General features: G+C 52.6%; 80 protein-coding genes. 61 read left to right on the top strand and 19 right to left on the bottom strand.

Translation table 11 applies throughout. The features are described 5' to 3' along the window. Positions 1-656: 656 nt before the first annotated feature. The 7 genes from KTQ90_RS00930 (at position 657) to rsgA (ending at position 11,445) form a co-directional block, all read left to right on the top strand. On the top strand, positions 657-1,154 hold the full coding sequence (locus KTQ90_RS00930) for a T9SS type A sorting domain-containing protein (protein ID WP_217316865.1): 498 nt from the start codon (positions 657-659) through the stop codon (positions 1,152-1,154). Next, entirely contained in the window at positions 1,151-2,962 is a 1,812-nt protein-coding gene (locus tag KTQ90_RS00935) for a T9SS type A sorting domain-containing protein (protein ID WP_217316866.1), read from the top strand. Before KTQ90_RS00930 ends, KTQ90_RS00935 begins: the two co-directional genes overlap by 4 nt. Then, a complete protein-coding gene (locus tag KTQ90_RS00940) occupies positions 2,959-4,368 on the top strand; it encodes a hypothetical protein (RefSeq protein WP_217316867.1) in 1,410 nt (469 codons plus the stop codon). The genes KTQ90_RS00935 and KTQ90_RS00940 overlap by 4 nt, the downstream gene beginning before the upstream one ends. A gap of 97 nt (positions 4,369-4,465) precedes the next feature. After that, complete coding sequence (locus tag KTQ90_RS00945; protein WP_217316868.1) at positions 4,466-6,616, top strand: S8 family peptidase; 2,151 nt, start codon at positions 4,466-4,468, stop codon at positions 6,614-6,616. Positions 6,617-6,779: 163 nt separating this feature from the next. After that, complete coding sequence (locus KTQ90_RS00950) at positions 6,780-9,863, top strand: CARDB domain-containing protein (RefSeq protein ID WP_217316869.1); 3,084 nt, start codon at positions 6,780-6,782, stop codon at positions 9,861-9,863. 88 nt (positions 9,864-9,951) lie between these two features. Continuing rightward, entirely contained in the window at positions 9,952-10,512 is a 561-nt protein-coding gene (gene frr / locus KTQ90_RS00955; RefSeq protein WP_022158933.1) for a ribosome recycling factor, read from the top strand. After that, entirely contained in the window at positions 10,513-11,445 is a 933-nt protein-coding gene (gene rsgA, locus KTQ90_RS00960) for a ribosome small subunit-dependent GTPase A (protein ID WP_217316870.1), read from the top strand. Positions 11,446-11,793: 348 nt separating this feature from the next. Here rsgA and KTQ90_RS00965 read toward each other — a convergent pair whose 3' ends face one another. Further along, on the bottom strand, positions 11,794-12,177 hold the full coding sequence (locus tag KTQ90_RS00965; protein WP_217316871.1) for a hypothetical protein: 384 nt from the start codon (positions 12,175-12,177) through the stop codon (positions 11,794-11,796). Positions 12,178-12,384: 207 nt separating this feature from the next. After that, positions 12,385-14,943, bottom strand: coding sequence for a DUF5686 family protein (locus tag KTQ90_RS00970; protein WP_217316872.1), 2,559 nt, complete (start codon positions 14,941-14,943; stop codon positions 12,385-12,387). Between the two features lie 249 nt (positions 14,944-15,192). On the opposite strand from KTQ90_RS00970, the gene KTQ90_RS00975 reads away from it, so the two are divergent. From KTQ90_RS00975 to KTQ90_RS01020, 10 genes are all read left to right on the top strand, one after another. Further along, complete coding sequence (locus KTQ90_RS00975; protein WP_217316873.1) at positions 15,193-15,609, top strand: GtrA family protein; 417 nt, start codon at positions 15,193-15,195, stop codon at positions 15,607-15,609. Positions 15,610-15,732: 123 nt separating this feature from the next. After that, positions 15,733-16,386 (top strand): CDP-alcohol phosphatidyltransferase family protein, encoded by a 654-nt coding sequence (locus KTQ90_RS00980; protein ID WP_217316874.1) that lies wholly within the window; start codon positions 15,733-15,735, stop codon positions 16,384-16,386. Positions 16,387-16,391: 5 nt separating this feature from the next. Next, positions 16,392-17,219 (top strand): phosphatase PAP2 family protein, encoded by an 828-nt coding sequence (locus tag KTQ90_RS00985; RefSeq protein WP_217316875.1) that lies wholly within the window; start codon positions 16,392-16,394, stop codon positions 17,217-17,219. Between the two features lie 70 nt (positions 17,220-17,289). Continuing rightward, a complete protein-coding gene (locus KTQ90_RS00990; RefSeq protein WP_217316876.1) occupies positions 17,290-18,363 on the top strand; it encodes a DHH family phosphoesterase in 1,074 nt (357 codons plus the stop codon). Between the two features lie 38 nt (positions 18,364-18,401). Continuing rightward, positions 18,402-19,040, top strand: a complete 639-nt coding sequence (locus tag KTQ90_RS00995) for a BamK family beta-barrel-assembly machinery protein (protein ID WP_022158925.1) — start codon at positions 18,402-18,404, stop codon at positions 19,038-19,040. 73 nt (positions 19,041-19,113) lie between these two features. Continuing rightward, positions 19,114-20,499 carry a phosphoglucosamine mutase gene (glmM, locus tag KTQ90_RS01000; protein ID WP_217316877.1) on the top strand — a complete coding sequence of 462 codons (1,386 nt, stop codon included), beginning with the start codon at positions 19,114-19,116 and terminating at the stop codon, positions 20,497-20,499. A gap of 233 nt (positions 20,500-20,732) precedes the next feature. Further along, on the top strand, positions 20,733-21,176 hold the full coding sequence (locus tag KTQ90_RS01005; protein WP_217316878.1) for a SprT-like domain-containing protein: 444 nt from the start codon (positions 20,733-20,735) through the stop codon (positions 21,174-21,176). Positions 21,177-21,644: 468 nt separating this feature from the next. Next, positions 21,645-27,224 (top strand): alpha-2-macroglobulin family protein, encoded by a 5,580-nt coding sequence (locus KTQ90_RS01010; protein WP_217316879.1) that lies wholly within the window; start codon positions 21,645-21,647, stop codon positions 27,222-27,224. Positions 27,225-27,264: 40 nt separating this feature from the next. Next, entirely contained in the window at positions 27,265-28,329 is a 1,065-nt protein-coding gene (locus KTQ90_RS01015; RefSeq protein WP_217316880.1) for a DUF1573 domain-containing protein, read from the top strand. Positions 28,330-28,445: 116 nt separating this feature from the next. After that, a complete protein-coding gene (locus KTQ90_RS01020) occupies positions 28,446-29,309 on the top strand; it encodes a 4-hydroxy-3-methylbut-2-enyl diphosphate reductase (protein WP_217316881.1) in 864 nt (287 codons plus the stop codon). A gap of 539 nt (positions 29,310-29,848) precedes the next feature. Here the strand turns inward: KTQ90_RS01020 and ribH are convergent. Continuing rightward, positions 29,849-30,325 (bottom strand): 6,7-dimethyl-8-ribityllumazine synthase, encoded by a 477-nt coding sequence (gene ribH / locus KTQ90_RS01025; protein ID WP_007898616.1) that lies wholly within the window; start codon positions 30,323-30,325, stop codon positions 29,849-29,851. Between the two features lie 14 nt (positions 30,326-30,339). Then, positions 30,340-31,038, bottom strand: coding sequence for a tetratricopeptide repeat protein (locus tag KTQ90_RS01030; protein ID WP_022158919.1), 699 nt, complete (start codon positions 31,036-31,038; stop codon positions 30,340-30,342). A 207-nt stretch (positions 31,039-31,245) separates the two neighbouring features. Here KTQ90_RS01030 and recF point away from each other — a divergent pair, with 207 nt between their 5' ends. Further along, a complete protein-coding gene (recF, locus tag KTQ90_RS01035; RefSeq protein WP_022158918.1) occupies positions 31,246-32,361 on the top strand; it encodes a DNA replication/repair protein RecF in 1,116 nt (371 codons plus the stop codon). 6 nt (positions 32,362-32,367) lie between these two features. Further along, positions 32,368-32,658, top strand: coding sequence for a DciA family protein (locus KTQ90_RS01040; RefSeq protein WP_022158917.1), 291 nt, complete (start codon positions 32,368-32,370; stop codon positions 32,656-32,658). A 12-nt stretch (positions 32,659-32,670) separates the two neighbouring features. Here the strand turns inward: KTQ90_RS01040 and menD are convergent, their stop codons facing one another. The 6 genes from menD to KTQ90_RS01070 all read right to left on the bottom strand — a co-directional run bounded on the left by menD (position 32,671) and on the right by KTQ90_RS01070 (position 38,692). Continuing rightward, positions 32,671-34,419, bottom strand: coding sequence for a 2-succinyl-5-enolpyruvyl-6-hydroxy-3-cyclohexene-1-carboxylic-acid synthase (menD, locus tag KTQ90_RS01045; protein ID WP_217316882.1), 1,749 nt, complete (start codon positions 34,417-34,419; stop codon positions 32,671-32,673). 29 nt (positions 34,420-34,448) lie between these two features. Continuing rightward, positions 34,449-35,558: an isochorismate synthase gene (locus KTQ90_RS01050; protein WP_217316883.1), complete on the bottom strand. Its 1,110-nt coding sequence runs from the start codon at positions 35,556-35,558 to the stop codon at positions 34,449-34,451. Between the two features lies 1 nt (position 35,559). Then, positions 35,560-35,973, bottom strand: a complete 414-nt coding sequence (locus tag KTQ90_RS01055) for a PaaI family thioesterase (protein ID WP_022158913.1) — start codon at positions 35,971-35,973, stop codon at positions 35,560-35,562. Between the two features lie 144 nt (positions 35,974-36,117). Continuing rightward, positions 36,118-37,245 (bottom strand): 3-dehydroquinate synthase, encoded by a 1,128-nt coding sequence (locus KTQ90_RS01060; protein ID WP_217316884.1) that lies wholly within the window; start codon positions 37,243-37,245, stop codon positions 36,118-36,120. 8 nt (positions 37,246-37,253) lie between these two features. Further along, on the bottom strand, positions 37,254-37,934 hold the full coding sequence (locus KTQ90_RS01065; RefSeq protein ID WP_217316885.1) for a DUF4230 domain-containing protein: 681 nt from the start codon (positions 37,932-37,934) through the stop codon (positions 37,254-37,256). Between the two features lie 44 nt (positions 37,935-37,978). Then, positions 37,979-38,692, bottom strand: coding sequence for a DUF4230 domain-containing protein (locus tag KTQ90_RS01070; protein ID WP_217316886.1), 714 nt, complete (start codon positions 38,690-38,692; stop codon positions 37,979-37,981). 127 nt (positions 38,693-38,819) lie between these two features. On the opposite strand from KTQ90_RS01070, the gene KTQ90_RS01075 reads away from it, so the two are divergent. Continuing rightward, positions 38,820-39,407 carry a DUF4738 domain-containing protein gene (locus tag KTQ90_RS01075; protein ID WP_217316887.1) on the top strand — a complete coding sequence of 196 codons (588 nt, stop codon included), beginning with the start codon at positions 38,820-38,822 and terminating at the stop codon, positions 39,405-39,407. Positions 39,408-39,613: 206 nt separating this feature from the next. Here the strand turns inward: KTQ90_RS01075 and KTQ90_RS01080 are convergent, their stop codons facing one another. The 3 genes from KTQ90_RS01080 to KTQ90_RS01090 all read right to left on the bottom strand — a co-directional run bounded on the left by KTQ90_RS01080 (position 39,614) and on the right by KTQ90_RS01090 (position 41,539). Continuing rightward, complete coding sequence (locus KTQ90_RS01080; protein WP_022158908.1) at positions 39,614-40,036, bottom strand: RNA-binding S4 domain-containing protein; 423 nt, start codon at positions 40,034-40,036, stop codon at positions 39,614-39,616. A gap of 129 nt (positions 40,037-40,165) precedes the next feature. Next, positions 40,166-40,744 carry an aminoacyl-tRNA hydrolase gene (gene pth, locus KTQ90_RS01085; protein WP_217316888.1) on the bottom strand — a complete coding sequence of 193 codons (579 nt, stop codon included), beginning with the start codon at positions 40,742-40,744 and terminating at the stop codon, positions 40,166-40,168. A 201-nt stretch (positions 40,745-40,945) separates the two neighbouring features. Continuing rightward, positions 40,946-41,539 (bottom strand): 50S ribosomal protein L25/general stress protein Ctc, encoded by a 594-nt coding sequence (locus tag KTQ90_RS01090; protein WP_022158906.1) that lies wholly within the window; start codon positions 41,537-41,539, stop codon positions 40,946-40,948. A 306-nt stretch (positions 41,540-41,845) separates the two neighbouring features. Here KTQ90_RS01090 and nusB point away from each other — a divergent pair, with 306 nt between their 5' ends. The 6 genes from nusB (at position 41,846) to rsmA (ending at position 46,342) form a co-directional block, all read left to right on the top strand. Then, a complete protein-coding gene (gene nusB, locus KTQ90_RS01095) occupies positions 41,846-42,937 on the top strand; it encodes a transcription antitermination factor NusB (RefSeq protein ID WP_217316889.1) in 1,092 nt (363 codons plus the stop codon). A 130-nt stretch (positions 42,938-43,067) separates the two neighbouring features. After that, on the top strand, positions 43,068-43,385 hold the full coding sequence (yajC, locus tag KTQ90_RS01100; protein ID WP_022158904.1) for a preprotein translocase subunit YajC: 318 nt from the start codon (positions 43,068-43,070) through the stop codon (positions 43,383-43,385). Between the two features lie 54 nt (positions 43,386-43,439). Beyond that, a complete protein-coding gene (locus tag KTQ90_RS01105) occupies positions 43,440-44,423 on the top strand; it encodes a CdaR family protein (protein ID WP_217316890.1) in 984 nt (327 codons plus the stop codon). A gap of 76 nt (positions 44,424-44,499) precedes the next feature. After that, positions 44,500-45,072, top strand: coding sequence for a dephospho-CoA kinase (coaE, locus tag KTQ90_RS01110; protein ID WP_217316891.1), 573 nt, complete (start codon positions 44,500-44,502; stop codon positions 45,070-45,072). Positions 45,073-45,095: 23 nt separating this feature from the next. Beyond that, positions 45,096-45,539, top strand: coding sequence for a DUF5606 family protein (locus tag KTQ90_RS01115; protein WP_217316892.1), 444 nt, complete (start codon positions 45,096-45,098; stop codon positions 45,537-45,539). Further along, positions 45,539-46,342, top strand: a complete 804-nt coding sequence (rsmA, locus tag KTQ90_RS01120) for a 16S rRNA (adenine(1518)-N(6)/adenine(1519)-N(6))-dimethyltransferase RsmA (protein WP_022158900.1) — start codon at positions 45,539-45,541, stop codon at positions 46,340-46,342. Before KTQ90_RS01115 ends, rsmA begins: the two co-directional genes overlap by 1 nt. Positions 46,343-46,811: 469 nt before the next feature. Here the strand turns inward: rsmA and KTQ90_RS01125 are convergent, their stop codons facing one another. After that, complete coding sequence (locus KTQ90_RS01125) at positions 46,812-47,375, bottom strand: Crp/Fnr family transcriptional regulator (protein WP_007898642.1); 564 nt, start codon at positions 47,373-47,375, stop codon at positions 46,812-46,814. Positions 47,376-47,536: 161 nt separating this feature from the next. Here KTQ90_RS01125 and KTQ90_RS01130 point away from each other — a divergent pair, with 161 nt between their 5' ends. After that, positions 47,537-47,863 carry a DMT family transporter gene (locus KTQ90_RS01130; protein ID WP_007898643.1) on the top strand — a complete coding sequence of 109 codons (327 nt, stop codon included), beginning with the start codon at positions 47,537-47,539 and terminating at the stop codon, positions 47,861-47,863. A 13-nt stretch (positions 47,864-47,876) separates the two neighbouring features. Beyond that, positions 47,877-49,058, top strand: coding sequence for an MFS transporter (locus KTQ90_RS01135; protein WP_217316893.1), 1,182 nt, complete (start codon positions 47,877-47,879; stop codon positions 49,056-49,058). Positions 49,059-49,311: 253 nt separating this feature from the next. On the opposite strand, the gene KTQ90_RS01140 is transcribed toward KTQ90_RS01135, so the two are convergent. Continuing rightward, a complete protein-coding gene (locus KTQ90_RS01140; RefSeq protein WP_217316894.1) occupies positions 49,312-50,613 on the bottom strand; it encodes a hypothetical protein in 1,302 nt (433 codons plus the stop codon). Between the two features lie 251 nt (positions 50,614-50,864). Between KTQ90_RS01140 and KTQ90_RS01145 the strand changes: the two genes are divergently transcribed. From KTQ90_RS01145 to asnB, 7 genes are all read left to right on the top strand, one after another. After that, positions 50,865-51,461 carry an RNA polymerase sigma factor gene (locus KTQ90_RS01145; RefSeq protein WP_217316895.1) on the top strand — a complete coding sequence of 199 codons (597 nt, stop codon included), beginning with the start codon at positions 50,865-50,867 and terminating at the stop codon, positions 51,459-51,461. A gap of 387 nt (positions 51,462-51,848) precedes the next feature. Continuing rightward, a complete protein-coding gene (locus tag KTQ90_RS01150; RefSeq protein WP_217316896.1) occupies positions 51,849-52,574 on the top strand; it encodes a NigD1/NigD2 family lipoprotein in 726 nt (241 codons plus the stop codon). Positions 52,575-52,598: 24 nt separating this feature from the next. Beyond that, positions 52,599-53,177 carry an RNA polymerase sigma factor gene (locus KTQ90_RS01155; RefSeq protein WP_217316897.1) on the top strand — a complete coding sequence of 193 codons (579 nt, stop codon included), beginning with the start codon at positions 52,599-52,601 and terminating at the stop codon, positions 53,175-53,177. Then, positions 53,174-54,535 (top strand): outer membrane beta-barrel protein, encoded by a 1,362-nt coding sequence (locus tag KTQ90_RS01160; protein WP_217316898.1) that lies wholly within the window; start codon positions 53,174-53,176, stop codon positions 54,533-54,535. Before KTQ90_RS01155 ends, KTQ90_RS01160 begins: the two co-directional genes overlap by 4 nt. Before the next feature lie 223 nt (positions 54,536-54,758). Beyond that, positions 54,759-59,321 (top strand): glutamate synthase large subunit, encoded by a 4,563-nt coding sequence (gene gltB / locus KTQ90_RS01165; RefSeq protein WP_217316899.1) that lies wholly within the window; start codon positions 54,759-54,761, stop codon positions 59,319-59,321. Positions 59,322-59,328: 7 nt separating this feature from the next. Next, positions 59,329-60,678 carry a glutamate synthase subunit beta gene (locus tag KTQ90_RS01170; protein ID WP_217316900.1) on the top strand — a complete coding sequence of 450 codons (1,350 nt, stop codon included), beginning with the start codon at positions 59,329-59,331 and terminating at the stop codon, positions 60,676-60,678. A gap of 49 nt (positions 60,679-60,727) precedes the next feature. Beyond that, the gene (gene asnB, locus KTQ90_RS01175; RefSeq protein WP_217316901.1) at positions 60,728-62,428 is read left to right on the top strand and encodes an asparagine synthase B; all 1,701 of its coding nucleotides are present in this window, start codon (positions 60,728-60,730) and stop codon (positions 62,426-62,428) included. 165 nt (positions 62,429-62,593) lie between these two features. Here the strand turns inward: asnB and rpe are convergent, their stop codons facing one another. Together rpe and KTQ90_RS13840 are read right to left on the bottom strand one after the other, a co-directional pair. Further along, positions 62,594-63,247, bottom strand: a complete 654-nt coding sequence (gene rpe, locus KTQ90_RS01180; protein ID WP_217316902.1) for a ribulose-phosphate 3-epimerase — start codon at positions 63,245-63,247, stop codon at positions 62,594-62,596. 71 nt (positions 63,248-63,318) lie between these two features. Beyond that, positions 63,319-63,444, bottom strand: a complete 126-nt coding sequence (locus KTQ90_RS13840; protein ID WP_022158886.1) for a hypothetical protein — start codon at positions 63,442-63,444, stop codon at positions 63,319-63,321. 239 nt (positions 63,445-63,683) lie between these two features. Between KTQ90_RS13840 and KTQ90_RS01185 the strand changes: the two genes are divergently transcribed. The 20 genes from KTQ90_RS01185 (at position 63,684) to KTQ90_RS01280 (ending at position 87,977) form a co-directional block, all read left to right on the top strand. Then, positions 63,684-65,210, top strand: a complete 1,527-nt coding sequence (locus KTQ90_RS01185) for an RNA-binding domain-containing protein (protein ID WP_217316903.1) — start codon at positions 63,684-63,686, stop codon at positions 65,208-65,210. A 25-nt stretch (positions 65,211-65,235) separates the two neighbouring features. After that, a complete protein-coding gene (locus KTQ90_RS01190) occupies positions 65,236-65,976 on the top strand; it encodes a nitroreductase family protein (protein ID WP_217316904.1) in 741 nt (246 codons plus the stop codon). 49 nt (positions 65,977-66,025) lie between these two features. Continuing rightward, the gene (gene xseA, locus KTQ90_RS01195; protein WP_217316905.1) at positions 66,026-67,336 is read left to right on the top strand and encodes an exodeoxyribonuclease VII large subunit; all 1,311 of its coding nucleotides are present in this window, start codon (positions 66,026-66,028) and stop codon (positions 67,334-67,336) included. 218 nt (positions 67,337-67,554) lie between these two features. After that, positions 67,555-67,749 carry an exodeoxyribonuclease VII small subunit gene (gene xseB / locus KTQ90_RS01200; RefSeq protein ID WP_022158882.1) on the top strand — a complete coding sequence of 65 codons (195 nt, stop codon included), beginning with the start codon at positions 67,555-67,557 and terminating at the stop codon, positions 67,747-67,749. Between the two features lie 149 nt (positions 67,750-67,898). After that, entirely contained in the window at positions 67,899-68,921 is a 1,023-nt protein-coding gene (locus KTQ90_RS01205; protein WP_217316906.1) for a branched-chain amino acid aminotransferase, read from the top strand. Between the two features lie 238 nt (positions 68,922-69,159). Further along, positions 69,160-69,930: a tRNA (guanosine(46)-N7)-methyltransferase TrmB gene (gene trmB, locus KTQ90_RS01210; protein WP_217316907.1), complete on the top strand. Its 771-nt coding sequence runs from the start codon at positions 69,160-69,162 to the stop codon at positions 69,928-69,930. Positions 69,931-70,109: 179 nt separating this feature from the next. After that, entirely contained in the window at positions 70,110-71,213 is a 1,104-nt protein-coding gene (locus KTQ90_RS01215; RefSeq protein ID WP_217316908.1) for an Mrp/NBP35 family ATP-binding protein, read from the top strand. Positions 71,214-71,275: 62 nt separating this feature from the next. Then, the gene (locus KTQ90_RS01220; protein WP_217316909.1) at positions 71,276-72,028 is read left to right on the top strand and encodes a tRNA threonylcarbamoyladenosine dehydratase; all 753 of its coding nucleotides are present in this window, start codon (positions 71,276-71,278) and stop codon (positions 72,026-72,028) included. A gap of 49 nt (positions 72,029-72,077) precedes the next feature. Continuing rightward, positions 72,078-74,696 carry an SLBB domain-containing protein gene (locus tag KTQ90_RS01225; protein ID WP_217316910.1) on the top strand — a complete coding sequence of 873 codons (2,619 nt, stop codon included), beginning with the start codon at positions 72,078-72,080 and terminating at the stop codon, positions 74,694-74,696. A gap of 110 nt (positions 74,697-74,806) precedes the next feature. Next, positions 74,807-75,865: a GumC domain-containing protein gene (locus tag KTQ90_RS01230; RefSeq protein ID WP_217316911.1), complete on the top strand. Its 1,059-nt coding sequence runs from the start codon at positions 74,807-74,809 to the stop codon at positions 75,863-75,865. 147 nt (positions 75,866-76,012) lie between these two features. After that, entirely contained in the window at positions 76,013-77,161 is a 1,149-nt protein-coding gene (locus KTQ90_RS01235; protein WP_217316912.1) for an O-antigen ligase family protein, read from the top strand. Positions 77,162-77,180: 19 nt separating this feature from the next. Further along, the gene (locus tag KTQ90_RS01240; protein ID WP_217316913.1) at positions 77,181-78,689 is read left to right on the top strand and encodes a lipopolysaccharide biosynthesis protein; all 1,509 of its coding nucleotides are present in this window, start codon (positions 77,181-77,183) and stop codon (positions 78,687-78,689) included. 98 nt (positions 78,690-78,787) lie between these two features. Further along, the gene (locus tag KTQ90_RS01245) at positions 78,788-79,837 is read left to right on the top strand and encodes a glycosyltransferase family A protein (protein ID WP_217316914.1); all 1,050 of its coding nucleotides are present in this window, start codon (positions 78,788-78,790) and stop codon (positions 79,835-79,837) included. 9 nt (positions 79,838-79,846) lie between these two features. Then, a complete protein-coding gene (locus KTQ90_RS01250) occupies positions 79,847-80,683 on the top strand; it encodes a glycosyltransferase family 2 protein (protein ID WP_217316915.1) in 837 nt (278 codons plus the stop codon). A gap of 25 nt (positions 80,684-80,708) precedes the next feature. Next, on the top strand, positions 80,709-81,749 hold the full coding sequence (locus tag KTQ90_RS01255) for a glycosyltransferase family 4 protein (protein ID WP_217316916.1): 1,041 nt from the start codon (positions 80,709-80,711) through the stop codon (positions 81,747-81,749). Positions 81,750-81,839: 90 nt separating this feature from the next. Further along, positions 81,840-83,105 (top strand): nucleotide sugar dehydrogenase, encoded by a 1,266-nt coding sequence (locus KTQ90_RS01260; protein WP_217316917.1) that lies wholly within the window; start codon positions 81,840-81,842, stop codon positions 83,103-83,105. 17 nt (positions 83,106-83,122) lie between these two features. Continuing rightward, on the top strand, positions 83,123-84,145 hold the full coding sequence (locus KTQ90_RS01265; protein ID WP_217316918.1) for a glycosyltransferase family 2 protein: 1,023 nt from the start codon (positions 83,123-83,125) through the stop codon (positions 84,143-84,145). 5 nt (positions 84,146-84,150) lie between these two features. Continuing rightward, positions 84,151-85,365 (top strand): DegT/DnrJ/EryC1/StrS family aminotransferase, encoded by a 1,215-nt coding sequence (locus tag KTQ90_RS01270; RefSeq protein WP_217316919.1) that lies wholly within the window; start codon positions 84,151-84,153, stop codon positions 85,363-85,365. 14 nt (positions 85,366-85,379) lie between these two features. Further along, positions 85,380-85,967 (top strand): sugar transferase, encoded by a 588-nt coding sequence (locus KTQ90_RS01275; RefSeq protein WP_217316920.1) that lies wholly within the window; start codon positions 85,380-85,382, stop codon positions 85,965-85,967. 81 nt (positions 85,968-86,048) lie between these two features. Beyond that, a complete protein-coding gene (locus KTQ90_RS01280) occupies positions 86,049-87,977 on the top strand; it encodes a polysaccharide biosynthesis protein (RefSeq protein WP_217316921.1) in 1,929 nt (642 codons plus the stop codon). Positions 87,978-88,349: 372 nt separating this feature from the next. On the opposite strand, the gene KTQ90_RS01285 is transcribed toward KTQ90_RS01280, so the two are convergent. Together KTQ90_RS01285 and KTQ90_RS01290 are read right to left on the bottom strand one after the other, a co-directional pair. Next, positions 88,350-88,817: a lipocalin-like domain-containing protein gene (locus tag KTQ90_RS01285; protein WP_217316922.1), complete on the bottom strand. Its 468-nt coding sequence runs from the start codon at positions 88,815-88,817 to the stop codon at positions 88,350-88,352. Between the two features lie 106 nt (positions 88,818-88,923). Then, entirely contained in the window at positions 88,924-90,516 is a 1,593-nt protein-coding gene (locus tag KTQ90_RS01290; protein WP_254359289.1) for a capsule assembly Wzi family protein, read from the bottom strand. A gap of 228 nt (positions 90,517-90,744) precedes the next feature. Here KTQ90_RS01290 and KTQ90_RS01295 point away from each other — a divergent pair, with 228 nt between their 5' ends. The 6 genes from KTQ90_RS01295 to KTQ90_RS01320 all read left to right on the top strand — a co-directional run. Continuing rightward, positions 90,745-91,533, top strand: a complete 789-nt coding sequence (locus KTQ90_RS01295) for a MotA/TolQ/ExbB proton channel family protein (protein ID WP_217316929.1) — start codon at positions 90,745-90,747, stop codon at positions 91,531-91,533. Between the two features lies 1 nt (position 91,534). Beyond that, on the top strand, positions 91,535-92,035 hold the full coding sequence (locus KTQ90_RS01300; RefSeq protein ID WP_217316923.1) for a hypothetical protein: 501 nt from the start codon (positions 91,535-91,537) through the stop codon (positions 92,033-92,035). 163 nt (positions 92,036-92,198) lie between these two features. Beyond that, a complete protein-coding gene (locus tag KTQ90_RS01305) occupies positions 92,199-92,783 on the top strand; it encodes an ExbD/TolR family protein (RefSeq protein WP_217316924.1) in 585 nt (194 codons plus the stop codon). Then, positions 92,780-93,244, top strand: coding sequence for an ExbD/TolR family protein (locus tag KTQ90_RS01310; protein ID WP_217316925.1), 465 nt, complete (start codon positions 92,780-92,782; stop codon positions 93,242-93,244). The genes KTQ90_RS01305 and KTQ90_RS01310 overlap by 4 nt, the downstream gene beginning before the upstream one ends. A gap of 117 nt (positions 93,245-93,361) precedes the next feature. Beyond that, complete coding sequence (locus tag KTQ90_RS01315) at positions 93,362-93,874, top strand: Lrp/AsnC family transcriptional regulator (RefSeq protein WP_217316926.1); 513 nt, start codon at positions 93,362-93,364, stop codon at positions 93,872-93,874. A 71-nt stretch (positions 93,875-93,945) separates the two neighbouring features. Next, the coding region (locus tag KTQ90_RS01320) for a WYL domain-containing protein (RefSeq protein ID WP_217316927.1) at positions 93,946-94,497 on the top strand (552 nt) is incomplete at its 3' end.

Consider the following 94,497-nt stretch of genomic DNA (forward strand, 5'->3'; position numbering starts at 1 on the left):
AGGACTTCGGGCAGGGTTTTTATTCTCTTTGGAGTTTTAGCGGACAGCAATATAATAATACACTATTATTATCACTCCAAATTCCAGATGACCCCAAAAACAGCTTTTTAGTGTGGAATAAATAATAATGTGTATACCTGCAGCAGGTAAAAAGAGCGGTGTTCGTAGGAGGCTACGGCATTAGCTTTCCGCTACGCGCCGCTGACTTTCAGTTCCTGCCGTAGCCATTGCAAATAGCTGTAGCAATTTGTATTTCAGTAGCTGTAGCCTCCTACGATTGCATCTTTAGCTCTTCTATTTTCGCTGCAAAACCTCACGAAAAGTCATCGTCACCCGAACGGAATCCGATCGGACGGCGGACGCAATCCGATTGGACGGCGAACGCAATCTGATTGGACGGCGAACGCGAGCGGTGGAGAAAACAGAGGGTTTACGTGGTAAAAGTAGGGAAACTATCAGTTTTAAAATTAATAATTACGAATAGATAATTACTAATTCAAGCGGTTGCTATTTATAAGCAAATTGTGGCAGTTTGTTTAAAAACTTCTGTTTTGTAAGGCGGAATAAATAATAATGTGTATATTTGCAGCAGGTAAAAAGAGAGTTATAATATTATTACTTAGAAATTAAAGAGTCAAACTAAAAAAATCAAGACTATGAAAGCAAGATTATTGCAAGCGTTGCTTGCGCTGTTGCTGCTCGCGCCGACGTTGGCTGTACACGCCGACGAAGCCGACACCACGCCGCGCCAAGCACTCGTGTTGAAGTTCGTTGATGATGCCACGGCAAGCTTCTTCCTTGCCGACAAGCCGGAAGTGGGCTTTGCCGACGGAAAGCTGACGGTTACATCCAACGGCGTCGCTACCGACTACGAACAGTCGGCTGTGGCGGAGTTCTATTTCGACTACGTCGTGCCTACAGCCATTGCGGGCACAGAGGGCAATGCCTTCTCGTTCACGTACGACGACAACCGCACCGTGAAGGTGAGTGGTGCGAAGGCTGCTGAGGCTGCGCTCTACGCCGCCGACGGCACACTCGTGATGCGCAAGCGCATAGCCGACGGCACCGTTGTGCTGAACCTCGACAACTGCAAACCCGGAATTTATGTACTTACACTTGAAAACGAACAAACTTTTAAACTAATCAAACAATGAAAAAATCGTTACTTATCATCTCGTTTCTCATCTCTGCGCTCGCACTTCCTGTGGCGGCACAGCACACATTCGTTAAGAACTCGCCGCGCTTCTCTGCACCTGCCAAGGCTGACGAAGCCAAGACCATGGCTATGAGTCATGTTGTGGCGTCGTACTATACAGCCGCTTCTGAGGCTACCGGCAACTGCGACAACTATTATCTCGTGGTTTCGGACAAGACAAACGCTGTTTTTAACTCTGCCGAGGGCACCATCGTGGCTACAAACGCTAACGTGGCTGCCATCGACTTGTACGCTCCGGCGGGCACTGGCACCGAACTGCCCGAGGGAACGTTCAAGGCTGGCGAGGGCAGTCTCTATTATGATGCCGACTACTCTTACACCACAAAGTACGGATTCACCGGCAAGCCCGGCAAGGAGAACGCGCTGACGGGCGACGTGACCGTGAAGAAGGGCGCCGACAACTCGTATACCGTGACCTTCGCCGACGCCAACGGCGTGCAGTATACCTACACCGGCACGCTCAGCTTCGTAGACATGAACACCGGCACGACGGTATATCCGCAGATCCCTACCGACGTGAACACTACATTCACCGGCGGTATGGCTTACTATCACGGCAATCTGATGGAGTCGAACACGGGCAATATCTACATCAACCTCTTCGACTGCGATTTCGACCCTGAGACAGGCAACATGAAGGGCACCGGATTCAACCTTGCCATCTGCGCTTTCAACCGACTCTTCGGCGACCCGAAGCAGGCCACGATCATCCCCGGCACATACACCGTAGCTCGCAACTTCAAGAGCGAGACCTACTTCCCGGGTATGGAGATAGACTATAACGGAATGACCATACTCATGGGTACATACATCAAGCGCCGCAAGACCGTGACCGGCTCTGATTCCGACTACGACTATGCTTATATCACCGACGGAACGGTAGTAATCACCGACGGCGACGAGGAAGGCACATTCAACTTCACCATCGACTGCACAACAGACCGCGGACATAAGGTGACGGGCACGGCGAAGAACATCAAGTTCAACATCGTCGACGTGTCTGACGACAAGGAGAAGTACGTAGAGTCGAACCTCGACCGCGACGTGAAGCTCAATCTCGACTACATCAAGAAGGCTCGTGTATACTTCCTCGGCAACCAGAACGGCGTGAACGTCTACACCGTCGACCTCGGCTCGCCAAGCGGCAAGGACGGCAACGAGGGCGACCTGCTCCGCATGGAGTTCCAGACCAGCGCCGGCACAGCATATCTGCCTTCAGGCACATACGAACTGATGGAGAACGACCACCTTTGGACAAACCTCTACGCGCCGTACAAGATGACACGCGGCTACTTCGACAACGTGGGCGGACGCACCGGCACACGCTACGAGCACTTCGAGAAGGGACGCTACTGTGTTGTAGACAGCTTCGCCTTCGTATACAGCGGACGCGTGGGCGTTGAGCAGCTGGCTAACGAGGAGTATAAGTTCACTATCGACCTGGCTGACGGCAAGGGCTACCAGATTCAGGGCGAATGGAGCGGACCGGTGGAACTCAACTACGACCCGTCTACAGGTCTTGGCAAGGTAGAGGGCGCTGAGGCTGAGACCGTGAAGTTTGTTGGCAACAGCACGCTTCTCGTGAGCGGCGCCGCAAAGGGCGAACGCCTCTCTGTATACACTGTAGGCGGACAGCATGTGCTCTCTGCCGACGCCACCAAATCGGTTGACGTGGCGGCTCTGCGCAGCGGCGTCTACGTTGTAAGAACAACAAATGGAGTTATAACAAAAATAGTAAAACGATGAAAAAGACCGTATTGACAATGCTGTGCCTCATGGCGATGGGCGCCAGTTACGCACAGACCACAAAGCGAATAATGACCGTTCAGCAGAAGGACGGCACAAAGGTAGAATATAAGGTGGACAACGTGGAGCGCGTGAGCTTTTCGGAGCGCACATACGCCGAACTCGACAATCAGTGGGCGCTCAACGAGAACGTGAACGACGTGAAGACCGTGCTGCTGAAGGAGACTGACGAGTATAGCTCGTTCATGCTCTATTCTGCAGAAAACGTGACGAGCGACCTTGCGCTCCAGCCCGACGTTACAGTCACGCTGCCCGCAGCGTCTGTAGGACAGGAGGTAGACCTCGCTACGCTTGCTGAGGCAGGCGGCAAGCTCGTCTGCGGCGATCGCGAGTTCAAGAAGGGTGCGCTGAAGGTGAAGTTCGACAAGTTCAAGAAGAACGTAACCGTATCTGTTGAGGCAGAAGACGGCGCCGACGACTTCCGTTGCGAGTATACAGGCACATTCAGCCGCACTTATGACGCCAGCAATACGTTCTCTGTTACCGATACGGAGCAGGCAACAACCCGCTTCTCTGTGCTTTCAGCTCTCTGCGTGCAGCCTTCTGCAACGGGCGAGCCTACCAACTTCGCTTTCGCTGACGTAGAAGTACAGGCTCCGGCTGACTTCCTTAACGCCAAAGCCGCAGTATGGTTCAGCGTTTCGGCTGCGAAACTCTACAACGGCACGGTAGACATGGCTACAGAAGCCGACAGCTACACCTTCCGCTATATCGACTATGCCACAAGAACCGTATACGACAAGGTGAAGTCGGGCTCTATTACCACCGCACAGGGCTTCGGCGGACAGACTTACGTGAGTCTTGAGGCAGTGCTCGAGGACGGCAGAACCGTGAGCCTCTCTTACTTCGGCACGTTCGCAGCTGCCGAGTCGCTCGACGAAATCATACCGTCGGTAGTGGCAGAGAACGAGTACAAGTATTATAACTCTGACGGCGAACTCTCTATCACTCGTCAGCTTGGCACATCGTACATGAAGGAATACAAGGGCAACATCACCTTCTACCTTATCCCCGAAGGCGACGGCAAGACTTCTTCAGACAGAGTGGAGGTGAAGGTAGGCAGCGACCTTATCAACGCAGGCGAGATTGATCTTGCGAACATCGGTCAGGAGAAGGTGTTCGACATCAAGTACAACGCTGGCGGCATACAGCTGCAGTCGTACGCAGCAGGTCACGGCTACGGCAACATGCCAAACAACGGCACGCTCACTGTGAGCAAGGACGAGAACGACGTGTACGAGATTCTGCTCGACGTAACCAACAAGTACACTAACAGCTATACCTCTAACGGCGGCGACAACACCCGTATCGTTGTCAACTATAAGGGTACATTTGAAAAATATTAATTAAAGATGTTGTTGTGTTGAGATGGTGAGATGGTGACAAATGCATATCTCAACACCTCAACACCTCAACATATCAACATTAAAACAATCCTAATCAATGAACAAATCAAACATCCTATTGGCATCGCTGCTCCTCGTGGGCAGCTCGGCTTTCGCACAGAAGCTTTCGCCAAGTACGAGCCTGATGCTTCAGGATATGAGTACGCAGAAAAATGTGAAATCGGCAACAGCGAAGAAGGTGGACGCCTTCATCACCGTTGCTCCGTCGAAACAGCACGCAGCCGCCGACTGCATCAGTCGACTTGAGGCGCTCGGCGTGGAAGTTCGCAACGTCGTAACCGACCGTCTGCTCACCGTGAGTCTGCCGCTTGAGGCTGTTGAGGCTGTAGCGGCACTCGACGAAGTGGAGAACGTGCAGGTAGGTACAAGTGTGCGCATGCTCCTCGACACCGCACGCAAGGAGACTGGCGTTGACGACTGCCACTCAACTACCTCCGAGCTGGGCGCATACACCGGCAAGGGCGTCGTTGTGGGCGTTGTAGACGGCGGATTCCAGTATTCGCACGTCGACTTCACCAACCCCGACGGCATCGGCACACGCATAGCACGCGTTTGGGACCAGAATGCCAACGGCGGAAAAGCACCCTCGAAGTTCGGCTACGGTAGCGAGTACGTCACCTACGACGAGATGCGCGCCGTCAACTATGACATATCTTCTACGTTCCACGGATCGCACGTGGCAGGTATCGCCGCAGGCAGCGACCGCACGACGCCTTACTACGGCGTTGCGCCCGAGTCGGAGCTGGTCTTCGTGAGCTTCGGTTCGAGCAACGTGAACATCACCGACGGCATACAGTATTGCTTCGACTATGCTGAGAGCGTAGGCAAACCCTGTGTTGTGAACATCAGTCTGGGTTCGCACCTCGGTCCGCACGACGGCACCTCGGCTTCCGACCAGGCTTTCGCTGCAATGGCAGGTCCCGGACGCATCATCGTTGGCGCTGCGGGCAACGAGGGCAGCACAGCGCTGCACGTAGGCAAAGACCTTGAGGATGGCGACACATCGCTCAAGACCATGATAGGCTTCAGCGAAAACTCTGCGAGCAAGCAGGCTTACGTGGACATCTGGGGCAGCAAGGGCGCTCCGCTTAAGGTGAAGGCTGTAGTGGTTGACGCTCTGAAGGGCAAGGTGATGTACGAGTCTCCGGCTGTGGAGACCGACGGCGAGACCGACGTGAAGTACACCTTCCCTGATGGTAGCGGCGTGGTGTCTACCGTGCAGATGGCTCTGCAGAAGAACCCGACAAACGAGCGCACGGAGGTGATGCTGATGTGTCGCGCTACAAGCATTGCTGAGAACCGCAAGATAGGAATCGTGGCTACGAGCGACGCAGGCACATCCATACACATGTGGAACAACGCAACCGAAGGCTACTTCCTCAATGGAGGCAAGCGCGGATGGACCGACGGCGACACCGACTACACCGTGGGCGAGCTTGGCGGCGTGAGCGACAACGTTATCAGCGTCGGTTCGTACAACACCAAGATGGATTACACCACGCTCGGCGGCGACGTCTACGGCATCAACACCGCTCTGGTGGGCAACAAGGGTGCTCTGTCGCTCTTCTCGAGTCACGGACCGACGCTCGACGGACGCACCAAGCCCGACGTGACGGCTCCGGGCTGTCTGCTCATCTCTGCCACATCGAGGTATTATGCAGGCTTCAGCTCGTCGACCTGTGCGGTGAAGTCGGGCGACGACTACTACGACGCCAATATGGGTACGTCGATGGCTTCGCCTGTTGTTACCGGCACCGTAGCTCTCTGGCTTCAGGCTAACCCGAACCTCTCACCGGCTGACGTGCGCGCTATTCTGAACAAGACCGCACGCCACGACAACTATACAGGCACAGCCGAGAAGTCGGACCGCAACAGCTGGGGCGCAGGTAAGATAGACGCTTTCGCAGGTCTGAAGATGGCGCTCGACGCCACAGGCATCAAGGACACGAAGGCAGGCGAACAGATGTTCAGCATCACTACCGACCGTGTGGCTCGCACCGCACAGTTCTTCTTCGGAAACGACGGCGCAGCTCGCGTGGCTGTCTACAACGCACTCGGACAGCAGGTTTGCGCCAAGCGGCTTGCTGCAAGCGGCGAGACAGTAGACCTCTCACAGCTGGGTAACGGCGTGTTCGTCGTAAAGCTGCAGCAGGGCAGCGCAGAAAAGTCTGTGAAGATTGCATTGTAATATACTATTCATAAAAGACCGGCAGATTGTTCAGTTCTGACAATCTGCCGGTCTTTTGTATAAACTTATGCTTGCGCCGATAGTTTTTTTATTTCTATACAATCATTATTCGGGATTTTTATCTAAATTTGTAGCCAAATACTTAACTCAATAACAAATGATTATGCCTACAGTCAAAACGAGAATCTTTGCACTTGGCTGTCTGTTCGCACTGGCTTCTGCACCCGTTGTGCAGGCCGTAGCCCAGAACGGACAGTACATCTACGATGTGCAGGACGGCGAGGCCGACATCTTCGGTCAGTTGCGCTACGAGAAGAATGTGAACGGAACCGGTCTGGTGAAGCTCAACACCGCCAACCCCAACGGCTACCAATGGGTGCGCGACTACGGCTATCAGGCTGGCGTGACGCCTATCACTACAGCCGGCACGTATGTAGGCAGCGAGTACTACGCCTACGAGACAACGCTATACGCCAATACGCTCATGCCACGCGCCATCAGTGTGGTGGATGTGAACACGGGCGAGTATACCGCCAAACGCGAGATTGTGAACTCGACGACCGAGGCGCCGCTCATTCTCGACGAGATGACGTACGACCCGAAGACAAACCGCATCTTCGGTCTGCACTACGACACCAGCGCCAATAAGTCGTACATCTACGAGATTGACTGCACGACGCTCGACATAGCGCTTGTGGCTACCATCGACAAGGTGCTCTTCTACACGCTCGCCGCCGACAACGGATCGCTCTACGCCGTGCGCAAGGGCGGCATGAAGAGCTATCTTAGCAAGATAGACATCAGCAGCATCAACAAGACCACAAAGACCTGCGAGTACAGCGACTTGGGCAACACCAACGTGTATCTCGGCGACTACAGTCAGACGATGGAGTTCGACAAGACGACGCATCGCCTGTGGTGGATGGCGCAGACATCAGACGGCAACGCTTATCTCGTGGAGCTTAACCCGCAGACGGGCGCACAGATAAAGAAGGAGTTCATCGACAACGAGATGCAGCTGCTCGGCATGGGCATTCCGTATCAGTACGTGGCAGACGGCGCACCGTCGTATCCGCGCGCATTCAAGGCTACAGCCGATGCAAAGGGCGCTCTCTCGGCACAGCTTTCGTGGACAACACCGAGCGTGAGCTATCTCGGCGCAAAGCTCTCGGCGCTCACAGGCACCAAGGTCTACCGCAACGACCAGCTTGTCTACACTTCTACAGAGACAACGCAGGGCAAGAGCGTAGCGTGGACCGACAAACCTTCGACCGACGGCTACTATATATATAAGGTGGTGCCGTACAACGCTGCGGGCGACGGCGTATACAAGGAGTTTGCGGCGTACGTAGGCGAGGACCTGCCGAGTGCTCCGCAGAACGTTACGCTCACCACGCACGGCGGCAATGCCGAGATAACATGGGCGGCACCCGCAGAGGGACAGCACGGCGGTTATTTCGACAACGCCAGTCTGAAGTACAACGTGGTGCGCATGCCCGACAACAAGGTGGTTGTAGAGGGCACAACATCGCTCCGTGCTACCGACGCCGTGAGCGTTCAGAAGGGCTACAGCTACATCGTGACGGCTGTGAACAAGAAGGGTGTGGGCGCTTCGGCTACATCCAAGACCTTGAGCTTCGGACCCGAGGACAGTGTGCCGTTCACTTCGCCGCTCACCACGCAGGACGATTTCGACCGTTGGGTGACTGCGGACAAGAACAACGACGGCAACACATGGACATTCTACAAGCCTACGCAGACCACTACATACGACCGCTGCGACCAGAACGCCGACGACTGGCTCTACACGCCGGCGCTGAAGTTCGAGAAGGGCAAGACATATCAGGTGCGCTACACTTACTCGTCAGCCAACTGGGTGACTCCCGACAAGCACGAGCAGGTGATGGAGCAGATGAAGGTTTGGTTCTGTGCGGAACCGATAGCCACCGGTGCGGCGAAACTCATCAAGGAAACGGGCGAGTTCCACACAGCTTCGAACATCTTCCTCTACGGCAAGGACAACTTCCTGACAGAAACAACCGGTTCGGCACGCATCGCTTTCCAGGCGTGCAGCGAGGCTAACCACGGACAGATATATCTGAAGGACGTCTCTATACGCGAGTACAGCACGAAGGACCTCAGTGTGCAGGCACTCACCGGCTCGCAGCTCGTGAACAGTCAGAGTCAGCAGACCTTCACCGTCGATGTGCGCAACGAAGGCTCGGCTACGGTGAGCGATTACCGCGTGCTGCTGCTCAACGCCGACAACAACGAGGTGCTCGGCGAGGCTAAGGGCAAGGCAGTAGCCAAGGACGAGACCGTAGAAGTGGCAGTCAACTGGGTGCCGGGAGCAGAAGGCACTATAAAGGTTGTGGCAAAGGTGGAGCTTGCGGGCGACACATATCCGGCAGACAACGTGCTGGCTACACCGCTGGAGGTGAAGATATCGGCAGCCGACGCCGACAAGTGGCTCACGCTCAACACGGACAACAGCTGGGGATGGCGCTTCCCGTTCTTCATGCTCGACCCATACTCGCAGTGTCAGGCGCTCTTCCTCGAAAAAGAGATGCAGAAGAAGGGCATCGAGATTACCGGCATGCGCTTCCTCTACAACGGCAAGAACGCTGAGGCTTACACCTTCCCGGCACGCATCGGCATCAAGAATACAACCCGCACCGATATGCTCGACGAGGACGGCGGCGATGCATTGTTCGACGAGGGCGGATTCACAACCGTGTTCGACGGCAACATCACAATACAGGGCAATGCCAACGACCTGGAACTGGTCGTTAACCTCGACAAGCCGTACAAATACGAGGGCGGCAACGTGATTATGAAGTTCGAGTGTCCGCTCGGCACACAGTATATCAAGGACAGTACGAAGCATCCCGACTGGCACATGATGGAGATGGACGGCAATCCGCACATCGCCTACTGCAGTGGTGAGGACGACGGCGAGAACGTGTGGGGCGAACTGCTCATGCCGTTCATCAGCATCGCTTATAAGGACAACGGCGCTGCGGGCATCTTCGCTATCGGCGGCGACAAGACCGGCGTAACACGCTCTGGCGACTCGCTGCTCTTCGACGAATGCGCCGACGAGGCTCGTCTCTACAGCGCTACCGGCGCACTCGTGGCAAGCGCACAGCGTGCGAACGCACTCAGCGTGGCTGGGCTTGCAAAGGGCATCTACGTGCTCAATCTGGTGAAGGAGGGCAAGGTGCAGAGCCTTAAAGTGATTATTTAGAAGTTGAAAGTGGTGTTTTATCAACTATTTTCATTAAATTTGCAAATTGAATAACTAAAACAGTTCGGAAACAAACAATAAAACAATTATGATAGACGTAAAAGAAACATTGAACGGCGCTGAAGAGCGCATGGAGATGGCTGCTATGTATCTGGAAGAGCAGTTGGCACGCATCCGTGCCGGCCGCGCCAACGTAGCAATCCTCGACGGTGTACGCGTAAGCTCATGGGGCTCTATGGTGCCATTGAACCAGGTGGCTAACGTTACAGTGCCCGATCCGCGTACTATCGCTATCCGTCCTTTCGACAAGAAGCAGATCCGCGACATTGAGAAGGCAATCATGGACAGCGATGTAGGTATCACTCCTGAGAACAACGGCGAGATTATCCGCCTCGGCATCCCACAGCCTACTGAGGAGCGCCGTAAGGAACTCGTAAAGCAGTGCAACAAGATTGGCGAGCGCTCTAAGGTGGAGATTCGCAACGCACGTCAGGACACAAAGGACAAGCTGAAGAAGGCTATCAAGGACGGTCTGTCTGAAGACCTCGAGAAGGACGCTGAGGGCGAGCTCCAGAAGGTTCACGACAAGTTCGTGAAGAAGGTTGACGACTTGCTCGCTGCTAAGCAGAAGGAAATCATGACTGTGTAGATGCACGGATTAGTAATAAAGAATACAGGTAGCTGGTACACCGTACGTACTGATGAAGGTCTTGACGTAGACTGCAAGATAAAGGGCAACTTCCGCTTGAAAGGCATACGCAGCACCAATCCGGTGGCTGTGGGCGACATCGTAGACATAGTGCGCAATCAGGAAGGAACGGCGTTCATCACCGCCATTCACGACCGCCGCAACTATATCATACGCAAGTCGCAGAACCTGAGCAAGCAGAGCCATATCATCGCTGCCAACGTCGACCAGGCTTTCCTAATCGTTACGGTGAACTATCCGCAGACAAGCACCATCTTCATCGACCGCTTCCTCGCTACGGCTGAGGCTTACAGCGTGCCGACGGTGCTGGTGTTCAACAAGACCGACATACTCTCCGACGAGGAGCGCCATTATCAGGAGATGATGATGCGTCTGTACGAGACGGTAGGGTATAAGTGCGTGGCTGTATCGGCTACAACGGGATTGGGCATGGACGCCATTCTGCCTATGCTGAAGGACAAGAAGACGCTGCTGAGCGGCAATAGCGGCGTAGGCAAATCGACATTCATCAACCACATCCTGCCGGGAGCCAACCTGCGCACGTCTGAAATCAGCGATGCGCACAACACGGGTATGCACACCACTACGTTCTCGGAGATGCTCGAGCTGCCCGATGGCGGCTACCTCATCGACACTCCGGGCATTAAGGGCTTCGGCACGTTCGATATGGAGCCCGAAGAGCTCACAAGCTATTTCAAGGATATATTCCACTTCTCGAAAGAATGTCGCTTCAACAACTGCACGCATACGCACGAACCGGGCTGCGCTGTGCTGAAGGCTGTAGAGGAGCATTACATAGCAGCTTCGCGCTATCAGAGCTATCTCTCGATGCTCGAGGATAAGGACGAGAACAAGTATCGCGAAGCTTATTAAAGCTGGGAGCGAGTTCCGCGAGGCATAGCTGGGAAAAACAATGCACATAAATAAAGAGGAGAGTGTGTCAAGCCTAAACGTTGACACACTCTCCTCTTTGTCTTTATTAGAATGATAGCTATGTTGTTATTAGAATGATAACTATATCTTTATTCGAACAGTAGTGATATTGTTATCTGAACAATTAGACTTTATCACAACCATGTCAACGTTTAGTCATCGTGTACCGAACGCAACCCGATTGGATTGCGAACGCGACCGATGCGGACGGCGTTCGGAATCCGATCGGATTGCGTCCGCAGTACACCGACTAAGTATATAGTTTTACGGTGGACGGCAATGAAAAGATTACTTGTCAATCTTTGCTATCTCTTGCGCTTCCCAGTCTTCCCACTGCTTCATGGCTTCCTTCCAGTCGGTCTGTTCGCCTGCAGCAACGGCTTCCTGCTGACGCTGCGCCTCGTCGCGCTCACGGTCGCGCTGACGCTTCGCCTTCATGTCGGCGATGGTGCGGTCGTCGAGAATCACGATAGCTCCGCGCTGGCGTGCGTCGAGCAGCTCCTTAAGTCCGAACGCCTTGCCCGGCTCGTTAAAGTCGGAGATGTTGAACTCGTAACCCACGCGCAACTGGTGGCGTATCTCCTTCTGTTTTGCGCGGTTTGCCGAGCCTTTCAGACTTAAGAGGCGCGCTATTGCGTCAAATTCGCTTTGCGAGTATTTGTTCCTTCCCATGTTTATGTTATGTTTCTATTTGTTAAAAAACCAACTTTTTAGCTTAAAAAACTTGGCGCGTTCGTCGGAAAGCTATATATTTGCGATATCATTTTAGAGATTTCGTCTATTACGAAATCGATTCATTGAGGTTGGCAGCATCCTGCGCCAACCTCTTTTGTTTTTTCTAAACCCTGTATGGTCGGTAGCGATGCCCACCTCCCCATTTTAGAAGGTGAGCATGAATCCGAAGCGTATGCCGTTCTTCTTGATGCCCGGTCCGTTGTAGTTCATGCGGCGGACGTAGTCGATGGCGAGCAGCTTGAAGATGTTGTGTACACCGACAGTTATCTCCCAATACGGCTCGTTGTTTCTGAATTCGCGCGCATCCTTCGGGAACTGGAAGAGCATTGCGTCGTTCTGGTTGCGGTCGAGCAGCGGATTGTTCTTGTCGGTGAGTGCGCCCCACATGCCCTTCACCGAGATATACTCGCGCCACTTCAGCTTCTTGATAAGCGGAATGCGGTTGAGCAGCTTGCCGTTCATGTCCCATGCTACTGATGCGAAAGCGTAGCGGTCGGTGAGGAACTCCATGTTCTTCATCATCGAGAACGTACCCTCCCACTCAAGGAACGTGATGTTGACGGGCGGCATGATGAGCAGCGGGAACGGAACCTTGTTCCACTGTACGCCTCCGTCCAAGTGCGTATCGACATAGCCCCACGAACCGAGCCAGAAGCGCTTGTATATCTTAGCCTCTGTGAAGTTGAGGTTGTACTGTCCGCCCAACACGTTCTTCACGCCCGTAGTGTGGCTGAGCGAGAACTCAGGCGCATCGAGGTTCACCGGCCAGCGGTGTTGCTTGGTGTTGATGAAAGTCTGTCCCGGGCAGTAGCGCAGCATGAGCTGTGCCTCCGTAGTGCGTATCTTTCGCACGTACTCATTGCCGTCGGGAGCAGGGTTGAGCGTTGCGCCAGGCATCTTGATGAACGCAAGGTCGCCGGTTGGCTCGTTGCTCTCCGCCTTCAGCGACGTGTGGAACGAGAGTCCCCAGTCGGTCTCGTACACGAACGAGAGCTTCTGACGGTTGTAGAAGTACATCTGGTCAACCTTCTGCGTGCGGAACGACATGAACATGTTGTCCTTGTTATGTATAAGGAACTTGTCGGCAGGCGACATTACGTCGTAACCTGTCTCGAAGATGATGTTGCGCTGCGGGAACTCGAACGGCACATTCTTCTTTGCGTTGAGCGAGTAGGTGAACTCGCTGCCGTAGTAGTGGTTCTTCGACTTGGTTCCGTAGGCGTAGTAGCCGTTCCAGAAGAAGTGATTGCAGAGATTAGCCGTGGTACGACCGCTCAAGCGGAAGCGCCAGTTGTCGACAAAGTTGTTAGAGATGATGGTCGTAACCGGTCCGATGTCGAACTTCGACTTGGTGCGCATTGAGCCAGTCTCTACGAAGTTCTCGGCGAAGGCGCGCAGACCGAAGAGAATCCACTTGAAGTTCTTCGACTGTTCTATGCGATGTATGAACGCCTTCATCGACGACTCGCCGTGCGACAGCTCCACCGTGCGGTACTTTGCCCAGAAGTCGTCGTCGCGTATCATCGCGTCAGCCTCGTGCATGGTTTTCGCCTTGCCGCGGAACAGCTTTGAAGGCAGTTCGTCGAAGGCATAGTCGTTGTATCGTGTCGCCTTTGTTACGAGCATCTCGGCGCCCAACAGCTTCAGTTCGGCAGCCATGTCGTCGGCAGAAAGCGCCCACTCGCCGTTCGGCAGCTTGGTATACTCCTGCGTAATCTTCATGTCGTGTACGAAGTTCACGTCCGACTTCTTAGGCAGAGTGAACGAGCAGCGCTTCACGTGCAGCGACGAGTCGGCAAGCACGTATAGTTCGCCACGGAAACCGAAGTCCTGCTGATTGTTCGGAATAAATTCGAGGTGATAGCAGAGGTCGCGGTCTACGTACACCGTGTCCTGGATGTAGAAACGGTAGAACGCTATGGCAGTCTCGCCGATAGGCGATGTGAACTGATACTGCAACAGGCGCATGTGGTCGTCGTATATGTCCACGTCGGTGAACACCTCGCGCAGCATAGTGTTGAGAATCTCGCCGGTCTGCAGCACGTTGTTCACGCCCTCCGAGCGCTGACCCTTGATGATGTCCTTCTCCACCTTCGGGTCTTTGCGGTAGATATGCTGCGTAACCGTCTCGTCAACGCTCACCGGCAGAATGAGTTTGCCGTTGTATGGCGAGGTCTCAATCTGGTCTTTCACGTAGGCACGCTTCTTGAAGAACTTGCTCGAGTCGAGATCTGCAGGCTTTATGTCGTTCAGCGAGAACGTAATCTTCTGATACTTGTTGTACTGATAGTAGTCGTAGTTCTCGAGATGGCTGCGCTTCTTCGCGGCGATGACACGCTTCATGAGCTCCACCGCCGGATTGTTCTTGCGTGAATAGTGTTCGCGTTTCTGCTTGATGACCACTTCGCCGAGGTTGTGTGCGTCCTCCTTCAGCACAATCTTAAGGTGAGAAGGAGTCTTCGGACCCACCTTTATGGTCTGAGGCTGAAAACCTACCGAACTGAACGTAAGCTCCCAACCATTATGGCGCGCAATCTTGAACTTTCCGTCCAAATCGCTCGCCTCTGCCACATGATGTCCCTTATAGATGGCGCTTGCCAATGGTATCGGATAACCATCGGTATCATAAATTTCACCAGTAATCTGAGCTTTGACCGAAACGACCAAAGCTAATAAAAGCGTAATACTAAAAAACCTCTTCACCTTACTAATTGTATATATTTATCCTATTGTTCCTAAAAAATGGACATAAACGCCACTATATAAAGCATTTATAACCCTATTGCCGTTTCATTTTGCAAAGTTATACATAATTATTAAAAAAGACAAGAAAACTTTTTGCCTTTTAATATTTTTCTACTAATTTTGCACACCATTGTGTTTCTACGCAACACTTGCACGATATTTACACATTAATAATATATATAATTACATAACTTAGTACACTCTCCGATGAACAACGTAAAAGAAAAAGCAATCATGTTCGGCAAAGCTCAATGCTCGGCATGGGTGGCATCGGCGGTGGACTTCGGCATTACGCTCATACTCACCAGTCTTGTGGACGTATGGTACGGCTACTCCACGTTCATCGGTGCGGTGTGCGGCGGACTCACCAACTGCGGCATCAACTATCGTTGGGTGTTCCATACGTTCGGCATGAAGAAGAAGTATGTGGCGCTGCGATACACCTTCGTATGGGTAGGCAGCATCGTGCTCAACACCGCCGGCACATGGCAACTGACCGAGCTGAGCGGAGCAAACTACATGATATCGAAAACCATTGTGGCTGCATTCGTGGCTGTGTTCTGGAACTATCATCTACAACGCACATTCGTGTTCCGCGCCAACCGTAGCAACCAGCAGGCATAAGTCGCAGGCTACTTGCTGTATCGTACGGTAGTCCATCCGTATCGTACGCTTGCTCATGCGTAGGAATATCGTAACAGTATAGGAAAAGAAATAACAAACATACAAAACGTAAAATAAAAGAATATGAATTACAGGGATTTCTTGCAAAAGGTTATCTATGCTATCATCAATCCTTTCATTAAAGGCATGATAAAGATCGGCATTACTCCCAACTTCATCACCACAACCGGCTTCGTGCTCAACCTCGTAGCGACAGCAATGTTCATCTATGCCGCCGAGCTTGCAGATACAGAGGCTTACGCATGGATAGGATGGGCTGGCGGCGTCATTCTCTTTGCCGGTCTGTTCGACATGATGGACGGACGCCTTGCTCGTATGGGCGGCATGTCGTCTACGTTCGGCGCCCTTTGGGACTCAACCCTCGACCGCTACAGCGAGCTTTGCACGCTCTTCGGCATCTGCTACTATCTGCTTATGCAGCAGAACGACTGGCAGTGGGCTGGTGTCGTTACATTCGCGGCTATGGTTGGCTCGGTAATGGTGAGCTACGTTCGTGCTCGTGCCGAGGGCTTGGACATAGAGTGTAAGGTAGGCCTTATGCAGCGCCCCGAACGAGTTGTTGTTACAGCCGTTGGAGCCATCTTCTGCGGCGTTTGCGCCAATGTCTGGGTGCTCGTTGTGCCGATGATCATCATCGCCGTACTCGCCAATATCACCGCTTTCTGGCGCGTCATCCACTGCTACAAGGTGCTTACAGAGAAGGATAACAACAAATAACAGCAATGTTCAGTATAAAGCTAATAATAATTTGGGCAATACTCGTTGCCGTCAAGCCCACGCGCAAGTTCGCCTTGGCGCTCACGCCCTGGCTTGTCTTCGCGTGCAGCTACGACGGTATGCGCCTTTTGCCCAACTACGAGGTGAACCCCATCGACACACGCGGTATATACGAAGCCGAGAAGTCGCTGTTTGGTATTGGAACAGCCGCCGGCACACTCATCCCCGGCGAGTGGTTCAACCTGCACAACTGTGCCTTCGCCGACTTTATGGCAGGCTTCTTCTATCTGTGCTGGGTGCCCGTGCCGTTAGGTTTCGCCATATATCTCTATCTGAAAGGCAAGCGCGAGATGTATCTTCGCTTCTCACTCGCCTTCCTGTTCGTCAATCTTGTAGGTTTTGTGGGCTACTACATCCATCCCGCCGCCCCGCCATGGTATGTCATTGAGCATGGATTCACACCTGTACTCAACACGCCTGGCAGCGTAGCCGGATTAGGACGCTTCGACTCGCTCGTAGGTGCGCCGGTGTTCCATTCCATCTACTGCAACAACTCGAATGTGTTCGCCGCAGTGCCGTCGCTGCACGCTGCTTATATGCTTGTAGCTACCATCTACGCCATAATAAGCCGTCAGAGCAAGCTCTGCATCGCTATCTTCGCATTCATCTGCATGGGCATCTGGTGGACAGCGGTATATTCTACACACCACTACATCATCGACGTGCTGCTGGGCATACTCACCACTATTGTGGCGCTGCTCATACTCGAACGCCTGCTGCTTCGCGCCGAATGGGCGAAGCGCTTTATGGCGCAATATGCAAAAAACATTTAATTAGAACTAATGTAAGACTTTATTTATGTTCATATCCACGAATTTTTAATACCTTTGCATCTAAATGGATATGAACATAAATATACTATCGGACTCAGAGGTGCAGACTCTGAACGAAATAATAGAAAACGCACAGAACATCGTGATTTGCTGCCACAAGTCGCCCGACGGTGATGCACTTGGTTCATCGCTCGGCTGGGCTAACTTTCTGACGGTTTGCGGCAAATCGCCAACAATCGTTGTGCCCGACGCCTATCCCGACTTCTTGCAGTGGATGCCGGGCGCCAACGCCATCGTGCGTTACGACAAACATACCGAACAAGCCACAACTTTATTGCAGAATGCCGACCTCGTGTTCTGTCTCGACTTCAACGGCAGCGACCGTGTAGACGAGATGAAGGACGCGCTCGAGGCTTCGCCTGCCAAGAAGGTGATGATAGACCACCATCTCGACCCGAAGATGCAGACCGTTCTTACGGTGTCGCATCCTAATATGTCGAGCACATCGGAGCTTGTGTTCCGCATCATCTGGCAGTTGGGCAAGTTCGATGATATGCCGAAAGAGTGCGCCGTCAATATCTATTGCGGCATGATGACCGATACGGGCGGCTTTACGTACAACTCTACGCAGCCCGAGATATTCTTCATCATCAGTCAGCTGCTCACCAAAGGCATCGACAAAGACCGCATCTACCGCAACGTGTTCAACAACTTCAGCCATTGGGCTATACGTCTGCGCGGCTATCTGATGAGCCAAAAGCTCAACGTGTTCTCCGACCTCCACGCTTCTTACTTCACCATCTCGCGCCGCGACATGCGCGAATACCATTTCATAAAGGGCGACGCCGAAGGACTCGTCAACGAACCGCTGCGCATCAAGGGCATGAAGCTCTCAGTATCGCTGCGCGAGGACGACCGTCGCGACAATCTTATATGGGTGAGCCTGCGCTCTGTGGGCAATTTCCCATGCAACAAGATGGCTGAGGACTTCTTCAACGGAGGCGGACATCTCAACGCGAGCGGCGGACGACTCAACTGTTCGCTTGCTGAGGCAGAGAAGATTGTGAGAGAGGCTTTCGCCTACTACGAAGGAGCGCTCACCGGATGGGGACCGCTGCCTAAAAGCAGAAAAGAGAACGTGTAAACAAAACGACAATAACATAAAATAAACAGAATAGAAGAATGAAGAAACTCAATCTTATCATCATGACACTGGTGGCTGTAATGGCTCTTGCTGCGTGCAACGACGGCGTTACCTACGCCGATCTGAAGAAAAAGGAGCGCAACGCTATCAACAGATACATCACAAGCCACAAGATACAGAAAATCACTGAGGCTGAATTTGAGAAGAAAGGCTTTGTTACCGACACTACCAAGAACGAATATGTACTCTTCGAGAGCACCGGCGTATACATGCAGATTGTGCGCAAGGGCGGCGGCGAGAAGCTCAAGGACGGCGAGACGGCTACCGTGCTCTGCCGCTTCAAGGAGTACAACATCCTCGAAGGCGACTCTGCGCTTCAGCTCACCAACATCACTCAGTACAGCTGGCAGGTAGACAAGATGAGCGTGAAGAACACATCGGGCACCTTCACCGGTTCGTTCATCAGTGGCGAGAGTCTCATGTACAGCAAGTACAGCACGCAGGCTGTGCCGTCGGGCTGGCTCGTTCCGCTCACGTATATCAATCTCGGACGCATTCCGAAGGGCGAGGAGACAGCGCTCGTACGCCTCATCGTTCCACACACACAGGGACAGAGCGACGCTTCGTCGAACGTTTACCCCTGCCTCTACGAACTCTCGCTTGAGCGTGGCAGATAGTCTGATAGCATCCTATCTCACCATCTCAACACCTCACTATCTCAACATAATACATTTTTAAACAAATACGATTATGACCCTCATTAAATCGATTTCGGGCATCCGCGGCACTATCGGCGGACCTACAGGCGACACTCTGAATCCGCTTGACATCGTTAAGTTCACAACAGCCTACGCTACATTCATGAAGCGCGGCGCTAAGGGCGAAGGACGCAACAAAATTGTCGTAGGACGCGACGCACGCATCTCAGGCGACATGGTACGCAACGTGGTTTGCGGCACACTCATGGGTATGGGACTCGACGTTATCGACATCGACCTCGCCACAACGCCTACAACAGAGCTGGCTGTGCGCTGGACAGGCGCCCTCGGCGGCATCATCATAACAGCAAGTCACAACCCGCGCCAGTGGAACGCACTGAAACTGCTCAACGGCGAAGGCGAGTTCCTCACCAAGGACGACGGCAACGAGGTGCTGAGCATCGCCGAGAAGGAAGACTTCGACTATGCCGACGTCGATTCGCTCGGCTCTTACACACGCGACGACTCGTTCAACCAGCGCCATATCGAGAGCGTACTCGACCTCAAGCTGGCTGACGTGGACGCTATCCGCAACGCTAAGTTCAAGGTTTGCGTAGACACTATCAACAGCGTGGGCGGCATCATACTGCCCGACCTGCTGAAGGCGCTCGGCGTAGAATATACTATCCTCAACTCTACAGCCAACGGCGACTTTGCCCACAACCCGGAGCCGCTGGAGAAGAACCTGCAGGGCATCATGGACGAGATGCGCAGCGGCAAGTACGGCCTCGGCATCGTTGTCGACCCCGACGTAGACCGTCTGGCGTTCATCTGCGAGAACGGCGAGATGTTCGGCGAGGAATACACACTCGTGAGCGTAGCCGACTACGTGCTGCAGCACACACCGGGCAACACCGTGTCTAACCTTTCTTCTACACGCGCTCTGCGCGACGTAACAGAGCGTCACGGCGGCACGTACACAGCAGCGGCAGTAGGCGAGGTGAACGTTACGACAAAGATGAAGGAAGTAGGCGCCGTAATCGGCGGCGAAGGCAACGGCGGCGTAATCTACCCGGAGAGCCACTACGGTCGCGACGCTCTTGTAGGCATCGCTCTGTTCCTCTCTTCGCTGGCTCACAAGAAGTGCACGGCGAGCCAGCTCCGCGGCACATTCCCCAACTACTTCATCGCCAAGAACCGCATCGACCTCACTCCGTCTACCGACATCGACGCTATCCTCGAGAAGGTGAAGGAGATGTACGCATCGGAGAAAATCACGGATATCGACGGCGTGAAGATCGACTTCCCCGACAAGTGGGTACACCTGCGCAAGTCGAACACCGAGCCTATTATCCGCGTATACAGCGAGGCTGCAACGATGGAGGAGGCTGACGCATTGGGCAAGAAGCTCATGCAGGTGGTTTACGACATGCAGTAATCGTAGGAGGCTACGGCATTCCTGCCGTAGTCATTAGAAAAGATAGAAGGCTACGGCAGTAATGTCGTAGCCTTTTTTGTTTTTAACAATTATTACTTATAAATAGTGATGCGGTTGGAAAAGAAACGGTATATTTGTCAGGAAATGATAAGAATATCGTTAAACTATTTATATAAAAACCGAATTGAATATGACATATATAAAAGAAGACGATAGTAAAAAGATAATATAGTATGGAAAAAATTACGAAAGAATTAATCAAAGAATTATTTAAGAAATACAACACTTTGTATTTCGATAAGGAATTGCGTCTACCAAGATTTACGACATATAAAGGTCGACGAACATGCGGAGTATATTCTTATAAGATTGATAAAAAGACGAAAAAACTAAAAAATGAACGTTTTGCAATAGCTAATAACGTAAATTGGAGTGAAGATGCCTTAAGAGATACGATAGTACATGAAATGATACATTGCTATATTGCACAGAAGAATATTAAAGATAACCGTGATCACGGAAAGGTATTCAAACAGATGATGAACGATTATAACCGTCATTATGGATTAAATATTACGGTTAAAATCGATAATAAGCAATTTCCGTTTACTGACCAGAAACCGAGGAAAAGCCTTATACAAAAATTGATTAAGTATTTAAAAAAGATAATGGGTTAACGATATAGTCAATCAATACGTCCTTGTTGTTGATAATTAATTGAATGTAATTCATTTTCAGTTAATCCGGGCGGCGAACGGAATCCGATCGGGCGGCGGACGGAATCCGATTGGACGGCGAACGGAATCCGATCGGGCGGCGAACGGAATCCGATTGGGTGGCGAACGGAATCCGATTGGACGGCGTTCGCCACGAATGAACAAAAACCTGATTTGTATTCGACTTGGTGCTGCGGAGGCCGGAGACCTCCGCTACTTATAGGTTCATGATTGACTCACGCCATATTTCGGATGAACTACTTTTTTCCCTTCAAGCCTAATGTTTTTCGCGATTAACGCCCTCTATCTTGTGTTTTTTTCTTATTTTTGCATAATATAGGTAGCGTTTCGGCAATTCGGGCTGACCTTATAGCTCCATGTCAGCACTATCTATGCAAAACATCACATCACGGACAAAAACAAATTGCTATGAAAAGAACGATAATTGCCACATTGATAGCCATGCTGTTGTTGCCGATGACGGCAATGGCCGACTCATATACGTCACTTTGGAAGAAATACGACGCGGCGGTGGGCAAGGACCATCCGCAGACAGCGCTGAAGGTGCTCGCACAGATAAGCGACAAGGCAGAGAAGGAGCGTGCCTACGGACATCTGCTCAAGGCGCAGGTGGCTTCGCTCGATTGGGTGGCTCAGCTCTCAAGAGATTCCATCCCGGCTATGGAGCGCCATCTGAAGAAGAGCGGCGAGACAGCCGAGCGCAAGGGCGACCGCGTGCTTGCCGCCATATACCAGTCGGTGATGGGCCGAATGTACGCCTCTTACCGCTACGCCTTCGACGACGCCAAGGAGCTTAGCGCCGAGTGCTACCGCCGCTCGATGGCGCATCCCGAAGCTCTTGCCGCAGCCTACTGCACCGACTATCTGCCGTTCGTTGAGGACGGCGTCGACTCGAAATACTACTACGACGACATGCTGCACATCATCGGCATTGCAGCCGGCGACTATCGCGGCATGCACGACTACTACGCCGCGCACGGCAAGCGCGAAGGTGCCTGTCTAACAGCCTTGCAGATGGTGAAGCAGGCGCACGGCAACAGCTATGCCACACGCGTGAAGAAGTCGAAGTACATCATGTCGCTCGACTCGCTCGCCAGCGAGTACAGAGACCTCGTGGTGTGCGGCGAGGTGGCGATAGCCCGCTACGAGTTCATGGAGAACGCCGAGGACGTGACAGCCGAGGAGAAGAACAACTACATCAACTACGCTCTCACCAAGTGGGGCGCCTGGACGCGCATGAACATTCTGCGCAACGCTCAGCGCCGTCTAACGCTACCCTCTGTACATGCGCTGCTTGGCGGCGAGATGGCTCTGCCCGGTGTGCCGCGCAAGGTGATTGTACTGGGCGCCAACAACGTAGGCGAAGTGCGCCTCACGGCAAGCCGACTGAACATAACCAGTGCCGAGCAGTATGACGTAAACCGCGACAAGGACTACGCCCGCCTGCGCCGTCATATCGTGACTGCCGAAGCGCCCGCTACCGACGTGCGCCGCTATGTCGGACTGCCGGCTTACAAGACCGTGAGCGACACGCTCGAGATTCCCGGCTTGCGTTCGGGTTTCTATCTCGTCGAACTCTCTACCGACAACGTGAACGTGCCCGTCGAGCGCCGCATCTTGCGCGTCTGCAATATATATCCGCTCATCGAGACGCTGCCCGGCAACCGTTATCGCGTAGTTGTGCTCAACGCTACGACGGGCGAAGCTGTGCCCGGTGCAAAGGTGTTGATGAACTTTGTGAAGAACAACGCCGAGGGCGAGAAACTTGAGGCGAAGCACTACGAGTGCGACGCCAACGGCGAGGTGATTGTCGAGTTCGGCAATCGCGAACCAGTGTCTTACTCTATATCCACCGCCGACGAACAGGCTTTCCCCGTGACGTCGATAAACGGACGGTTCTACTATAACCGCACTCATTTTGAGACCACCTCGACAACTATCTATACCGACCGCCGCATCTACCGACCGGGTCAGACCGTGCACGTAGCGGCTATCGCCTATAAGTATTACGGCGCCGACCAGCACGCCGAGGCACAGAAGCAGCAGACCATGACGCTCACGCTGCGCGACGCCAACCGTAAGGAGGTTGCCGCGAAGAGTGTCACTACGGACGAATATGGCATGGCTTCAGCCGACTTCGTTCTGCCGCAGAACGGCTTGAACGGTGTCTACACGTTGCGCAGCGACTACGGCAATGTGCAGTACTACAACTTCACCGTCGAGGAATACAAGCGCCCCACGTTCGGCGTAGAGATAGAGAAGGCTGCGTCGCGCTATGCAGCCGGCGACACCGTGCGCCTCGCTGCCAAGGCAAAGAGCTTTGCCGGTGTGCCTGTGCAGGGCGCAAAGGTGGAGGTGAAGGTTGTGCGCCGTCCGTCTTTCTTCTGGCGTTGCGCTTCTACAGACGCTCGCACGGAGACAGTCTACAGTGGCGTAGCGCAGACCGATAATGACGGAGCTTTCACGGTGAAGGTGCCCGTCATCGTGCCAGAGCAGTACGACGAACGCCACAACCGCTACTTCACATTCGACGTTGAGGCTCACGTGACCGACGTTTCGGGCGAGACCCAGAGCGCAGAAACGGCTCTCCCGTACAGCGACCGCCCGACATTGCTCACCTGCGACGTGCCCGAACAGACACTCGCCGACGACCTGCACACCATCAAGTTCGCTTATCTGAACAATGCCGGCGAACCCATCGACGGTGATGTTACATATTATATAGACAACGACCGCTACACCTGCAAGGCTAACACCGAGGTGCAGGTAGACGGAAAGTCGCTCGCTTCGATGCGCCACCGCTTCGTGGCTTACTGCGGAACGGACACTCTGACGCAGTCGTTCGTCACATTCACGCTGCAAGACCGCCGTGCGCCGGTAGAGACACACGACTGGTTCTACGTTTCTTCGCGCCAGTTCAAGAGCAAGTCGGCACCTGTCTTCATACAACTGGGATCTACCGACAGCATCCAGCACGTTGTCTACACGCTCATCGCCGGCGACAAGGTGATAGAGGACGGCAGAGCCGATTTGCGCAACGAAGTGCGCACACGCTCCATCACCTATAAAGAAGAGTGGGGCGACGGCATCACGCTCTCCGTGGCTTGGGTGAAGAACGGCAAGGCTTATCAGCACACCGAGCGCATTGAGCGCCCACAGCCCGACACGCATCTCAACATAAAGTGGACCACCTTCCGCGACCGACTCGTGCCCGGACAGCGCGAGACCTGGACTCTGAACATCACCAACCCCGACGGCACGCCGGCAAAGGCGCAGCTTATGGCTACGCTCTACGACAAGTCGCTCGACAAGCTGCGCCCACACAGCCTACAGTTCAGTCTGCCTATGTACAACAACGTGCCGTGGCTCTCATGGCGAGCGTTCTACAACCGCAATATGTTCGTCTACAGCGAGATGCCCATGAAGTTCCTGTACGAACCGCAGATAGACTTCAGCCATTTCTACGACGTTGCACGATATATTGGAAGAGGCGAAGTTTGCACAGCCTCACGCTCCGACAACGTGAAGATGTTTGCAAAGGCTGCCGTCTCTGGCGTGAAGGAAGAGAAGCTGATGGGTAGCAATGCTGCGTACGATTCTAACCGTAATGCAGCATTGGAGAATGTGGAAGTGCCTGCCGAGTCAGCCGCAGGGTCTGCAGATAAAGCCGCTGGCTCTGCTGATGCAGGCGCAGAAGGCAAGGTTCAAAACACTACTTCCACAGCGCAGACGCGTCAGAATCTGAGCGAAACGGCTTTCTTCTATCCTGGTCTGCTCACAGACAACAAGGGCAACGTGCAGCTGCAGTTCACGCTGCCCGAGAGCGTCACCACATGGCAGTTCTACGCCCTCGCACACGACGAGGCGATGAACAACGGCACACTCGCCGCAACATCCGTTGCGAAGAAGACCGTTATGATTCAGCCCAACGTGCCGCGCTTCGTGCGTCAGGCAGACAAGGGCGTGCTCTCGGCGCGCATCTTCAACACTTCCGACAAGCAGGTGAGCGGTTCGGCACGCCTCACGTTCCTCAACCCTGAGACCGAAAAGGAGGTTTGGCATAAGGATGTTAAGTTTGCGGCGAAGGCAGGCGAAACTGCGGTGGCTAAGTTCGCGTTCGATATGTCGAAGATTGCTAACGACGGTCTGCTCGTGTGCCGTGTTACGGCGTCGGGTCGCGGCTTCAGCGACGGCGAGCAGCACTATCTGCCCGTTCTACCCGACAAGGAACTCGTCACAAACTCGCAGGCGTTCACGCTCAACGCGGCAGGAAAGCTCGATATCGACCTCACGAAGCTGTTCGCTGTGGCTGACAAGAAGAACCGCCTCACGGTGGAGTACACCAACTCGCCGGAGTGGCTGATGATACAGGCGCTGCCGTCGATGGCAACAGCGGAGGGCGACAACGCCGTCTCGCTCGCCGCGGCTTATTACGCCAACGCAATCAGCCGTTCGCTGATGAACTCGTCGGATGTTATTCGCAAGACCGTTGACCTATGGAAGGCTGAGGCAAAGACAACCGAGAATGTTACGTCGCTGCAGAGCAAGCTCGAGGGTAACGCCGAACTGAAGCAGATGCTTCTGAGCGAAACGCCTTGGCTCATGGACGCCACACGCGAGGCAGAACAGAAGCAGATGCTCGCCAACTACTTCGACGAGTCGCAGACAGCATACCGACTTGCCGATAACTTCTCACGACTCTCGCGCTTGCAGAACGCCGACGGCTCGTTCTCGTGGTGGAAAGGCATGGCAGGTTCGCCGAGCATGACGATGAGCGTGCTCACAACCTTCGCCCGACTCGACAAGATGGTGGGCGTGCAGCCCGAAGCGCGCTGCATGATTGACGCTGCGTTCCTCTTCATGGACAAGCATATCGCACAGGAAGTGAAGGCGATGAAGGCGAGCAAAGACGCAAAGAACCTGCGTCCGAGCGAACTGGCTGTCGACTATCTGTACGCCGTGACACTGCAGAAGCGTCAGTTGAAGGGCACGGCGAAGGACAACGCCGCCTACCTTCTGAAGTTGCTCGCCAAGCAGACATCGCAGTTCTCCATCTACGCAAAGAGCGTGGCTGCCGTTGTGCTTGCCGGCAACAACTACGCCGCTGAGGCTCGCGACATGGTGCAGAGCATAAAGGAATATACAGTATACAAGGCGCCGATGGGTCGATACTTCGACACGCCGAAGGCGCTCTATTCATGGTTCGACTACCGCATTCCGTCGCAGGTTGCGGCTATCGAGGCATTGCAGTCGGTGACTCCAGCCGACGTTCAGACCGTAAACGAGATGAAGCAATGGCTGCTGCAGTCGAAGCGTACGCAGGCTTGGGACACTCCTGTCAACTCCGTGAATGCGGTGTATGCGTTCTTCGACGGTAACTGCGAGTCGCTTGGCGCAAGCAAGCCGATGGCTGTGCTGAAGCTGAACGGACAGACGCTCGTCATGCCGAAGGCTACGGCGGGCATGGGCTACGTTAAGACCGCCAAGACAGGCGAAAAGATGAAGATCCTGAGCATCGAGAAGCAAACCGACGGCACGTCATGGGGCGCTGTCTACGCACAATTCGTGCAGCCCACAGCCGATGTTGCTGACGCTGCGGAGGGCATGAGCGTAGTGCGCGAGGTGCTGAAGAACGGCAAACGTATAGCTACAGATGGCGAAACACTCGCAGTAGGCGACCGCATCTCCGTGCGCATCGTCATAAACGCCGACCGCGACTACGATTTTGTGCAGCTCGCCGACCGACGTGCGGCTTGTCTTGAGCCGCTCGGACAGCTCTCGGGCTATCGCGACGGCTGCTATTGCGAGCCGAAGGACAACGCTACGAACTATTATTTCGACCGTCTTTCTAAGGGAAAGCACGTCGTAGAGACCGAGTATTACGTAGACCGCGCGGGCACATACCAAACCGGCACCTGCACCGTACAGTGCGCCTACAGTCCTGAATTCGGCGCACGCACTAAGGCTGTAGCGCTGAGCGTGGAATAGAACAGATAACACACACACTTTGAAAAAGTAACACATACGTATGAAGAAGATATTTATAAGCGTTGCGCTGCTTGCACTGCCGTTCTTCGGAGCCATGGCGCAGAGCATTGTAGCGACGAACCAGATAATCGACTGCGGACAGGTGTTGTATCAGACACCTGCCACTTTCGACTTTGAAGTGAAGAACAAGTCGAACAAGCCCGTGCGCATTACTGATGTGTGCACCAGTTGCGGCTGCACCGACGTGGCATTCCCGCGTGAAGCGATAGCAGCCGGCGAGAAGTTCACGATAAGCATCACGTACGATGCTGCCACTATGGGCCATTTCGACAAACTCGTGGGCATATACAACGAGGGCGACGACAAGCCGCTCTTGCTGCGTGTGCGTGGCAGCGTGGTGCGCGAGGTGGTCGACTACGGCGGCAACTACAACTTCATGCTGGGCAGCATAAAGTCTGACTGCAACGACGTGGAGTTCGACGACGTGAACCGCGGCGACCGTCCGCAGAAGAAGATACATATCTTCAACTCTACGAGCGCTGCGGTGCAGCCCGTGGTGATGCATCTGCCGGAATATCTGAAGGCTGATGTGTCGCCGTCTAACATTGCGCCAGGTCATGGCGGTGTAATCACCATGACGCTCGACTCGCGCAAGCTCGACGATATGGGTCTGACGCAGACATCGGTGTTCCTCGGAGCCTTCCCCGGCGACAAGGTGAACCGCGAGAAGGAGATAGGCATCTCGGCTGTGCTCCTGCCTAAGTTCGACAATCTCACGGCGCAGCAGCTTGCTAACGCGCCGCAGCTCTACCTCTCTACCACAGAGCTCAACCTCGGACACTTCGACCAGAAGAAGAAACTGAAGGGCGAGATAGTGATACGCAACGACGGCAAGTCGGTGTTGAAGATAAAGAGCCTGCAGATGTTCACCGTGGGCTTGCAGGTGTCGCTCAACAAGCAGACGCTGCATCCCGGCGAGTCGGCTAAACTGAAGGTGACGGCAGAGAAACGACAGCTGAAGACGGCGCGCTCGAAACCGCGTGTGCTGATGATAACCAACGACCCCAAACAGCCGAAGACAACCATAAAGATTGTAGCCGAATAGTGCTGCGAGGTATCGTATTATAATCGGCGTGTCATATAAACAATCGGCGTATTGTATAATAATATAATAATAAGGTATAAAGAACGTAGAAGTATTACGACAGTAATTCTGACGGAATGAATTTGACAATAGAAATAGACGAGGGTAGTGGCTTCTGCTTCGGAGTCACTACCGCCATAAAGAAGGCTGAGGAGGAACTTGCCAAGGGCAACGAGCTCTACTGCCTCGGCGACATCGTGCACAACGGTATGGAGGTGGAGCGACTGCACGAGCAGGGACTCATCACTATCAATCATGACGACCTGCGCCGCCTGCACGACGTGAAGGTGCTGCTGCGTGCTCACGGCGAACCGCCCGAGACTTACGCTCTGGCGAAGCAGAACAACATAGAGATAATCGACGCTACGTGTCCCGTGGTGCTGGCTCTGCAGCGCCGCATCAAGCGACAGTACGACACGGCGCCCGATGCGCAGATCGTTATCTTCGGCAAGCGCGGACACGCCGAGGTGCTGGGACTTGTGGGGCAGACCGCAGGCGAGGCTATCGTGGTAGAGAAGGTGGAGGACGTGGAGAAGCTCGACTTCTCGCGCGACATCTATCTCTACTCGCAGACAACAAAGTCGCTCGATGGCTTCCATCGCGTCATCAACTACATTCAGCAGCACATCGAGGAGGGCGCTACGTTCCGCAGCTTCGACACCATCTGCAGACAGGTGGCTAACCGTATGCCGAATATCGCATCGTTCGCCTCGCGTCACGACCTCGTCCTCTTCGTCTCAGGTCGCAAGAGTAGCAACGGAAAGGTACTCTTCAACGAGTGTCGTAGCGTCAATGCGCGCAGCTATCAGATAGAAAGTGCCGACGAGATAGATATGTCGTGGTTTACGGAAGACGTGCGTACGGTGGGCATCTGCGGTGCTACGAGCACGCCGAAGTGGCTCATGGAGCAGTGTAAAGAGCGCATCGCGCAGTATAAATAGCTTATTTATTTGGTCTGCGTCGGTCAATACGAATGTTGCCATCACTGAAATAGCAAAACAAAATTTGTAATTTATAAAAACATCAATGAAAAATAGAGAATGCCCTTATTGTCATAAAAAGGTATCCTTAAGAAAATGCATAAAGTATATAATAAAAGGGACAAAGTATTCTACCACTTGTAACCATTGTGGGCAACAATTATGGTTGGAAAAGGAACCGCTACCTTTTATGTATTGTGTTTCTACAGGTTTTTTTATAATGTACTTGCCTATGCAATTTTTTCTCTATTATTGTAATCTGGGTTTTATTGATTCTGTTCTGTATTGCCTACCTATTGCTGTTGTTGCAGAAGTGATTTGTTCGATAGTGGTATTGTGTAGAATATATTTTAGGAAGTAAGTGCTAACCATAATTTAGTTAATCGCAAGTTGTATTGGATAGCAATAATAAGAAATATGTAGGGTTTCAAGTATTATAAAAAAGTCCGACAAGTGTATTGATCTTGTCGGACTTTTTGTATGTTATAAAAATGTATTCGTTAGAACTTCGCCATCTTGATAGCGTCGATAGCGCACTCATCGCCCTTGTTGCCGTACTTGCCACCGCAGCGGTCGAGCGCCTGCTGCAAGTCGTTGGTGGTGAGCAAGCCGTAGATGATAGGTATCTCGCTTGTTGTGTTGAGGCGTGCGATGCCTGCCGTTACGCCCTGACAGATGTAGTCGAAGTGAGGAGTCTCGCCGCGAATCACGCTGCCGAGGATGATTACGGCGTCGTAGCCGCCGTGCAGCACCATCTGGTGAGCGCCGTAGATAAGCTCGAAGCTGCCCGGAACGGTCTTGATGTGGATGTTCTCGGGCAGAGCGCCGTGCTTCTCGAGAGTCTTGACGGCTCCGTCGAGCAGCGCGCCCGTTATCTCCTCGTTCCATTCAGCCACCACGATGCCGAAGCACATGTTGCTTGCGTCGGGGATGGTGGTGATGTCGTACTGTGAGAGGTTATGGAGTGATGTAGCCATATTTGGTTATTCGATTACTCTGAAACGCGCTCGATGTACTTGTCGATCTCTGAGCTCTGTACCAAAGAAGAGTTTACGTACTTCTTCTTGATGTCCTGATAGATCTTCAGAGCCTCGTCGTTCTTCTTCTGGCTCTCGAGGAGCTTACCAGCCTGGAGGAGGAAAGTCGGTGAGATGCTGTTGTTAACGTCTTCAGCCTTGCTGTCTGCCATGTCGGCAGCCTTCTTCAGAGTGCTGATAGCCTTGTCTACGTTGCCAGTCTGCGCGTAAGCGTTAGCGAGTGCTGCAGTAGCTGTCGGGCTTACCATAGCGTCGCCCTTTGTAGAGAACTTCTCGAGGTATGTCACAGCCTCTGTGTACTTGCCGAGGTTGTAGAAGCTAAGACCTGCGTAGAGTTTAGCGAGGTTTCCAGCGTCGGTGCTGCTGTAGTCGCTTGCGATCTTCACAAAACCAACGTAGCCTGCGCCGTCGCCGTTGAGAGCCTTGTCAAACTGCTCTTCGTTAAAGTACTGCTCGCCCTTTGCGATAGCTGTGCTTGCCTTGTCCTCACGCGGACCAGCCACGAAAACGTTGTAAAGGATAGCGCCTGCTACAACGAGCAGAACTACTACTACACCTGTGATTATCTGCTTCTTGAACTTCAAGAAGAAATCTTCCTTGTTGTTGGTCTTCTCTACGTGAGAGTTAGCACCAAAATCAATTTTGTTTGTCATTTGTTATTTTGTTTTTATTTTTATCGGTTTATAGTCTGCAATGTGACACATTGCGAGGAGCAAAATTACTGATTTTATCTCACATATTGAAATTTATTCCACCTTTTTTTCTTTTTTCAATAATAAATGGGGTAACTTTGCAGTAATACAACGTGTTGTTACAGTTATAACAGCGACCCGCAACGGGTCTACAGGGTATATAATTACATGATATTACGCAATTTATCCATACTCAATTTCAAGAATATTGGGGAGGCTTCGCTTGAGTTCTCGCCCAAGCTCAACTGTTTTCTCGGCAGTAATGGCGAGGGCAAGACCAATCTGCTCGACGCCATCTACTACCTGTCGTTCTGCCGTAGTGCGTTCAATCCTATCGACTCGCAGGTGATAAAGCACGACGCCGACTTTCTTATGCTCGACGCTGCGTATGCTACCGACGAGGACGAACCGGTGGCGGTCTACTGCGGCATGAAACGCGGACAGAAGAAGCAGCTGAAGCGCGACAAAAAGGCGTATAAGCGACTCTCGCAGCACATCGGACTCATTCCGCTTGTGTTCGTTTCGCCTGCCGACCAGACGCTCATCGCAGGCGGTAGCGAGGAACGGCGCCGACTGATGGATATCGTGATTTCGCAATACGACAACACGTATATCGATGCTCTCAACAGCTACACGAAGGCGCTACAGCAGCGCAACGCTTTGCTGAAGATGGAGCAGGAGCCCGACCCCGCATTGCTCGACATTTGGGAGCAGGAGATGGCGCGTCATGGCGAGACGATATTCCGTGCCCGCGAGGACTTCGTTGACAGACTCGTGCCTGTGTTCCAACGCATATACCAGCATGTGTCTGACTGTAAGGAAACGGTGTCGCTGAAGTATGTGTCGCATGCTCAGCGCGGTCCGCTGCTCGATGTCATTCAGCGCGACCGCTTCAAGGACCGTGCGGTGGGCTACTCGCTGCATGGCGTGCATCGCGACGACCTGGAGATGCTACTCGGCGACTATCAGATGAAGCGCGAAGGCTCGCAGGGACAGACAAAGACGTTTGTGCTGGCGTTGAAGCTGGCGCAGTTCGACTTCCTGCGCCGTACGGCGTCGCAGACAACACCGCTGCTGCTGCTCGACGATATCTTCGACAAGCTCGACTCACATCGTGTGGAGCAGATCGTAAAGCTCGTGTCGGGCGACGGATTCGGACAGATTTTCATTACCGACACCAACCGCGAGCATCTCGACCGCATTCTCGACAGTGTTAGCTACGACTATAAGTTGTTCGATGTTAAGGGCGGCGAGATTGTTGCTCACCAACCTACTAATAAATAAACGTGTATGTTCAGACGTGACGTGCAGTCGATCAGCGACTTGCTTAATATGTATCTGCGACGCGAAGGACTGGAGACGCCTTTGCTGCAGCGACGCGCCATCGACGCTTGGGAAAAGGTTGTCGGCGCCGGCGTTGCGCGCTATACCGGCGAGAAGTTTATCAAGAACCAAACGCTGTTCGTGAAGATTCTCAGTCCGGCGCTGCGACAGGACCTTACGATGATGCGCACCCAATTGGTGAAGCGCATCAACGAGGCTGTGGGCAGCATGGTTATTGCCGACGTACGTATTTATTAATAAAGACTGTTATTAGGTGCACCCCCTGAAGTATTTGCTGAGCGTTTCTGCGTCAGTATCTGCATCCGTAAATACTTCGAGAAGCATGGGGCGATTGCCCTTGTGTGTTAGAAGTTCGCTTATTCCGCGTTTCATTTCTTCGGCGTTGTGCGCCGAGATGTATTCCACATTGTTCTGCGCGCAGATGCCTTGCGCCGTTGTCGTGTGGCTTGCGCCTACGAAGGTGTCAGCCACCGGACTCTTGTGCAGGTTGGGCAGCTGCTTGAAGATGCCGCCGCACGAGTTGTTGAGCAGCAGGATGCGCAGATTGCCGCCTACGCAACTGTTCCATAGCGCGTTCTGGTCGTAGAAGAAGCTAAGGTCGCCGATGATGCAGACGTTCAAATCCTTGTTAGATACGGCGAAACCGGCTGCTGTAGATAGCGATCCTTCGATGCCGTTCACACCGCGGTTGCACCAGACATAATGTTTGGCGTAGATGCAGCCGAGACGTACGGCGGTGCTGTTGGCGTAGTGGGTGTTGATGCGCACGGATGCACTTTCTATCTGTTGCTCCAGGCATCTCACAGCAGCCATCTGCGAGTATTCGGGCTCGTATTTTTCGGCATGGTCTGCCCACTTTTCGAGCAGACCTCTCCAATCGTTCCAGTATTTCTTACGGCTTTCTTCGTTGCGCCATGCGGCTTCGTTATCGGCGTAGCGGTCGCTGTGTGTATAAATATCGCAGAGCGCAGGCATGAGCAGCTTTAGGTCGGCGTTGCTGCATGTCACGATGTATCGCAACGACATCAGCGGGTCGCACGCATTCAGCGGGTCTGCCGTAACAAGACACGACGGTGCCTGTGTCTGTCGCAGCCAGCGTCGCGTAGCCTTACTCACCAAGGTGTCGCCGATGTATATAATGTAGTCGGGGGCGTAGCGACTTGCGTCGTCGCACTCGCCGTCTTGCTGTTCGGGGTGGGTTGTCAAGCGTCTGACAGCCTCGTCGAAGTGAATGGTTTCGCTGCTGCTGTTAGACAGAGGTTCGGCGAAAACCACAAAGTGTTTGGCAAGTTCGCCGATGTCGAAAGGCGAACTTCCGAAGCCGTCGGCAGCCGTCTGTCCGACCACGATAAGTGGGCGCTTCGCCTTGAAGAGTTCCTGCTGCAGAGCCTCTATTGTGGCGTCGGTGAGAGTAACGTCGCTGTCGAGCATACGGAAGCGGCGTTCCTGCGGCAGTTCGGCAACGTCGAACGTGAAGAGCGGTTCGGTTATGGGCACGTTGATGAGCACTGGAGCCGGCTGGCGGAAAGTGGCAGCGTGCATCGCTTCGTTCACAAGACGGTTGCAATACCAGCGCTCCTCTTCGTTTCGAGGCTCGGGCAGCGACACGCTGCGGCGCACAAACCGATTTAGAGCGTCGGGTTGCGGCAGCGTCTGACCGTCGAGTTGGTCAATCCATTGCTGCGGTCGGTCGGCAGCTATGACGATGAGCGGCACATGCTGGTAGTAAGCCTCTGCCACAGCCGGAGCCGTGTTGAGCAGAGCCGAACCCGACGTGACGCATACCACTGTAGGACGCTTCGTGCAGAGAGCCATGCCCATAGCGTAGAACGCCGCAGAGCGCTCGTCGGTGATAGGGTGGCAGTTTATTGTACCACATTCATTGAGGTTATGCACGATGGCAGCATTGCGACTGCCCGGACAAACCACAGCGTCTGTCACTCCCCATTCGATGAGCAGCGATGTCAGTATGTTTATGTTTTCCTTGTTGCTGTACATTTTTTCTATGATTGTCTCACGTGCGATGCTTATTTATGCTTGAACAGTTGTCGCATAGTGTTCATCTTAGCCTCTGTTTCCTCCCACTCCGACTGACACTCGCTGTCCTTAAGCAGTCCGCCGCCGGCGTAAAGTCGGTAAGCGACGCTCTCCGTGCCTCCTTCTATCTGCATGCAGCGCAGCGTTACGAAGAGTCGGGTGTCGCCTGTGGGGTCGATAAGTCCGGTGAAGCCGCTGTAGTAGCTGCGTTCTCCCGACTCGTTCTGCAGGATGAAGTCGCGTGTTGCAGCCTTCGGCATACCGCATACCGCCGGAGTAGGGTGCAAAGCGTTGATGAGATCGCCGAGATGTTCCGAGTTGTTGAGGCTGAAACGAATGTCGGAGCGCAGATGAACGAGGTCGCCGGCACGCACGGTGTAGGGTCCGTCTACGGAGAAATCGTCGCTGAACTGCTCCACACACTCCGTGAGGTACGTCTCAACGCAGCGTTGTTCCTTAATGTTTTTCGTGCTCCAGTGAATATCGTCCTTTCCTATAGCGCCACCTTCCACGTCGAAGTCGAGGTTTGCGCCGCTCAGACGCATCGTTCCGGCGAGTGCCATCGTGTGCATTGCTCCGTCGGTGCCGCCGATTAGCGTCTCTGGTGTGGCGATAATCCATGTTCCGCTACGCTCGGTTGAGAACAGCGTGACGAACATGCGCGGATATCTACGGCAGGCGCGTGCAAAGAGCGTGAGCGGCGAAATCTGCTCCGTCGCTGTGAGTCGCGCGCTGCGTGCAAGCACAATCTTCTGGAAGGCGCCTGCGGAAAGCTGCCCGTGATAATTGTGGAAGTCGACGGCGTAACGCTCGCGCTCCTCCTCGTAATCGGCGTCAATGAGCATCGCAGACACGTCGCTGTCGGCGTTCAGCATCGCTTGGTCTGAACACGAATCCGTTTTCTCCGAGCATAGCTCCACTTCCTCCCAATCCGTCGGCATCAGGAGTATGGGGCAATCTGCCGATGGTGCGAACGGAGCGATTACGAAGCCGCGCCGTCCGTTCAGTTCGGCGAGCGAAGCAATCTCTTCGGGTTCGGTTGTGAGTCGGTTGCGGAATATGTGCGTAGAGTGTGGCAGTCGGAAATATACGTAGCTCATTCTATTTCGGTTTGTTCATCACAAAGTTGGTCACTTCTACCGACGAAATCAAGTCGCCAGCCTCGTTGCGTATGTCCACATGCCACTGGTGCAGCGTTTTTCCTTTGTGCAGAATGTGCGCTGTAGCGGTCACGGTGTCGCCGTCGAGCACCGCCTTCACGTGACTGCCGCTCACGTTGATGCCCACACATATATTGTTCGGACAGAGAGCGAGCGAGCCTACGCCAGCCAGGTTCTCGGCAAGTGCGAGCGATGCGCCGCCACTGAGGAATCCGAAAATCTGACGATTGCGCTCGTCTACCTTCATGCGAGCCTGACATGTGTCGGGGTCGGGCGTAGAGATAAACTCCATGCCGAGTGTGTTAGAGAGTCCGTCGCGCTTCAAGAGCACTTCCTTTATCTTGTCTATATTCATAATATCAAGTATTAAGTAGTCGTAGAGAAACGTTTTTCTCCTTTATATTATTGTTATGTTCCGAGTATTCTCCGTTATGTTTAGGATAAAATCCTGTTCGGTAAATTATTAATTCCTGTTGAATCCCTGCTGCTCAGCCTTCTGTCAATAGCCCTCTCTGATGAAGTCGAGCGCTTCACATATCTCCTCGTCGGTGGCAGTCTGGTTGATGCGTATGTCGCCGATGTTGTGGAGCAGGGTGAAGTTGATTACGCCCGCCGTGTTCTTCTTGTCGTGGCGCATGAGGTCGAGCAGAGTGGGGTAGTCGTTGCACGTGAACTCCGTCTGAGCGTAGTTCTCGCGTATGAAGCGTGTCGTCTGATGCAGCCTTTCGGTGGGGAAGCCAGCTTTGCGTGCACTCATATACAACTCGCCAATCAAGCCGAAGGCTACAGCATAGCCATGCAGCAACGGTCTGTTCCCCAGTGCGCTTGAGATAGCTGTGCCCCCTGTGGTTTGATTGATTGGTGCAGTTGAGACAACTGCACCCCCTGCTTGTTGTAGAGCGAACTCCTCCAGCGCATGACCGATAGTATGACCGAAGTTGAGCGCCTTGCGTATGCCGTGCTCGTGAGGGTCTTCCGCCACGATGCGCTCCTTCACGGCGATAGACTCAGCCACCATGCGCTGCAGTTCGGCGAGGTCGGGCTGCGAGAGGTCGAAGTTGACGTGCTCAGCCCACATGCGTTCGTCGCTGATGAGCGCATGCTTCAGCATCTCGGCGTAGCCCGAACAGAGGTTCTCGGCGTCGAGCGTGTCGAGAAAGCTGGTGTTTATGATGACGAAGCGTGCGTCGGCGAACGCTCCTATCTCGTTCTTCAGTCCGCCGAAGTTGATGCCCGTCTTGCCTCCCACCGCCGCGTCTACCATAGCGAGCAGCGTCGTGGGTATGTTTATGAAGTTGATGCCGCGCTTGAACGTGGCGGCAGCGAATCCGCCGAGGTCGGTTATCATGCCGCCGCCGAGGTTTATGAGCAGTGAGTGGCGTGTTGCGCCGCCCTGCTGCAGCGCTGTCCACACGTCGCCGAGCGCGGAGAGCGTCTTATGCTGGTCGCCGTGAGGAATGGTGATGGGCACGGCATCGTACTGCGCAAGCAGCGCCGCCACTTTCGGCAGGCAGCACTCGTGCGTAGTGTCGTCGGTGAGCACAAAGACGCGGTCGTGCTCCGACTCGGCGATGGCTGTCGCCAAGTCGTGCTCTATGTCGTTTGAAATGATAATCTGTTGTTGCATATCTCTCTTTAGAATTCCACGCGTGTCTTTTCAAAGCCCAGCGAGTGGAGCAGCTGTTCGAACTGCTCCTTGGCGTTCTCGCGCGCTTTTCGGTAGTTCTTCTCGGTGAGGCAGCGGCGGCGCATCTTCTCCGCAGCGCGGTAGTACATAGCCTGTCGGTCGGCGTGAGTCCACTTTCCCGACGCTATGAACGAGCGTGTGCGCGCCTCGTCGATGAAGTTGTCGTCGAGCAGCTTCACAGGCGGCAACTTAGCCACGAGCGTATCGCCCGACATGGCGAGCCATCCCTCGCGCGTCTCCTTCAGGTTGAAGCCGATGCGCAACGTTCCGTAGTAGATGCGCACCAGTTCGCTCTTCGAGAACACGCCGCGTCGCAGCGTGTCTACCATCTCCTCGTCGTCAATCTCGAGGAACGACCACTCGCCGATTTGCTCTATCGAGCGTATCAGCGTGGGCGTGATGTCTATCTTCTCGTTCTTCGTTATCTCGGGCAGCGTGGTGTTGTTGTTCGTGAGTCCTTTCTTCACGCCTACAATCAGCTTCACGGCGATAATCACCACTATCAGCACGAGCGCCAGCTTCAGCCAAACGCCCGCAGGCACCTTTTTGAGTGCAGCCATTACGCTGCGTCCTATCTTTTCGAGCTTCGGCATATCCTGCTTCTCTCGGTTCTGTTTGTTCGTCTCCATACTTTTGCCTTTTAAAGAGTTGAGTAATGTGTTGCGTTGTCAGCCTATCGGCGTGTGGCGTTGCCCTTGTTCTCTACAGAACTTGAGCTGATGATGCCCTCTACATCCGCAGGCGTGAATTTCTTGCGGAACGAGATGGTGATGTTCTGCGGCTTGTAGCCCAGCTGTCTGAGAATGGGCACAATGGCGTTGGCGGCACTCTGGCGCGCACGCTCCGTGATGTCGCTGTTGGCAATGTCGTGGATGATCACCTCGCGGCCCTGCATCTCGTAGCTTTGCAGCTCCTCCTCGCTAAAGTTACTGCGCATGAGCGCCACATATTCCTTAATCTCGTTGTGGTCGATGCGCGACGAGGTGAGCACGATGCGCGGGTCGGGCAGAATAAGCTCGATGTGCGTAGAGTCGCGGCGCACGTTGTCGGCGGAGAACTCGGTGAAGTCGACGTAAGCCTTCAGCGTGGCCTCCATCGGTATAGCCACCTTGCGCTGTCCGAGCGGCAACGTTATGTTGTACTTCTTGCTGAAGAGCTTGCCCTTCAGCTTTATATCGTCGTCGTGCGTCACAATTTTGTGCACCTGATACTCCGTGGTGTACAGACGCGAGCACTTCTGTATCTGCATCACGAGCGTAGCGGTCGTGTCTATGCGCTCCACCTGCTCGGTCGGCTTCACCGGCTCTGGCGTCTTCGGCTGCTTCTTTCCGCACGAAACCATCATTGCGGCGGCAGTCATGCAAAATATAAACAATAACTTTCTCATGTCGATTCTGGTTTAAATACAGTTCACATTCCGTTTAATTTCTGTTTATTTGCAAAAGTACGTTTTTTATTTGAATGTGCAAGCGTATTTTATATGTATGTGGAATATTTTTTATACCTTTGCTCGCATGAAAAAGACTAATTGCATAAAGAAAGTTATCCGCTGCGCGGCACTATGCGCTGCGGCGCTCCTCGTGGCGTCGTGTGCGGAGAAACCGAAAAGCGACAACATAATAGTGCACAAGCGCGCCAAGGTGCAGAAGAAGCAGACGCAGGCCATGAGCGGCTACGAGGACAAGCGCAACGTGGAGTGGCTCGGCGCAACCTATAAGGTGTGCGTGGAGCGTAAGTCGGACAACACACTGCCCCTTACCTACGACGAGCAGGGCAACAGCTACTACGACAACCGCATCTCGGTGCGCGTGCTGCGCAGCGACGGGTCGGTGTTCTTCGAGCGCACGTTCCTCAAGACCGACTTCACGCAGTACATCAGCGACACATACTCGAAGGGAGCGTTGCTCGGAGTGGTGTTCGATTGCGTTGACGGCGACGCCCTTCGCTTTGCGGCAAGCGTCGGTTCGCCCGACAAGATGAGCGACGAGTACGAGCCGCTCGTAGTGAAAGTGTCACGATTGGGCGCCTTGAGCGTGGCTAAGGACACGAAGCTCGACACTGCAAGCGAAGACGAACTCGAAGACGAGGACGACGGAGTGTAAACCTGTATGTTCATTTCCAATAAATAATGTATTCATAAACATGTGTTTCCTACTAACCTATTGAATTTGATAGTCATTTAGGAACGATTACGTGAGTAATTTGGCTCTTAGAAAGACAGCAAAGACTCCGCCGCAAGTGCGGCAGAGTCTTTGCTGTCTATTTTAAATCAATGATAACGGAGAAATTTATTAGCTTTAGTGTAGCGCTACTCGTCGAAATCAAATTCGTCGTCGAAGTCGTCGAAGCCGAACATGGCAGGCTCGGCGAACGCATCCAGTGCGCGGCGCTCCTTCTTCGTCGGTCGACCCGTGCCGCGTGCGCGGTCTACGAAACCGCTGATGCGACTCATCTCGAGCAGTTCGTACTGCTTCGGGTCGGTCACGTTCTCGTAAATCTCCGGCAGGAGCTTAGCGCCCACGCGCTGCTCTATCGTCTTCAGAACCTTGAACGAGTAGGTTACTGGCGGCTTCTTTACGCTCACCACATCGCCCACCTTCACCGTGCGGCTCGGCTTCACGGTCACTCCGCCCAGCATGACGCGTCCGTTCTTGCAGGCGTCGGCTGCTATGGAGCGCGTCTTGAATATGCGCGCCGCCCACAGCCATTTGTCTATACGTGCTACTTCCATGTTAAAAGTAAAAAAGACTTTTAAAAGTAAAAAAGTAAAAGAGTAAAAAAGTAAAAAGCAAAGGCTCAGAAAGGCTTATTGAGGCTTATTGAGGCTTAGAAAGGCTTAAAAAGCTTAGCTAAACCTAACCTATTTGTGCTTCTTTCCGAGCTTGTTGAACTGGTTCATCGTGATGTTCAGTCCGGCAAGCACAAAGCTCTTTATTATCTCCACTGCCAGGTCGATGCTCGGCTGCAGCGTCTGCATATCCTCAGCGCTGTACTTGCCCAGCACCCAGTCTACCTGCGCGCCACGCTGGAAGTCGGCGCCGATGCCCATGCGCAGACGCGCATACTGCTGTCCGATGAGCTGCTGGATGTTGCCCAGTCCGTTGTGTCCGCCGTTCGATCCGTTGCCCTTCAGACGGAAGTCGCCGAGCGGAATTGAGAGGTCGTCCACAACGACGAGCAGTCTTGTCTGGTCGATATTCTCCTTCTGCAGCCAGTAGCGCACGGCGTTGCCGCTGAGGTTCATGTATGTTGTCGGCTTGAGGATGAATACCTTGCGCCCCTTAAGCGAAGTCTCCGCCACGAAGCCGTAGCGCTTGTCCTCGAAGGAGGCGCCCACCGACTTTGCCAGTTCGTCAACGACCATGAAGCCCGTGTTGTGGCGTGTGTGGTCGTACTCGGCGCCGGGGTTTCCCAAGCCTACTATTAAGAATTTGTCCATGATGTTGGGTTGTTGTGATGTTATGTTGTGATGGTGAGATGGTGAGGTGGTGAGATTTGTTGTGTTGAGATGTTGTTATGTTGAGGTGTTGAGATTTGTTATGTTGCTAATATCAACACCTCAACATCTCACCACCTCACCAAATATAAAAAGCGCACACGTCGTCGACGCATGCGCTTTTTGTATTTCTATCTGATGTCATTAAGCCTGAGCCTGAGCAGCTGCAGACAGAGCGGCACGTGTCATCTTGATTGAGCAAACGATAACCTCCTTGCCTGTAACGATCTCGAGACCCTCGAAGCTGAGCTGACCGATCTTGATGCTCTTGCCAATCTGGAGAGCAGTAACGTCGATGTCGAGGTGCTCCGGAATCTGCTGGTAAGGAGCCTTAACCTCGATCTTGCGGATAGAGAGGTTCATGCGACCACCGTCACGTACACCCTGTGCCAAGCCAGTGAGCTTAACAGGAATACCGATTGTGATAGGCTTCTGGTCGTTAACCTCGAGGAAGTCTACGTGAAGAACAGCGTCAGTTACCGGGTGGAACTGGATATCCTTGAGGATAGCTGTGTGAGACTCGCCGTCGATAACGAGGTTGATAACATAGATGTGCGGAGTGTAGATGATCTTACGGAGCTCAGTCATAGGAACTGCGAAAGCCATAGCTGTCGGCTTGCCGTCCTGCTCTGCGAGGCCGTAAATGTTGCAAGGAACAAGTCCTTCCTTACGCAATGTCTTAGAAGCTTTCTTGCCAAGGTCTGTACGCTTCTGACCTGTAACGTTAATCTCTTTCATTTGTGTTACTCTAAATTAAGTTGATAAAATAATGTTTATGCCTTAATTCGCCATCACACGAGAATTTTTATATTTCTGTACGGATGTGCTCAAAAAAGCGGTGCAAAGGTACGTATTTTATCCGAATTGAGCAAAAAATACATTAAAAAATACACAATAATGTATGTTTCGCTTGGTAGTTCAGCCAAATTTAGCTATTTTTGCACCTGTTATTGAGACAAGGGTGTCGAAGGTCTGGCTTGCCCAGCGTTTCTTTAATCTATGCAAACAACAGCAAGATACGTATTATAATAAAGTAAGAGAAGGATGATCAACCGCGAATTAATCAGAATTAAGATAGTTCAGTTAACCTACGCATACTATCAGAACGGAAACAAACTCATGGACAGCGCAGAGAAGGAATTGCTTTTCAGTCTGTCTAAGGCTTACGATTTGTACAATTATCTTTTGGAACTCATCGTCGCCGTCACACAGGAAGAACGCAAGCGTGTGGAAGTAGCTACGCAGCGTGCTCTGCGTGAGGGAGCGGAAACGCCGTCACAAAAATTCGCCTATAACAAGTTCGCCGTGCAGCTCGAGGAGAACAAGCAGCTCAACGAGTTCGCCGAGACACAGAAACAGTCGTGGGCTAACAGCGTGGAGTTCGTGCGCGGTCTGTGCAACCAGATCGAGCAGAGCCAGACATACGCCGAGTACATGGCAGACACAGACAACTCGTACGAGGCCGACCGTGAGGTATGGCGCAAGCTTTACCGTCAGCTCATCCAGGAGAACGAAGACCTCGACCAGCTCCTCGAAGAGCAGAGCCTCTACTGGAACGACGACAAGGAAGTGGTAGACACATTCGTGCTCAAGACCATCAAGCGCTTCGAGCCCGAGAACAAGGCAAAGCAGGAACTCCTGCCCGAGTATAAGGACATCGAGGACAAGGACTTCGCCGTGAAGTTATTCCGCGCAACCATCCTCAACGCCGACCAGTATCAGCGCTACATGAGCGAGACATCGCGCAACTGGGACTTCTCGCGTCTGGCATACATGGACGTAGTGATCATGCAGATAGCCATCGCCGAGATGCTCACATTCCCCAACATACCGGTGAGCGTGACCATCAACGAGTACGTCGAACTCGCAAAGCTCTACTCTACACCGAAGTCGGGCTCGTACATCAACGGTATGCTCGACGCTATCGCACGCTACCTCATGTCTACAGGCAAGCTCCTGAAGACCATCGAGGACCGTCCGCAGCGCCGTCAGGCACCGCGCCGCCCTGCAACACCGCGTCTCAACCGCGCACAGCAGGCTCTCGAAGACGGCGAAGTGCTCCGCACACGCTATGCCGAGCAGGCAGAACAGGCCGCTCAGGAGCAGCCGGAAGAGGAGACAACCGGCGCAGAGTAAGCGTAATATAAAAAGAGAAAATTTTAAGAAAACAATAATATTAATGTTGTGATGGGAGATGTTGAAGCGCAGACAAACGTCAACAGCTTAACCGTTCAACCCACAACTTAACTAAAACAAGAAAACAACAATGAATACAACAGTACTCGCTGCTCAGGCAGCACAGCAAGGTGGTGGCATGGGAATGATCATCATGATTTTAGCACTCTTCGTCATCATGTATTTCTTCATGATTCGTCCGCAGCAGAAGCAGCAGAAGAAGATTCGTGAGTTCCAGAACGCACTCAAAGAGGGCGACAAGGTGATGGTAGGTGGTGGCATCCACGCTACAGTTCGCCGTGTAGACCTCACAGCCGGCACCGTAGACGTAGAGATCGCTCGCGGCGTTGTCGTTACAGTAGACAAGGCAGGCGTGTTCGCTGACGGCACACAGCAGCCACAGAAGTAATTTAGACACTTCGACCGCCAACGGCTTGAAGTTAATTCATTAATCGATGATTCGATGGAAAAACGCTTGACGCAAATAATAAATATGGTCAGAAACTTCCTGTTCAGCTCAGCTAACAGGGAGTTTCTGACTTTTTTCTTCTTTCTCGTGCTGAGCACCATCTTCTGGCTGATGACGGCGCTCAACGAAACATACGAGAGAGAGGTAAGCGTGCCCGCATACCTTGTGAACGTACCGAAGAACGTCGTGATAACAAGCGACATGGAGGACACCGTGCGTGTCACGGTGCGCGACAAAGGCTTCGCGCTTCTCGCATACATCTACGGCGAAGGCGTGCGTCCGATTAACATCAACTTCCAGTCGTTCGTCACACGTCAGTCGGGCTACGGCGTAGTGCCGTCGCAGGAGCTGATGAAGATGGTTAACCAGCGCTTCAGCGGAGCCTCTAAGGTGGTGCAGGTGAAGCCCGACCGTCTCGACTTCTACTACAACTACGGACTGTCGCGTCAGGTGCCAGTTAAGATGGCAGGTGTAGTGGTGCCAGGCAAGTCGTTCTACCTTGCACGCACACGCTTCTGGCCCGAGACCGTCACCGTCTACGGCAGCAAGCAGACGCTCGACTCGCTGCGCTACGTGAAGACCGTGCCCATCAACATCACCAACTTCAACGACACGGTTGTAAAGACCGTGGCGCTCGAGAAGATAAAGGGCGTGAAGATTGTGCCCAACACCGTGCGCATCGGACTCTATCCCGACATTCTCACCGAGGAGACTATCGAGGTGCCGGTGACGGCGGTGAACATGCCTGAGGGCAAGGTGCTGCGCTCATTCCCGCAGCGCGTCACCGTCAACTTCATTGTCGGTGCAAGCATGTTCCGCAGCATCTCGTCAGACCAGTTCGCCGTAGTGGTCGACTACAACGAGCTTATTGAGCATCCGTCCGACAAGTGCAACATACATCTGCGCCAATGTCCACAGGGCGTGCGCAACGCCCGTCTGCAGATGACGCAAGTAGACTACCTTATTGAGGAGCAGTAGGGTGTTGAGGTGTTGAGATGGTTAGGTGTTGAGCTTTCATGCTTCTTAATCTCTTTGCCTTCTAAAGTATATAAATATGAAGATAGCAATAACTGGCGGAATAGGTTCTGGCAAGAGCTATGTCTGCCGACTCTTGGAGCAGCGCGGCATCGAGGTGTATGACTGCGATGCTGCAGCAAAACGACTCATGCGCACCTCAGACAGGCTGCAACAGCAACTTAAGGTGCTCGTAGGCGACACTGTATACTCTGCCGACGGAGTGCTTCAGAAGCCGGTGCTTGCCGAGTTTCTTCTCGCAAGCGAGGCGAACAAGCTCGCCATAAACGACATCGTACACCCCGCAGTGGCCGACGACTTCGCCGCTTCCGGCAAGCAGTGGCTCGAAAGCGCCATACTCTTCGAGAGCGGATTCGACCGCCGCATAGCGTTCGACCATATAGTCTGCGTCACAGCGCCACGCCCAGTGCGCATACAGCGCATCGTGCAGCGCGACAACATCACGCCCGAACGCGCAGCCGAATGGATCGACGTGCAGATGAGCCAGCAGGAAGTGGCGCAGCGCAGCGACTTCTGCATACAGAACGACGGCGAGTGCGACCTGCAAGTGCAAATCGACGATATATTAAGACAAATAGCAATCAATAATTAATAATTAAATAAACATTAAAGACAATGGAAACAATTCTTTCAATAGCCGGCAAGCCGGGACTTTACAAACTCGTATCACGTGGCAACCGCAACCTCATCGTTGAGGCTCTCGACGCTACACACCGCCGTATGCCGGCTTTTGCTTCTGACCGCGTAACATCACTCGGCGACATCGCTATGTACACCGACGCAGAGGACATCCCATTGTGGCAGGTGCTGAAGAACCTCGGCGAGAAGGAGCAGTCGAAGGAGTGCTCGCTCAACTACAAGAAGTGCTCTGCTGACGAGCTCCACAACTTCTTCGCAGAGGTATTGCCTGCATACGATCGCGACCGCGTTCACGATTCAGACATCAAGAAGCTCATCCAGTGGTACAACATCCTCGTTAACAACGGCATCACCGACTTCGAGGCTGTGCTTGCACCCACAGAGGGCGACAACGTAGACGACCGTCAGGAGGCTGAGTAATGGTAAAGGCCGTTAGACCGAAGAAGAACTTAGGGCAGCACTTCCTCACCGACCTCGGCATAGCGAAAGCTATCGCCGACACGGTGGACGCCTGCCCCGACATACCGGTGCTTGAGATTGGACCGGGTATGGGCGTGATGACACAATTTCTCGTCACAAAGCCGCGCCTTGTGAAGGCTGTGGAGATCGACAAGGAGTCGGTGGCTTATCTTAACGAGACGTTTCCGAAGCTCCGCGAGAACATCATCGGCAACGACTTCCTGCGCATGGACCTTAACGAAATCTTCGACGGCAAGCAGTTCGTGCTCACGGGCAACTATCCTTACGACATCTCGTCGCAGATATTCTTCAAGATGCTCGACTACAAGGAGCTTATCCCTTGCTGCACGGGTATGATACAGCGCGAGGTGGCTCTGCGCATCGCGTCTGCACCAGGCACAAAGGCGTACGGCATCCTGTCGGTGCTCATCCAGGCTTGGTACGACGTAGAGTATCTCTTCACTGTCGACGAGACGGTGTTCAATCCGCCTCCAAAGGTGAAGAGTGCGGTGATACGCATGACGCGCAACACCGTGACCGACCTCGGTTGCGACGAGCGTCTGTTCAAGCGCGTCGTGAAGACCGTGTTCAACCAGCGCCGCAAGATGCTGCGCGTCAGCTTGCGCCAGATATTCGGCGGATCGGCTTCTGCCGAGTTCTACGCACAGGACATCATGACGAAGCGTCCGGAGCAGCTCTCCGTGGAGCAGTTCGTAGAGCTTACGAACATCGTGGAGGCAGAGATGAAGCGCCTTGAAATATAATAGGGGGTGTACTTGTTTTTTTTTGGTGCACTTATCTCTTTGTTGGTGCAGTTATCTCTTTGTTGGTGCAGTTGAGACAACTGCACCCCCTGATAATAGCACATACTTCTTAGGGGGTGCACTTGTCTCCGCTCGGCTTTGCCGCTTGCCAGAGCAAGAAGTGCACCAATTTATTAATAGCACATACTTCTTAGGGGGTGCACTTGTCTCAAGTGCACCAATTTATTAATAATACATACTTCTTAGGGGATGCACTTGTTTTTTGTTGGTGCAGTTCTTGCTTTGCCGCTTGTCAAAGCAAGAACTGCACCAACTTATTAATAACTCAAGTTTCGGATTTAGAATTGTGGTTGTCCAAATTTAAGTCTTCAAACAGGTGCGTAAATGTATCCATAAATAAATTCAACCTCGAATTCTAAATCCTAAACTTGATTAATATTAAAAACTATGTAATATCCGCCGAATCACGTCACTTTATTTGTGCCCTGATCCGGCTCAGACTTGCCTGTGTTATGCCTAAATAGGTAGCAATGTTTCCCAAAGGCAACCGTTGCAACAAATCGGGTTCTTTCTCTAACAACTCTTTGTACCGTTCCGAAGCAATGGCGGACAACATGGAAATTAGCCGTTCCTCGGTGGCAAGCAATTCCATCTCCGCATAACGCCGTCCCCAATTGGCAATATGCAAGTCTTCCGAAAACAATTCTTTCAGCTTTTTCCTCTCCAATACGTATAAGACTGAATCTTCCATCAGCTCCATCGTCTCATATCCCGGCTCATTGTTCACGTATCCTTTCATAGAAACAAGGGTAGCTCCTTCCTTGCCAACCCAAAATGTAATTTCTTTCCCGTCCACCGAAGTGTAAGCGCGGACAATGCCTTTCTTGATGAAAAAGATATCCTTTTCTATCTTGCCACTTTCCAACACGCAGAATCCTTTTGGGTACGAAACCTCAGTCAGGCATTGCCGCAATCTATCCAAAGACGCATTCGGCATGGCATATCTTTGATTGATGATTTCCTTTATATCCATAACTCATTGTTGTATTCGGTGTGCAAAATTATAAAATAGCACATAGAAAATGGAATGAACGGCTGTTTTTTTGCCAAATGCAAAAACAGTTTTTACCAAATGCAAAAAGCCATTAGAGATTACTTGCTTACTTTTGCACCTGAATTTAATAATTTATAGATATGAATTGGATAATCTTATTATTGGCAGGATTGTTTGAGGTGAGCCTTACATTCTGCTTGGGTAAAACGAGAGCAGCGTCAGGACTTGCTTTTTATCTGTGGGGTAGTGGCTTCTTGGCTTCCACGGTATTGAGCATGACCCTGCTTGCCAAGGCGGTTCAGACTTTACCTTTGGGAACGGCATACGCCATTTGGACGGGTATCGGGGCGGTTGGTACGGTCTTGATAGGGATATTCGTCTTCAAGGAGTCGGCCACTCCCATCCGTCTTTTCTTCCTGTTCACGCTCATTGCTTCTCTGATAGGATTGAAAATCGTGTCATATTGAAAGGAGACGGAAAATGAAGTATGAATTGAGGGAGAATCAAGGCATTCCGGTGCCTCTGCTGGCGCTGATGGCAGTTGCTACCGGGCTTTCTGTTGCCAACTGCTATTATAACCAGCCTCTGTTGGGCAGCATGGCTAAGGATTTCGCGGTAAGCGACTTTTCCGCCAGCATGGTGGCGACATTGACCCAGATAGGCTATGTGGCAGGGCTTGTATTTGTCATTCCGCTTGGCGACCTGGTTTCGCGAAAGAGACTGATATTGTCCAATTACATCGTTTCTTCGTGCGCTTTGCTTGCCATAGCACTCGCTCCGAACATCTATTGGGTGTGGGGCGCATCCTTGCTTGCCGGGGCATCTTCTGTCATGCCGCAGTTCTTCATTCCGTTGGTGTCATATAATTCAGCTCCTGATCACAAGGTGCGTAACGTGGGGATTATACAGTCCTGTTTGCTCATAGGCATTCTTGGGTCACGGGTATTCAGTGGTTTACTCGCCGATATATGGGGATGGCGTTCTGTCTATTTTGTGGCTTGCGTGTTTATGCTCGGGTGTTTTCTGATGATTCACAAAATGCTGCCCGTGTTGCCTGCCCGTTCACAAGAAAATTATGCAGGGCTGATGAAATCCTTGTTGCGTCTACTTTTCAAATACCCGTACTTGCGTATCGCGTCGTTGAGGGCGGCATTGGCTTATGGCTCGTTCTTTGCCTTGTGGAGTTGCCTTGCTTTCCGAATGAAGCAAGAGCCTTTCTTTGCGAGCGACGATATTATCGGAGCACTCGGTTTGTGCGGATTGGCAGGTGCATCCACGGTGGTTTTCATCAGCGGATATATCCAAAAGTATGGCGCAAGATTCTTCTCCATTGTCGGAGGATGCGTCATCTTGTTTGCATGGTTGTTGGCATTTTGGGGAAATGACAGTTACTTGTGGATGATAATCGCCATCCTCTTGATTGATGCCGGAATGCAGAGCATCCATCTGTCAAATCAGACCAGCGTGGTCGCTCTTGACGCATCCGCCATCAACCGGGTCAATACCGTTTATATGACTATTTACTTCTTAGGAGGTTCTGCCGGTACATTTGTTTCAGGTCTATTCTGGCAACATTATGGATGGATGGGTGTGGTAGGGGTAGGAGTTGCCTTTACCGCAGCTTCCTTGCTTACTAATTGCTTCAACTCTAAAACGGCATAAGGGTGGATGTCAAATTTCTTGTGCTTTTCCCAATCAAGTTTTTGTTTTCTATTGCAGTTATGTAATAAGTGTGTAGTTGAAAAAATCTGCCATATCTACCAGCATCTTACGCAACTTGCACATTATAAGCACAATAAAGGCTGGTAGATAAGTCGCCGGAAGCCTAAATCTTCCAGCCTATCTACCAGCCTTTTTTGTATATCTACCAGCCTATGCCGTTCTGTTTAGCGTCACTGGCGTTTTTTTAGCTGTTTTACTTCTGCAGATACTTCTTGCCGTTGATGATAACGATGCCCTTATAGTCGGCAGCTACACGCTGACCAGCGATGTTGTAGCGTACGTTGCTCTGCGCCTTAACGGTTGTCTGAACGCCGTTGATAGAAGAAGCAGCGTCGTCGAGCACGAAGAGCATCGGCTTGACAGCATTCTCCTGAGCCTCTTTCCATGCACCGAATGTAGTGTATGTAGAGTTGCCGAACTGCATGAACTGACCGTTGTTAGTGATAGTGAATGTGCCGTTCTCTGCAGGCTCTACAGTCCAAGCCTTAGCCTCGTTGCCGAGCTGGAATGAAGCGTGCGAACCATCTGAGTAGAGGTAGTAACCGTTAGCGTCCTTGATAGCGTAGCCGCCATCAACGCCCTCGAATGTGAATGCGTCGTTGTAAGACGACTTGATCTTGAGCTCGTCAACGATGCCGTCAACCTTGAAAGAGTTGAGGTAGCCGTACGGCTTCTCTGCGTTGTACTTCACCGGAGCAGCGTAGTAAGTCTTCTCGTCGCGCTGAGCAACGATGAGGTAGTTCTTGCCAGCCTCTACAGCAGTAGCCTTCTTGTATACGTTCATGTGGTAAACATAAACTGTGCAGGTAGCAGTGCCGGCGTTGAAGTCGTCGTTCTCCTCAGCAGAAGCAGTGATGACAGCCTTGCCCTCCTTGCCTGTAGCAGCGATGACGCCCTCAGCGTTTACTGTAGCCACCTCCTCGTTGTCAGAAACGAACTTAACGGCAGCTGTTGTCTCCTTTGTGAAGGTAGGAGCAGTGAATGTTGTGCCGAGCTCGTAGTTGACAGTTGTCTCAGAGAACTTCAAGCCAGCAGCCTTCTTTGTAGAGCCTGCCTCACCGCTGACAGTTACCTCGATGGTAGTAGCGCGAACCTGGCCCGACTCAGCTGTGAAGTTAACGGCAGCAGCGTTGCCTACCCATGTGCCGATCTTGTCCTTGTAAGTGTAGCCGTCCTGAGCAGCGAAGCAGCCAGGACCCCACTTCGTAGTGTTGTTGGCTGTACATGTGAACACGATCTGTGTGATGTTGCCAACAGTAGAAGACACTGTCAGAATGTTGCCTTTGTAGATACGGAACTGCTCACCGTTATACAGGTTGCCGGCACCAGAAGGAGATGTACCCTTTTCGATGGTGAGGGTGATGCCATCCTGAGTTACTGTAGCGGTTTCGCTACCTTTGAAGTCTGTAGCATTGAGAGTGATAACGCCTGCGAATGCCGTACTGCAAACGAGCATAAGCATAGCCATGAATGCGTAGCGTAAAGTTTTGATCATAATGTTTGAATTTTGAGTTTATAAATGTTTAGAATTACATTGCAAAGATATACATTCTAAGCGAGAAAAGCAATTACAATAAGGTGAAAAATCCCGTACAATTCAAAAAACTCTGCTAATTCTTTGGGCGTTTCATTAAAATAGTTTAACTTTGCCTATGCGTTAATGCAAAGCAACATTATTATTCATTTTAAAAGCCCCTGTTTATTGCCTATCGAAGCACATTTACTTAACAAAAAACGATTAAGAAAATGAAGAATTTAAAGGATATGACCGACGAGGAGTTGGCCTTATCATACGTCGATGGGAATAACAAGGCTTTCGATCTGTTGCTTTCGCGCAATCAGCAGAACCTTTTCTCATACATCCTTTTCGTGGTTCACGACCGCGAGACCGCCGATGACATCTTCCAGGAGACCTTCATAAAGGTTATCACCCGTCTCCAGGAGGGCCGCTACGTCGTCAGCGGCAAGTTCGGCGCGTGGGTGATGCGTATCGCTCACAACGCCATCATGGACTGGTATCGCGACCAGACGTCGCGTTGTATCGTGAAAGCCGGAAAGGACAACGACCTCTCTAATATAGGTGGCGACGACCTCGTGGAGGGCAACATCGAGAACACCTACGTCAACCGTCAGGTGATGAGCGACGTGCGCCGTCTTCTCGACATGCTGCCGCCTATACAGCGCGAGGTGGTGTACATGCGCTTCTACCAGCAACTCTCGTTCAAGGAGATTGCCGACACCACGAGCGTGAGCATCAACACCGCACTCGGACGCATGCGCTACGCCCTGCTCAACATGCGACGCATGGCGAAGAGCAACGGCATCTCGCTGCAGCTGATGTAAGGTGAGGTGTAGCTTTTACTTATCGTAGGAGGCTACGGCATTAGCTTTCCGCTACGCGCCGCTGACTTTCAGTTCCTGCCGTAGCCATTGCAAACAGTTGTATTTCAGTTACTAATGGCTACGGCAAGAATGCCGTAGCCTCCTACGATTTGCATTGTTAGCTGTTCAATTTGCCAATGTTACCACGCACTGGTAACCGTGTTTTTGCTATGCGGTAATGATGTTACCGGTTTGCGGTAATGGTATTACCAGTTTGCGGTAAATGTGTTTTTTTTCAGTTTCTCAGGCAAGGTTTCCTATCTATTGCGATTTAATGGGTTGAAACCGATTCTTAAATCGGCTGAAACAATAAGCATAAAGATAGAAAACCAAAAAAAGAAAAGTGATATGAAAACAAGAAAACTCTCTGTTTTAGTCTTGGGCTTCTTGGCCTCAGTGTTCGGTCTGATTTCCTGCGATATGGATTCGGACAACTATAATGTGCAGCGTCCTACGGCGCTCGTCACCGTATATCCCATCACCTCAGAGTCGTTCCGCATGCAGCTCGACGACCAGACCGTGCTCTTTCCTACCAACATGAAGGCTTCGCCCTTCGGCGATAAGAAGGTGCGTGCGCTCGTGAGCTACGAGTACGAGGAGGGCGTCACAGGCAATCTGCGCAACGTGCGCGTCAACTGGATTGACAGCATACGCACCAAGCAGCCCGTCGTGTCGAAGGGCAGTGACGACGAGAAGCTGTACGGCAACGACGGCGTAGAGATTGTGCGCGACTGGGTGACGGTGGCTGAAGACGGCTACCTCACATTGCGCCTGCGCACCATCTGGGGCGGCGGCAAGCACATCATCAATCTCGTGGGCGGCGTCAACAAGGATAATGTATACGAGTTCGACCTTCGCCACAATGCTCAGGGCGACATCAGTGGCGTGCTGGGCGACGCGCTCATCGCCTTCGACCTCAACAGCATGTGGCCCGACCATCCCGAGGAAGTGAAGATAAAGCTCAACTGGAAGTCGTTCAGCGGCAAGAAGTCGATGGAGTTTCCGCTGAAGATGCACAGCGACAAGAGCTTTATTTACACAGGCGACATAGCGAAGTCGCGTTTCGTCGATTAACCTTTCACCACATAAACCCTCAGAATGTTCCGATTCTCATTTCACAAGTCTGATAGCGAGGAGCGCCTGCTGCAACGCATGCAGCAGGGCGACACGTCTGCCGCGGAGCCACTCTACCGGCTCCACGTGCGCTATCTGTCTGCCTTGTGCTCGCGCTATCTCACCGATGATGAGGACATAAAAGACGTTCTGCAGGAGTCGTTCCTAAGAATATTCTCTTCGATAGACTCCTTCGAGTATCGCGGCAAGGGATCGCTGAGGGGATGGATGGCGAAGATTACGCTCAACGAGACACTGAAGTTTCTGCGCGCCCGTAGCCAGCTCGACGTCGTAGACATAGCCGACCTGCCGCACGACGTGCCCGACACCGACCTGCAGACCGAAGGCATACCCACCGACGTGCTCCACCGCTTCGTGCGCGAACTGCCCGACGGCTACCGCACGGTGTTCAACCTCTACGTCGTCGACGACAAGAGCCATAAGGAGATAGCCTCGCTGCTCGGCATAAAGGAGAGCACGTCGGCATCGCAGCTGCACAAGGCGAAGGCGATGCTCGCAAGAAAGATAAAACAATACAGAACCAGTAATTCCTTTCTACTATGAAGCGAAATTGGAAAGAAGACATACACGACCGCCTCGGCAACTTCGAGACCGATGCTCCAGACGGACTCTGGGAAGCCATACACCAGCGTATGGCTCAGACGGAGCCTGCCCAGGCGGAGAAGCGCCAGACGCCTTTCGTCCTGCAGCCCGCTCTGCGCCGCACGGCGTGTGCAGCCGCAGCGTGTCTTGCCCTTATTGCGGGATACCAGTATTTCGGCGACGGCGGAAAGGAGACTGTCAGCGGAGTGAAACAGGCTGGCGTCAACGGAATGATTGCCGTAGGAGGCACGGTCGCATCCGACAATAGCCGGTACGTTGCGTCTAAGCCTGCAACCGCATCAATTGTTGCAACGAACCTCGCCGGCGTGCGTGTAGCTAAGAATGGCGTAACGCCCGCTGCCGACGCAGCCGTGCTGCCGACGCAGAACGACGAATCTGCACAAATCTCAACATCTCAACATCTCAACACCTCAACATCACAACACCCCAACCCATCAACATCTCAACATCTCAACCCCTCAACATCACAACACCTCAACCCCTCAACATCACAACACCTCAACCCCTCAACATCACAACATCTCAACCCCTCAACATCACAACCCCACAACCCCTCAACCCCTCAGCTTGCATACACGCCAGTCGAAAACAGTCGGGGCAGGCATGAAGGCGCGGCGGCTCGCTGGACGCTATCCACCAGCGCCACGACCGGCATGGGCGCATCGTCAGTCACCAATTCTACCGCTACGTACGTCGAAGCGGTAGGTCCAGACGACGTGATGTGGGCAGACAATCCGCAGCTCGGCATCGGCATCTTCAACCAAGGCAAGAGCGTTAAGACCGAGTACAAGCACCGGCTGCCGGTGCGCGTAGGGATCAACGTGGCTTATCGCCTTACAGACCGACTCAGCGTGGAAAGCGGCGTGAGCTACACGCGACTCTCCTCTGACATGAAGGACGGCACGAAGGACAACTACTCGTCGAGCAGTCAGAAACTCGACTACATCGGCGTTCCGCTCAACGTGAAGTATCGCGCCTTCGGCTATCGCCGACTGAGCGTATACGCCTCAGCCGGACTGCTAACGGAGAAGTGCGTGTCGGGCAAGGCAACACACGAGTACGTGATAAGCGGCGAGAAGAAGAAGCACGAGGCGGATGACGTGGCTGAGAAGCCTTGGCAGCTCTCCGTCAACGCAGCCCTCGGAGCACAGTTCGACGTGCTCCGCAATGTGGGCGTCTACGTCGAGCCGGGCGTGAGCTACTACTTCGACGACCGCTCTCCGCTCAGCACGATATACAAGGAGAAGCCCCTCAACTTCAATCTTAATCTGGGCGTTAGATACACGATAGGCAAATAGCCATGAGCTTATACCGTCTTCGTATTTTGCTCGTATTTATTGCATATAGCATAAAAATGTTACGTATTTTGTTGAATTTGTAACAAAATATTAGCTTTCGATGTAAAAATCTGTCTTGATATTTGCGTGTTTTGATTGATAGTCTTACTTTTGTAGCCGAAAACACATTTTATAAGTTCATTCGAGTAAGAAGATGTTTTAAGGTATCAACCAAAATAATATTATGGACGCAAAACAAGGATTGTATACCTCAGCCTACGAGCACGATGCGTGCGGCGTAGGCATGGTGGTGAACATACATGGAGGCAAGAGTCATGAGCTGGTGGATAACGCTCTGCGTGTGCTGGAGAACATGCAGCACCGTGGAGCCGAGACTCGTGACAAGACAGGTGATGGTGCTGGCATAATGGTTCAGATTCCACACGAGTTTATTCTGCTGCAAGGCATTCCCGTACCCGAAAAGGGACGTTACGGAACAGGTTTGGTGTTTCTTCCGCGAGACGAGAAGCTGCAGAACCGGATTCTGAACATCATGATCGAGGAGATAGAACGCGAAGGCCTCGAACTGACACACCTGCGAAACGTGCCCGTCAACGAAGACGTGCCGGGTGTGGCAGCACGCGAAGTGATGCCAGCGATACGCCAGATGTTCGTGGCGCCTACGCCCTCGCTCTCCACTTCTTCGGAAGGCACCGATGCCGTTTCGCTCGAAACCAAACTCTATAAAGTAAGAAAGCGCATCGAGCGCAGAATCCTGCCGCTTGGTATCGATTCTTTCTATATCTGCTCTTTATCTTCAAAGAACATCGTTTACAAGGGTATGCTCACCAGCGGGCAATTGCGCCGCTTCTACCAGGACCTGACCAATCCTTACTTCACCTCAGGACTGGCTCTTGTGCATAGCCGCTTCTCAACCAATACCTTCCCGAAATGGAAACTGGCTCAGCCCTTCCGCTTGCTCTGCCACAACGGCGAGATAAACACCGTACGCGGCAACCGTGCGTGGATGAAGGCACGAGAGAGCGTGCTCAGTTCGGGCGCTTTGGGCGACATCAAGGACATCCTGCCCATCGTAGAGGAAGACATGAGCGACTCCGCCTCGCTCGACAACGTGTTCGAGTTCCTTATAATGAGCGGCATGAGTCTGCCTCAAGCCATGGCTATCCTTGTGCCCGAATCGTTCAACGACAAGAATCCTATATCGGAAGACCTCAAGGCTTTCTACGAGTATTACTCCATCCTGATGGAACCATGGGACGGACCGGCAGCGCTTATGTTCTCTGACGGCAGGTACGCAGGCGGTATGCTCGACCGCAACGGTCTGCGCCCGTCGCGCTACACGATAACCAAGAGCGGCATGATGGTGGTGGCAAGCGAGGTCGGCGTGATGGACTTCGAGCCGTCGGATGTGGTCAGCAAGGGACGTCTCGAGCCAGGCAAGATTCTGCTTATCGACACCGAGGAAGGCAGGATATATTACGACGGCGAGATAAAGGACAAGCTGGCTCACGAGCATCCTTACCGCCAGTGGCTTTCTACAGGACGCATTCAGCTTGAGAACCTCAAGAGCGGTCGCAAGGTAGCCAACTCCGTAGCCGACTACGATACGAAGCTGCGCGCTTTCGGCTTCGGAGAAGAAGACATCGAACGCACCATCATACCTATGTGTACAAATGGACAGGAGCCGGTGGCTGCCATGGGCAACGACACGCCGCTCGCCGTACTGAGCGAGCGCCCGCAGCTGTTGTTCAACTATTTCCGTCAGCAGTTTGCGCAGGTCACCAATCCTGCCATCGACCCTATACGTGAGGAACTGGTGATGTCGCTTACCGAATATATAGGACGTGTGGGCAGCGGAATCCTTACTCCCGACGAGAGCAACTGCAAGATGGTGCGTCTGCCGCAACCCGTGCTCACCAATACCGAACTCGACCTGCTTTGCAATATCCGCTACAAGGGATTCAACACCGTGAAGCTGCCCATGCTCTTCGAGGTGGAGAAAGGCGAAAGCAGTCTGCGCAGCGCTCTCGACAATCTGTGCAAGAAGGCAGAGGAGAGCGTGGACGAGGGTGTCAACTACATCATCCTCACCGACCGCGACATCGACGGCAAGCATGCTGCCATACCGTCGCTCCTCGCTGTCAGCGCCGTTCACCATTATCTTATCTCTGTGGGCAAGCGCGTACAGACCGCCATCATCGTTGAGAGCGGCGAGATAAGGGAAGTGATGCACGCTGCCTTGCTGCTCGGCTACGGAGCCAGCGCCATCTGTCCGTATATGACCTTCGCCATTATAGACCATCTGGTCGCAACGCATAAGATTCAGGAAGAATACCATACCGCCGAGCAAAACTATATAAAGGCTGTGGATAAGGGTCTGAAGAAGATCATGTCGAAGATGGGCATCTCTACTATCCGCTCTTATCGTGGCGCAAAGATATTCGAGAGTATAGGCATATCAGAGGCTCTGCTCAGAAAACACTTCGGCACGGAGCTTAGCACCATCGGCGGTATCGGACTGAAGGATATCGCGAGAGAATACACGGAGCTTAATCAGAGAGCTTTCTTCCCGTCTCCGGTTGTGAAGGCAGAGGAGAAGTATTTCCTGCCGAACAACGGTCTGTTCAGTTATAGAAAGGACGGCATAGAACATGCGTGGAACCCAGAAACCATCACGAAGCTGCAGCTTGCCACACGCTTGGGCAGCTATAAGCAGTTTAAGGAGTGGGCAGCAATCGTTGACACCCATTCAGCTACGGGAGACACCGCAAAGGGCCAGCGCCCCATCTTCCTTCGCAATCTGCTCACCTTCAAGAAGGCTGCAACGCCTACACCGCTCGACGAAGTGGAGCCGGTGGAGAGCATCGTACGCCACTTCGTTACGGGTGCCATGTCGTTCGGAGCGCTCAGCATCGAGGCTCATGAGGCTCTTGCCTTGGCGATGAACCGTCTCGGCGCACGAAGCAATACGGGTGAGGGTGGCGAGGACAACGCCCGCTACCACACAACGGTGGACGGCGTGTCGCTTAGCAGCAAGACAAAGCAGATTGCTTCGGGTCGTTTCGGCGTTACAGCCGAATATCTTGTCAACGCCGAAGAGTTGCAGATAAAGGTGGCGCAGGGCGCAAAGCCTGGTGAAGGCGGACAGTTGCCCGGCTTCAAGGTGAACAAGATTATCGCCAAGACACGTAACGCCATACCAGGCATTACGCTTATATCGCCCCCACCGCATCACGATATCTATTCTATCGAAGATCTTGCCCAGCTGATTTTCGACCTTAAGAATATCAATCCGACAGCCGCAGTCAGCGTTAAGCTTGTGGCAGAGAGCGGTGTGGGCACCATTGCAGCCGGTGTGGCAAAGGCGAAGGCCGACCTCATCGTCATCTCAGGCGCTGAGGGCGGAACGGGAGCAAGTCCGGTTTCGTCAATGCGTTTTGCCGGCATCTCGCCGGAGATAGGTCTTGCTGAGGCTCAGCAGACACTCGTGCTCAACGGTCTGCGCGACCAGGTTCGCCTGCAGACTGACGGACAACTCAAGACGGCACGCGACGTAATCGTTATGGCTATGCTTGGTGCAGACGAGTTCTCATTCGGTACGTTGCCGCTCATCGTGCTCGGCTGTCTGATGATGCGCAAGTGCAATACAAATACATGTCCGGTAGGTGTGGCAACGCAGGACGAAACCCTTCGCGCCAAGTTCCGCGGACGTGCCGAATACGTGGTCAACTTCTTCACGTTCCTTGCTCAGCAGACGCGCGAATACCTGTCTGAGATTGGCGTAAGACATCTTAAGGACATCATCGGTCGCACCGACTTGATAGAGGTTATACCGCAGGACAAGGCGTCAAAGTTGGGAACCATCGACTTCAGCCGACTGCTCCACCGTCCTGATACGGAGAAGGCTCTGTATTGGGATCGTAGCGAGTTCACAAAAGTGAGCGGCGTAAAGGACGAAGACATCATAAGCGCCTGCGAGAAGGCTATCGAAAACAAGGAAGAGGTGAATCTCGACTACGCCATCAAGAACACCGACCGTGCTGTCACGACCATGCTCTCGGGCGTAATAGCCAAGCGATATGGCGAAGAAGGACTGCCCGATTCTACAATCAACATAAAGTTCAAGGGTTCGGCAGGACAGAGTTTCGGAGCTTTCGCCGTACGCGGTCTCAATGTGCGTCTGGAAGGTGAGACCAACGACTATTTCGCAAAGGGACTCTCCGGCGGACGCATCAGTATTCTGCCTCCGTCGCGTTCGAGTGCAGATTTCGTGGCTGAGGACAATATCATTGCCGGCAACACAGGACTGTACGGCGCAACCGATGGCGAACTGTATGTGAACGGTCGTGTGGGCGAGCGCTTCGGTGTACGCAACTCGGGAGCCACAGCCGTAATAGAAGGTGCAGGCGACCATTGCTGCGAGTATATGACCGGTGGTCGTGTTGTTGTGCTCGGACAGATAGGACGCAACTTCGCAGCCGGTATGAGCGGAGGTCTGGCTTACGTCTGGGACCGCGAACATACTTTTGATTATTTCTGCAATATGGATCAGGTGGAGATTTCGCTCGTCGAGGAAAGCTCGGCACGCAAGGAACTCCACGAACTCATTCGACAGCACTATCTCTACACAGGCTCAGCCTTGGCACGTCGCATGCTTGACGACTGGAACCGCTACGTAGAGGACTTCATTCTTGTCACTCCAATCGAATACAAGCGAGTGCTTCAGGAGGAGAAGATGCGCCAGCTTGAAGAGAAGATCGCCAATATGCAACTAATAAACAACTAAGAAAAAGATGGGAAAACTAAAAGCTTTCATGGAAGTGCCCAGGCTGGAAGCCGGGTATCGTCCTTTGCACGAAAGAATACACGACTTTGGCGAGGTAGAGCAGACTCTCAACTCGCGTGACCGCATGGCTCAAGCCAGCCGCTGCATGGACTGTGGCGTGCCGTTCTGCCATTGGGCTTGTCCGTTGGGCAATAAGGATCCGGAATGGAACGACGCTCTCTGCAAGGGCGACTGGGAACTGGCTTACCGTCTGCTCAATGCCACTAACGACTTCCCCGAATTTACCGGCCGCATCTGTCCTGCGCTCTGCGAAAAGGCTTGCGTGCTCAATCTTACCGATCATGCTCCGGTCACCAACCGCGAGAACGAGGCTGCCATTACAGAGACAGCATGGCACGAGGACTATATAAAGCCGATGATCTTCCCGCGTAACGGCAAGAGTGTTGCGGTCGTTGGTGCCGGACCTTCCGGTCTTGTGGCAGCCAACCGCCTTAACCGTATGGGCTACGCCGTCACCGTGTTCGACAAGAACGAGGCAGCTGGCGGCTTGCTGCGTTACGGCATTCCAAACTTCAAGCTCTCGAAGCATATCATCGACCGTAGACTCGACATACTCGTGGAGGAAGGCATACGGTTCGTATACAATACGGTAGTGGAAACCAGTTCGCTACCCGAAGGTTTTGACGCCTATGTCATTGCTACAGGAACGCCCGAGGCTCGCGATCTGAAGAACGTGCCCGGCCGTGAACTTAAAGGTGTGCACCTCGCCTTGGAGCTGCTCTCGCAACAGAACCGCGTCCTATCTGGAGCAGAGTACTCGAAGGACGAGCGTGTCACCTGCAAGGGCAAGGACGTTCTGGTCATCGGCGGTGGCGATACCGGTTCGGACTGCATAGGCACAGCGCATCGTCAGGGATGCAAGAGCGTAACTCAGATAGAGATTATGCCACGCCCCGTAGAGGGGCTCGACGATCCGAAGAATCCGTGGCCTAACTATCCGCGCGTGCTCAAGACCACGTCGAGCCACGAGGAGGGATGTACGCGCCGCTGGAACATCAACACGCTGGAGTTTATAGGCAAGAACGGCAGATTGTGCGGCGTTAGAGTGCAGCCCATCGATTGGCAGCCAAACCCTGAAGGCGGCCGTCCGACAATGGTTGAGGCTGGCGACCCAGAGGTGATAAAGTGCGAGGCTTGCTTCCTTGCGATGGGATTCCTCAAACCGCAGCATCCCGACTATCCGGAGAACGTCTTCGTCTGCGGCGACGCCTTGAACGGAGCCTCGCTTGTGGTGAGAGCTATGGCAAGCGGTCGCGATGCGGCGCAGAAGGTGGATAGCTACCTGCAGTCGCTTTGAGTGAATTGAATGTTTTTGTAGTTTTATTTACAATTAGATAGAGAGTATTATGTGCGGAATAGTAGCAATATTCAACGTTAAGGAGCAGACGCCAGAGCTGCGCAGCAAGGCACTTGGCATGAGCAAGAAGATACGTCACCGCGGTCCTGACTGGAGCGGCATTCATTGTTCGGGAAGCGCCATACTGGCTCACGAGCGACTGAGCATTGTCGACCCGGAGAGTGGAGGTCAGCCTCTGTTTTCGCCCGACGGCAAGCAGGTGCTGGCTGTGAACGGTGAGATATACAACCACAAGGAGATAAGAGAAAGATACAAGGGGCGTTATGATTTCCAGACGGGCAGCGACTGCGAGGTTATTCTGGCGCTTTATCGCGACAAGGGCGTCAACTTTCTCGAAGATCTGAACGGCATCTTCGCCTTTGCTCTTTATGACGAGGAGCAGGACGCTTTCCTCATCGCCCGCGACCATATAGGCGTCATACCTCTTTATATCGGATACAACGCCGACGGAAAGGTGTTTGTGGCAAGCGAGCTTAAGGCCTTGGAGGGTGAGTGCGAGCGTTATGAGCCTTTTCTGCCGGGCCACTACTACTGGAGCAAGGACCCCGGAATGAAGCGTTGGTACAAGCGCGACTGGATGGAGTACGACAATGTGAAGGACAACACGGCGAGCAGCGACGCAATACGCAAGAGTCTTTGCGCTGCCGTGAAACGCCAGATGATGAGCGACGTGCCCTACGGAGTGCTGCTCTCGGGCGGACTCGACAGCAGCGTTATCAGCGCCATCACCGAGAGCTACGCCGAACGCCGTATAGAGACCGACAGCAGAAGCCGTGCCTGGTGGCCGCGTCTCCACTCGTTTGCCGTGGGGCTAAAGGGAGCGCCCGACTTGGCGAAGGCGCGTCTGGTAGCCGACCACATAGGCACGGTGCATCACGAAATCAACTATACCATTCAGGAAGGACTGGACGCCCTGCGCGACGTTATCTACTTCATCGAGACCTACGATATAACTACCGTGCGTGCCTCCGTGCCGATGTATCTGCTGGCGCGTGTGATAAAGTCGATGGGCATAAAGATGGTGCTTTCGGGCGAGGGAGCCGACGAGATTTTCGGTGGCTACCTCTACTTCCACAAGGCTCCTTCGGCAGAGGAGTTTCATAAGGAGACCGTGCGCAAGCTCTCGAAGCTGCATCTGTATGACTGTCTGCGTGCCAACAAGAGTCTCTCGGCGTGGGGTGTGGAAGGTCGTGTGCCGTTCCTCGACAAGGAGTTTCTTGATGTGGCTATGCGCACCAATCCCAAGGCTAAGATGTGCAGCGTTCTCCCAGCATCTCGGTCGGGCGAAGCCGACCCCAAGGCGTCTATAGAAAAGCGCATCGTGCGTGAGGCGTTCGAGGACATGCTGCCTGAGGAGGTGGCGTGGCGACAGAAGGAGCAGTTCAGCGACGGCGTAGGCTACTCGTGGATTGACATCTTGAAGAAGATAACGTCAGAGGCTGTCACCGACGAGCAGATGGCGCATGCTGAAGAGCGTTTCCCCATCAACACGCCGCTGTGCAAGGAGGAGTATTACTACCGTTCCATCTTCGAAGAGCATTTCCCGAGCGAGAGTGCGGCCCGCAGCGTGCCTCACGAGGCAAGTGTGGCTTGCTCTACAGCAGTGGCTCTGGAGTGGGACGAGGCGTGGAAGAACATGAACGATCCGAGCGGTCGTGCCGTCTCTGGCGTCCACGAAAACGCTTTGTAGGGTGATGCCGTAAAAAGCGTGAATGATGTAAAAGACAAAGCGTGAATGGCAATGTAAAAGACAAGCGTTAAAAGTAATGTAAAATAGAAAAAGCGGAGACCTTTACGATGAAGGTTTCCGCTTTTTATGCTTTATAGAGTGCTGGATAGCCAGCAATAACTGTGCTTAGAGGCAATGCTTCAGACTGTGTATCGTAGCGATAGGGTCTGCAGCCTTGAACACGTAGCTGCCGCTCACGAGCACGTCGGCACCAGCAGCCACGAGCAGCGGAGCCGACTTGTCGTCTACGCCGCCGTCTATCTGTATGAGAGCCTTGCTGCCCGACTCGTCGATGAGGCGGCGCAGGCGCTTTGTCTTCTCTACCGAGTTGGGTATGAACTTCTGTCCACCGAAGCCCGGGTTGACGCTCATCAGCAGCACCATATCCACATCGCAGATGATGTCCTCGAGCATGCTCATCGGAGTGTGCGGGTTGAGCGTCACGCCAGCCTTCATGCCCGCAGCGTGAATCTCCTGAACGGTGCGGTGCAGGTGAGTGCACGCCTCGTAGTGTACGTTCATCATCATGGCGCCCGTAGCAGCCACCTGCTTGATGTAGTTCTCCGGATGCACAATCATCAGGTGAACGTCGAGCGGCTTCTTGCACTCCTTTGCAACAGCCTGTATGACGGGGAATCCGAACGAGATGTTAGGCACGAACACGCCGTCCATGATGTCGAGGTGCAACCAGTCGGCCTCGCTGCGGTTTATCATGTCGATGTCCGAACGCAAGTCGATGAAGTTCGCTGAGAGAAGCGAAGGTGATATGAGAGTTTCCATTCCTGTTTATTTTATTTACTTTCTTTGTTTACGTTGTTTTCTTTTTTTAGAGTGTTGTTGGAGGTGTTGTGTTAGCTAACGCAATAAGGTTTATTGCGGTTGTTAGCCTGCGCCAATCTGTAGGAGTAGGCTATCTGTCGGATAAAGCTCAGCGTCTTTTCCGAAGGCTGTAGTTCTTCTTTAGTAAAATACTTCATAGGCAGAGCTATTTTATACGTTTTAGAGATGTTTTATATTTAGTAAACGCAAGCCTTCGGTGTTTATTACATATTGAGGCGAATATTTTTATGCGATTGCAATATATGCAAAAAACTTTGCATAAGTCGTTCGCAATACGGAAAAAATCCGTAACTTTGTCTTCAGCGATAATCGCTGTCGCAGTATGTAAGCAGTTAGTGTTTAGCATATATTTTTCGAACCTACATTTTATACATTTATGGCGTTACCGATAAATATAGAGAGCCTTCTTAGTGGAAGTGCTGTCGAAAGTAATCAGCTTGAATTTAAGGAGGGTTGGAACCCAGATGCTATATACAGAAGCGTTTGTGCGTTTGCAAATGATTTTGAAGACACCGGTGGTGGCTATATTATTGTGGGAGTGAAAGAGGAACACGGGTGTGCTGTGCGTCCGGTATTGGGAGTTGAGCCGGAAAAAATAGAACAGATAGAGAAAGATATGGTTGGATACAATAATCTTATCCGTCCTTATTATCAGCCTCGTCTTTTTATAGAGGAGGTTGATGGTAAGATTGTTCTAATAATAAAAGTGGCAGCAGGAGAACGCCGCCCTTATAAGGTGCCAGAACGTATCACTTCCAAGCAAAAGGACTTCAACTATTACATTCGCTATAATAGTAGCAGTATTGTGCCTAAAGACGAATACGAGCGCGAGTTGATAAATCTGGCAAATCGTACTCCGTTTGATGATCGTGGTAGTGATACAATCACTTTAAAGGATATCTCAACGGCATTGCTGAGGGATTTTCTTGTTGAGGTAGGTAGCGACTTGTCAGATCAAGACCTATCTGGCAATAACCTAAAAAATGTTCTCGACCAGATGGATCTGTTGGAGGTGACACCTGAGGGCTTCAAGGTGAAGAATGTGGCTGCCATGATGTTTTGCGACCATCCTGAGAGGTTTTTCAAGATGACACAGGTGGAGATTGTAATATTTCCCAAAGGCAGATTGCAAGACCCTGATAATATGATAGAGATTGCACCAATCAGAGGTTGTGTGCCTAAGATGATTCGGGACACACTGAACTATCTCAAGACGAACATCATACAAAAGATAATACACAAGCCAGAGGATACAGAACGTTCTGTTGTCGTATACAATTATCCTTATCAGGCTTTGGAGGAGGCAGTAGTTAATAGTCTCTATCACCGTGACTACTTGGAGCGTGAACCTGTTGAGATTACTGTAGAACCAGACAAAATCAGTATTCTCAATTTTGGTGGTCCGAATCATACCATATCGTCTGAAGCTATACGCGAAGCCCGTATGCTGCGTTCTCGCCGTTATAACAATAGACGTTTAGGAGAATTCTTGAAAGAACTTAATTTGACAGAAGGAAGAGCTACTGGAATACCCACTATTCAGCAGAAACTGCAGGAGAACGGATCGCCGCGAGCAACGATTGAAACAGATGAAGAGCGAACCTTCTTTTTGATAGATATTCCTTGCAATCAGCATTGTCTTGGCGTTCCTGTAATAAAAGATGACAAGAAAGATGACAAGAAAGATGACAAGAAAGGTGATAAGAAAGAATTTACTGATATTCAGCGAGTTCTGATTTCTTTCATATCAGAAAATGACAAGATAACAATATCTGAAATGGCAAGAAAGACGGCGTTGTCTGAAAGTACGATATCTCGCGAAATAAAGAGATTGCGAGTAGACCATAAAATACTTAATCGTGAGGGTGGACGCAAAAATGGTCATTGGGTAATAATAAAGTAACATAAACAACGATAACAACCGAAATATGAAGACAATCAATACACGCCGCAGCATCCGCAAGTATACCGATGCTCCGGTAAGCGAGAAGTTGCTGCGCCGCCTGCTCAGCGAGGCGGAACGCACGCAGACAATGGGCAACCTGCAGCTTTACAGCGTAGTAGTGACACGTTCTGAGGAACAGAAGCGCCGCCTCGCGCCGGCACACTTCAACCAGCCGATGGTGGAGGGAGCGCCCGTAGTGCTCACGTTCTGCGCCGACTACCGCCGCACTACGCTTTGGGCAAAGAACCGCAACGCCGACCCCGGCTACGACAACATGCTCTCCTTTCAGAACGCAGCCACCGACGCGTTGCTCTTCTGCCAGACCTTCTGCAACCTTGCTGAAGAGGAGGGTCTCGGATGCTGCTTCCTCGGCACTACGGTCTACATGCCGCAGATGATAATCGACGTGCTGCAGCTGCCCGAACTTGTGGTGCCCGTGGCTACCATCACGCTCGGTTGGCCAGACGAGCAGCCCGCGCTCACCGACCGTCTGCCGCTCGACGCCATCATGCACGAGGAGACCTACACCGACTATACCCCTGAGCGCATCGACCGCTTCTATGCCGAGAAGGAAGCGCTGGAGGAGAATCGCGAGTTCGTTCGCTTGAACGGCAAGCAGACCCTTGCGCAGGTGTACACCGACTGCCGCTACACACGCAAGGACAACGAGGCTATGTCTGCAGGACTGCTGGAGGTGCTCAAGAAGCAGGGCTTCTTACGTTGATAGGCTCCGACCCACAAGCCGAAACCATAACAAGTATTTATATATAACAATGAACAAAGACACGTTCGACAAGCCCCTCTCGCTCCTCGAGCTAAACTCGCTCGTTGCAGCCGTCGTAGACATCAGTCTGCCCGACGAGTACTGGGTGGAGGCAGAGCTGTCGGAGGCGCGCGAGGTGCGCGGACATTGCTACATGGAGCTGGTGGAGAAGGACGAATTCTCCAACACGCCCACGGCACGCGCCTCAGCCAAGTGCTGGGCGTCGCGATGGTCGCTGCTGCGCCCCAAGTTCGAGCGCATCACTGGTCAGCGGCTGCACGCCGGAATGAAGGTGCTGCTGCGCGTGCGTGCGCAGTTTCATGCCGCCTACGGCTTCTCGTGGATAGTGAGCGACATCAACCCCGAGTACACCATGGGCGACCTGGCACGGCGCCGACAGGAGATAGTGCGACAGCTGAAGGCAGAAGGCGTGTTCGACCTGCAGAAAGAGCTGCAGTTGCCGATGTTCGCACAGCGCATAGCCGTCATATCGAGCGAAGGAGCAGCCGGCTACGGCGACTTCTGCCGCCAGTTGCACGACAATCAGGCAGGATATATATATAAGGTGGAGCTGTTCGGCGCCGTCATGCAGGGCGAAGCCGTGGAGCAGAGCGTGATTGCCGCCCTCGGACGCATATACGAGCGCGTGGACGACTTCGACGCCGTGGTGATAATACGCGGTGGAGGTGCCACGAGCGATATGTCGGGCTTCGACACACTCGCCCTGGCAGAGAATGTAGCCAACTTCCCGCTGCCCATCATTACCGGTATCGGTCATGAGCGTGACGAGTGTGTGCTCGACATGGTGGCGTTCGCACGCATGAAGACGCCCACCGCCGCAGCCCAATATCTCATCGACAATCTGCAGCGTACGGCGCAGCTCATCGACCAGGCAGCCGACCGCATAGCCGACCGCGTGAAGCGCCGCATGGATGTGGAGCGTGTGCGTCTGGCGTCGATGGCAGAGCGCATACCGATGCTCTTCTCGCTCGTGAAGACGAAGGAGTGGGGCAGAGCCGACCGCCTCATGCAGCGCATAGCCACAGCCGTGAGTCGCCGCCTCGCTACGGCGGAAACGCGACTCGACACCCTGCAACATACCATAGAGACATCGGCGAAGCGCCGACTCGACACTGAGCATCACCGTCTTGAACTGCTTGCGCAGCGCGTTGAGGCAGAAAACCCCGAACGCCTGCTGCGCCGCGGCTACAGCATCACGACCTACAACGGCAAAGCCGTGCGCGACGCCGCACAACTACCGAAGGGTGCACTGGTGGAGACGCATGTGGAGAAAGGAAAGTTCAAGTCAAGAGTAGAGTAGTAGGAGGCAGCAATATAGGGGGTGCACTTGTCTCAAGTGTACCGATCAATTAGTCTTTTGTTTGGTTGGTGCAGTTGAGAAACTGCACCCCCTGGGAGACAACTGCACCCCCTTGAAGATAGCTTTGTAGGCTTGGTTGGTGCAGCTGAGACAGCTGCACCCCCTTGAAGATGGCACTGCACCCCTAACTGCACACACTAATAAAAACAACAACCCAAATGCCCAAAGAACAGAAATATGAAGCGGCGATGCGCCAGTTGGAAGACATAGCCGCAAAGATGGAGAACGGCGAGCTCGACATCGACTCGCTCAGTGAACAACTCAAGACCGCGCAGAAGCTGATAAAGCAATGCAAGGACAAACTCACGAAGACCGACGAGGACATACGCAAGATTCTCGGCGCAGAAAATTGACAACGCAGTCCGCAACCGTCTTTTTTGTGCTAATAATCTCTAATCTGCGGCAAATAGTTGCAGGTTTGTTTTATTATTATTACTTTTGCCTGCGGTTAGGGGAGCATATCCCCGCTATGAAAAAGAAACGTATTAAAACCTAAAGTTTTATGAAAGATATAGCATGGTCTGAGTTGTCGTTCGGCTATATGCCTACCGACTATAACGTGCGCTGTTGCTACCGCAATGGCAAGTGGGGCGAGATAGAAGTCTGCTCCGACGAGTACATTAAGCTTCACATGGCAGCCACCTGTCTGCATTACGGACAGGAAGCCTTTGAGGGACTGAAGGCATATCGTTGCCCCGACGGCAAGGTGCGCGTGTTCCGTATGGACGAGAACGCAGCACGTCTGCAGTCTACATGCCGCGGCATCATGATGCCAGAGCTGCCTACAGAATTATTCGAGGAGATGGTGAAGAAGGTAGTGCGCCTCAATCAGGAGTACATCCCGACATACGAGAGCGGCGCAACACTCTACATCCGTCCGCTCCTCATCGGTACATCGGCACAGGTTGGCGTTCGTCCGGCAGAAGAGTACATGTTCATCATCTTCGTCACACCGGTAGGACCTTACTTCAAGGGTGGTTTCTCTACAAACCCGTACGTCATCATACGCGACTACGACCGTTCGGCTCCGCTCGGAACCGGTATCTACAAGGTGGGCGGCAACTATGCTGCATCGCTCAGAGCCAACCATCTCGCTCATGAGAAGGGCTACGCTTGCGAGTTCTATCTCGACGCAAAGGAGAAGAAGTACATGGACGAGTGCGGTGCTGCCAACTTCTTCGGTATCAAGAACAACACATACGTAACACCGAAGTCGACCTCAATCCTTCCGTCTATCACGAACAAGAGTCTTATGCAGCTCGCTGAGGACTTCGGTCTGAAAGTGGAGCGTCGCCAGATTCCTGAGGAAGAGCTCGCTACATTCGAGGAGGCAGGCGCTTGCGGCACAGCAGCCGTAATCAGCCCGATCTCTTACATCGACGATCTCGACACAGGTCAGCGCTTCACGTTCAGCGAGGACGGCAAGCCGGGTCCCGTTTCAACCAAGCTCTACAACCACCTGCGTGGCATCCAGTATGGCACAGAGGAGGACAAGCACGGTTGGACAACTGTAGTAATCGAATAACAGCTAGTCTGCCTCATATATGTGGGGCAAGATGTTTAAAGTTAACAATCAAAAGAGGTGCAGCGGTTTATGCCGTTGCACCTTATTTGTATACATATATGTGTGCAATACCTATTTTTAACCCTGCGAATTTGCCTAATCGTCCTTTATTTCGTAACTTTGCACTTTTGAAGTGTTGATAACTTATATTGACGAATTTTTAAAAATACTTCTTTCCGAAGTGAATTAAAAGACTATAATGGGCAAAGGAAAACTGGCGAAGTTCGCCGATATGGAGCGATACGAGAACGTGTTTCAGTATCCGTTCTCGGTAGCCGATAATGTGCCGTTCGACATGAAGGGACATTGGCGCGAGATGTATTTCAAGAACGACAACCCGATTGTGCTCGAACTGGGCTGCGGCAAAGGCGAGTACACAGTGGGGCTGGCGAAGATGTTCCCCGACGTCAACTTCATTGGCGTAGACATTAAGGGCGCACGCATGTGGACCGGCGCTACGCAGGCGCTCGGCGAAGGACTTAAGAACGTGGCGTTTCTGCGCACGAACATAGAGATTATAGACCGCTTCTTCGCTGAAGGAGAGGTGCAGGAGATATGGCTCACGTTCAGCGATCCGCAGATGAAGAACCCGCGCAAGCGTCTCACCTCTACCTACTTCATGGAGCGCTACCGCCGCTTCCTGCAGGACGGCGGCACGATTCATCTGAAGACCGACTCCAACTTCCTCTTCACATACACCACATACATGCAGCAGCGCAATAACCTGCCGCTGCTTTTCCGCACGGAAGACCTCTATCATACCGAAGGACTCGACGCACAGACCAACGAGATTCTCGGCATACAGACCTACTACGAGAGCATGTGGATAGAACGCGGACTGAACATCAAGTACATGAAGTTCGCATTGCCGCACGAAGGCGAGCTCTTTGAGCCGGAGGTGGAGATTCCGCTCGACGAGTATCGCTCGTATCACCGCGACAAGCGTAGCTCTAAAACAACTGCGTTGTAAGTTTTGAATTTTGAGTTTTGAATTTTGAATTGTCGGCTACGCCGATTAAGAGTTTTTCAATTTTGAATTATTCTGTTTAAAATTCAAAACTCAAAACTCACAATTCAAAACTCAAAACTCAAAATTGCGACGCATGTCGCAACAATTCAAAACTCAAAACTCACAATTCAAAACTCAAAATGACCCTATATCCGAAACTCATTACTGACGCACTCGCAACAGTAATATACGCAGGTACAAAGAAAAACCTCATAGAAAGCAATATGCTTGCCGACGATGTGCGCATCAACGGCATGAAAGTGAAGTTCACACTCGTCTTCCCACGCGATACCGACCCGTTCATGAAGTCGACTATCAAGGCGGCTGAGGCTGCCATCCACTATCACGTGTCGAAAGACGTGGAGGTGACAATCGAGACCGAATTCCTCTCGAAGCCGCGCCCGGAAGTGGGCAAGCTGCTGCCGCAGGTGAAGAACGTCATCGCTGTCAGCTCTGGCAAGGGCGGCGTTGGCAAGAGCACCGTCGCAGCCAACCTCGCCATCGCTTTGGCACGTCTTGGCTACAAGGTAGGTCTGCTCGACTGCGATATCTTCGGTCCGTCGGTTCCGAAGATGTTCCAAGTAGAAGACGCACGTCCATACGCTGTGAAGAAAGACGGTCGCGACCTCATCGAGCCAATCGAGAAGTATGGCATCAAGCTGCTCTCTATCGGCTTTTTCGTAAACCCCGACACCGCAACTCTGTGGCGCGGCGGCATGGCGTCGAACGCTCTTAAGCAGCTCATCGCCGACGCCGACTGGGGCGAGCTCGACTACTTCGTGCTCGACACACCTCCCGGAACAAGCGACATACACCTCACACTGCTCCAGACTCTCGCAATCACAGGCGCCGTCATCGTGAGCACACCGCAGAAGGTGGCGCTCGCTGACGCTCTCAAGGGCATCGACATGTACGAGAACGACAAGGTGAACGTGCCTATCCTCGGACTCGTGGAGAACATGGCGTGGTTCACACCAGCCGAACTGCCCGAGAACAAGTATTACATCTTCGGCAAGGAAGGCTGCAAGCAGCTTGCGCAGGAGAAAGGCTTGCCTCTGCTCGCGCAGATACCGCTCGTGCAGGGCATCTGCGAGAATGGCGACGCTGGTACACCTGCCGCTCTTGACAGCAACAGCATAACAGGTCTGGCGTTCATCAACCTCGCACAGGCCGTTGTCACCGTCGTGAACCGTCGTAACAAGGAGCAGCAGCCCACAAAGATTGTAGAGGTTACGAAGAACTGATTTGTCTGAACGTACAAAAAAGCCTGTCGGTTTGAACGTACAAGGAATCTATTTGTATTACAATGACTAAAGAGAAAGAAATATTCAAGCGCGCCGAACTGCTCATGGGCGAAGACGTGATGGAGGCGTTGGCGTCGAAGCGTGTCATCGTCTTCGGTGTGGGCGGCGTAGGCAGCTGGTGTGTCGAGTGTCTTGTGCGCTCGGGCATACGCCATATCACGATAGTCGACTGCGACTGCGTGTGCGCCTCGAACGTAAACCGCCAGCTGATGGCTACGTCTGCCACAATAGGACGCGTGAAGGTGGAGGCGCTGCGCGAACGTCTGCTCGAGATAAACCCCGACTGTGAGGTCACGGCTCTGCAGAAGATGTACACCGACGAGACTGCAGCCGAGTTCCATCTCGAAGAGTACGACTATATCATCGATGCTATCGACTCGCTGAAGGACAAGGTGTCGCTCATAATGCGTGCCTGCGAGACCAATGCCGTGTTCTTCTCGTCAATGGGCGCTGCGTTGAAGATGGATTCTACGCAAATACGCGTGACTGAGTTCTGGAAGGTGCGCGGCTGTCCGCTCGGATCGGCGCTGCGCAAGCGCATGAAGCGCGCAGGTTTGAAACCGGCGCACAAGTTCCAGTGCGTATACAGCGAGGAACTGCTTGACAATCGTGGTAGCGACACAGGTAACGACCCCTGCCTGATACAGAAGGCGCAGACAAATGGTTCGATGGCGCACATCACGGCAATATTCGGCTTCACGATAGCCGGACTTGTGCTTAAAGATGTGTATCAGAAGACACTTGGCAAGCTGTAATACAATAAAACAACGAAAAAAGAGTTATTTAAAGAAAACAATATTGACAATGAAGAAATACGTTATTTATCTGTTTCTGTTCATGTTCCTGCCGTTGGCTGCCATGGCACAGTCGTCGATGACCGACCAGCAGGTGATGCAGTACATCGTGAAGGAACACAACTCAGGTAAGTCGCAGTCGGAGATTGTGACCAAGCTTATGCAGCGTGGTGTGGACATCTCGCAGATTCGCCGCGTGCGCAACAAGTACGAACGCCAGATGAAGCAGGGCGGATTGGGTAATGTGTCGGACAACACGACGGGCAAGGACGAGTCGCGTCTGCGTACCAACAACGGCAATCCGCGCGAACTGACAAAGCGTGACGACTATGGCAAGGAGGCTACGCAGAAGGCTTCGCAGTATTCGAGCATGCGCCTGAAGGCAGAACGCGACCGCAAGTACAAGAACACCTACGACGAGACCGATGAGGAGTTTATGGACTATCAGCGCGAGATGTTCGAGCTTGTGCCCGATACAGCGCAGATGCTTGAGCAGCTGCTTGCTGAGCGCGACGCTCTGAAGAAGAAAGTGTTCGGACGCGACATCTTCAACAACCAGGAACTCTCGTTCGAGCCGAACATGAACATCGCTACACCGCAGAGCTACGTTCTCGGTCCGGGCGATGCTGTCTTCGTTGATATCTACGGCGCTTCGCAGAAGTCGGAGCAGTGCACCGTGTCGCCTGAGGGCGAGATAACCATCGAAGGTTTCGGACCCGTACATGTTGGCGGACTTACAGTTGATCAGGCTAACAGACGCCTTCGCTCTACGCTTGGCGCACGCTATAGCAGTTCGAAGGTAAAGCTGTCGGTAGGTCAGACACGCACTATCATTGTTAACGTGATGGGCGAGGTGAAGACACCTGGTACCTACACACTCTCGGCTTTCGCTACTGTCTTCCACGCCCTCTATATGGCTGGCGGCACAAACGACATCGGTACGCTCCGTAATATCAAGGTATATCGCAACAACCGTCTTATAACAACCGTCGACATCTACGACTATATCCTCAACGGAAAGCTCACGGGCAATGTGCGTCTCGCCGACAACGACGTGGTTGTTGTAGGTCCGTACGACTGTCTTGTGAACGTGACGGGTAAGGTGAAGCGTCCTATGTTCTACGAGATGAAACCCAACGAGTCGATCGCTTCGTTGCTGAAATACACGGGCGGTTTCACTGGCGACGCTTACAAGAAGGCCGTGCGTGTGAACCGTAAGAACGGAAAGGAATACTCGGCATATAACGTGGAGGAGTTCGACTTTGCGAGCTTCCATGTAGCCGACGGCGACTCTGTGTCTGTTGACTCAATCATGGCACGCTACGCCAACACCGTTGAGGTGAAGGGAGCTGTGTTCCGTCCGGGTATGTATAACCTCGGCGAGCAGGTGAACAGCGTACGTTCGCTCATCGAGCACGCCGACGGTGTTACAGAAGATGCTATCACTTCGCGTGCCGTGATGCACCGCATGAAGGCAGACCGCACTCTTGAGGTGGTCAGCGTAGACATCGAGGGCATTATGAGCGGTCGTGTAGCCGACATCCCATTGAAGGAGAACGACGTGCTCTTTGTGGCTACCAAGACAGAGAAGATGTCCGACCGAACGCTCACGATACGTGGCGAGGTGCAGTATCCCGGTGTATATAAGTACGCCGACAACGAGACTGTTGAGGACTTCATCATACAGGCTGGCGGTCTCACCGACAAGGCGTCGCTCATGAACGTGAGCATTAGCCGACGTGTGAGCGACCCGAAGGCGTTGCGTCCAGACAGCGTCATCGCAAAGACATTCAACGTGGCGCTGAAAGACAACTTTGCTGTTGACGGCGACCGCACGCTGACGCTCATGCCCTTCGACGAAGTGTACGTAATGCGCTCGCCGGGCTACACCGAGCAGCAGAACGTGTCGGTAGAAGGCGAGGTGCTCTTCGCCGGAACCTACGCTCTGGAGCGCAACAACACACGCTTGAGCGACCTCTTCAAGAAGTCGGGCGGCTCGAACGGACTCGCTTATATCAAGGGTGCGCGACTCATGCGCAAGGCTAACGAAACAGAAAAGGCACGTATGGAGGCCGTACTGAAGATGCAGCAGGAGGAACAGAAGAAGAACCTTTTGCAGCTCTCGGCAAGTGCAAACAACGCCGCAGCTCTGCAGTCTACAGCCCAGGACGCTACAAAGGCCAACATCGAGAAGTTCCAGGTGCCCGACGAGTATCCCGTAGGTATCGACCTTGCTGAGGCTATGAAGAATCCGGGCTCTGACGCCGACCTCGTATTGCGCGACGGCGACCGCCTTATTGTGCCGCAGTATAACGGAACGGTGAAGGTGAACGGAGCTGTGATGTACGCCAATACCGTGGCTTACGAGCGCGGAAAGCGTGCTGGCTACTACATCGACCAGGCAGGCGGCTACGCTTCAGACGCCGTTAAGGGCCGTGCATACATTATATATATGAACGGCAAGGTGTCGAAGCTGAGTCACGGAGCGAAGGTGCAGCCGGGCTGCGAGATTGTGGTGCCTGCTAAGCTGAAGCGCAAGATGTCAGCTGCCGAGATGATGAGTATGGGATCGAGCATGTCGTCAATCGCTGCGATGATCGCTACAATCAGTAACATCATTACGAAGTAAGGTCTGAGAAAGATATCAGTTCTGAGAATCCCATCGCGGATTCTCAGAACGTAAATAAACAGATTGTACAGAGAATTATACAAACAGATTGTATAGAATAACATATAACAATGAGCGAACAAAAGAAAGACGTGATTGACCTCGTAGAGGTGTTCAAGTTGCTTAAGTCGAAGAAGAAGGTTTTCTTCATCGTTCTGCCGATAGTGTTTGTGCTGTCGTGCCTATATATCTTTCCACAACCACGCTACTACCGTTGTAACGTGACGCTGGCGCCGGAGGCAACGAGCGAGAATATAGCCGGCGGACTCTCGTCGCTTGCTTCCCAGTTCGGCGTAAACCTCGGCGGTTCTTCGCAGGACGCCATCTATCCATTGCTCTATCCTGAGTTGGTCGAGTCGAACGAGTTTATTATCGGTCTGCTTGGCATCAAGGTGACAACGATGGACAAGAGCCTGAGCACCGACTACTACACATATATGCGCAAGCATCAGGAGAAGAACCCGATAACGGCTCCGTTCAAGTATGTGATGCGCAAGGTTACTTCTTGCTTCAAGAAGAAGGAAAACACGAAAGGCTTGCGCAGCGGTGCGCAGATGGATCCGTTCCGTATGTCGGAGAGAGACTCAAAATTGCTTGATGAAATAAAAAGTAATATCAGTTGCGATGTAGACAAGAAAACGGAGGTGATAACCATAAAGGTAGAAGCACAGGACCCGCTTGTCTGCGCTACGATGGCAGACTCGGTGCGTGTGCATCTTCAGGACTTCATCACACGCTACCGCACCAACAAGGCGCGCGTAGACGTTGAGCACTACGAGAAGCTCGCCGTAAAGTCGAAGAAGGAGTACGAATACTGCGCACAGATATACAGCGCCTACTGCGATGCCAACCAGGACGTTATGCTGCAGTCGTTCCTCTCGAAGCGCGACGAACTGGAGAACGAGATGCAGCTGAAGTTCAACACCTACAGCGCCATGCGCACACAGCTTGAAGCCATGCGCGCCAAGCTCCAGGAGAAGACTCCGGCGTTCACGACGTTGCAGTGTGCAACCGTGCCGGTGAAGCCAGCCGGTCCGAAGCGCATCATCTTCATACTTGGTATGTGCTTCCTTGCCACATTCGTCACAGCCTTGTGGCTTGCGCGCAAGCAGCTCTTTACAAAAGCATAAACATAAGGGGAGGCGCATCGTCGCCTTCCCATTTATTTATTAAAAGGAGAACCATAAATGTCGCTGTTCCGTTTAAAGCGAATACCACTATATTTCGACAAAGTGTCCACTCGCGTCAGTCTGCATGACATGACGCTATTGCCGTTTATGATGATATTCTTCGTTGTGTTGAATGTCACCATTTCGCTGTCAGAACTCAAGATGCCGGCGCTTTCGTATGGTGTTTTAGCAATTAACCTTGTCAGTTTTCTGTTTATGCTGGCGTTAGTTGCGCGTGAAAAGGAAATGTCGCAATACGGCTTTCTCAATTTCCTGTATCTTTTTATTCTTATCGGACTAACCGTAGTAAATGTCAACGACATCCGCAATGCCATTTACAACAGTGTCTTCATCTGGCTCATGTTGCTCATCATGCGTTATTACCGTCATCGCATGGATATGGTGATAAAGTGCTTCACCGTAGCTTTCACGGTCTGTGTGTGGATTAACTTTGTCCACCTCGTGACGCATCCGCTTCTTTGGCTTGTTGACGACTATAAGGACGCGACGGGCTATCTGTTCGGCAATAACTACAATCAGATGGGATGCCGAATGATGGTGGCGTTGGCAAGTAATGTCCTTTGTCTGCGTTATTCACGCATCTGGCTCATCAACTTTATTGCCCTTGCCATTGTCATTATAGCTTCGTTGGCGATGGTAGGTTCGATGACATCCCTATCGATGATTCTCGTTTTTCTTGTTTGCTGTCTGCTGCCGACGTCCAAGTTGCGGATGACTGCCATATGTGGACTGTTCGTCGTCTTTCTGCTCTTCCAGATATTTGTGGTGTTCAACGGACGCGGACTTGAGAACAACGGGCTTGCGGTATACATCGTGGAGGATGTGCTGAAGAAGGACCTTACCTTCACTTACCGTACACACATGTGGGAAAGCGCCCTGAAGATAATAGAAGAGTCGCCCATCTGGGGTTGGGGATTCGCCGATGCCGACTGGTTCAAGGCCAATATGTCGGCCTTCGCCATCGGTCCTCACAACTATATTCTCTCCATCCTCATACATGGCGGAGTGATATTGCTGAGCATATATATAATGATATGCAGCAAGGTGGTGAAGACCATTATGCCGTATCTGAAGATAAAGAACATGCAGCTGCTGCTTCTGGCTGTGGCATGTCTTTGGGTTATGTCTCTCTTTGAGATGTATCCGTACACCATTATGTTTTACGCCCTCGCCTTACTCTATTATTCGCATTACGTCTATGCAGATGCGGACAAGAGCAATCTGACGACAGTATGAAAATAAAAACCACTTGAAGATGCAGGAAAATACAAACAAATCGATAGCGGTAAACTCGCTCATACTTTACATCCGACTTGCCATTATATCCATCAGCGGACTGCTCTACACGCGTTTCAGTCTGCAGGCATTGGGTATAAGCGACTACGGACTGTATTCGGTCATTGCCTGCATCATCACCTTCATAAGTATCATCAACACCATCATGGTGACCACCTCCAATCGTTTCATCGCCATTGCCATCGGCAAGAACGATCAGGAGGAGGTGTGCCGTCAGTTCAACGTGAACCTTGTTATACATGTGCTCATAGCCTTGCTGACCGTGGCGATAGCTTTGCCCGCCGGACATTGGTATATCATGCACCATGTCTGCTATGACGGCGACATGCAGACCGTGCTGCGCGTGTTCGATGTATCCATCGTGGCTGCGGCGATGTCGTTCATCGGCGTGCCCTATAACGGACTGCTCATAGCCCGCGAGCGCTTCCTCGTGTTCTGCTCAACGGATGTGGCTATGAGTCTTTTCAAGCTTTTCTTCACTTATCTGCTCATCGATCATTTCGAGCATAAGCTGATCATCTATACCTACGTGATGGCATTCATGACCGCCTTCCCCACGGTGGTGTTCTTCGCCTATTGCCGCAGGCAGTTTGCAGCCATCACCCGCTTTGTCTTTGTGCGTGAGTGGCGCAAATACTATGATGTGCTTAATTTCTCTATAGGTATAGGCATCGGAGCCATAGCCACAATCGGCAAGGCTCAGGGTGGTGCGCTCATCATCAACATGTTCTTCAGCACCACGATGAACGCCGGACTTGCCGTAGCCAATTCCGTCGGAACCATACTTCAGACATTCGCCAACAACGCGCAGAAACCCATCTCGCCGCAGATTGTGAAGAACTATGCTGCAGGCAATCTTGACCGCTGCACGTCGCTGGTCTGTCTGGCTTCCAAAGCCACTTACCTCTCAATGTTCTTCGTCTCCATTCCCTTCATCCTTGCGCCGGAAGTGATCTTCGGCTTGTGGTTGAAGGAGGTGCCGCCGTATGCCATAACGTTCACCCATCTGCTCATTGTCGACATCCTGATATTCTCCATTAATGCCGGTGTCAACGACTTCGTGTTTGCTACGGGAAAGATAAAGCTATATCAGATCATTGTCAATACATTGCTCGTCAGTTCCATTGTCGTAGGCTATCTGGCGATGCGCCGAGGCATGCCGCCTGAATATCTGTTCTATGTCTACATAGCCTTCTCGTTCCTTGTATTCTTGGTGCGTCCGTTCATCATTGTCCGCATCACGAAGTTCGATGTATGGGCTCTTGTGCGCGGTTCGTACGTTCCGGTGCTTCTGATAACGCTTCTTTTCGTTCCGACGCTCTGTCTGAAACAGGTGATAGGGCCTATATCGAGCGTTGCGGTGGCTTATGCTTACTTCGTCCTGCTGCTTTACGTCATCGGACTGCGCAAGAACGAACGCAACTACGTTAACTCCCTTATACGAAACAAATTGCTTCGTAAACACTGATGTAAGACCAATAAAATAGTATTATTATAACGTCCGATACAATATTGTTCTGTATCGGGCGTTTATATTATATAATTCGCAATACTTAAAAGTCTATAATGGAACCGCTCAGAACATCTCTCTCCATAATAATGCCCGTGTTCAATCATCGTGACGAAGTACGTACGATGATCGACAGCATACTCGCCAACGACTTTAACGCGTGGGAACTTCTCGCCGTAGACGATGGTTCGGGCGAAGACACGCTGCAGCTGCTCGAAAGCTACGCTGCAGCCGACAGCCGCATACGCGTAGTAAGGCGCAGCCGACAGCCGAAGGGTGCTCAGACCTGCCGCAATATCGGCTTGGAGATGGCGTGCGGAGAGTTCGTCATCGTCTTCGATTCCGACGACTATATAGCGCCCTACTGCCTGCGACAGCGTGTGGAGATGCTGCAGAAGCGTACCGACCTCGACTTTCTCGTGTTCCCTTCGGGCGTGTATGTAGACGAACGTTTCCTCACCGAGCCACACCCTTACGCCTTCGGATTCCGCGTGGCGGAGGACGATGTGGCGCTGTTCGCCAGTCGCCGACTGCCGTTCATCGTATGGAACAACATCTACCGCACCGAGTCGCTGCGCCGCCACAACCTCACGTGGGATGTCAACCTGCTGTCTTTGCAGGACGCCGACTTTAACATATCAGCCATAGCCGCCGGACTGCGCTACGACTATGCAGAGGCTCCGCAAGACTACGGCTACCGCATCATCACTACGTCTTCTATTTCAAAGAAGATAAACACACAGGCGCACGTAGACAGCCATGTGCGTGCCAACAGCCGCATGTACGACACGGTGCGTCGCATCGGAGGAAAGCGCTACGACCGTTCGCTCTACGACGGTATGTTGCGCATCTACAACTCGGGCATGACTGGTAAGGGCATCAACCGCTCGCTCGCCGACGCGCTCGCCGACAGCGTGCGCAGCCGCAACCGCTCGCACAGCCGTCTGCTGAAGTTGCAGATATGTCTAACGCTACTGCTCCAGAAAATATTGCCGGCACGCCTCGCCCGCCAGTTGCCCGTAGCGGCATACCTGCTGCGAGAAGCACGTTGGCGCAAGAAGAAAACAGCCATAATAAGCACACTCATCGAGGCGCAGAAACATTAACGAAACAATATGGAAATAGCAATACTACTCTCTACATACAACGGTATGAACTATCTGGAGGAGCAGGTCGGCTCTATCATCGCGCAGACCTACACCGACTGGAAACTATACATACGCGACGACGCTTCTACCGACGCGACGGCAGCTCTCATCAAGCGGCTCGCCGACACCGACCCACGCATCATTGCCATGCCCTCCAGCGGCAACCTTGGAGCGAAGAAATCGTTCATGTGGATGCTGCGCAACGTGGAAGCCGACTATTATATGTTTTGCGACCACGACGACGTGTGGCTCCCGCACAAGGTGGAGCTGACGCTGAAGCGCATGCACGAAGCCGAGGCTGAGCATAGCGGCAGTCCGGTCATCTCCTGCACCAACCTCAAGCTGGTGGATGCCAAGCTTAATGTCTTCGCCGAGTCTTATTGGAAGTTCCGCCACTATCCCATGTCGGTCTTCAACGACAAGTACTATCATCTGTTCTACAACAATATGCCGGGCTGCACGATGATGCTCAACCGTGAGGCAAAGGCGGTCTGCTTCCCTTATTCAGATAAGATAGTGATGCACGATGCATGGTTTGCCACCGCCGTTCTGTGGAACAAGGGCTTCGTCGTAGCCGAGCCCGAGCCGCTTATGCTCTACCGCCAGCACGAGCACAATGTAGTGGGAGCCAAGAAAACCCGCAGCCTGATGAAGCAGTTGAGCATGATAAGCGAACTGATGGCGAAGACCCGCGAGCAGCATCTCTCTACAGTCTCACTGACGCACATGTCATTCACACGCTTTGTGATAATGAAGACATATTATCTTTTGCGTGAGCATCTATCAAATTTCTTCGAAAAGTAAACCTGTTAACCTAAAACAAGCGAATATGAGAAAGATAAGCATCATTGGCAATTTTGATATAAAGAACAATAGTTATAACGGGCAGACCATCAAGACGCGCATCGTTGCCGACGAACTGGAGTCGTTATACGGAGCGTCAGAGATAAAGCGCATCGACACAGCCGGCGGCAAGAGCGTCGTTCTGCGCCTTCTTTTCCAGCTGTTCGGCTGCGTCATGGGCAGCCGCAATATTATTATCCTGCCCGCGCAGAACGGCATAAAGGTGATTCTGCCGCTTGTCGTGATATACAACCTGCTGTTCCGCCGCCGCATTCATTATGTTGTGATAGGCGGATGGCTCGCCGAACTGCTGCAGCGCAACCGCTGGCTGCTGCCTTTCGTCAAGCGCCTGCACATGATATACCCCGAAACGCAGAACATGAAGACGGCGCTTGCCGCATTGGGCTTGCATCGCGTTAAGGTGATGCCCAACTGCAAGCCGCTGCACATTCTGTCTGCCGACGAACTCGCGGGCTACAATCTCTGTCCGATGCGCTTCTGCATCTTCTCGCGCATTACGCCGACGAAAGGCATAGAAGATGCCATAAAGGCTGTGAGCCTTGCTAACGAGAAGGCTGGCAGCACCATCGCTACGCTTGACCTCTATGGTAATGTGGAGACTTGCGACTGTTCTTGGTTTGATAACGTAAAGGCTTCGATGCCCGAAACGGTGGCTTATCGCGGCAAGGTGGCGTTCGACAAGAGTGTCTCTACTCTGAAAGACTATACCGCGCTGCTCTTTCCTACGTACTATCCTGGCGAAGGACTCGCCGGCACTGTCATCGACGCTTTCGCTGCAGGTCTGCCTATTATTGCGAGCGACTGGCACGACAATGCCAACATCATTACTGATGGAAAGAATGGTTTTGTCTTCCCTACGCATGACGTTAATCGCCTTGCTGAGATAATCCTCGACATTTATAAATGCCAAGATAGCCTTGTTCCAATGAAACTCAACTGTATACATTCGGCACAGGCTTATCTTCCTCCATTTGTCATCAAGATAATAACAACAGAATTGGCTTAGCCATATCTATTGTTATTGTTTTGTTACAAATGGTCCTCCATTTCAAATAAATATGTTAACTTTGTACGAATTTTTAAATATATAATGTAAATGGAAATAAAAATTGCTGTTATCGGACTTGGATATGTGGGCTTGCCGTTAGCTCGTCTTTTCTCAACAAAGTATCCGACTGTTGGTTTCGACATGAACCAGCATCGTGTGGACGAGCTTATGCAGGGTCATGATTCCACACTGGAAGTGTCTGATGAATTGCTTGGCGACGCTATACATAACCATAACTTCGTTTGTTCCACCAATCTTGACGATATACGCGACTGCAACTTCTACGTTGTAGCCGTACCAACACCCGTTGACAATAACAATCACCCAGACCTCAAGCCGCTTTGGGGTGCCAGCGAGACCGTGGGTAAGGTGATAAAGAAGGGCGATATCGTCGTGTACGAGTCGACCGTCTATCCCGGTGTTACAGAGGAAGAGTGTCTGCCAGTAGTGGAGCGTGTGAGCGGACTGAAGTATAACGAGGACTTCTTCGCAGGCTACAGCCCCGAGCGAATCAATCCGGGTGACAAACTTCATACCGTGGAGAAGATCAAGAAGGTGACCTCTGGTTCTACGCCCGAGGTGGCTGACATCGTGGACGGCGTCTATAATTCGGTACTCGTCAACGGCACACACAAGGCACCGAGCATCCGTGTGGCTGAGGCTTCGAAGATAATAGAGAATTCGCAGCGCGATGTCAACATCGCTTTCATGAACGAACTGGCAAAGATATTCAATGCTATGGGTATCGACACCAACGACGTCATTGAGGCTGCGGCTTCAAAATGGAACTTCATTAAGCTCAAGCCGGGTTTGGTAGGCGGACACTGTATCAGTGTCGACCCTTATTATCTCATTCAGAAAGCTCAAGTGTATGGCGTTCTTCCGCGTGTGATGTTTGCAGCACGTCGACTGAATGACGGCATGGGCGACTATGTTGCCAATCAGGTTATCAAGTGCATGAACAAGAAAGGCATCCTCGTCAAGGACGCCAAGATACTCATCCTCGGCATTACTTTCAAGGAGAACTGTCCCGATATCCGCAATACTAAGGTGGTGGACATCTATCACACTCTTAGCGAATACACCCACAACATCGACGTATACGACCCGTGGGCTAACGCCGAAAGAGTTGAGCACGAATATGGTATCAGCATCAAGACGCAACTTCCTAACGAGAAGTACGATGCCGTAATTCTTGCCGTTGCTCACAACGAGTTCCGCAACCTCGACTTCTCAGCCGTTCGTGCTACGAACAGCGTGTTGTATGACGTTAAGGGCGTATTGTCGCGCGATAGCATAGACGCACGTCTTTAATTATAATGACAGACAGCATGAACAATCCTAAGATAACAGTAGTTTGTCCCATATATCAAGAGCGCAGATTTATAGAAGGACTTCTTGAGAGTATCACTCTACAAGACTATCCTAAAGATAGTATGGAGGTGTTCCTAATTGATGGAATGAGCAAAGATGGCACACGTGAGTTTATCACGGAGTATGCCAAGACACATCCGTTCTTTAAGCTCATTGACAATCCTCAGCGAACCGTTCCTTACGCTCTCAACAACGGCATTGCCAAGGCTACTGGCGACGTGGTCATACGTATAGACGCACATTGCAAGTATCCGGTTGACTATTTCTCACGCCTTGTCCGTTATCTTTACGAGCTAAAGGCTGACAATGTGGGCGGCGTGTGCAACACGCTTCCTGCCAACGACAGCACCAAGGCGCTTGCCATAGCCCAGTGTCTGTGTCATTCTTTCGGCGTCGGAGGTTCTGATTTCCGCATCGGCGCCAGCAAGATAAAGCAGGTAGACACCGTGCCTTTCGGCTGTTTCCATCGCGACTTGTTCGACAGGATTGGCATGTTCGATCCCGAATTGACGCGAAATCAAGACGACGAATTCAACGGACGCATAATCAAGAACGGCGGAAAGATATTCCTTATCCCCGACATCGTCATTGAGTATGCTGCCCGTGACACCATCGCAAAGACGCGTCGCATGTACTGGCAGTACGGACTGTTCAAGCCGTTGGTGAACCGCAAGCTCGGAACGCCTGCCACTGTGCGCCAGTTCTTCCCCCTGCTTTTCTGCATAGGCATAATGTTGGGAGCGGTGCTTAGCTTTGTTTCGTCTATTATAGCCTATATGTATATAGCTGTAATGGCGTTATATTTCGCTCTCGGTTTCATGTTTGGCATCAAGACAGCGTTGCAAAAGAAGCGCTTTGCCTTGGCTTTTTACATGCCATACATCTTCCTCAACCTCCACTTGAGTTATGGCTTCGGCTATATAAAAGGTTTGTATAAGGTGTTGACAAACAAAAAAATGACAGTAAACGTAAATAGATAATAATTATGAAGATACCGTTTTCGCCCCCATATATCGACGATGATGTAATTAACGAAGTTAACGACTCGCTGCGTTCGGGCTGGATAACAACCGGTCCGAAGGTGAAGGCTCTTGAAGAAGAGATATGCAAGCTCTCGGGCGCAAGCCGCGCTCTGGGTGTCAACTCATGGACATCGGGCGCCATTCTGGTGCTCCGCTGGCTCGGATTGCAGCCCGGCGACGAGGTTATCGTGCCGGCGTACACTTATTCGGCTACAGCGCTTGCCGTGCTTTGGGCTGGTGGCAAGCCGGTGATGGTCGACTCCTGCGACGACTTCAACATCTCTGTGGAAGCCATCCGCCGCGCCATTACGCCGCGCACCAAGGCTATTCTGCCGGTAGACATCGCCGGATTCCCCTGCGACTACAAGTCTATCATGGCGCTTGTTGCCGATGATGAGGTGAAGGCGCAGTTCAATCCGACGTCAGACGTGCAGCGCAAGCTGGGTCGAATCATCGTTATCAGCGATTCGGCTCACTCTATCGGCGCTCACTACGACGGCAAGCGCGCCGGATCGGAGACCGACATCGCCATCTTCTCGCTTCATGCCGTGAAGAACGTCACGACGGCTGAGGGCGGAGCCATCTGTATGAACATGCCGGAGCCGTTCGACAACGACCAGCTCTATGCCGATATGCGTCTGCTCTCGCTCAACTGCCAGACGAAGGACGCCTTCACGAAGTCGAAGGCTGGCGGATGGCGCTACGACATCGTGGGTCAGGGCATGAAGTGCAATCTGGCTGACGTGAATGCCGCCATAGGTTTGGCGCAGATACGCAAGTACGAGCAGCTGTTGAAGGAACGCAAGCGCGTATTCACACGCTACAACAACGCCCTGAAGCAGTATGCATGGGCTATAACGCCGCCTTCTGAGATGCTGGGCAAGGAGAGTTCGTACCATGTGTATGCGCTCCGCATTGACGGCGCAAGCGAGCAGCAGCGCGACGAGATTATACAGGAGATATCTAAGGCAGAAGTGGCGGTGAACGTCCATTTCATTCCGATGCCTATGCTCACGCTCTTCCGCGAGATGGGTTACGATATCAACGATTATCCGCAGGCTTACCGCAACTATGCTCACGAAATCTCGCTTCCGGTATATCCGCAGCTCACCGACGAGCAGGCCGATTTCGTGGTTAAGACCGTCGTTGAGGCTTACAATAAGGTGATGGGTAAATAAGCTGGGGAAGGGATATGACAAGATTTCTTGATATCTTATTCTCGCTCTTCGGCTTGATAGTGCTTTCGCCATTGTTTCTCGTGCTCTACGTGCTGATACGTATGGAGAGCAAGGGCGGCGGATTCTACTCGCAGGAGCGTGTGGGACGCAACGGCGTGCCCTTCCGTCTGTACAAGTTCCGCTCCATGCGTGTCGGTTCCGACCGCAAGGGACTTATCACCGTGGGCGAGCGCGACAACCGCATCACTCGCACCGGACTCTTCATACGCAAGTACAAGCTCGACGAGCTGCCGCAGCTCTGGAACGTGCTCATGGGCGACATGAGCCTTGTGGGGCCGCGTCCGGAGGTGGAGAAGTACACACGTCTCTACACGCCCGAACAGAAGCGTGTGCTGAGCGTGCGTCCGGGCATCACCGACTGGGCTTCGATAGAGTACATCGACGAGAACCGCATCCTCGGCGAAGCTGCCGACCCCGACAAGGCGTACATAGAGCAGATAATGCCCGACAAGATTGCGCTCAATATGCGCTACATCAACCATCACACCGTCGGAGAGTATTTTCGCATCATCTTCGCCACTTTCTTCAATATCGGAAAATAATTGTGGCTTGAAGCGCAAAACATCTGTTAGGAAATGTAATATATCGGCTATGTTTACGTTTCTTAAATAAAGACCTTTAAGATGAATTTCACTAATAAACTTATAAACTGGTACTTCAACAAGAAGTCGCTGCCTTACTGGTGCGTCTTCATGTTCGATTGTGCCATTGTCTTCTTCTCGTTCCTGCTGGTCTATCAGCAGACTTATGGTGGAGCGAAAACACTTAGCGTATTGTGGCAGTTGTGCTCAATGTGTGCTATTTATGCCATATTCTACGCTGTAGGCTTCAAGATGTTCCATACATACGACGGCATTCTGCGCTACTCCTCATTCGTCGACCTGCAGCGCGTGGGTTATGCCTCGCTTGTGGGTTGCGTGCTCTCTTATCTGGGCCACTTCGTGATGCTGCAGTTCGACTATTTCCAGAATGTGTACGTAGGCGGACGCGAGATAGCGCTGGCTTCGCTTATCAGCGTGCTGCTCCTGTGGGCGGTGCGCGTGTTGGTGAAGACGGTTTACGACGTCTCTATCGATACGTTCAACGCCCGTCCCACAGTCATCCTCGGCATTGACGAGGGCGGCATCGGTCTTGCCAAGCTCGTGCGCAACGACAAGTCGCTGCGCATGCGTCTCTTCGGCTTCGTATCCGACGGCAACAACGTGCGCCACAAGGTGCTCATGGGTCTGGATGTTTACCGGTACAGCGACGTGAGGCGACTCGTGAAGCAGGAGCACATCGAGTGTCTGCTCGTTTCGCAGGGCGCCATAGACGAGTTCCGCAAGGACAAGGCGCTACAGGATATGCTTATAGCTGAGGGCGTGCACATCTACATGCCGCGCGCCAACGAGGAGTGGAACCCGGCTATGCCCGACGCCACGCTGAAGGAGGTGAGCATCGAAGATCTGCTGCCGCGCGACGAGATAAGCATCGACCTTAAGAGCGTAGCCGACACGCTGTATGGCAAGTGTATCCTCGTGACGGGTTCGGCGGGCAGTATTGGTAGCGAGATTGTGAAGCAACTCTGCCAGTTCAATCCGCGCGAACTGGTGCTCATCGACAGTGCCGAGACGCCGCAGCACGACATACGCTTGATGATGGCGAAGCGCTATCCACACATCAAGGCGGAAACCATTGTTACGTCTATCACCGGACAGCTGCGCATGGAGAACATCTTCCGCCGTTTCCGTCCCGACTACGTATTCCATGCCGCTGCATACAAGCATGTGCCGATGATGGAGAACAATCCGACGGAGAGCGTTGAGAACAACATCTACGGCACGAAGGTGCTTGCCGACATGGCTGTGAAGTACGGCGTGAAGAAGTTTGTGATGATTTCTACGGACAAGGCGGTGAACCCCACAAACGTCATGGGATGCTCGAAGCGCATCTGTGAGATGTACGTGCAGAGCCTTAACAACGCCGTGCGAAGCGGAAAGGTGGAGGGCTGCACCCAGTTCGTCACCACGCGTTTCGGCAATGTGCTTGGCTCAAACGGTTCGGTCATTCCGCTCTTCAAGCAGCAGATTAAGGCAGGCGGGCCGGTCACCGTGACTGACCCGAACATCATACGCTACTTCATGCTCATACCCGAGGCGTGCGAGCTGGTGCTCGAGGCTGGCGTAAAGGGCAACGGCGGCGAGATATTCGTCTTCGACATGGGCAACCCCGTGAAGATTGCCGACCTCGCGCAGCGCATGATAAATCTGAGCGGTGCGAAGAACGTCGAGATAAAGTACACGGGTCTTCGTGCCGGCGAGAAACTCTACGAGGAGGTGCTCAACGACAAGGAGTCGACCAAGCCGTCGTTCCACGAGAAGATTCGCATTGCTAACGTACGCGAGTACGACTACAGCGAGGTGGAGCGCGACATTGAGGAACTTATCGAGGTGAGCAAGCAATACGACGACATGCTCACCGTGAAGAAGATGAAGGAGATTGTGCCCGAATTCAAGAGTAACAACTCTGTGTACGAGGCATTGGACGCATCGATTGACACCGCAAAAGCTTAGCGTAAGTCATCGTTCTGCGGACGGAATCCGATCGGACGGCGGACGGAATCCGATCGGGCGGCGAACGGAATCCGATTGGGCGGCGGACGCGAACGGTCGGATGGCGTGAGGGCTGAAAGAGGAAAAGCTTAGCTGCTTTGCTGCATACCGACTGATACATACGAAAAAAGCCATAGGTTTAGAACTTCTAAATCTATGGCTTTTTTCGTTTGTTATGGCCTTTTCCCGTTTGTCTATGGCCTTACCCGTAGCGGAGGTCTCCGGCCTCCGCAGCAAGCGATATGATTCCTACGGAATAATGCGTCGATGATTCCGGCATAACAATGCGTCGGTTGGGTGCTGCGGAGGCCAGAGACCTCCGCTACGTAGCGTTTAGAATCGCTTGAACTTCAAGCGCAGCGTCTTCGAGCGCAGTATCATCTGTCCGCCGTTGAGTTTCTCCTTTACGAACTCCTCCTCAAGGTTGTTTATGCCGTAGGGAGCCAGCAGCGTCGGGTCGTCGATAGGGTGGTCGCCGCCGTTGTCGCCCTTGTCCTGGTGCCAGTTGTCCTTGTAGGGCGTGTGCGTCACAATCTTGTCGCGTGTCTGCTTGAAGCGCAGATAGTAGCCGTGCTGCTTGTCTACGTCGACGTCGCGCACGCTGATGAGCTTGTACTGCACGCCCCAGAACACGCGCTTCTTCGAGAGGTCGGTTGTGCCGCCCGTAGCCAGTGTGTCTACGCGTTCTAAGTGCCAGAAGCCGTCGAAGTCGCCGTTGTCGCTGGTCTCTATCTCGCAGGAGGCGAGGGCGACGAGGGCGAACGCAGCCAATATTGTTTTGAATAATCGTTTTGCTATCATGTGTTGTGGTGTTGTGGTGTTGTGGTGTTGTGGTGTTGAGATGGTGATGGGGTGTTGTGATGTTGAGATGGTGAGATGTTGAGATGGTGATGGGGTGAGATTTGCTCTACTTCTTCTTCGTGAGCAGTCCGCTCTTTGTCACAGTGAGCTGGAATCCGGCGTTGTGACCGTACATCTTCTCGCTGCCGAAGTCCATCGCGTAGCCGCCGCGCACCGTCCAGTCGTGGTTGAACTTGTACTTCGCTTCGACGAGGAAGCTAAGGTTTTTGTACGCCTTGGTGAACGGATTGTTGTATGTGCCCCAGCCCTTCTGATAGGTGGTGAGTACGCGGTAGTCGAGGCGCTCCGTAGGCGAGCCTTCCACGCCGAGGTGTAGGGCATAGAAGCGGTTGTTGCGCACGTCGATGCTGTTGTCGGTGTTGTATATCGGCGATCGGTAGAGCGGGTTGCCTATCACCTGTCCCCAGTGCTGCCAGCCGGTGTAGATGCTGTGGTTGTAGTAGTCGTCCATGCCTGCGATGTGGTCGCTGATGTTCTCGGTGCGGTCGTGGTTGTATGGTCCGCTCTGATACTTCGTGTAGATGTACTCGAAGACGAGGCTGCGCAGCCATCTGCCGTACTTCAGGTCGAACTCGGCGCCGAGCATCATGTCCTTCAGACTGTACATGAAGTAGCGGCGCTTCTGCCATGTGTTCCACTGTTCGCCCTCGCCGTAGCCGTTGTAGTCGAGCAGGAACATCTGGCTGTGGTCTTCGAAGAAATGGTCGGCGTATACCGAGAAGCGCCACAGTTCGGTGTCGAAGTTCAGACGCGCCACCCAACTGCCCAACTGGTTGCCGGCGCGGTTGGTGTAGACTCCGTCGGTAGCGTCGCTGCCGCCCGGTATGAAGGCATGCCAGAAGTCCTTTATGCCCGTGCCGGTAGGTATGCGCTGCATGTTGCCGTGGCCGTCGCGACGATAGGGCTTGCCGCCGAACTCGCACGCCATCTCCAGTCCCAGTTCGAGGCTGAGCGGGAAGAACGAGTCCTCGTTGCCTATCTTCAGATAGCCCGCCTTGGAGTGGTAGAGCACGTGGTCGGCGTATTTCTGTCGCTTGTTGGTGAAGTCGTGCTGCCAGCTGTCGTCGGTCATCATGCCGTAGGCGATGTGTCCCTTAAGGTGCAGCCAGCGCTTTGTACAGGGGATGGTCCAGTATTCGGGCAGGGCGATGCGCACCTGCGGCACTGGTCGGGCGTTGATGCCTAATGTCTGCGAACCGCTGCTCAGCGTCTGGCTCTTTAGCTCCATAGGGTACTCCTTGGCGCCCACGGAGAGCACGCCGTGCAGCCAGCGTGCCTCGGCGAAAGCCTGCTGCACTACGACGTTCGACGTGTAGTTCACCGGCACAGCCACGTCCACACCGTAGCCTATCGCCCAGCGGCGAGCCGAGTCGGTGGAGAGAGGGCGCATCACGGCGCCGCGCACGTAGCCGTTGAACTCGTCGAGCGAGCTTAGGCCGTGCTTGTTGGCGTTGAGCCAGAGCGGAGTCTTGTCCTTCGAGAACGAAGATTGCATCTCCACCTTGTAGCCTATGTTGTTGTCCAGTCGCTGTTTCGACGGCATGCGCTCGTCGTACTCCTGCCAGGCGTACTGCGCATTGGCAGGCAGCGCTATGCCCATCAGCGTTATGAGGGCTAAAGACAGATTTCTTATTGTCATGTTTCTATATGTTGTTTCCGTTACTTTGTAAATAAGCTGTTGCTAATCTCTGCAAAGTTACATAAAATATGCTAAATACTACGTCAATAAAAAAATAATAACTACTTTTGCAACGATATTAATGCCGCAATTCGGGTTAGCTTTGTGGCAGTTTTTAGTAAATATACAAGAACTATGAGAAATTTTGTTAGATGCCACACACTTACTGCGTTGTGCATCATTGCATTGATGTTGTTCACTACGTTTGGCGCTTCTGCCTACGCTGCGCCTGCAGATAGCGCTCAGGTGGCGGCTGAGGCTGCCGTGCCCACCGTTCAGCAGGACGCCGACTCTGCGGCTGTAGTGCCAGTGGAGATAGCCGAAGGAGCGGAGAACTCGGGCGGCGGCTTGCATAAGATACTTAAGGAGAAGTTTATCGAGGGCAACGCCTCGTTCATGTCGCTCGTGGCGCTGGCTCTCGTGCTGGGCCTGGCGTTCTGCATCGAGCGCATCATCTATCTGAGCATGTCTGAGATAAACGCAAAGAAGTTTATGCGCGAGATAGACGCGAAGATTGAGGCTGGCGACATTGAGGGCGCCAAGACGCAGTGCCGCAACACACGCGGACCGGTGGCCTCTATCTGCTATCAGGGCTTGCTGCGTGTCGACACAACGATGGAGGACATAGAGCGCTCAGTGGCGGCTTACGGCTCCGTGCAGGCGGCTAACCTTGAGAAGGGTTGCTCGTGGATTACGCTTTTCATTGCTATGGCGCCGTCGCTCGGCTTCCTTGGCACGGTTATCGGTATGGTGATGGCGTTCGAGCAGATACAGATTGCGGGCGACATCAATCCTACTATCGTGGCTGCGGGTATGAAGGTGGCGCTCATCACCACTATCTTCGGTATCATTGTGGCGCTCATCCTGCAGCTGTTCTACAACTATGTGCTCTCTAAGGTAGACCATCTCACGGCGCAGATGGAGGAGAGCGCGATAACGCTGCTCGACGCGTTGCTCAAGTATAAGAAAGGGTGTTGAGATGAAGAAGATTGTTGATTTGCGACATCTGACGGCGATGCAGCTGTCAAGTCGCATATTCTATATATTAATAGGTGTGATAGTGGTGCTGTTCGCACTGTTCTGGATTATCGGCTACGACATGCCGTATGACGATAATCCCGACTATAGTGCGCCGCTGCTTACGGATGCGCTGATATGGTTCATGATCGTGCTTACGTTCGCTACGCTCGGCTTAGCTGTGCTCGGCGCTGTCAACGGCGTGCGCAAGAACAAGGGCGAGAACGTGGTTGTGAACAACGTGCCGGCGCGCCGCATCTCTGTGGCGGTCGTCGTCGGAACAGTGCTCTCCTTCGTGCTCACCTATGCTCTTTCGAGCACCGATGCGCTCATGGTGAACGGCGAACGCTTTACAGACACTTTCTGGCTGCGCACAGCCGGCATGTTCATCGGCACATCGCTGCTGCTCATCGTGGTTGCTGTCGGAGCCATCGTGTATGGATCGACACGATACATCAGGTAAAAGCTCCTCCCAACCCTCCCCGTCGGGGAGGGCTTAGAATGCTTAAAGAGGCTTAGAATGCTTAAAGAGGCTTAGAAAGGCTTAGAAAGGCTTAAGAAGGCTTAGAAAGGCTTAAACGCCACCTTCCCAAAAGGCTTAGTTCGGCCTATAAACAATAAGGCTTATGCTTATAAAACGTAGAAAACACTCGGTGCCGTCGCTTAATACTACGTCGACAGCCGATATATCTTTCATGCTGCTCACATTCTTCCTCGTCACGTCGTCGATGGATGTGGACAAAGGACTTGTGCGCCAACTGCCGCTGCTCGATAAGGAGGAGCAGACCGACGAGGCAAAGGATGTGTCGAAGGAGAACACGCTGGCGTTCAGCATTACGGCACAGAACGAGGTGATGCTCAACGACAAGCCTGTTGCCGTTGAGGATATACGCCGCCGTATCGTAGACTTTGTGCGGATGCGCGGCGCACAGCATCTTATATTGGTTGACGCTAATCCGGCTTCCGACTATAACACTTACTTCACGCTTGAGAACGAGATTGTAGCTGCTTACGCTGAGTTGCGCAACGCTGAGGCTAAGCGCCGCTATCATCGCGACTATGCCAGCTGCACCGACGAGCAGCGCAAGAAAGTGCGCGATATTTACCCGCAACATCTTTCGGAAACTTATAACACAGCAGATGTTAATAACTCTACTGAGGATAATAAAACTTCAAAGGCGGTGGACGAGAAGAAAGGAGGCGCAGAATGATACGCAGAAGCATTGACCGCAGCGTGCCGACACTCAACACATCGTCGCTGCCCGACCTTATCTTCACCGTTCTGTTCTTCTTCATGGTCGTTACGCACATGCGACAGGTGACGCTGAAGGTGCGCTTCCGTGTGCCGCAGGGCACCGAGCTGACGCGCCTCACGAAGAAGAGTGCCGTGTCGTATGTCTACATCGGCAGGCCGTCGGAGGCTGTGCCGGGCATCGTTCAGTCGTATAAGGGCATAACGGTGCAGCTCAACGACAAGTATGCTACGCCGGAAGAGGTGACAACGTACGTGAACGCTGAGCGCAAAGCCATGTCGGGCGACGACCAGGAGCAGCAAATTGTGTCGGTAAAGGCCGACCGCAGTACGCCGATGTCGTTGATAAACGAGGTGAAGATGGCGCTGCGCAGGGCCGACGTGCGCCGAATGAGCTATTCGGCGGAACAGAAGAAGTAGTTTACGCCGATTTATCCGATACTTTCGATTTGTGAGTTTTTCGTGCAAAAATGTTGCAGTATAAATTTATTTGCACTACCTTTGCATAAATTAGTACAAAAAACAAACAAATATCAGATGGCACATTATAATTTAGACTCTTTAGACAAGAAGATATTAAAGCTGATAGCTGGCGACGCTCGCATCCCGTTCTTGGAAGTGGCTCGTCTGTGCAACGTGAGTGGCGCTGCGATACATCAGCGCATACAGAAACTCAACAATCTGGGCGTGCTTAAAGGCTCGCAGTTCATCATCGACCCTGAGAAGCTCGGCTATGAGACGTGTGCTTACATCGGACTCTACCTGCAGAATCCGGCGAAGTTCGATGATGTGGTAGATGAGTTGAAGAAGATACCCGAGGTTGTGGAGTGCCATTACACTACGGGCGGCTTCGATATGTTCATAAAGATATACGCCCACAACAACCATCATCTGCTCAACATCATTCACGATAAGCTGCAGCCGCTTGGTCTCTCACGTTCCGAGACCATCATCTCGTTCAACGCTATCATCGACCGACAGTTGCCTATCGGCGAACTGCCCGTTGAGGACGAAAATGATGCGGTAGACGAATATGGTGAAGACGAATAAGAAATAAAGAATATACGGAATATAAAAAACTCGTTGCTAATCCGGTTTTGATTTGTAGAAAAATACGAATCATGATAAGTAAAACCTATCTCAGATATATTTGGCTACTTGATACTATTAGTTGCTCAAGAATCCCTTTAACTTACGACCATATTGTCAGGATATGGGAAGGTTCTCCTTATGCCTACATGGGTGGTTTGCCAATTCGTACATTTCACGAACACCGTAAAAGTATCGAAGAAATGTTTGGGGTTATCATAGAATGTGATAAATCCAAGGGGTACACATATTATATCAAGAATCCAGAAGTGCTAAAACAGAATCCTTATGCCCAACTGCTATTACGAAAATATAGTGTTCCACAGGATTTCTCAACATTCAATATGATGCGCGACCGCATCTTACTAGAAGAGATACCTCATGGTACAGCATACTTTGATAACGTGGTTGAAGCTATGAGGACTAATACAGAACTCATAATTGACTATCAACGCTATGAGGGACAACGAGAAACACTTACAATGCAACCCTATTCCATGAAGGTTTATAATAGAAGGTGGTATGTACTGGGCTATATAAAGGAAAAGGAAACTATCAGGCATATAGCATTGGAAAGATTTCTT

The sequence above is a fragment of the Leyella stercorea genome (assembly GCF_019052365.1).
Lineage (GTDB): Bacteria > Bacteroidota > Bacteroidia > Bacteroidales > Bacteroidaceae > Prevotella.

Coding starts and splice junctions, on each gene's coding strand:
- KTQ90_RS01060 (WP_217316884.1), bottom strand. CDS start 37,245: ATGCAACAACAGATTATCATTTCAAACGACATAGAGCACGACTTGGCG.
- KTQ90_RS01090 (WP_022158906.1), bottom strand. CDS start 41,539: ATGAAAGAGATTAACGTTACAGGTCAGAAGCGTACAGACCTTGGCAAG.
- coaE (WP_217316891.1), top strand. CDS start 44,500: ATGAAGATAGCAATAACTGGCGGAATAGGTTCTGGCAAGAGCTATGTC.
- KTQ90_RS00945 (WP_217316868.1), top strand. CDS start 4,466: ATGAACAAATCAAACATCCTATTGGCATCGCTGCTCCTCGTGGGCAGC.
- KTQ90_RS01155 (WP_217316897.1), top strand. CDS start 52,599: ATGTTCCGATTCTCATTTCACAAGTCTGATAGCGAGGAGCGCCTGCTG.
- KTQ90_RS01080 (WP_022158908.1), bottom strand. CDS start 40,036: ATGGAAGTAGCACGTATAGACAAATGGCTGTGGGCGGCGCGCATATTC.
- KTQ90_RS01310 (WP_217316925.1), top strand. CDS start 92,780: ATGATACGCAGAAGCATTGACCGCAGCGTGCCGACACTCAACACATCG.
- KTQ90_RS01135 (WP_217316893.1), top strand. CDS start 47,877: ATGAAGTATGAATTGAGGGAGAATCAAGGCATTCCGGTGCCTCTGCTG.
- KTQ90_RS00995 (WP_022158925.1), top strand. CDS start 18,402: ATGAAGAAACTCAATCTTATCATCATGACACTGGTGGCTGTAATGGCT.
- KTQ90_RS01270 (WP_217316919.1), top strand. CDS start 84,151: ATGAAGATACCGTTTTCGCCCCCATATATCGACGATGATGTAATTAAC.
- yajC (WP_022158904.1), top strand. CDS start 43,068: ATGAATACAACAGTACTCGCTGCTCAGGCAGCACAGCAAGGTGGTGGC.
- KTQ90_RS01285 (WP_217316922.1), bottom strand. CDS start 88,817: ATGATAGCAAAACGATTATTCAAAACAATATTGGCTGCGTTCGCCCTC.
- KTQ90_RS01235 (WP_217316912.1), top strand. CDS start 76,013: ATGATGATATTCTTCGTTGTGTTGAATGTCACCATTTCGCTGTCAGAA.
- KTQ90_RS00930 (WP_217316865.1), top strand. CDS start 657: ATGAAAGCAAGATTATTGCAAGCGTTGCTTGCGCTGTTGCTGCTCGCG.
- KTQ90_RS00980 (WP_217316874.1), top strand. CDS start 15,733: ATGAATTACAGGGATTTCTTGCAAAAGGTTATCTATGCTATCATCAAT.
- KTQ90_RS01265 (WP_217316918.1), top strand. CDS start 83,123: ATGAACAATCCTAAGATAACAGTAGTTTGTCCCATATATCAAGAGCGC.
- nusB (WP_217316889.1), top strand. CDS start 41,846: ATGATCAACCGCGAATTAATCAGAATTAAGATAGTTCAGTTAACCTAC.
- menD (WP_217316882.1), bottom strand. CDS start 34,419: ATGTACAGCAACAAGGAAAACATAAACATACTGACATCGCTGCTCATC.
- KTQ90_RS00950 (WP_217316869.1), top strand. CDS start 6,780: ATGCCTACAGTCAAAACGAGAATCTTTGCACTTGGCTGTCTGTTCGCA.
- KTQ90_RS01020 (WP_217316881.1), top strand. CDS start 28,446: ATGAATTTGACAATAGAAATAGACGAGGGTAGTGGCTTCTGCTTCGGA.
- KTQ90_RS13840 (WP_022158886.1), bottom strand. CDS start 63,444: ATGAAGTATTTTACTAAAGAAGAACTACAGCCTTCGGAAAAGACGCTG.
- KTQ90_RS01290 (WP_254359289.1), bottom strand. CDS start 90,516: ATGACAATAAGAAATCTGTCTTTAGCCCTCATAACGCTGATGGGCATA.
- recF (WP_022158918.1), top strand. CDS start 31,246: ATGATATTACGCAATTTATCCATACTCAATTTCAAGAATATTGGGGAG.
- KTQ90_RS01115 (WP_217316892.1), top strand. CDS start 45,096: ATGGAAACAATTCTTTCAATAGCCGGCAAGCCGGGACTTTACAAACTC.
- KTQ90_RS01260 (WP_217316917.1), top strand. CDS start 81,840: ATGGAAATAAAAATTGCTGTTATCGGACTTGGATATGTGGGCTTGCCG.
- KTQ90_RS01255 (WP_217316916.1), top strand. CDS start 80,709: ATGAGAAAGATAAGCATCATTGGCAATTTTGATATAAAGAACAATAGT.
- KTQ90_RS00985 (WP_217316875.1), top strand. CDS start 16,392: ATGTTCAGTATAAAGCTAATAATAATTTGGGCAATACTCGTTGCCGTC.
- KTQ90_RS01220 (WP_217316909.1), top strand. CDS start 71,276: ATGACTAAAGAGAAAGAAATATTCAAGCGCGCCGAACTGCTCATGGGC.
- KTQ90_RS01040 (WP_022158917.1), top strand. CDS start 32,368: ATGTTCAGACGTGACGTGCAGTCGATCAGCGACTTGCTTAATATGTAT.
- KTQ90_RS01250 (WP_217316915.1), top strand. CDS start 79,847: ATGGAAATAGCAATACTACTCTCTACATACAACGGTATGAACTATCTG.
- KTQ90_RS01240 (WP_217316913.1), top strand. CDS start 77,181: ATGCAGGAAAATACAAACAAATCGATAGCGGTAAACTCGCTCATACTT.
- KTQ90_RS00975 (WP_217316873.1), top strand. CDS start 15,193: ATGAACAACGTAAAAGAAAAAGCAATCATGTTCGGCAAAGCTCAATGC.
- KTQ90_RS01305 (WP_217316924.1), top strand. CDS start 92,199: ATGCTTATAAAACGTAGAAAACACTCGGTGCCGTCGCTTAATACTACG.
- rsmA (WP_022158900.1), top strand. CDS start 45,539: ATGGTAAAGGCCGTTAGACCGAAGAAGAACTTAGGGCAGCACTTCCTC.
- KTQ90_RS01215 (WP_217316908.1), top strand. CDS start 70,110: ATGACCCTATATCCGAAACTCATTACTGACGCACTCGCAACAGTAATA.
- KTQ90_RS01075 (WP_217316887.1), top strand. CDS start 38,820: ATGAAAAAGACTAATTGCATAAAGAAAGTTATCCGCTGCGCGGCACTA.
- KTQ90_RS01315 (WP_217316926.1), top strand. CDS start 93,362: ATGGCACATTATAATTTAGACTCTTTAGACAAGAAGATATTAAAGCTG.
- KTQ90_RS01105 (WP_217316890.1), top strand. CDS start 43,440: ATGGAAAAACGCTTGACGCAAATAATAAATATGGTCAGAAACTTCCTG.
- KTQ90_RS01030 (WP_022158919.1), bottom strand. CDS start 31,038: ATGACAAACAAAATTGATTTTGGTGCTAACTCTCACGTAGAGAAGACC.
- KTQ90_RS01245 (WP_217316914.1), top strand. CDS start 78,788: ATGGAACCGCTCAGAACATCTCTCTCCATAATAATGCCCGTGTTCAAT.
- frr (WP_022158933.1), top strand. CDS start 9,952: ATGATAGACGTAAAAGAAACATTGAACGGCGCTGAAGAGCGCATGGAG.
- gltB (WP_217316899.1), top strand. CDS start 54,759: ATGGACGCAAAACAAGGATTGTATACCTCAGCCTACGAGCACGATGCG.
- trmB (WP_217316907.1), top strand. CDS start 69,160: ATGGGCAAAGGAAAACTGGCGAAGTTCGCCGATATGGAGCGATACGAG.
- KTQ90_RS01005 (WP_217316878.1), top strand. CDS start 20,733: ATGGAAAAAATTACGAAAGAATTAATCAAAGAATTATTTAAGAAATAC.
- KTQ90_RS01275 (WP_217316920.1), top strand. CDS start 85,380: ATGACAAGATTTCTTGATATCTTATTCTCGCTCTTCGGCTTGATAGTG.
- ribH (WP_007898616.1), bottom strand. CDS start 30,325: ATGGCTACATCACTCCATAACCTCTCACAGTACGACATCACCACCATC.
- KTQ90_RS01160 (WP_217316898.1), top strand. CDS start 53,174: ATGAAGCGAAATTGGAAAGAAGACATACACGACCGCCTCGGCAACTTC.
- KTQ90_RS01185 (WP_217316903.1), top strand. CDS start 63,684: ATGGCGTTACCGATAAATATAGAGAGCCTTCTTAGTGGAAGTGCTGTC.
- KTQ90_RS01125 (WP_007898642.1), bottom strand. CDS start 47,375: ATGGATATAAAGGAAATCATCAATCAAAGATATGCCATGCCGAATGCG.
- asnB (WP_217316901.1), top strand. CDS start 60,728: ATGTGCGGAATAGTAGCAATATTCAACGTTAAGGAGCAGACGCCAGAG.
- xseB (WP_022158882.1), top strand. CDS start 67,555: ATGCCCAAAGAACAGAAATATGAAGCGGCGATGCGCCAGTTGGAAGAC.
- KTQ90_RS01015 (WP_217316880.1), top strand. CDS start 27,265: ATGAAGAAGATATTTATAAGCGTTGCGCTGCTTGCACTGCCGTTCTTC.
- rsgA (WP_217316870.1), top strand. CDS start 10,513: ATGCACGGATTAGTAATAAAGAATACAGGTAGCTGGTACACCGTACGT.
- KTQ90_RS01295 (WP_217316929.1), top strand. CDS start 90,745: ATGTTGTTCACTACGTTTGGCGCTTCTGCCTACGCTGCGCCTGCAGAT.
- KTQ90_RS01050 (WP_217316883.1), bottom strand. CDS start 35,558: ATGAGCTACGTATATTTCCGACTGCCACACTCTACGCACATATTCCGC.
- KTQ90_RS01130 (WP_007898643.1), top strand. CDS start 47,537: ATGAATTGGATAATCTTATTATTGGCAGGATTGTTTGAGGTGAGCCTT.
- pth (WP_217316888.1), bottom strand. CDS start 40,744: ATGGACAAATTCTTAATAGTAGGCTTGGGAAACCCCGGCGCCGAGTAC.
- KTQ90_RS01055 (WP_022158913.1), bottom strand. CDS start 35,973: ATGAATATAGACAAGATAAAGGAAGTGCTCTTGAAGCGCGACGGACTC.
- KTQ90_RS01280 (WP_217316921.1), top strand. CDS start 86,049: ATGAATTTCACTAATAAACTTATAAACTGGTACTTCAACAAGAAGTCG.
- KTQ90_RS00965 (WP_217316871.1), bottom strand. CDS start 12,177: ATGGGAAGGAACAAATACTCGCAAAGCGAATTTGACGCAATAGCGCGC.
- KTQ90_RS01010 (WP_217316879.1), top strand. CDS start 21,645: ATGAAAAGAACGATAATTGCCACATTGATAGCCATGCTGTTGTTGCCG.
- KTQ90_RS00990 (WP_217316876.1), top strand. CDS start 17,290: ATGAACATAAATATACTATCGGACTCAGAGGTGCAGACTCTGAACGAA.
- KTQ90_RS01230 (WP_217316911.1), top strand. CDS start 74,807: ATGAGCGAACAAAAGAAAGACGTGATTGACCTCGTAGAGGTGTTCAAG.
- KTQ90_RS01225 (WP_217316910.1), top strand. CDS start 72,078: ATGAAGAAATACGTTATTTATCTGTTTCTGTTCATGTTCCTGCCGTTG.
- KTQ90_RS01070 (WP_217316886.1), bottom strand. CDS start 38,692: ATGAGAAAGTTATTGTTTATATTTTGCATGACTGCCGCCGCAATGATG.
- KTQ90_RS01140 (WP_217316894.1), bottom strand. CDS start 50,613: ATGATCAAAACTTTACGCTACGCATTCATGGCTATGCTTATGCTCGTT.
- KTQ90_RS00940 (WP_217316867.1), top strand. CDS start 2,959: ATGAAAAAGACCGTATTGACAATGCTGTGCCTCATGGCGATGGGCGCC.
- KTQ90_RS01150 (WP_217316896.1), top strand. CDS start 51,849: ATGAAAACAAGAAAACTCTCTGTTTTAGTCTTGGGCTTCTTGGCCTCA.
- KTQ90_RS01145 (WP_217316895.1), top strand. CDS start 50,865: ATGAAGAATTTAAAGGATATGACCGACGAGGAGTTGGCCTTATCATAC.
- KTQ90_RS00935 (WP_217316866.1), top strand. CDS start 1,151: ATGAAAAAATCGTTACTTATCATCTCGTTTCTCATCTCTGCGCTCGCA.
- glmM (WP_217316877.1), top strand. CDS start 19,114: ATGACCCTCATTAAATCGATTTCGGGCATCCGCGGCACTATCGGCGGA.
- rpe (WP_217316902.1), bottom strand. CDS start 63,247: ATGGAAACTCTCATATCACCTTCGCTTCTCTCAGCGAACTTCATCGAC.
- KTQ90_RS01300 (WP_217316923.1), top strand. CDS start 91,535: ATGAAGAAGATTGTTGATTTGCGACATCTGACGGCGATGCAGCTGTCA.
- KTQ90_RS01170 (WP_217316900.1), top strand. CDS start 59,329: ATGGGAAAACTAAAAGCTTTCATGGAAGTGCCCAGGCTGGAAGCCGGG.
- KTQ90_RS01205 (WP_217316906.1), top strand. CDS start 67,899: ATGAAAGATATAGCATGGTCTGAGTTGTCGTTCGGCTATATGCCTACC.
- KTQ90_RS01190 (WP_217316904.1), top strand. CDS start 65,236: ATGAAGACAATCAATACACGCCGCAGCATCCGCAAGTATACCGATGCT.
- KTQ90_RS01065 (WP_217316885.1), bottom strand. CDS start 37,934: ATGGAGACGAACAAACAGAACCGAGAGAAGCAGGATATGCCGAAGCTC.
- xseA (WP_217316905.1), top strand. CDS start 66,026: ATGAACAAAGACACGTTCGACAAGCCCCTCTCGCTCCTCGAGCTAAAC.